This is a genomic window from Brevundimonas sp. FV1ye4L, assembly GCF_058681255.1.
On sequence record NZ_CM178734.1, the window covers coordinates 1,296,197 to 1,408,184 of the forward strand.

The 111,988-nt window shown below is 66.9% G+C and carries 110 protein-coding genes and 1 pseudogene (2 of these 111 cut by a window edge); 50 read left to right on the top strand and 61 right to left on the bottom strand.

The genetic code is table 11. From position 1 onward, the window contains the following. A protein-coding gene (locus ACW17X_RS06265; RefSeq protein WP_492100127.1) for an adenosine deaminase crosses the window boundary here: on the top strand, positions 1-834 show its 3' portion. 183 nt of this gene lie to the left of the window's left edge; 834 of the gene's 1,017 nt are visible here — the last part of the coding sequence; its start codon lies beyond the left edge, outside the window; the stop codon is at positions 832-834. Next, positions 831-1,139 (top strand): hypothetical protein, encoded by a 309-nt coding sequence (locus ACW17X_RS06270; RefSeq protein ID WP_492100128.1) that lies wholly within the window; start codon positions 831-833, stop codon positions 1,137-1,139. The genes ACW17X_RS06265 and ACW17X_RS06270 overlap by 4 nt, the downstream gene beginning before the upstream one ends. Before the next feature lie 278 nt (positions 1,140-1,417). On the opposite strand, the gene pncA is transcribed toward ACW17X_RS06270, so the two are convergent. From pncA to ACW17X_RS06290, 4 genes are all read right to left on the bottom strand, one after another. Next, on the bottom strand, positions 1,418-2,050 hold the full coding sequence (gene pncA / locus ACW17X_RS06275) for a bifunctional nicotinamidase/pyrazinamidase (RefSeq protein ID WP_492100129.1): 633 nt from the start codon (positions 2,048-2,050) through the stop codon (positions 1,418-1,420). Further along, positions 2,050-3,021, bottom strand: coding sequence for a class 1 fructose-bisphosphatase (locus ACW17X_RS06280; protein WP_492100130.1), 972 nt, complete (start codon positions 3,019-3,021; stop codon positions 2,050-2,052). Before ACW17X_RS06280 ends, pncA begins: the two co-directional genes overlap by 1 nt. Before the next feature lie 93 nt (positions 3,022-3,114). Next, the gene (gene serA, locus ACW17X_RS06285; protein ID WP_492100131.1) at positions 3,115-5,007 is read right to left on the bottom strand and encodes a phosphoglycerate dehydrogenase; all 1,893 of its coding nucleotides are present in this window, start codon (positions 5,005-5,007) and stop codon (positions 3,115-3,117) included. A gap of 121 nt (positions 5,008-5,128) precedes the next feature. Then, positions 5,129-6,571, bottom strand: a complete 1,443-nt coding sequence (locus tag ACW17X_RS06290) for an SDR family oxidoreductase (protein ID WP_492100132.1) — start codon at positions 6,569-6,571, stop codon at positions 5,129-5,131. Positions 6,572-6,780: 209 nt separating this feature from the next. Here ACW17X_RS06290 and ACW17X_RS06295 point away from each other — a divergent pair, with 209 nt between their 5' ends. Continuing rightward, positions 6,781-7,704, top strand: coding sequence for an Hsp33 family molecular chaperone (locus ACW17X_RS06295; protein ID WP_492100438.1), 924 nt, complete (start codon positions 6,781-6,783; stop codon positions 7,702-7,704). Between the two features lie 37 nt (positions 7,705-7,741). Here the strand turns inward: ACW17X_RS06295 and phoB are convergent, their stop codons facing one another. From phoB to ACW17X_RS06325, 6 genes are all read right to left on the bottom strand, one after another. Then, positions 7,742-8,431, bottom strand: coding sequence for a phosphate regulon transcriptional regulator PhoB (phoB, locus tag ACW17X_RS06300; protein ID WP_271163955.1), 690 nt, complete (start codon positions 8,429-8,431; stop codon positions 7,742-7,744). A 20-nt stretch (positions 8,432-8,451) separates the two neighbouring features. Beyond that, complete coding sequence (phoU, locus tag ACW17X_RS06305; RefSeq protein ID WP_271163956.1) at positions 8,452-9,180, bottom strand: phosphate signaling complex protein PhoU; 729 nt, start codon at positions 9,178-9,180, stop codon at positions 8,452-8,454. Beyond that, positions 9,180-10,133: a phosphate ABC transporter ATP-binding protein PstB gene (pstB, locus tag ACW17X_RS06310; protein ID WP_492100133.1), complete on the bottom strand. Its 954-nt coding sequence runs from the start codon at positions 10,131-10,133 to the stop codon at positions 9,180-9,182. Before pstB ends, phoU begins: the two co-directional genes overlap by 1 nt. Before the next feature lie 4 nt (positions 10,134-10,137). Then, positions 10,138-11,442 carry a phosphate ABC transporter permease PstA gene (pstA, locus tag ACW17X_RS06315; RefSeq protein WP_492100134.1) on the bottom strand — a complete coding sequence of 435 codons (1,305 nt, stop codon included), beginning with the start codon at positions 11,440-11,442 and terminating at the stop codon, positions 10,138-10,140. Beyond that, complete coding sequence (pstC, locus tag ACW17X_RS06320; RefSeq protein ID WP_492100135.1) at positions 11,435-12,871, bottom strand: phosphate ABC transporter permease subunit PstC; 1,437 nt, start codon at positions 12,869-12,871, stop codon at positions 11,435-11,437. Before pstC ends, pstA begins: the two co-directional genes overlap by 8 nt. Before the next feature lie 141 nt (positions 12,872-13,012). Then, positions 13,013-14,428, bottom strand: a complete 1,416-nt coding sequence (locus ACW17X_RS06325; RefSeq protein ID WP_492086412.1) for a sensor histidine kinase — start codon at positions 14,426-14,428, stop codon at positions 13,013-13,015. Between the two features lie 156 nt (positions 14,429-14,584). On the opposite strand from ACW17X_RS06325, the gene ACW17X_RS06330 reads away from it, so the two are divergent. The 8 genes from ACW17X_RS06330 to ychF all read left to right on the top strand — a co-directional run bounded on the left by ACW17X_RS06330 (position 14,585) and on the right by ychF (position 23,927). Further along, positions 14,585-16,870 (top strand): ATP-binding protein, encoded by a 2,286-nt coding sequence (locus tag ACW17X_RS06330; protein ID WP_492086411.1) that lies wholly within the window; start codon positions 14,585-14,587, stop codon positions 16,868-16,870. 144 nt (positions 16,871-17,014) lie between these two features. Continuing rightward, positions 17,015-17,626: a 50S ribosomal protein L25/general stress protein Ctc gene (locus ACW17X_RS06335; RefSeq protein WP_492086410.1), complete on the top strand. Its 612-nt coding sequence runs from the start codon at positions 17,015-17,017 to the stop codon at positions 17,624-17,626. Between the two features lie 87 nt (positions 17,627-17,713). Beyond that, the gene (gene pth / locus ACW17X_RS06340; protein ID WP_492086409.1) at positions 17,714-18,334 is read left to right on the top strand and encodes an aminoacyl-tRNA hydrolase; all 621 of its coding nucleotides are present in this window, start codon (positions 17,714-17,716) and stop codon (positions 18,332-18,334) included. A 37-nt stretch (positions 18,335-18,371) separates the two neighbouring features. After that, on the top strand, positions 18,372-18,758 hold the full coding sequence (locus tag ACW17X_RS06345) for a DUF2946 family protein (protein ID WP_492100136.1): 387 nt from the start codon (positions 18,372-18,374) through the stop codon (positions 18,756-18,758). 66 nt (positions 18,759-18,824) lie between these two features. Next, entirely contained in the window at positions 18,825-20,891 is a 2,067-nt protein-coding gene (locus tag ACW17X_RS06350) for a TonB-dependent receptor family protein (RefSeq protein ID WP_492100137.1), read from the top strand. Beyond that, positions 20,891-22,255 carry a PepSY-associated TM helix domain-containing protein gene (locus tag ACW17X_RS06355; protein ID WP_492100138.1) on the top strand — a complete coding sequence of 455 codons (1,365 nt, stop codon included), beginning with the start codon at positions 20,891-20,893 and terminating at the stop codon, positions 22,253-22,255. Before ACW17X_RS06350 ends, ACW17X_RS06355 begins: the two co-directional genes overlap by 1 nt. A 13-nt stretch (positions 22,256-22,268) precedes the next feature. Continuing rightward, a complete protein-coding gene (locus ACW17X_RS06360; RefSeq protein ID WP_492100139.1) occupies positions 22,269-22,763 on the top strand; it encodes a copper chaperone PCu(A)C in 495 nt (164 codons plus the stop codon). Positions 22,764-22,832: 69 nt separating this feature from the next. Beyond that, positions 22,833-23,927: a redox-regulated ATPase YchF gene (ychF, locus tag ACW17X_RS06365; RefSeq protein ID WP_492100140.1), complete on the top strand. Its 1,095-nt coding sequence runs from the start codon at positions 22,833-22,835 to the stop codon at positions 23,925-23,927. A gap of 57 nt (positions 23,928-23,984) precedes the next feature. Here ychF and ACW17X_RS06370 read toward each other — a convergent pair whose 3' ends face one another. The 7 genes from ACW17X_RS06370 to petA all read right to left on the bottom strand — a co-directional run bounded on the left by ACW17X_RS06370 (position 23,985) and on the right by petA (position 33,662). After that, on the bottom strand, positions 23,985-26,378 hold the full coding sequence (locus tag ACW17X_RS06370) for a TonB-dependent siderophore receptor (protein WP_492100141.1): 2,394 nt from the start codon (positions 26,376-26,378) through the stop codon (positions 23,985-23,987). 428 nt (positions 26,379-26,806) lie between these two features. Beyond that, a complete protein-coding gene (locus tag ACW17X_RS06375; RefSeq protein ID WP_492100142.1) occupies positions 26,807-27,319 on the bottom strand; it encodes a hypothetical protein in 513 nt (170 codons plus the stop codon). 58 nt (positions 27,320-27,377) lie between these two features. Next, positions 27,378-29,027 carry a M28 family peptidase gene (locus tag ACW17X_RS06380; RefSeq protein WP_492100143.1) on the bottom strand — a complete coding sequence of 550 codons (1,650 nt, stop codon included), beginning with the start codon at positions 29,025-29,027 and terminating at the stop codon, positions 27,378-27,380. Between the two features lie 66 nt (positions 29,028-29,093). Then, positions 29,094-30,752, bottom strand: a complete 1,659-nt coding sequence (locus tag ACW17X_RS06385; RefSeq protein WP_492100144.1) for a M28 family metallopeptidase — start codon at positions 30,750-30,752, stop codon at positions 29,094-29,096. A 150-nt stretch (positions 30,753-30,902) separates the two neighbouring features. Beyond that, a complete protein-coding gene (locus ACW17X_RS06390; RefSeq protein ID WP_492100145.1) occupies positions 30,903-31,775 on the bottom strand; it encodes a cytochrome c1 in 873 nt (290 codons plus the stop codon). 5 nt (positions 31,776-31,780) lie between these two features. Further along, a complete protein-coding gene (locus ACW17X_RS06395) occupies positions 31,781-33,109 on the bottom strand; it encodes a cytochrome b (RefSeq protein ID WP_492100146.1) in 1,329 nt (442 codons plus the stop codon). Between the two features lie 16 nt (positions 33,110-33,125). Beyond that, positions 33,126-33,662 (bottom strand): ubiquinol-cytochrome c reductase iron-sulfur subunit, encoded by a 537-nt coding sequence (petA, locus tag ACW17X_RS06400; protein WP_492100147.1) that lies wholly within the window; start codon positions 33,660-33,662, stop codon positions 33,126-33,128. Between the two features lie 194 nt (positions 33,663-33,856). Here petA and ACW17X_RS06405 point away from each other — a divergent pair, with 194 nt between their 5' ends. Beyond that, the gene (locus ACW17X_RS06405) at positions 33,857-34,306 is read left to right on the top strand and encodes a tRNA (cytidine(34)-2'-O)-methyltransferase (protein WP_492100148.1); all 450 of its coding nucleotides are present in this window, start codon (positions 33,857-33,859) and stop codon (positions 34,304-34,306) included. On the opposite strand, the gene ACW17X_RS06410 is transcribed toward ACW17X_RS06405, so the two are convergent. Next, positions 34,303-35,913, bottom strand: coding sequence for an ABC-F family ATP-binding cassette domain-containing protein (locus ACW17X_RS06410; RefSeq protein ID WP_492100149.1), 1,611 nt, complete (start codon positions 35,911-35,913; stop codon positions 34,303-34,305). The two genes, ACW17X_RS06405 and ACW17X_RS06410, sit on opposite strands and share 4 nt — an antisense overlap. A 205-nt stretch (positions 35,914-36,118) precedes the next feature. Here ACW17X_RS06410 and ACW17X_RS06415 point away from each other — a divergent pair, with 205 nt between their 5' ends. Further along, a complete protein-coding gene (locus ACW17X_RS06415; protein ID WP_492100150.1) occupies positions 36,119-36,613 on the top strand; it encodes a group III truncated hemoglobin in 495 nt (164 codons plus the stop codon). Between the two features lie 11 nt (positions 36,614-36,624). Here the strand turns inward: ACW17X_RS06415 and ACW17X_RS06420 are convergent, their stop codons facing one another. Further along, positions 36,625-36,921 carry a type II toxin-antitoxin system RelE/ParE family toxin gene (locus ACW17X_RS06420; protein WP_492100151.1) on the bottom strand — a complete coding sequence of 99 codons (297 nt, stop codon included), beginning with the start codon at positions 36,919-36,921 and terminating at the stop codon, positions 36,625-36,627. Further along, positions 36,918-37,205 (bottom strand): hypothetical protein, encoded by a 288-nt coding sequence (locus ACW17X_RS06425; protein ID WP_492100152.1) that lies wholly within the window; start codon positions 37,203-37,205, stop codon positions 36,918-36,920. The genes ACW17X_RS06420 and ACW17X_RS06425 overlap by 4 nt, the downstream gene beginning before the upstream one ends. 130 nt (positions 37,206-37,335) lie before the next feature. On the opposite strand from ACW17X_RS06425, the gene uvrA reads away from it, so the two are divergent. After that, positions 37,336-40,278: an excinuclease ABC subunit UvrA gene (uvrA, locus tag ACW17X_RS06430; RefSeq protein WP_492100153.1), complete on the top strand. Its 2,943-nt coding sequence runs from the start codon at positions 37,336-37,338 to the stop codon at positions 40,276-40,278. A gap of 3 nt (positions 40,279-40,281) precedes the next feature. On the opposite strand, the gene ACW17X_RS06435 is transcribed toward uvrA, so the two are convergent. Next, positions 40,282-41,142 carry a hypothetical protein gene (locus ACW17X_RS06435; RefSeq protein ID WP_492100154.1) on the bottom strand — a complete coding sequence of 287 codons (861 nt, stop codon included), beginning with the start codon at positions 41,140-41,142 and terminating at the stop codon, positions 40,282-40,284. A 40-nt stretch (positions 41,143-41,182) separates the two neighbouring features. Continuing rightward, on the bottom strand, positions 41,183-41,974 hold the full coding sequence (locus tag ACW17X_RS06440) for a hypothetical protein (RefSeq protein ID WP_492100155.1): 792 nt from the start codon (positions 41,972-41,974) through the stop codon (positions 41,183-41,185). Between the two features lie 76 nt (positions 41,975-42,050). On the opposite strand from ACW17X_RS06440, the gene trmFO reads away from it, so the two are divergent. From trmFO to ACW17X_RS06455, 3 genes are all read left to right on the top strand, one after another. After that, positions 42,051-43,445 (top strand): methylenetetrahydrofolate--tRNA-(uracil(54)-C(5))-methyltransferase (FADH(2)-oxidizing) TrmFO, encoded by a 1,395-nt coding sequence (trmFO, locus tag ACW17X_RS06445; RefSeq protein WP_492100156.1) that lies wholly within the window; start codon positions 42,051-42,053, stop codon positions 43,443-43,445. A gap of 349 nt (positions 43,446-43,794) precedes the next feature. After that, complete coding sequence (locus ACW17X_RS06450; RefSeq protein ID WP_492100439.1) at positions 43,795-44,100, top strand: hypothetical protein; 306 nt, start codon at positions 43,795-43,797, stop codon at positions 44,098-44,100. A gap of 132 nt (positions 44,101-44,232) precedes the next feature. Further along, positions 44,233-44,703 carry a DUF6789 family protein gene (locus tag ACW17X_RS06455; protein ID WP_492100157.1) on the top strand — a complete coding sequence of 157 codons (471 nt, stop codon included), beginning with the start codon at positions 44,233-44,235 and terminating at the stop codon, positions 44,701-44,703. A 76-nt stretch (positions 44,704-44,779) separates the two neighbouring features. Here ACW17X_RS06455 and ACW17X_RS06460 read toward each other — a convergent pair whose 3' ends face one another. From ACW17X_RS06460 to ACW17X_RS06480, 5 genes are all read right to left on the bottom strand, one after another. Further along, complete coding sequence (locus ACW17X_RS06460) at positions 44,780-45,295, bottom strand: F0F1 ATP synthase subunit B (RefSeq protein ID WP_008258724.1); 516 nt, start codon at positions 45,293-45,295, stop codon at positions 44,780-44,782. Then, entirely contained in the window at positions 45,295-45,867 is a 573-nt protein-coding gene (locus ACW17X_RS06465; protein ID WP_492100158.1) for a F0F1 ATP synthase subunit B family protein, read from the bottom strand. The genes ACW17X_RS06460 and ACW17X_RS06465 overlap by 1 nt, the downstream gene beginning before the upstream one ends. 68 nt (positions 45,868-45,935) lie before the next feature. Continuing rightward, entirely contained in the window at positions 45,936-46,160 is a 225-nt protein-coding gene (locus ACW17X_RS06470) for a F0F1 ATP synthase subunit C (RefSeq protein WP_008261286.1), read from the bottom strand. Between the two features lie 56 nt (positions 46,161-46,216). Continuing rightward, positions 46,217-47,002, bottom strand: a complete 786-nt coding sequence (locus ACW17X_RS06475) for a F0F1 ATP synthase subunit A (protein ID WP_492100159.1) — start codon at positions 47,000-47,002, stop codon at positions 46,217-46,219. A 6-nt stretch (positions 47,003-47,008) separates the two neighbouring features. Next, positions 47,009-47,368 (bottom strand): AtpZ/AtpI family protein, encoded by a 360-nt coding sequence (locus ACW17X_RS06480; protein WP_373997411.1) that lies wholly within the window; start codon positions 47,366-47,368, stop codon positions 47,009-47,011. 238 nt (positions 47,369-47,606) lie between these two features. Between ACW17X_RS06480 and ispH the strand changes: the two genes are divergently transcribed. After that, a complete protein-coding gene (ispH, locus tag ACW17X_RS06485; RefSeq protein ID WP_492100160.1) occupies positions 47,607-48,578 on the top strand; it encodes a 4-hydroxy-3-methylbut-2-enyl diphosphate reductase in 972 nt (323 codons plus the stop codon). On the opposite strand, the gene ACW17X_RS06490 is transcribed toward ispH, so the two are convergent. The 6 genes from ACW17X_RS06490 to ACW17X_RS06515 form a co-directional block, all read right to left on the bottom strand. Further along, entirely contained in the window at positions 48,550-50,112 is a 1,563-nt protein-coding gene (locus ACW17X_RS06490; protein ID WP_492100440.1) for an ATP-binding protein, read from the bottom strand. The genes ispH and ACW17X_RS06490 overlap by 29 nt on opposite strands. A 131-nt stretch (positions 50,113-50,243) precedes the next feature. Continuing rightward, on the bottom strand, positions 50,244-50,903 hold the full coding sequence (gene scpB, locus ACW17X_RS06495) for an SMC-Scp complex subunit ScpB (protein ID WP_492100161.1): 660 nt from the start codon (positions 50,901-50,903) through the stop codon (positions 50,244-50,246). Positions 50,904-50,924: 21 nt separating this feature from the next. Then, a complete protein-coding gene (locus ACW17X_RS06500; protein ID WP_492100162.1) occupies positions 50,925-51,743 on the bottom strand; it encodes a segregation and condensation protein A in 819 nt (272 codons plus the stop codon). Beyond that, on the bottom strand, positions 51,740-52,789 hold the full coding sequence (nagZ, locus tag ACW17X_RS06505) for a beta-N-acetylhexosaminidase (protein WP_492100163.1): 1,050 nt from the start codon (positions 52,787-52,789) through the stop codon (positions 51,740-51,742). Before nagZ ends, ACW17X_RS06500 begins: the two co-directional genes overlap by 4 nt. After that, entirely contained in the window at positions 52,786-53,571 is a 786-nt protein-coding gene (locus ACW17X_RS06510; RefSeq protein WP_492100164.1) for an SPOR domain-containing protein, read from the bottom strand. The genes nagZ and ACW17X_RS06510 overlap by 4 nt, the downstream gene beginning before the upstream one ends. 81 nt (positions 53,572-53,652) lie before the next feature. Beyond that, positions 53,653-54,834 carry a deoxyguanosinetriphosphate triphosphohydrolase gene (locus ACW17X_RS06515; RefSeq protein ID WP_492100441.1) on the bottom strand — a complete coding sequence of 394 codons (1,182 nt, stop codon included), beginning with the start codon at positions 54,832-54,834 and terminating at the stop codon, positions 53,653-53,655. Positions 54,835-54,985: 151 nt separating this feature from the next. On the opposite strand from ACW17X_RS06515, the gene erpA reads away from it, so the two are divergent. Beyond that, a complete protein-coding gene (gene erpA / locus ACW17X_RS06520; protein WP_492100442.1) occupies positions 54,986-55,303 on the top strand; it encodes an iron-sulfur cluster insertion protein ErpA in 318 nt (105 codons plus the stop codon). 6 nt (positions 55,304-55,309) lie between these two features. On the opposite strand, the gene ACW17X_RS06525 is transcribed toward erpA, so the two are convergent. The 3 genes and pseudogenes from ACW17X_RS06525 to ACW17X_RS06535 all read right to left on the bottom strand — a co-directional run bounded on the left by ACW17X_RS06525 (position 55,310) and on the right by ACW17X_RS06535 (position 58,756). Beyond that, positions 55,310-55,492, bottom strand: coding sequence for a hypothetical protein (locus ACW17X_RS06525; protein WP_492100165.1), 183 nt, complete (start codon positions 55,490-55,492; stop codon positions 55,310-55,312). Then, positions 55,489-56,675, bottom strand: a pseudogene (locus ACW17X_RS06530) (PepSY-associated TM helix domain-containing protein). Before ACW17X_RS06530 ends, ACW17X_RS06525 begins: the two are co-directional and overlap by 4 nt. Then, the gene (locus tag ACW17X_RS06535; RefSeq protein ID WP_492100166.1) at positions 56,585-58,756 is read right to left on the bottom strand and encodes a TonB-dependent receptor; all 2,172 of its coding nucleotides are present in this window, start codon (positions 58,754-58,756) and stop codon (positions 56,585-56,587) included. Before ACW17X_RS06535 ends, ACW17X_RS06530 begins: the two are co-directional and overlap by 91 nt. A gap of 147 nt (positions 58,757-58,903) precedes the next feature. Here ACW17X_RS06535 and ACW17X_RS06540 point away from each other — a divergent pair, with 147 nt between their 5' ends. From ACW17X_RS06540 to ACW17X_RS06575, 8 genes are all read left to right on the top strand, one after another. Further along, positions 58,904-59,209, top strand: a complete 306-nt coding sequence (locus ACW17X_RS06540) for a metalloregulator ArsR/SmtB family transcription factor (RefSeq protein WP_492100167.1) — start codon at positions 58,904-58,906, stop codon at positions 59,207-59,209. Continuing rightward, entirely contained in the window at positions 59,206-59,886 is a 681-nt protein-coding gene (locus ACW17X_RS06545; RefSeq protein ID WP_492100168.1) for an SdpI family protein, read from the top strand. The genes ACW17X_RS06540 and ACW17X_RS06545 overlap by 4 nt, the downstream gene beginning before the upstream one ends. A gap of 29 nt (positions 59,887-59,915) precedes the next feature. Next, complete coding sequence (locus ACW17X_RS06550) at positions 59,916-60,851, top strand: alpha/beta hydrolase (protein WP_492100169.1); 936 nt, start codon at positions 59,916-59,918, stop codon at positions 60,849-60,851. Between the two features lie 57 nt (positions 60,852-60,908). Next, positions 60,909-61,712, top strand: a complete 804-nt coding sequence (gene ygfZ, locus ACW17X_RS06555; protein WP_492100170.1) for a CAF17-like 4Fe-4S cluster assembly/insertion protein YgfZ — start codon at positions 60,909-60,911, stop codon at positions 61,710-61,712. Between the two features lie 9 nt (positions 61,713-61,721). Continuing rightward, the gene (locus tag ACW17X_RS06560; RefSeq protein WP_492100171.1) at positions 61,722-62,480 is read left to right on the top strand and encodes a 3-oxoacyl-ACP reductase; all 759 of its coding nucleotides are present in this window, start codon (positions 61,722-61,724) and stop codon (positions 62,478-62,480) included. 198 nt (positions 62,481-62,678) lie between these two features. Then, a complete protein-coding gene (locus ACW17X_RS06565; RefSeq protein WP_492100172.1) occupies positions 62,679-63,272 on the top strand; it encodes a DNA-3-methyladenine glycosylase I in 594 nt (197 codons plus the stop codon). Between the two features lie 702 nt (positions 63,273-63,974). After that, complete coding sequence (gene rnhB, locus ACW17X_RS06570; protein WP_492100173.1) at positions 63,975-64,616, top strand: ribonuclease HII; 642 nt, start codon at positions 63,975-63,977, stop codon at positions 64,614-64,616. Further along, positions 64,613-65,116, top strand: coding sequence for a DUF4262 domain-containing protein (locus ACW17X_RS06575; protein ID WP_492100174.1), 504 nt, complete (start codon positions 64,613-64,615; stop codon positions 65,114-65,116). Before rnhB ends, ACW17X_RS06575 begins: the two co-directional genes overlap by 4 nt. A 26-nt stretch (positions 65,117-65,142) precedes the next feature. Here ACW17X_RS06575 and ACW17X_RS06580 read toward each other — a convergent pair whose 3' ends face one another. The 10 genes from ACW17X_RS06580 to ACW17X_RS06625 all read right to left on the bottom strand — a co-directional run bounded on the left by ACW17X_RS06580 (position 65,143) and on the right by ACW17X_RS06625 (position 76,196). After that, the gene (locus ACW17X_RS06580) at positions 65,143-65,412 is read right to left on the bottom strand and encodes a hypothetical protein (RefSeq protein ID WP_492100175.1); all 270 of its coding nucleotides are present in this window, start codon (positions 65,410-65,412) and stop codon (positions 65,143-65,145) included. A 107-nt stretch (positions 65,413-65,519) separates the two neighbouring features. Beyond that, complete coding sequence (locus tag ACW17X_RS06585) at positions 65,520-66,557, bottom strand: DNA adenine methylase (RefSeq protein ID WP_492100176.1); 1,038 nt, start codon at positions 66,555-66,557, stop codon at positions 65,520-65,522. A gap of 73 nt (positions 66,558-66,630) precedes the next feature. Next, positions 66,631-68,076: a pyruvate kinase gene (gene pyk, locus ACW17X_RS06590; RefSeq protein WP_492100177.1), complete on the bottom strand. Its 1,446-nt coding sequence runs from the start codon at positions 68,074-68,076 to the stop codon at positions 66,631-66,633. Positions 68,077-68,222: 146 nt separating this feature from the next. Next, positions 68,223-69,920 (bottom strand): alkaline phosphatase family protein, encoded by a 1,698-nt coding sequence (locus tag ACW17X_RS06595; protein WP_492100178.1) that lies wholly within the window; start codon positions 69,918-69,920, stop codon positions 68,223-68,225. Between the two features lie 77 nt (positions 69,921-69,997). After that, positions 69,998-70,942 carry a DUF808 domain-containing protein gene (locus ACW17X_RS06600; protein WP_492100179.1) on the bottom strand — a complete coding sequence of 315 codons (945 nt, stop codon included), beginning with the start codon at positions 70,940-70,942 and terminating at the stop codon, positions 69,998-70,000. A 152-nt stretch (positions 70,943-71,094) separates the two neighbouring features. Next, positions 71,095-71,760, bottom strand: a complete 666-nt coding sequence (locus ACW17X_RS06605) for an OmpW/AlkL family protein (RefSeq protein WP_492100180.1) — start codon at positions 71,758-71,760, stop codon at positions 71,095-71,097. Between the two features lie 124 nt (positions 71,761-71,884). Continuing rightward, positions 71,885-73,279, bottom strand: a complete 1,395-nt coding sequence (gene hemN / locus ACW17X_RS06610; protein ID WP_492100181.1) for an oxygen-independent coproporphyrinogen III oxidase — start codon at positions 73,277-73,279, stop codon at positions 71,885-71,887. Further along, positions 73,266-73,412, bottom strand: coding sequence for a cytochrome bd-I oxidase subunit CydX (gene cydX, locus ACW17X_RS06615; protein WP_054766299.1), 147 nt, complete (start codon positions 73,410-73,412; stop codon positions 73,266-73,268). Before cydX ends, hemN begins: the two co-directional genes overlap by 14 nt. Before the next feature lie 19 nt (positions 73,413-73,431). Further along, the gene (gene cydB / locus ACW17X_RS06620) at positions 73,432-74,580 is read right to left on the bottom strand and encodes a cytochrome d ubiquinol oxidase subunit II (RefSeq protein WP_492100182.1); all 1,149 of its coding nucleotides are present in this window, start codon (positions 74,578-74,580) and stop codon (positions 73,432-73,434) included. A gap of 26 nt (positions 74,581-74,606) precedes the next feature. Beyond that, positions 74,607-76,196: a cytochrome ubiquinol oxidase subunit I gene (locus ACW17X_RS06625; protein ID WP_492100443.1), complete on the bottom strand. Its 1,590-nt coding sequence runs from the start codon at positions 76,194-76,196 to the stop codon at positions 74,607-74,609. Between the two features lie 197 nt (positions 76,197-76,393). Between ACW17X_RS06625 and cydD the strand changes: the two genes are divergently transcribed. Together cydD and ACW17X_RS06635 are read left to right on the top strand one after the other, a co-directional pair. After that, positions 76,394-78,007 (top strand): thiol reductant ABC exporter subunit CydD, encoded by a 1,614-nt coding sequence (gene cydD, locus ACW17X_RS06630; RefSeq protein ID WP_492100183.1) that lies wholly within the window; start codon positions 76,394-76,396, stop codon positions 78,005-78,007. Continuing rightward, complete coding sequence (locus ACW17X_RS06635; protein ID WP_492100184.1) at positions 78,007-79,659, top strand: amino acid ABC transporter ATP-binding/permease protein; 1,653 nt, start codon at positions 78,007-78,009, stop codon at positions 79,657-79,659. Before cydD ends, ACW17X_RS06635 begins: the two co-directional genes overlap by 1 nt. A gap of 249 nt (positions 79,660-79,908) precedes the next feature. On the opposite strand, the gene ACW17X_RS06640 is transcribed toward ACW17X_RS06635, so the two are convergent. Beyond that, positions 79,909-80,646, bottom strand: a complete 738-nt coding sequence (locus ACW17X_RS06640) for a cyclic nucleotide-binding domain-containing protein (protein WP_492100185.1) — start codon at positions 80,644-80,646, stop codon at positions 79,909-79,911. A gap of 92 nt (positions 80,647-80,738) precedes the next feature. Between ACW17X_RS06640 and ACW17X_RS06645 the strand changes: the two genes are divergently transcribed. Beyond that, positions 80,739-81,149, top strand: a complete 411-nt coding sequence (locus ACW17X_RS06645) for a hypothetical protein (protein WP_492086356.1) — start codon at positions 80,739-80,741, stop codon at positions 81,147-81,149. Here ACW17X_RS06645 and ACW17X_RS06650 read toward each other — a convergent pair. After that, on the bottom strand, positions 81,134-82,117 hold the full coding sequence (locus ACW17X_RS06650) for a bile acid:sodium symporter family protein (RefSeq protein ID WP_492100186.1): 984 nt from the start codon (positions 82,115-82,117) through the stop codon (positions 81,134-81,136). The genes ACW17X_RS06645 and ACW17X_RS06650 overlap by 16 nt on opposite strands. A 170-nt stretch (positions 82,118-82,287) precedes the next feature. On the opposite strand from ACW17X_RS06650, the gene ACW17X_RS06655 reads away from it, so the two are divergent. Continuing rightward, positions 82,288-84,993, top strand: coding sequence for a M14 family metallopeptidase (locus tag ACW17X_RS06655; RefSeq protein WP_492100187.1), 2,706 nt, complete (start codon positions 82,288-82,290; stop codon positions 84,991-84,993). 299 nt (positions 84,994-85,292) lie between these two features. On the opposite strand, the gene ACW17X_RS06660 is transcribed toward ACW17X_RS06655, so the two are convergent. The 5 genes from ACW17X_RS06660 to cysG are packed head-to-tail and all read right to left on the bottom strand — an operon-like array spanning position 85,293 to position 90,718. Continuing rightward, positions 85,293-86,291: a cysteine synthase A gene (locus ACW17X_RS06660; RefSeq protein WP_492100188.1), complete on the bottom strand. Its 999-nt coding sequence runs from the start codon at positions 86,289-86,291 to the stop codon at positions 85,293-85,295. A gap of 36 nt (positions 86,292-86,327) precedes the next feature. Beyond that, a complete protein-coding gene (locus tag ACW17X_RS06665; RefSeq protein ID WP_492100189.1) occupies positions 86,328-87,407 on the bottom strand; it encodes a phosphoadenylyl-sulfate reductase in 1,080 nt (359 codons plus the stop codon). Beyond that, on the bottom strand, positions 87,391-89,061 hold the full coding sequence (locus ACW17X_RS06670; RefSeq protein WP_492100190.1) for a nitrite/sulfite reductase: 1,671 nt from the start codon (positions 89,059-89,061) through the stop codon (positions 87,391-87,393). The genes ACW17X_RS06665 and ACW17X_RS06670 overlap by 17 nt, the downstream gene beginning before the upstream one ends. Beyond that, positions 89,061-89,336, bottom strand: a complete 276-nt coding sequence (locus tag ACW17X_RS06675; protein WP_492100191.1) for a DUF2849 domain-containing protein — start codon at positions 89,334-89,336, stop codon at positions 89,061-89,063. The genes ACW17X_RS06670 and ACW17X_RS06675 overlap by 1 nt, the downstream gene beginning before the upstream one ends. Beyond that, a complete protein-coding gene (gene cysG / locus ACW17X_RS06680) occupies positions 89,333-90,718 on the bottom strand; it encodes a siroheme synthase CysG (RefSeq protein WP_492100192.1) in 1,386 nt (461 codons plus the stop codon). The genes ACW17X_RS06675 and cysG overlap by 4 nt, the downstream gene beginning before the upstream one ends. A gap of 125 nt (positions 90,719-90,843) precedes the next feature. Between cysG and gcvA the strand changes: the two genes are divergently transcribed. The 9 genes from gcvA (at position 90,844) to ACW17X_RS06725 (ending at position 99,487) form a co-directional block, all read left to right on the top strand. Continuing rightward, positions 90,844-91,773: a transcriptional regulator GcvA gene (gene gcvA / locus ACW17X_RS06685; protein ID WP_492100193.1), complete on the top strand. Its 930-nt coding sequence runs from the start codon at positions 90,844-90,846 to the stop codon at positions 91,771-91,773. A gap of 258 nt (positions 91,774-92,031) precedes the next feature. Beyond that, the gene (locus ACW17X_RS06690; RefSeq protein ID WP_492100194.1) at positions 92,032-92,517 is read left to right on the top strand and encodes a hypothetical protein; all 486 of its coding nucleotides are present in this window, start codon (positions 92,032-92,034) and stop codon (positions 92,515-92,517) included. A gap of 144 nt (positions 92,518-92,661) precedes the next feature. Beyond that, a complete protein-coding gene (locus tag ACW17X_RS06695; protein WP_492100195.1) occupies positions 92,662-93,153 on the top strand; it encodes a hypothetical protein in 492 nt (163 codons plus the stop codon). 114 nt (positions 93,154-93,267) lie between these two features. Next, positions 93,268-94,530 carry an outer membrane beta-barrel protein gene (locus tag ACW17X_RS06700; RefSeq protein ID WP_492100196.1) on the top strand — a complete coding sequence of 421 codons (1,263 nt, stop codon included), beginning with the start codon at positions 93,268-93,270 and terminating at the stop codon, positions 94,528-94,530. A 128-nt stretch (positions 94,531-94,658) separates the two neighbouring features. After that, positions 94,659-95,984: an O-antigen ligase family protein gene (locus ACW17X_RS06705; protein ID WP_492100197.1), complete on the top strand. Its 1,326-nt coding sequence runs from the start codon at positions 94,659-94,661 to the stop codon at positions 95,982-95,984. Between the two features lie 102 nt (positions 95,985-96,086). Further along, on the top strand, positions 96,087-97,388 hold the full coding sequence (gene purB / locus ACW17X_RS06710) for an adenylosuccinate lyase (RefSeq protein WP_492100198.1): 1,302 nt from the start codon (positions 96,087-96,089) through the stop codon (positions 97,386-97,388). Further along, entirely contained in the window at positions 97,385-97,909 is a 525-nt protein-coding gene (locus ACW17X_RS06715) for a DNA-deoxyinosine glycosylase (RefSeq protein WP_492100199.1), read from the top strand. The genes purB and ACW17X_RS06715 overlap by 4 nt, the downstream gene beginning before the upstream one ends. Further along, positions 97,909-98,751 (top strand): formyltetrahydrofolate deformylase, encoded by an 843-nt coding sequence (purU, locus tag ACW17X_RS06720; RefSeq protein WP_492100200.1) that lies wholly within the window; start codon positions 97,909-97,911, stop codon positions 98,749-98,751. Before ACW17X_RS06715 ends, purU begins: the two co-directional genes overlap by 1 nt. A 106-nt stretch (positions 98,752-98,857) precedes the next feature. Next, positions 98,858-99,487, top strand: a complete 630-nt coding sequence (locus ACW17X_RS06725) for a fasciclin domain-containing protein (protein WP_492087555.1) — start codon at positions 98,858-98,860, stop codon at positions 99,485-99,487. A gap of 193 nt (positions 99,488-99,680) precedes the next feature. Here ACW17X_RS06725 and ACW17X_RS06730 read toward each other — a convergent pair whose 3' ends face one another. Next, positions 99,681-100,016: a DUF1476 domain-containing protein gene (locus ACW17X_RS06730; RefSeq protein WP_492026188.1), complete on the bottom strand. Its 336-nt coding sequence runs from the start codon at positions 100,014-100,016 to the stop codon at positions 99,681-99,683. 278 nt (positions 100,017-100,294) lie between these two features. Here ACW17X_RS06730 and purC point away from each other — a divergent pair, with 278 nt between their 5' ends. From purC to ACW17X_RS06765, 7 genes are all read left to right on the top strand, one after another. Further along, on the top strand, positions 100,295-101,053 hold the full coding sequence (gene purC, locus ACW17X_RS06735) for a phosphoribosylaminoimidazolesuccinocarboxamide synthase (protein WP_008263270.1): 759 nt from the start codon (positions 100,295-100,297) through the stop codon (positions 101,051-101,053). Further along, positions 101,053-101,289: a phosphoribosylformylglycinamidine synthase subunit PurS gene (gene purS / locus ACW17X_RS06740; RefSeq protein WP_183196009.1), complete on the top strand. Its 237-nt coding sequence runs from the start codon at positions 101,053-101,055 to the stop codon at positions 101,287-101,289. The genes purC and purS overlap by 1 nt, the downstream gene beginning before the upstream one ends. Before the next feature lie 120 nt (positions 101,290-101,409). Next, entirely contained in the window at positions 101,410-102,105 is a 696-nt protein-coding gene (locus ACW17X_RS06745) for an NlpC/P60 family protein (RefSeq protein ID WP_492100201.1), read from the top strand. Between the two features lie 54 nt (positions 102,106-102,159). After that, positions 102,160-102,639, top strand: coding sequence for a YbhB/YbcL family Raf kinase inhibitor-like protein (locus ACW17X_RS06750; protein ID WP_492100202.1), 480 nt, complete (start codon positions 102,160-102,162; stop codon positions 102,637-102,639). Positions 102,640-102,714: 75 nt separating this feature from the next. After that, positions 102,715-103,929 (top strand): MFS transporter, encoded by a 1,215-nt coding sequence (locus ACW17X_RS06755; RefSeq protein ID WP_492100203.1) that lies wholly within the window; start codon positions 102,715-102,717, stop codon positions 103,927-103,929. 33 nt (positions 103,930-103,962) lie between these two features. Then, a complete protein-coding gene (gene purQ, locus ACW17X_RS06760; protein WP_304936844.1) occupies positions 103,963-104,625 on the top strand; it encodes a phosphoribosylformylglycinamidine synthase subunit PurQ in 663 nt (220 codons plus the stop codon). Between the two features lie 92 nt (positions 104,626-104,717). Beyond that, a complete protein-coding gene (locus ACW17X_RS06765; RefSeq protein WP_492100204.1) occupies positions 104,718-105,695 on the top strand; it encodes an endonuclease/exonuclease/phosphatase family protein in 978 nt (325 codons plus the stop codon). A 6-nt stretch (positions 105,696-105,701) separates the two neighbouring features. Here the strand turns inward: ACW17X_RS06765 and ACW17X_RS06770 are convergent, their stop codons facing one another. The 3 genes from ACW17X_RS06770 to ACW17X_RS06780 are packed head-to-tail and all read right to left on the bottom strand — an operon-like array spanning position 105,702 to position 107,477. Further along, positions 105,702-106,781 (bottom strand): aspartyl/asparaginyl beta-hydroxylase domain-containing protein, encoded by a 1,080-nt coding sequence (locus ACW17X_RS06770; RefSeq protein WP_492100205.1) that lies wholly within the window; start codon positions 106,779-106,781, stop codon positions 105,702-105,704. 57 nt (positions 106,782-106,838) lie between these two features. After that, on the bottom strand, positions 106,839-107,021 hold the full coding sequence (locus ACW17X_RS06775; protein WP_492100206.1) for a hypothetical protein: 183 nt from the start codon (positions 107,019-107,021) through the stop codon (positions 106,839-106,841). Between the two features lie 54 nt (positions 107,022-107,075). Further along, a complete protein-coding gene (locus ACW17X_RS06780; protein ID WP_492100207.1) occupies positions 107,076-107,477 on the bottom strand; it encodes a hypothetical protein in 402 nt (133 codons plus the stop codon). A 120-nt stretch (positions 107,478-107,597) separates the two neighbouring features. Here ACW17X_RS06780 and ACW17X_RS06785 point away from each other — a divergent pair, with 120 nt between their 5' ends. Further along, positions 107,598-108,389 carry a TspO-related membrane protein gene (locus tag ACW17X_RS06785; protein WP_492100208.1) on the top strand — a complete coding sequence of 264 codons (792 nt, stop codon included), beginning with the start codon at positions 107,598-107,600 and terminating at the stop codon, positions 108,387-108,389. On the opposite strand, the gene ACW17X_RS06790 is transcribed toward ACW17X_RS06785, so the two are convergent. The 4 genes from ACW17X_RS06790 to ACW17X_RS06805 all read right to left on the bottom strand — a co-directional run bounded on the left by ACW17X_RS06790 (position 108,386) and on the right by ACW17X_RS06805 (position 109,491). Then, positions 108,386-108,637: a Tat pathway signal protein gene (locus tag ACW17X_RS06790; protein WP_492100209.1), complete on the bottom strand. Its 252-nt coding sequence runs from the start codon at positions 108,635-108,637 to the stop codon at positions 108,386-108,388. The two genes, ACW17X_RS06785 and ACW17X_RS06790, sit on opposite strands and share 4 nt — an antisense overlap. Further along, positions 108,637-108,780, bottom strand: coding sequence for a hypothetical protein (locus ACW17X_RS06795; protein WP_492100210.1), 144 nt, complete (start codon positions 108,778-108,780; stop codon positions 108,637-108,639). Before ACW17X_RS06795 ends, ACW17X_RS06790 begins: the two co-directional genes overlap by 1 nt. Positions 108,781-108,841: 61 nt before the next feature. Next, positions 108,842-109,231, bottom strand: coding sequence for a type II toxin-antitoxin system VapC family toxin (locus ACW17X_RS06800; RefSeq protein ID WP_492100211.1), 390 nt, complete (start codon positions 109,229-109,231; stop codon positions 108,842-108,844). Then, complete coding sequence (locus ACW17X_RS06805; RefSeq protein ID WP_492100212.1) at positions 109,231-109,491, bottom strand: type II toxin-antitoxin system VapB family antitoxin; 261 nt, start codon at positions 109,489-109,491, stop codon at positions 109,231-109,233. Before ACW17X_RS06805 ends, ACW17X_RS06800 begins: the two co-directional genes overlap by 1 nt. Before the next feature lie 66 nt (positions 109,492-109,557). Between ACW17X_RS06805 and purL the strand changes: the two genes are divergently transcribed. Further along, complete coding sequence (gene purL / locus ACW17X_RS06810) at positions 109,558-111,786, top strand: phosphoribosylformylglycinamidine synthase subunit PurL (RefSeq protein ID WP_492100213.1); 2,229 nt, start codon at positions 109,558-109,560, stop codon at positions 111,784-111,786. Beyond that, a protein-coding gene (locus ACW17X_RS06815) for a DUF305 domain-containing protein (RefSeq protein WP_492100214.1) crosses the window boundary here: on the top strand, positions 111,783-111,988 show its 5' portion. Its footprint extends 148 nt past the window's final position; 206 of the gene's 354 nt are visible here — the first part of the coding sequence; the start codon lies at positions 111,783-111,785; its stop codon lies beyond the right edge, outside the window. Before purL ends, ACW17X_RS06815 begins: the two co-directional genes overlap by 4 nt.

Sequence of the window (111,988 nt, forward strand, 5' to 3'; positions counted from 1 at the left end):
ATCTATTACGCCGGGGCCGCCGTGCTGCTGACGCGCCAGGATTTCGAGGATCTGGCCTTCGCCTATTTCCAGCGGGCGGCCGCCGACAATGTGCGCCACGCCGAGATCTTCTTCGATCCCCAGACCCATACCGACCGGGGCGTGCCCTTCGGCGTGGTGGTGGAGGGGCTGATCGCGGGCATGGACCGGGCCAAGGCGGAGTTGGGCGTCAGCTCGGGGCTGATCCTCAGCTTCCTGCGTCACCTGACCGAGGAAGAGGCGTTCGCGACCCTGGAGGCGGCCAAACCCTATCTGCATCATTTCATCGGCGTGGGGCTCGACTCGTCGGAGGTCGGCCATCCGCCGTCCAAGTTCCAGCGCGTCTTCGCCGCCGCCCGCGACCTGGGCCTGAAACTGTGCGCCCACGCCGGTGAGGAAGGCCCGCCGGCCTATGTGCACGAGGCGCTGGACCTGCTGCACATCGACCGGATGGACCACGGCAATCGGTCGATGGAGGACGAGGTTTTGGTCGAGCGGCTGGCGCGCGAACAGATGACCCTGACCGTCTGCCCCCTGTCGAACCTGAAACTGTGCGTGGTCGACGACCTGAAGGATCACCCGGTGCCCGAGATGCTGCGCCGGGGCCTGCACGTCACCCTGAACTCGGACGACCCGTCCTATTTCGGGGGGTATGTGAACGACAACTACAGCCGGTTGGCGGCGGCGGTGGGCCTGACGAAGGATCAGGTGACGCTGCTGGCGCGGAACAGTTTCGAGGGGTCGTTCCTGGGCGAGGCGGAGAAGGCGGCGTTCGTGGCGGAGGTGGAGGCCTACGCGAGATTGCAAGTCGGATGATCGAAGCGCTGCTGTCTATTGCATTATGTCTGAGCGGGGCGACCGCCGTCGCGACCTCATTGGGAGCGCACTTCGCTGCCGATTATTTCAAGCGAAACAAGATCGTGAAAAAATCAGCGCCCGATTTCATTCGGTCAGGGCCACCACCGTTCTTAGAGACGGGCATATCACTGGGCGACATTTTCTCCGAAACGCACAAAGCGTACGGCAATAAGTTCATAAGCCGGTGCGTTTACATCGCGCGCGCTTCGATCATCGCCGTAGGGACTCTGTCCGTCGCCCTGGTGATGGTCGTCGTCATCTGATCGAAGAGGCTGAAGCCATCTCCACCACTCCCACCGACTGAAAGCTGTTCCCCGCTGCTGCTGTCTGCATCTCGATGGCGCCAGACTGACATTCTCTTTCGTCATTCCGGGCGAAGCGCAGCGGAGACCCGGAACCCAGCGGCGCGCGGGAGCGCGAACCTGTCGCGGACTGGCCGCTCAACATAGTGCGGCTGAGCCATTTCGCCTTCGGCGCCGCTGGGTTCCGGGTCTGCGGGCCGAGAGGCCCTTCGACCGGAATGACGAAAGAAAAGGGAGCGTCAGCCGAGGACGGTCGCGGCCCCGATCTCCGCCACACCCAAGGCCCGGAAACTGTCCCGCGCCGCAGCCTCGGTCTGCGGCGCGATAGCGCGGCTGGCGTCGGAGATGACCACGGCCTCAAAGCCTTCGCGCACCGCGTCCTCGGCGGTGAAACGAACGCAATAGTCGAAGGCCAGGCCGGCCAGGAAGACGCGGGTCACGCCCAGGTCTCGCAACAGGCCCGCCAGGCCGGTCGGGGTGCGGTGGTCGTTCTCGAAGAAGCCGGAATAGGAATCGACCGCCGGATTATAGCCCTTGCGGATCACCGCCAGGGCCTTTTGCACCGTCGGCGCGATATCGGGATGGAAGTCGGCGCCGGGCGAACCCTGGATACAGTGATCGGGCCACAGCATCTGGCGGCCGTAGGCGACCTCGATCTCGGTGAAGGGGGCCGCGTCGGGGTGGTTGGAGGCGAACGAAATCTGGTCCGGCGTGTGCCAGTCCTGGGTCACGACCACCCGCGTGAACCGTTCGGCCAGCCGGTTGATCAGCGGCATGATCCCCGCCCCGCCTGCGACCGCCAGACTGCCGCCTTCGCAGAAGTCGTTCTGCGGGTCGATGACCAGGAGGGCGTCGGTAGGGCGGATAAGCATCACACGCCCGCGTAGGCGTCGATCTCGTTGGCCGAGCCCAGGGCGACCGGGATACGCTGGTGCAGGTGCTCGGGCTGGATGTCCAGGATGGGCTGCGTCCCGTCCGTCGTCGCCTTGCCCCCGGCCTGTTCAACCAGGAAGGCCATGGGATTGCCCTCGTACATCAGGCGCAGCTTGCCAGGCTTGGTCGGTTCGCGCTTGTCCCACGGATAGAGGAAGACGCCGCCGCGCATCAGGATGCGGTGGACGTCGGCGACCATGGCGGCGACCCAGCGCATGTTGAAATTCTTGCCGCGCGGGCCTTCTTCGCCCTTCAGCAGGTCGCCCACATAGGTCTGCACCGGCTGGGACCAGTGGCGCAGGTTCGACATGTTGATGGCGAACTCCTTGGTGTCCGGGGAGACGGCGATGTCGTCGTGGGTCAGGATCCAGTCGCCGTCGTTCGACAGGGTGAAGCCCTTGACCCCGGCGCCCGTGGTCAGGACCAGCATGGTCTGGGGGCCGTACAGGGCGTAAAGGGCGGCGACCTGATTGCGGCCCGGCTGCATGAAGTCGGCCTCGGTCGGCGAAGGCGTCGCGGACTTCAGCACCGAGATGATGGTCCCGACCATGGCGTTGATGTCGATGTTGGACGAGCCGTCCAGCGGGTCGAACAGAACCAGATAGTCGCCGGTCGAATGGGGGGCCGGCTGGACCTCGTCCATTTCCTCCGAGGCGACGCCGGCGACGGCGGGGCTGGCCAGAAGGGCGTCGGTCAGCATGTCGTTGGTCATGACGTCGAGCTTCTTCTGCTCCTCGTCCTGAACATTGATCTGGCCCGAGGCGCCCAAGGCCCCGGACAGAGCCCCGCCGGCGACGAGCTTGCTGATGTCGGCGCAGGTCGCGGCGGCGACGGTCAGCACCGCTTTCAGACCCTCGGGCGCATCCAGGGCGGCGATATGGGCGTCGAGGCGGGTGCGGTCGGCGGTCATGCGGTCGGTCCGGTGCGGCTGGGAGCGTGCTTCGTTCTTGGCGGGCCGGCGGCGCGAGGGCAAGGCTGAAACCCTCTCAGCATCCTTCCGCACTCAGTGCAGAGTGCGGAACTTCAGCGTTCCCGGCACCGTCTTCAACGTCCGCAGGGCCTCGGGATCATAGTCCCGGTCCACGTCGGTGATGACATAGCCGGTGCGTTCGTCGGTCTTCAGATGCTGCCCCAGGATGTTCAGCCCCGCCGCCGCCAGGGCGCGGTTCAGTTCGGCCAGCACGCCCGGCTGGTTCTTGTGGATGTGCAGGATGCGGTGCGCCCCAGACACCTCGGCCAGTTGCACGTTCGGCAGATTTACGCTGAAGGTCGTGTCGCCCCGGTTCAGATAGCCCAGCAGCCGCTCGGCCGCGAACTCGGCGATAGCTTCCTGCGCCTCCTCGGTCGATCCGCCGATGTGCGGGGTCAGGATCATGTTCTTCATCCCCTGCAGCGGGCTTTCGAACGGGTCCGAATTGGTGCGCGGCTCCTCGGGGAAGACGTCCACCGCCGCGCCGGCGACCCGGCCCGAGCCCATGGCCTGGGCCAGGGCGCCGACATCGACCACATGGCCCCGCGACAGGTTCAGGAACAGCGCCCCCTCCTTCATCCGCGCGAACTGGGCCGCGCCGAAGATGTTGGAATTCTCCCGCCGCCCATCGACGTGCAGGGTCACGACGTCGCTCTCGGCCAGCAGGGCGTCCAGCGAGCGCATGCGCCGGGCGTTGCCAAGGGCCAGCCGCTCCGACAGGTCATAGAACAGCACCCGCATGCCCAGGTTCTCGGCCAGGACGGACAGCTGGCTGCCGATGGCGCCATAGCCGACGATGCCCAGGGTCTTGCCGCGCAGTTCCTTAGATCCGGTCGCCGACTTGTTCCATTGGCCCACGTGCATGGCGGCCGACTTGTCCACCACGTCCCGCATCAGGACGATCATCAGACCGATGGCCAGTTCCACGACCGAGCGCGTGTTCGAATAGGGGGCGTTGAACACCGCCACGCCGTGATCGGAGGCTGCGTCCAGATCGATCTGGTTGGTGCCGATGCAGAAGGCCGCGATCGCCATCAGCCGGTCGGCCTCTTCCAGCACGCGGCGGCTGACCGTGGTCTTGGAGCGGATGCCCAGCACATGCACGCCCTTGATGGCGGCGATCAGGTCGTCCTCGTCCAGGGCGCCCTTCATGGTCTCGACCGAGTAACCCGCCTCCTCCAGTTGTTCGACAGCGGCGGGGTGGATGTTCTCAAGCAGAAGCATCTTCATCCGGCTGCGCGGGAAGGACCAGCGGCCGACCAGGCCTTCGGCGTGGAGCACTTCGTCCAGGGATGCGGCCTCGGCGTCGGCGACCTCGACCACGGGCGCGCGGCGGGCGACCTCGGTGAAGGCGTAGAAGGCGTCGGCGGCCCCGGCGATCTTGACCTCGGCGTCGTTCCAGCCGTCGCCGACCATGACGACGCGACCCGGCAGCTTCAGGGCGTGGATGACGGCCGGCTTGCCGTCGGCCTGGGACAGGGGATTCGCGTCATCGACACCCGTCACCCGGTCATCGGCGTCATAGACCAGGTCGTTGCACAGCACCCGGTCCGGCGACACGCCCAGCATCTCAGCCACCGGGGCGATCACCTCGCGGAAACCGCCGGACAGGATGACGACCTTGCCCTTGTGCTGCTGGAAGAAGTTCAGATTGCGCCGCACCGAGGCGGTCAGATGATCCGGCGCCGTCTCCGCCAGGGCCGCGACGTGGGCGCGGGTCAGGGGGAGCAGGGACAGCCGACGACGCAGCGCCTCGCCGAAGGCCAGTTCGCCGGCCATGGCCTTGTCGGTCAGGTCCGCGATCTCGGCGCGGGTCTTCTCCGCCTCGGGCGAGTCGGCCAGGGCGATATCGGCCAAGGCTTCCAGTGTCTCGAAGGCGACCAGGGTCGAATCGAAGTCGAAGATCAGTGTGGGGCGCGCGCTCATGGGCGGCGTCTTAGCGGCCTTCGCGCCCGCGGCAAAGCCGAGCCGTGCTGATGAAGCCGATCAGTTGCGCTTAAACCTTGCCGCCCGCCGGTATTTTCGCCGCGGCGGACGGCAAGAAATATCAGAACCGGGCGATGCGGCGCACGTGGCTGTCCGGACGACGGCTTTCCAGCACGGCCGCGCCGACGGCGGCGGCGAGGGTGGCGACGGCCAGAAGCGCGCCGCCTTCACGGGCATGATCACGGGCGTAGGCGCCGGCGTCGTCGGCGTAACGGCGCGCCGTCTTGCCGTGCTTCTTCAACGCCTTCTTGGAGCCCTTGCGGGTCGAACGGAACCATTCGTCGGCCCGATCGCGCGCGTCATGGGCCACGTCGCTCGCGCGATGGCGCGCTTCACGCGAAAACGCCTCGGCCCGCTCGCCCGCGTCTTCGGCGCGATGACGGAAGGCGTCGATGGCGTCGTGGAAACGGTCGCGCAGTTCGTCCGTGTCCACCCATCCGCGCGGATCGATACGGGTCTTGATACGCTGATAGCGCGTCGGTCCGCTGCGCTGAGTCAGATACAGGACCACAGCGGCGCCGGCCGCGAGGGCCACGAGGCTGCCGGCGGTGACGCCCGGACGTTTGCGGACTTCGGCCAGGGCGCTGAAATTACGGACCATAGGATAGTGAACCTCTTCATCGAGGCCGTCCTCGGTCGGGTCATAGAGCCCGTCGTCATACGGCCGATAGGCGGAACGGCGGTCCCGCATCAAAGATGGAGCGAACCGCGCCAGCAGAGGTTCCGCAATCCCCGGCAAAGCCGAGTAAAAAGACGCAATGACGCGCCCTCCCCCGCCCACGGTGATCTCGCGGATCGGATGGGTGGCGCAGTACAGGATGGTGTCGGCGACCACATGGGTCGCATAGACGGGCTGCGGATTGTGCATCGCCTGACCCGTCAGGTTCCGGGCGTGCCGGCTGATTGGCGTATTGATCGCGCCGGGCTTGACCAGGCTGACCGCCACCGGCGCCTGTTCGCGCAACAGCTCGATACGCAGGGCGTTGGTGAACCCCTTCACCGCGTGTTTGGACGCGGCGTAGACGCCCTGCATCGGCAGGGGCAGGTCCGACAGGATCGAACCGACATTGATGATGGCGCCGCCGCCCGGCCGCGTCCGCAGATGTTCGACCGCCGCCATCGCGCCATTGACCACGCCCCAGTAGTTGGTCTCGAACAGGCGGCGTTGATCCTCCAGCGTCGTCTCCCGGATCGATCCGAACAGCCCCACCCCGGCGTTGTTGACCCAAGTGTCGAAGCCCCCGAACAGCCGCACGCATTTGTCGGCCGCCGCCTTCAGCGCTTCGGCGTCCGACACATCGGCCACCGCCCAGGCCACGCGCGATCCCAGCGCCTGCAACTCTTCGCACAGGGCCCGCAGGTCCGCCTCGCCGCGCGCGATCAGAAACACCCTGGCCCCGGCCCGCGCCGCCCGACGCGCCGTCGCCAGCCCTATCCCCGATGTCGCGCCGGTGACGACGATGGACTGCTCGCCCAGCGGCTTCAGCACAGGTTTCGCGCGCATGTTCGTCCTTGCATTCCGCCTCGACAAATTCTCGAGGTTCTCCATGGTTTGTAGAGCCGGATTCTACAGGTTTTTCGAGACGACGGCGCGCCTTTGATCGCCGCACCCGGATCGGCCGATATCCACCAACGACCTCGCCCCCTTATCAACGGGGCTTTGGATGCCTAAATAGCCGCGATCCCGAAATGACGACTTCCAAGGACCCCGCCGTGACCGATCACGCGCCTCATTCCGCCGTTTCCGACGACCTGGCCGCCGCCTTCCAGATCGAGGGCTGGCCCGTGCGCGGCCGCCTGGTGCGGCTGGGTGCGACCATCGACAAGATCCTGGCCGCCCACGCCTATCCCGAGCCGGTCGCCGCCCTGCTGGGCGAGGCCTGCGCGCTTGCGGCCCTGATCGGCTCGAGCCTGAAGTTCGACGGCCGCCTGATGGTCCAGGCCCAGGGCGACGGACCGGTGCGCTATGTCGTCGCCGACTATGGCACAGACGGCACGCTGCGCGGCTACTGCCGCTATGACGAGGCCGAGGTGGCCGAGGCGTCGAAGGGCTTCGCCCGTCCCGGCGCGCAAACGCTTCTGGGCCAGGGGGTCTTTGTCATGACCCTGGATCGCGGCCCCGACTTCGAACGCACGCAAGGGATCACCCCCATCGAGGGCGAGAGCCTGTCCCTGTGCGCCGAACACTATTTCCAGCAGTCCGAACAGGTGCCGACCAAGGTGCGTCTGGCGGTGGGCGAGGTGCTGACCGAGGCCGGGTCGCAATGGCGCGCCGGCGGGGCGATGATCCAGATCATCGCCGGCGACGAGGCGCGCGGCTCGACCGAGGAGGTCTGGGACCGCACCCGCGCCCTGTTCGGCACCCTGGGCGACGACGAGCTGATCGACCCGACCATCTCGCCGGAAACCCTGCTGTTCCGCCTGTTCCACGAGGACGGCGTGCGACTCGAGGGTGCACGCGAACTGACGGCGGTGTGCCGCTGCTCGCGCGACCGCATCGCCTCAGTCCTCGCCTCCTTCGACCCGTCGGAACGCGCCGACATGGTCGAGGACGACGGCAAGATCCGTGTCACCTGCGAATACTGCGCCACCGTCTATGCGCTAGAGCCGGACGAGATCGTGGCTGAACAGATCTAAAACGAAGAAAGGCGGCCGGTACGGCCGCCCTTCTATCTCAGCCTTCCAAATCCAGCGAATAGCCCGCCGAACGGACGGTGCGGATCGGGTTGGCGCTCTCGCCGATGTTCAGCGCCTTGCGAAGCCGGCCGACATGGACGTCCACCGTGCGGGCTTCGACATAGACGTCCGAGCCCCAGACGGCGTCCAGCAGCTGTTCACGGCTGAACACCCGGCCCGGGTGCTGCATGAAATGGTCCAGCAGGCGGAACTCAGTCGGGCCCAGATGCACTTCCTGGCCCGAACGCTTCACCCGGTGCGACACGCGGTCGATGATGATGTCGCCGTGGTTCAGCCGGTCGTCGGCCAGGCCCGGCCGGATGCGGCGCAGCACGGCGCGGATGCGGGCGATCAGTTCGACCATCGAAAACGGCTTGGTCAGATAGTCGTCAGCGCCCGTGTCCAGGCCGCGAACCCGGTCGCTTTCCTCGCCCCGCGCCGTCAGCATGATGACCGGCAGGTTGCGCGTCTCGGCCTTGCCGCGGATACGGCGGCAGACCTCGATGCCCGACAGCTTGGGCAACATCCAGTCCAGCAGCACCAGATCGGGCTGACGCTCGTCGATCTGGAGCATGCCCTCCTCGCCGTCGGCCGCGACGGTGACGTCGTAACCTTCCTTTTCAAGATTATACTGAAGCAAGGTCGCCAACGCGTCCTCGTCTTCCATCACAAGGATATAGGGCTGCACGTCAGGGCTCCGGTCGCGGCTTAGTGCGAGGTCGTCAGGTTGGGGGTAGAGGCTTCGTCTTCGGCGCCGGGATGCGCTCGCGGACGTTCGCCCAGCATGTCGTCGCCGGTGATCTCGTAATGGACGGTCTCGGCGATATTGGTCGCGTGATCGCCGATCCGCTCCAGGTTCTTGGCCATGAATAGCAGATGGGTGCAGGCGCCGATCGTGCGCGGATCGCCCATCATATAGGTCAGCAGCTCGCGGAACAGCGAGTTGTAGTGCTCGTCCACCTCGTCGTCCGTCTGCCAGACGGCCACGGCGCGATCCAGTTCCGAGGCGGTATAGGCGTCCAGCACGTCGCGCAGGCGGGTCGACACCAGCCGCCCCATTCGTTCGATCGAACGGGTCAGCGGCTGCATCGGCTCGCTCTCGGCCAGGATCAGCGCCCGCTTGGCGATGTTCTTGGCCAGGTCGCCGGTGCGTTCCAGGTCGGAGGCCATCTTCATGGCGCCCAGGGTGCGACGCAGGTCGCTGGCGACCGGCTGACGCAGGGCGATCAGGCGAATGGCCTTCTTCTCGATGTCCCGATGAAGGGCGTCCAGCTTCAGATCCCGCTCGACCACCGCGCGCGCCAAAGCTATGTCGCGACGGGCGACGGAATCGATTGCGTCCGACACCTGGGCCTCGGCGAGACCGCCCATGCGGGCGACCTCGGCCGTGATCTGGTTCAGCTCGTCGCCGTAAGCCTTGACCGTGTGCTGGTTCATCAGCCGAACCTTCCGGTGATATAGTCGAGCGTGCGGCGCTCACGGGGATTCTGGAAGATGTCTTCCGTGTCGCCAGTCTCGACCAGACGGCCCATGTGGAAGAAGGCGGTGCGCTGCGACACCCGCGCGGCCTGAGCCATCGAGTGGGTGACGATGACGATGCAGAACCGCTCGCGCAGTTCGTCTATCAGTTCCTCGATCCGCGCCGTGGCGATGGGGTCCAGAGCCGAGCAGGGCTCGTCCATCAGGATCACTTCCGGATTCACGGCGATGGCGCGGGCGATGACCAGACGCTGCTGCTGACCGCCAGACAGACCCATGGCGGACGATTGCAGACGGTCCGCGACCTCGTCCCACAGGCCGGCCCTCTTCAGGGCGCTTTCGACGACCCCATCCATCTCAGACTTGGCGCTGACCAGGCCGTGGATCTTGGGGCCGTAGGCGACGTTTTCGTAGATCGACTTGGGGAAGGGGTTCGGACGCTGGAACACCATGCCGACGCGGGCGCGCAGCAGCACCGGGTCGATCGAGCGATCGTTGATGTCCTCACCGTCCATCGCGATCCGGCCGGTGACCTTGGCCCCGGAAATCGTGTCGTTCATGCGGTTCATGGTCCGCAGGAAGGTGGACTTGCCGCAACCCGACGGCCCGATCAGAGCCGTGACGGTCTTGTCGGGGATGTCCAGCGAGACGTCGTACAGCGCCTGTTTGCCCTCATAGAAAACCGAGACGTCGCGGGCGGCGATCTTGATCGGTCCGACGGGAGGACTATCGACCACGGTCGGTCCAGGCAGGTCCGACGCCTCGTAAGCGCGGGGCTCCTCCGCGGCGTTCGCCTTGGCGTTCGTCGTGGCTTCAGGCAGGACCTGCCCGCCCATGCGCGGGGTTTCGGTGGGATCGACGGGGCCGGACCCGGTCTGATCTTCGGCGGAGCGGAAAATACGGAATTTCATTCTCTTACCACCGACGCTCGAAGCGCCGCCTCAGGATGATGGCCGCCGCGTTCATGATGATCATGAAGACCAGCAGAACGATGATCGCAGCGGCGGTGCGTTCGTGGAACGCCCGCTCTGAGGCGTTCTCCCAGATGTAGATCAGCGACGGCAGGGCGCCGACCGGTTGGTCGATGGCATGCGGCACGCCCGGCACGAAACTGACCATGCCGATCAGCAGCAGGGGTGCGGTCTCGCCCAGGGCGTGGGCCATGGAGATGATCGCGCCGGTCATGACGCCGGGCATAGCCAGCGGCAGGACGTGGCTGAACACCGTCTGCGTCTTCGAAGCGCCCATGGCCAGGGCCGCCTCACGAATGGACGGCGGCACCGCCTTCAACGCCGAGCGCGTGGCGATGACCAGGGTCGGCAGGGCCATCAGGGCCAGAACCAGGCCGCCGACGATCGGGCTCGCGCGCGGCAGGTGCATCCAGTTGATGAACAGGGCCAGCCCCAGCAGGCCGTAGACGATGGAGGGCACGGCCGCGAGGTTGTTGATGTTGACCTCGATGATGTCGGTCAGCTTGTTCTTGGGCGCGAACTCCTCGAGCCAGATTGCGGCGCCGACGCCCAGCGGAATGGCGATCAGGGCCGTGACCATCAGCATCAAGGCCGAACCGACCACGGCGCCCAGGACGCCGGCCAGTTCAGGCTGGGTCGAGTCGCCGTTGGTGAACAGCGCCGTATTGAAGTGGGACCCGACCACGCCCTCGGCCTGCATTCGCTCGAGCCAGGTGATCTGCCGGTCGCTGATGCGGCGCTGATCCTGCGGCGTCGCCTGGGAGATTTCCCCCTTCAGATACAGGTCCGCGTCGTCCGAAAGCGGAACCGCCAGCGGGACCGTCTCGCCGATCACGTCCGACCGTTTCGCCACCAGATCGGCGGCCACGAACTTGAGCTCGGACGAGAACAGCGCCTTCATTTCGCTGGAGGCGGCGCCCGCCGCGTCGTCCTGAATACCCCAACGCGCCAACTGCTGCTCGGCCGCCAGTTGTTCGAAGTTCGAACCCTGGGGATAGGCGCGGTCGATCCGGGCCGGGTCCATATAGACCGGCACCGTTACCGTATGGGTGTAGAAGGCGGTGTGGCCCTGCTCGACGATCCGCACCAGCAGAACGGCGAGGAAAAGCATGGCGGCGGCGATGGCCAGCCGGCCGAACCACTTGAACCGGGCTTCCTTGGCGTGACGGCGCTTCAGGCCGGCGCGCAGACGATCCAGCCGCCCCTTCGCGGCCGCGCCGTCGATCTGATCGGGGGTCGCGTCAGTCATATTGTTCCCGGTAGGTCTGGACGATCCGGTGCGCCACGATGTTCAGCACCAGGGTCGCCAGGAAGAGGGTCAGGCCCAGGCCGAAGGCCGAAAGGGTCTTGGCGCTGTTGAACTCCTGGTCGCCGGTCAACAGGGTGACGATCTGCACCGTGACGGTGGTGACGGTGTCCAACGGGTTGAAGGTCAGGTTCGCGGCGAGGCCGGCGGCCATGGTCACGATCATGGTCTCGCCGATGGCCCGCGACACCGCCAGCAGCAGAGCCCCGGCGATGCCCGGCAGGGCGGCGGGCAGCAGAACCCGTTTAACAGTCTCGGACTTGGTGGCGCCCATGGCGAAAGACCCGTCGCGCAGAGACTGAGGCACAGCGTTCAGGATATCGTCGGACAGGGAGGACACGAACGGGATCAACATGATCCCCATGACGGCGCCGGCGGTCAGGGCCATCTGGTTCTGCACCAGGGCCAGATAGTGGCCGAGGCCGTCGAACGGTCCGCCGACCTTGATCAGGAACAGCCCGATCTCGTTGAAGAAGACCCGCAAGATGGGCCCGACCGTCAGCGCGGCGAAGAAGCCGTAGACCACGGTGGGCACGCCCGCGAGAATCTCGAGCAGCGGCTTGATCACGGCCCGCGTGGTGCGTCCGGCGTATTCCGAAAGATAGATGGCCGACAGCAGGCCGATCGGGGCCGCCACACACATGGCGATCAGCATGATCAGCAGGGTTCCGGCGAACAGCGGCACGGCCCCGAAGGCTCCGGTCGAACCGACCTGGTCGGCGCGAATGGCGATCTGCGGGCTCCACTGGGTGCCGAACAGGAAGTCGAACACCGGCACGGTCTGGAAGAAGCGGAAAGAATCGAAGGCCAGGGAGGCAATGATGCCCAGGGTCGTCAGGACGGCGATGGCCGAACACACGAACAGGGCGCCATAGACCCAGCCCTCGACCCGGTTCCGGGCGCGGGTCTGCGGCTTGATCTGGCTGAAGGCGAACAGGCCGCCGATCAGGGCGGCCAGAATGGCGCCCAGGCCGCCGCCCCATTGTAGGGTGCGTTCGATGCTGACCATGCGCCGCGCCTCGACTGGAAGCTGCTCGGCCAGCGGGCGTTCCCAGATTTGCAGGGCCGGCTCGCCACGGCCAACGCGGTGAGCATCGGCGAAGAAGGCGTCACGACGGAAGGGGTCAAGCGCCGCCACAGCCTCGGGCGTGCCGGCAGCGGTCAGCTGGCGTTCCAGCGGGGTCGCAAACACGCTGAGAAGGATCAGCACCAGCAAGGCGGGAGCCGCAACCCAGATCAAGGCATAGGCGCCATGCTGGCCCGGTCGCGAATGCGGCTTGGCCCCGACCGCGCGACGACGCGCAAGCTCGCGACCGCCTAAAAAGGCGGCGGCGCCCAGCGCAACAAGGAACAGCAAATAAATCCAGATCATTCCGGGTCCGAAGCGGGGGCAGGCGCGAATCGAAAGGCGACCGGGGATCCGGGCTCGACGCGGCGCGACTACTGCCTGTGAATGGTCAGCGCATTAAGACGAGTTGATGACAGTTCGGTAACAGCGTGGCCCTTTGGCGCCTCAGGCGGCAGCAGTACGCGGGTCCCGTCGCTCGCTCACCATAGGGAACCAGGCTGTAAATGCAGTGCCCAGGCCGGGCGCGCTTTCAACCACAAGACCGCCCTGGTGGCGGTTGATGATGTGTTTGACAATGGCCAGGCCCAGACCCGTCCCCTGGCGCTCACCGCTCTTTTGGCCCTCCACGCGGTAAAAACGCTCGGTTAGGCGCGGCAGATGTTCACGCGCCATGCCCGGCCCGTGGTCGCGAACCGTCACAGCGGCGTAGAAGACCCCAACAGCGCGATCCGGCGTGACAAGCGGCAAACGCGTCGCGCCCGGCATACGCGAGGCCCAAGCCTCGTCGAACGACAGGTCAGATCGCACCGAGATTTCTACGGCCCCGCCCCTTGGGGAATATTTGACCGCGTTATCCAACAGGTTCTGGACAACCTGAAGAATCTCGTCCCGGTCGCCGCTGATCGAGGCCCTCGCCTCCCCCTGATCGACCATCACATCGATCTGCTTCTCCTGGGTCAGCACGCTGACCGCGTCAACGACGTCCGAGGCGGCGCGGTCCAGATCCACCCGACCCGATGGCGGAATATGCTCGTTCAACTCAATCCGGCTGAGCGACAGAAGGTCGGCGACCAGCCGGCCCATGCGATCCGCTTGAGCCGACATGATGTCCAGGAAGCGGTCACGGGCGGCGACGTCGTCGCGCGCATGGCCCTTCAGCGTCTCGATGAACCCGCTCAGCGAGGCGAGCGGCGTGCGCAGCTCATGGCTGGCGTTGGCCAGGAAATCGACGCGCATCATCTCGGTTCGCCGCGCATCGGTCTCGTCACGCAGGATGACCATGGCCAAGGCGCCGCCGCCCACGCCTTCCTCGTAACCGAGCGGTCGAGTCCAGGCGCGCCACCGCCGGTCTCTCTGTCCGCCGGTCGTATAGTCTGTCGTACGCGACATGCCTCCGAACAAGGCCTCGTCCACCGCCTCCAGAACGCCGGGCTCTCGCAGCACCTGCACCAGAAGCGCGCCCTGGCTTTGAATCCGCAGCAGATCGCGGGCGACCTTATTGGCCATGACAATACGGCGACCGGCGATGTCGTCGGGCTCGCCGCCGCTGATGATCAGGACCGGATCGTCCAGAGCCTCGAACACCCGATCCAGCAACTCGGCCTTCGCCGGGTCAGCAGGCCTCTCGACGGGCGCGCCGGTCGATTCCGGGAGAGGCGTCGTAGACGATGGGTGCGCATTGAGGATCCAGGCCGAGAGAGCCACGATCACAGCTCCGCCCAACAGCCAATTGGCGATCTGGGGATGAATGAAGGCCAGTCCCACCAACACAGCCACAGCGATTGCGATGCTGATCCCCACGGTCCACAGACGCGAGGTCGAAATCGGCGCTACGGGCGAAGGCGAAGATTCGTAAGGCATATGCGGCGCACGCCTCCAGATGGGCGACCGAGGGGGAAACCCATCCTTGCACGGATTCTGTGACGGCGCGCCGACACACGCCGTCGTTTTATTTTGAGCTTCGCCGCACGGTTTGTTTAGGAGTTTCGGTCATCGTCCCCCTTCGAAGGGGGCGCCGTGGACCGGGTACTTTATTGCATCTCGAATGACCACGACTGGCGGGTAACCCTGCTGGCCGCCATCGTCTGTCTGGCCGGCATGGGTTCGACCTTCCGCTTCATCGACCGCGCCCGGATTACAGACGGCGCGCGCCGTAGACGGCTTGCGATTTCGGCAAGTCTGATTGGCGCACTGTCGATATGGGCGACGCACTTCATCGCCATGCAGGGCTATGTCGGCGCGGGCGACCTGACCTATGACCCGGCGCTGACCCTGGCTTCAGTTCTGGTGATCATCCTCGGCGCGGGGCTGGCCATTTTCGTGTCCCTGACAGGCAATGACCGCCCGCGCCGTGTTTTGAGCGCCTTTGTCGCGGTCTCCGCCGTCGCCGCAATGCACTATCTGGGCATGGCGGCGCTGCGCGCACCGGCGGTGCTCAGCTGGAATCCCGAACTGGTCCTCACCTCACTGATCGGCGGCATGGCTATCGGCGGAACCACCGCCTTCTTCCATCAACGAGGCAGTCTCCGCCGGCTGGCCGTCACGGCCGTGGGCGCCTCGCTCGCCGTTGTCTTCCTGCATTTTGTGGGCATGGCCGCGATCACCGTGACGCCGGACCCCAGCTTGGGGGAACAGACAGGCCTGACACCCGACGCCATGCGCACCGTGGTCTTCATCCTCGCTCTATCGATCGTGGGCGTCGGCGCCGCTCTGGTCTTCATGGCCTATATGGCGCGCGCGGGCGCCCTGGGTCACATCCGCGAGGCGGTCGAGGCCATGTCGGACGGTTTGGGCTTCTACGACGCTGACGACCGCCTGGTCTTGTGGAATGCGCGCTACGCCGAGGTGAACCCGGAACTCGCGCCCTTCCTGAAGGTCGGAATGACCTTCAGGGAGATTCTTCAGATCGGTATCAACGAAGGCCGGTACGACGAGGCCATCGGCTGCGAGGAAGAGTGGATCGCGGAACGAATCCGCGTCCGCCGCCAGGGATGTTCGACCATCGAACAGCAGGTCGGCGGCGACCAATGGCTGCAGATCCAGGATCGTCGTACGCCCGGCGGCGGCACTGTCACCGTCTGCAACGACATCACGGCGCTGAAGCGCGACGCCCACGCCCTGCGTGAGGCGCGCGACGCCGCCGAGGCGGCCAATGTCGCCAAGAGCCAATTCCTCGCCAACATGAGCCATGAGATCCGTACGCCGCTGAACGGCGTGATCGGCCTGTCTCAAGCTCTGTCAAAGACCGAATTGACCCCCGACCAGCGCGAGATGCTGAATTTGATGCAGGCCTCCGGCCGGACGCTTCAGACCCTGCTCAGCGACATTCTGGACCTCGCCCGGGTCGAGTCCGGCAAGCTCGAACTGACCGAGGACGCCTTCGAACTGGAGGTCGCCGTGCGCGAGGCGGCGCAACTCTATGCCGAGAATGCGCGAGAGAAACACCTGGGCTTCTACGTCGATATCGACGTGGAAGAAGGCCTGTGGATTCGAGGCGACATGGTGCGCCTAAAACAAATCCTGACAAATCTCATTTCCAACGCGGTCAAATTCACCTCCAAAGGCTTCGTGGGGCTGACCGTCCAGCGCGGTCCCGACACGAACGGGACCCCGACCCTGCGGTTCACGGTCGAGGACACGGGCATTGGCTTCGACGCCGCGACCCGCGAACGCCTGTTCAGCCGATTCGAACAGGCCGACGGCGGCATTACGCGCAGATTCGGCGGCTCCGGACTGGGCCTCTCCATCTGTCGACAATTGGCCGAGATGATGGGCGGCGACCTGGACTGCGAGAGCGAACCCGGAGGCGGGTCGGCCTTCATGCTGACAGTTCCGATGAAGGTCTGCGACAAGCCGGCGCAGAGCGAGCCCAAAACGGCAGGCGGGCCACACGGGGGGCTTGGCGCGGTTCGTGTCCTGGTCGCCGACGACCATCCCACCAATCGCCGCGTCATCGAACTGATTCTCGGCCAGGCCATGGCCGACATCTTCGCGGTGGAGAACGGCGCCGAGGCCGTCGAGGCGTTCCGGACCCAGGACTTCGACCTGGTGCTCATGGACATGCAGATGCCGGTGATGGACGGGCTGACCGCGACGCGAGAAATTCGTCTGCACGAGACGGCCATGGGCGGCGCGCGCGTGCCGATCGTGATGCTGACGGCCAACGCCATGCCAGAACATGTCGCCGCCGGACGGGCGGCCGGGGCCGATCATCATCTGGCCAAACCGTTCGACGCCGCCGAACTGCTGGCCATCGTCGCCGATCCCGAGGCTCTACTGAGCGGCGTGGTCAGGGCGGCCTGATCTCGCGCGGGATCTCGACCATGGCGGTTGCACATCCGTCATGATGCGTGTAATAGCCCGCGCTCTTGAATTCGAGGGTTCATGACCCCCGCCGCGCGGGCCCAGGGTTGGCGCGGTGTTTCCGTTGTTGTTGAGGCGAGCCAGATGGCCGAGATCATTCTGAACGTGGACGTCCGCGATGGCGTCGGCACCGGTGGCGCCCGCGCCGCCCGTCGCGCCGGTTTCGTGCCGGGCGTCCTGTACGGCGGCGACAAGGCCCCCGTCTCCATTTCGGTGAACGAGAAGGACTTCCGCAAGTCGCTCTACACCGGCAAGCTGCTGGGCCACCTGGTGACGCTGAAGTACGGCGAAGAGACCCAGCCGGTCATCGCCAAGGACGTGCAGTTCGACCCCGTGTCGGACCGCCCGATGCACTTCGACCTGATGCGCGTCGACGAGCACGCCCCGGTCAAGATCGAAGTGCCGGTTCACTTCAAGAACGCCGACGAAGCGCCGTTCGCCCGCCAAGGCGGCTCGCTGGAAGTCGTCCGCCATGCGGTCGAAATCATGGTCAAGGCCGACAGCATCCCGGAAGAACTGGTTGTCGACCTGGCCAAGGCCCAGATGGGCGACACCATCCGCTTCTCGGACATCGAACTGCCCAAGGGCGTCGAGCCCACCATCACCGACCGCGACTTCGTGATCGCCACGATTAAGGTCTCGTCGGCCGCCCTCTCGGCCGCCGCTGACGAAGCCACCGAGACGACCGAAGCCTAAGCTTTCGTCGCTTCGACAAGATCAGGCCCCGCCCGGTTCGCCGCGGCGGGGCTTTTCTTTGTGCGACGCACACGGCATGAGGACGCCATGATCATCATCGCCGGGCTCGGCAATCCGGGCGCAAAGTACGAGAAGAACCGCCACAACATCGGCTTCATGGCCGCCGACGAGATCGCGCGGCGCTGGCGGTTCGGCCCCGAGCGGGCCAAGTTCCAGTCGATCGTCAGCGAAGGTCAGGTCGAGACGGCGAACGGGCCGGTCAAGGTCCTGCTGATGAAGCCCCAGACCTATATGAACGAGAGCGGCCGAGCGGTCGGCGAGGCCGCGCGCTTCTACAAGATCAAGCCGTCCGAGATCATCGTCTTCCACGACGAGATCGACCTGGCCCCCGGCCGGTTCCGCATGAAGACCGGCGGGGGCGCCGCCGGCCAGAACGGCGTCCGCTCGCTGATCAGCCACCTGGGCGCCGACTTCCGGCGCGCCCGCATGGGGATCGGCCATCCGGGCGAGAAGGACATGGTCATGCCCCATGTGCTGGGCGACTTCCACAAGGCCGAACAGCCCTGGCTGGACGCCCTGCTCCAGGCCTGCGCCGACGCCCTGCCCTTCGCCGCCGCCGGCGACGACGAGCGCTATCAGGGCGAGGTGATGCGCCTGGCCCCCGCGCCCAAGTTCAGCCCTCGCCAGGCGGCGCGCGGCGAACTATAGCCTGTACGCCCCCGGCGAAAGGCCGTAGAGGCGAGGCGTGAACCATTCCGACGCCGATCACTGGTCGACATCGAGATCGCTCGCCTTCCTGGCGGCGGTGTTCGCCATCGTGCTCGGAAGCCTGCTGCCCTTCGGGGCCCTGGCGGCGGCCCAGCCGGGGCAGCCTCTGGTCATCTGTTCCGCCGAAGGGCCGCAGACCATCCAGACCGGCGGCATGGACGGCCCGGTCAACAAGCACCTGGGGGCCAAGTGCGCCGCCTGCGTCGTGCCTCTGGCCGCCGCCCTCCCCGCCCCGCCCGCGCCCGAACCGGCGCCGGTCGTTCGCACGGTCGAGACCGTCGTCTATTCGCCCGCCCGCGTCAGCCCCCCGCCGCCGGCCCGCGCCCCGCCGCGCCCGCCGTCCACCGCCCCGCCCCACGCCTGAACCAGACCTAAAGCCCGCGCCGGCCCTGCGCCCGCGCGCCCTTCTCGTTCTGACTTCAGGATCATCATGTCTCTCAAGACCACTGCGGCGCCCTGCGCCCTGCTGCTCGCCTCATTGGCCAGCCCCGCGCTGGCGCAACAGGCTTCCGAGCCCGCCGTCCTCGACACCGTCATCGTCACCGCCCGGCGCAACGCCGACGACCCCGCCGTCGTCGCCGAGGCGCGGGAACGTCTGTCGCGTACGCCCGGCGCGGTCGCCGTCGTCTCGGCCGAATCCTACGCCGACCGCTATGCGCCCAACCTCGCCGACGTTCTGCGCGACGCCCCCGGCGTCTACGCCCAGAAGAAGTGGGGCGGCGACATCCGCCTGTCGATCCGGGGCTCGGGCATCGGCAATTCCAGCCATAACCGTGGAACCCTGCTGGCCCAGGACGGCGTTCCCTTCAACGAGGCCGACGGTTTCGGCGACTTCCAGCTGATCGACCCGCTGATCGCCCGCTACACCGAGGTCTACAAGGGCGGCAACGCCCTGCGCTTCGGCGGCGCCCTGCTGGGCGGGGCGGTCAATCTGGTCACCCCGACCGGGCGCACGGCCGCGTCGAACCTGAGCCTGCGTCTGGACGGCGGCTCCTATGGCACGGTGCGCGCCCATGCCGAGGTGGCGGGCGTTCGCGGCGACTGGGACGGCTTCGCCGCCGTCACCGGCCAGAGCGTGGACGGCTGGCGACAGCAGAGCGAGGGCAAATCCCTGCACCTGTCCGCCAATATCGGCCGCAGCTTCGGTCAGGACCGCGAGGTGCGCCTGCTGATCTCGGGCGGCGACATCCATCAGGAAATCCCCGGCAGCCTCAGCCTGTCGGACGCCTTGACCAAGCCCCAGACGGCGACGCTGAGCAACGTCACACTGAACTATCAGCGCAATATGCAATCGATCCTCACGACGGTGCAGACCCGCTGGCGGCTGGACGAGTCCACCGTGTTCGAGGGCGCGGTCTATGGGACCTGGAAGGATCTGGACCACCCCATCTTCCAGGTCATCGATCAGGAAAGCCGCAACTACGGCGCCTTCGGTCGGTTCGACTGGCTGGGTCAGGTCTTTGGCCTGCGCGCCGACGCCTTCTACGGCGCCTGGTATCGCCAGGGCGACCTGGACGCCAAACAGTGGGGCAATCTGGCCGGCCAGCAGAACGGCCTGCGTTCCCGCAGCTTCCAGAACGGCAAGGGGCTGGACGTCTTCGGCGAAGGCCGGCTGTTCGTCACCGACCGCCTGGCCCTGGTCGCCGGGGGAACCTGGGGCCGCGCCGAGCGCGATTATCAGAGCTATGTGGTCCCCGGCGTCGCCGGCACGATCGACCTGAGCGTCGACAAGACCTTCGACTGGTTCGCGCCCCGCGCCGGCCTGTTGTGGGAAAGCGAGGAAGGCGATCAGGTCTTCGCCAATGTCACCCGCTCGGTCGAGCCGCCCAACTTCTCGGCCCTGTCGCCGACCGCCGGCGGCTATCAGCCCCTGGTCCCGCAGGAAGCCGTGACCTGGGAGGTCGGCACGCGCGGTCGCCGCGGCCCGGTGACCTGGGACGTCACCGCCTATCGCGCCGACCTGGACCATGAGCTGCTGAATTTCGTGATCGACAACGCGCTGGGCATTCCCGCCTCCACCTTCAACGCCGGGCCCACGGTTCACCAGGGGATCGAAGCGGGGGTGGACTGGCGGATCGCGCCGCAGTGGCGCCTGCGCCAGACCTACGCCTTCTCGGACTTCTACTTCGACGGAGACAAGGTCTACGGCGACAATGACCTGCCGGTCGTGCCGCCGCATCTGTACCGGGCCGAGCTGCGGTATGATCACCCGGCCGGCTGGTTCGTGGCGCCCAGCGTGGAATGGTCGATGGCGGATTCCTGGGTCGATTACGCCAACACCCTGAAGTCGCCCGCCTATACGGTGGCGAACCTGAACATGGGCTGGACCGTGCGGCGCGGCCTAACCGTCTTCGCCGACGTGCGCAACCTGTTCGACGAGGCATATGTCTCGAACTTCAGCGCCGTCACCGACGCCAGCCTGGCCAGCGTCTCGACCGCCGTCTTCTTCCCCGGCGAAGGCCGCTCGGCCTATGTCGGCGTGAGGATGAGCTACTGATGGCCGGTAAGGCCGCAACCCAGGCGCCGGACGATCTGTCCGGCGCCTACCGGGCCGTCTGGCGCTGGCATTTCTATGCCGGCGTCTTCGTCATGCCCGTGCTGATGCTGCTGGCCCTGACGGGCGGCCTGTATCTGTTCAAGGACGAGATCGACGGCGCCCTCTATCGCGACATGATCCGCGTGCCTGTGGTTCAGTCTCAAGCGCCCCCGGAGACCTGGGTGGCGTCGGCGGACCAGGCCGCCGGCGGCGGTCGGGTCGCCAATCTGGTCCTGCCCGCCCGGCTGGACCAGGCCGTCCGCCTGCGCGTGGATCGACCCGACGGGGTGCAGAAGACGGTCTTCGTCGATCCGCACACAGGCCGCGCGACCGGCGTCATTCCCGCCGGTGGGTTCATGGAACTGGTCAAGAAGACCCACAGCCTGACCCTGCTGGGTCGGCCGTTCAACATCCTGGTCGAGATCGTGGCGGGCTGGACCATCATTCTGTTCGCCACCGGCCTCTATCTGTGGTGGCCGCGCGGACGGGCCGTTGCGACCTTCTCGCCCCAGACGAACGACACACGACGACGTCCCTTCTGGCGCGACCTGCACGCCCTGACCGGCCTCTATGTCGGCGGGGTCGTGCTGTTCCTGGCGGTCACCGGCATGCCCTGGTCGGCCTTCTGGGGCGACACGGTGATGGACGCGGTCAAGTCCAGCGGTCTCGGCCGCCCGCCGGCGCCCGTCGCGGGGGCCTGGCAGCGCGCCGAACACCATGACCAGCCCATCGGCGCCGGTTGGGCCATGGACGGAATGGTCATGACCCACGACCACGCGGGCCACGGCGCCCTGGACCGGGTGCTGAAGGCCGCCGACGACGCCGGTCTGGCCCGGCCCTACGCCGTCTCCATTCCCGCCGCCTCGGGCACGGCCTATACGATCACGACCCAGGCCCGGCGGGTCCAGGACAGCCGCTCTATGTACATCGACGCCGCTTCAGGCCGTGTGCTGGCCGACCTCGGCTATGACCGGTTCGGCGCCGGCGCCAAGGCCATCGAATGGGGGATCTACACCCACCAGGGCACCCAGTACGGACAGGTGAACCGGATCATCATGCTGCTGGGCTGTATCGGCGTCTGGCTATTGGCGATCAGCGGCCTGGTCATGTGGTGGAAGCGCCGCCCGCCGAACCTGTCACGCCTTCGCCTGGGCGGCCCGCCCGCCCCGCCCGCCCCGCCCGGACCGCGCGTCCGCGCCGCCATCCTGGGCATCGTCCTGCCTCTCGCCCTCCTCTATCCCCTGACGGGACTGAGCCTGATCCTCGCCGTATTGCTCGATCGAGCCGTGCGGCCGATGATCCGGCGTCGTCCCGCCGTTTCCTGAAAGAACCGACGCCATGAAAACCCACCTGTCCCTCGCCGCCGTCGCCCTCATTCTGGCGGCCTGCAACCCGCCTGCGGACAAGCCGGCCCCTGCTGCTGAGGCCACTGCTGCTGTCGTGACCGCCGCCGACGCCTGGTGCAGGCCTTCGCCGAACGGGGCCAAGGCCGGCGGCTGCTACGTCACCCTGACCGCCGCGACCGACGACCGGCTGACCGGCGGCGCCACGCCCCGCGCCGGAGAGCTTCAGATCCATGAGATGAAGACCGAGAACGGCATGATGAAGATGGGCCAGCTGACCGAGGGACTGCCGCTTCCGGCCGGTCAGGCGGTCGCCCTGGCGCCCGGCGGCAATCACCTGATGCTGATCGGCCTGACCGCGCCCCTGGTGGCCGGTGAGACCGTGCCCCTGACCCTGAAATTCGCCTCGGCGCCCGAGGTGACGGTGCAGGCGGCGGTGCGTCAGCCCGCAATGGCGGCCATAGCGGGCATGGATCACAGCGCCCACTGACGCCTTTTGCAGCGCGAGCCTGACAAACGGGATCGAACCCGCTAAAGGCTCGCGCTCACGAGGAATACCATGGCTCTTAAAGTCGCGATCGTCGGCCTGCCCAACGTCGGCAAGTCCACCCTGTTCAACGCCCTGACCAAGACGGCGGCGGCCCAGGCGGCCAACTATCCGTTCTGCACCATCGAGCCGAACACCGGCGACGTGGCCGTGCCCGAGGCGCGTCTGAACGCCCTGGCCGAGATCGCAGGGTCCAAGGAAATCATCCCCGCCCGCATCACCTTCGTCGATGTCGCCGGCCTGGTGCGCGGCGCGTCCAAAGGCGAGGGCCTGGGCAACCAGTTCCTCGCCAATATCCGCGACTGCGACGCCGTGGCCTTCGTCGCCCGCTGCTTCGTCGATGACGACATCACCCACGTCGAAAACCGCATCGATCCGATCGCCGATCTGGAGATCATCGAGACCGAGCTGATGCTGGCCGACATGGAAAGCCTGGAGCGCCGCCGGCCCCAGCTGGAGAAGCGCGCCAAGGGCGGCGACAAGGAGTCCGGCCTGACGCTGAAACTGGTCGATCTGGCCCTAACCCAGCTGAACGCCGGCAAGCCCGCCCGCACCGCCGAAGTGTCCAAGGAGGACGCCAAGGCCTGGCACATGCTGCAACTGCTGACCGCCCTGCCCGCCCTCTATGTCGCCAATGTCGAGGAAGGTTCGGCCGACAAGGGCAATGAGCTGTCGGACAAGGTCGCCGCCCGCGCCGCCACGGACAACGCCAACTCGGTCGTCATCTCGGCCCAGATCGAGTCCGAGATCGCCGTCCTGGACGACGCGGAGCAGAAGGAATTCCTCGAGACCCTGGGTCTGGAAGAACCCGGCCTGAACCGCCTGATCCGCGAGGCCTACAAGCTGCTGGGTCTACAGACCTATTTCACGGTCGGCCCCAAGGAGGCCCGCGCTTGGACCATCAACGTCGGCGACACCGCGCCCCAGGCGGCCGGCGTCATCCACACCGACTTCGAAAAAGGCTTCATCCGCGCCGAAACCATCGCCTTCGACGACTTCGTCGCCCTGCGCGGCGAAGCCAAGGCGCGCGAGGCGGGCAAGCTGCGCGCCGAGGGCAAGACCTATGTCGTCAAGGACGGCGACGTGATGAACTTCCTGTTCAACTGACGCCAATCGTCCCCGCCGTCGAGACGGCGGGGGCGTTGTTCCCCTGAGCCGCCGTCGTCAGAAGTCGTAGCGGATCGAGAAGTTGACGGTGCGGCCGTTGGCGGCGCGCCCCATGCCGACACCCGTGGCCGGCACGGACGGGGTGGTGATCTCGATAAAGGCCACCTCGTCGAACAGGTTGTTGGCGTCGACCATCAACTGAATCCGATCCGTCGGACGGTATTGGACGAAGGCGTTGACCAGGACATAGCCTGGCATCTTCATCTGGTTGACGTCCTGCACCCAGCTGCTGGTGGCGCCGATGACATTGGCCCCGACCGTGAACCTGCGGGTTTCATACTGGGGGCTGGCCTGGAAGATGTAATCGGGCTGACGCCGCGGGACCATGCCGGCCACAGCGGCGTTCAGCTTGTCGCTGACGATCTCGGCCTGGGTCCAGGTGACCCCGCCCGTCAGGCTGAAGCCGCCGCGGCGATAAGCGGCCTCGGCTTCCACCCCATAGGCGGTGTATTCCCGGTCCGTCGTAATCGCGCCGGCCTGAACATTGGTGTCCTCTGTATCGGCCTGGAAGCCGGTGACGTTCACCGTCAGCTGAGGCGTGCGGTATTTGAATCCGCCCTCCAGCTGTTCGACGATGTCATAGCCGTCGTCCGGATCGGGCATGCTCCCGTCGATCGTGCTGACCTTACTCGAGAACAGCACCTTGTCCGCCCCCGCCCGCGCGCCCCGGCTGTAACGGGCGAACAGGGCGAAAGGCTCGGACACGCGGAAGTTTATGCCGCTGGAATAGCTGACATAGCTGTAGTCGTAATCGACCGGCGCAGGACGATCGAGCGGCGTGAAGGCGGTGCGGGATTCCGCGATCGAGATCACGCCGTCGCCGTTGAAGTCGAACGACTGGATGCCGACACGACCGCCGCCCAGATCAGCCCCGTACAGCTGGCCGCCGACCTGTCCGCTGTCGTATCGAACACTGGCACCAACCGCGACCCGTCCAAGCCGGTAGTTGACCGAGCCATAGGGGGCGACGATGTCGTAATCGACGTCGTATCTGCGCCGGAAGAAGGCGGTGGGGCCTGAGCGGTTAAAGCCACGATAGCCGTCCTGGGACTGAAGCACGCCGCCAGGGGTCGTATAGTTGATCAGGGCCGACTGACCGCCGCCGGCGATGTCCTGGAGGTGGTTCGAGTAGAGCCAGTCGCTTCTATAGCTCTGGGTCGAGTTGTAGACGCCACCGGTCAGGGTCAGCTCACCACTATGCACGTCGAAGACCCGGGTGGCGCGCAGATCGCTGATGAAATTGCCCAGATCGCTGGAGTCGATTCGGTTCAGGGCCGAGGCGACGACCAGGCCGTTTCCGTTGATGGATCCGATGTCGGTGATCACCTGCCCCTTGTTGGGACCGGTCGCATAGGTGAAGCTCCCCGCCCCGCCCCCCAGGGAGGCCGGCAGGGCGCTGCCGGAATAGATGGCCGAGACCAGGTTTCGGGTCGTCCCGCCGGCAATTTCCGAATAGCGGGCGCGATGGATGATGGTCCAGTCACGGACGTCGAAACGGGACTCCACCCCGATGGACCGCACATGGGCGTCCTGCCCCTGGCTGCGTCGAAGAACGGCGGGATTGTTGTCGGAGTCCAGGGTGATCACATCGCCGAGATGGCCCGACATGATGAAATCGCGCCGAACGTCATAGCCCTGGAAACTGCCGAAGACCGGGTTGTCATTCGTACCGGTGATCCGAACCGGGCCAGGCAGATAATGAGGCGACCGATCGTCCAGGTATTTTCCGGACAGGCGGACATAGCCGTTGGCGAAGGTCTTAGTGAGGTTGAACTTGAACTGCCCCCCCTCATAGGCCCGGAAACCGGCGTCGCGCTGACCCTCGCCCGAGCGATAGAAGCCGCCCATATGAAAACGCAGGGTGTCGGTGATAGGGCCGCCGTAGCGGAAGTCCACCCGGTTGCTGTCGTAGTCCAGCCCGGTGGTCACCTGGACGGCGCCGCCTTCGACCTCGCCCGTGTTGGAGATCAAGTTGATGACCCCGCCCGGCGAGTTCGAGGCGAAGGTCGACGCCGAACCGCCCCGGATCGCTTCCACCGCCGCCAGGTTGAAGTCGGCGCGGATGAAGATGTCCGTCGCGCCGTTGAAGAAGTCGCCGAACTCGAGGACGGGTAGGCCGTCCTCCTGGATCTGCATGTATTTGGAGCCGCCGGACGCGAGCGGAAGCCCACGGATCGTATAGGCGGAACTGCCGTCGCCGGTCGACGACTCGGTCCGGATCCCAGGAATGTTGCGCAGGATGTCGCCCAGCGAGCGAGCTCCGAGGACCTGGATCGCATCCTGCCTCAGGGCGCTGGTGGACGTGGCGCTGTCCAGCGGATCACGTCCCCGGGCCACGCCTGTAGAGAAGATCGCTTGAGCGGTCGCCGAGGCCGGAGGTCTCGCGGTCATGTTCTGATGCTGGGTGACAATGGCTTCACCAGAGACGCCGCTCCGCTCCTCCGCTTGAGCTGAGGCAAAGGCGGAAGCAACCATCACCGATCCGATCGAGATGAATACTTTTTTCACTATCACGGGCGTCCTCCAGGCTTATTTTTCCTGAGGACGCGCCCACACAGGTTAACATCTATATAAATTCGCCATTGCAATCATTCAATCTAACCATTCTATGGACTATCACTTAGTCTAATATACTTAGATGAATACGATTCTCTACGTAGAGTCGAGCTGCCGTTTTTGAGATGCATTCCGAGAATGAAATTCGGCATCTAAACTTCAGTCTTTCGCACGATGGACTAGGAGTGCGTCCAGCGGCCGCCCAGCTTTAGACTTCGTCGAGCAGCGGGCCCCTGCGCCATCCTGAGGGCGCGGGCGCCATTTTACTGTTCCGTCTTGAGCATCTTCCCAAGCGGATTAGTCGGATCCGGCGCCCGCGGCGACCCTGGGCACCGCGCCAGCTTGACTGTCGTCATATCACGGTCGATCCAGGTCAGGTTCATGACGTCGCCGCTGGCCGCCATGTGAACCCGTTCTGTCGCCGTTCGCCCCTCCGCCGCACAGGTCAGGGTCGCGACATAACCGTTAGGCGTCTCATCAATGCGGGCGATATCGCAACTGTTCTCATAGCCCTCGAACCGCATCGGCGTGACGGTGATCGGCCGACGCTCGCCGGCGGACCGGGCGCACCAGGCGGGATTGGCCGCCCATACTCCTACGAAGCTGCGCGGCCCCCGAGACGCCAGCGACGAGGGCCCCGGCGGTTCAACCGCCATCATGGCCTCAGGCGTCCTCAGCGGGGCGGCCGGTTGGTCCGGCGGATTAACCTGATGCTCGCCACAGGCGCTCAGGACCAAGGCAATGACGGTAAAGGCGGAAGGCGCGGCTAAATTCATCCGCCGACAACGCTGGGACGACGGCCAAGGTTCAATCCGCCTTGTCGTCCGGCGCGCCTCATGGACGCCGCTGATCCGCGGTCGCGTCGCGAATGGCGTTGAACTCCGCCGTCGGCTTCCATGCGGGCCAGGTTTCGCTATCCGCCACCGTCAGCCCAAGCCGGTACAGCAGGTCCAGGTTCTGCACCGCCGCTGTGAAGTCGTAGTCGGCGCGCCACTCGTCCGTCAGCTTGTGATAATAGCTCGCCATCTGGGCCTCATAGTAGGGCGTGCCCGCCTCCATGCCGCCTTCGACGAAATCGCGACCGCTCCACGGCATCAGGGCAGGCACCCCGCCCGCCGCGAAGTTGAAGTGGTCGGAGCGGTAGTAGAAGCCTTCCTTGGGATAGCCGTCGCCGGTCACGGTGCGCCCCTGAACCGCCGCGAACCGCGCCAGAATATCCTCCAGCTCCGACTTGCCGACGCCGAACACCGCCACGTCCCGGGTCGCGGGCGTGAAGGGCAGCATGTCGATGTTGATATCCGCCGCCGTCTTCGCCAGCGGATAGATCGGGTCGGCGGCATAGGCCTCGGAACCCAAGAGCCCCTGCTCCTCGGCCGTGACGTGCAGGAAGACCACGGTCCGCTCCGGTGCCGGCCCCGCCTTGAAGGCCCGCGCCATCTCGATCAGGCCCGCCGTGCCCGACGCATTGTCCCAAGCGCCGTTGAAGATGTCGTCGCCCTCGGCGTTCGGCTCCTTGGCCTTGCCGACGTGGTCCCAGTGGGCGGAATAGACCACATATTCGTCGGGGCGGGTGGCGCCTGGAATTTTCGCCAGCAGATTGTTCGAGTGGATGACCTCCGTCGTTTCGGCAACACCCAGCGACAGGCTGCCTTCCAGAGCGACGGCGCCGCCGAGACCGGCGGTCTTGGCCCGTACGACCGCCTCCGTCAGTGCTGCGCCGCCGATCAGGCTCCCCGTCGCCATAGTGATGGAGCCGGTGAACCGCGCGTCCGCGGCGCCCTTGACGGTCATCTGCGGCCGGGTCGCGCCACCGACGGCGCGACGCCAGCGGCTGTTCTCTTCCTGCAGGGTGATGACGCCCACGGCCCCGCGCTTCAACGCCTCCTGCATCTTGTGCTCAGTCGATCCGTAGAAATTCGGATCGACGCCCAAGGGTTCGGGCTGACCGCGCAGGATGACCGCCACCTTGCCGGTCAGGTCGGAGGCGCCGTAATCGTCCCATCCCCGCTCCGGTGCGACCACGCCGTATCCGGCGAAGACCACAGCCAGGTCTTCGAGTTTCAGCGCAGGATCGGCAGGACCGGCGCGCAGGGTGATGTCCGTCCCCGAGACCAGGTCATGAAGAACGCCGTCCGCCCCTGTCCAACTCGCCGTCGGCGCACGCTCAGGCGTGAAACGCACCAGTTCGACCGGCTGCAGCCAGCTCCCATTCCGGCCGCCCGGCTCCAGCCCCATGGCTTCATACTGACCCTGGAGATAGTCCAGGGTCAGACGTTCGCCGACCAAGCCGGGGAACCGCCCCTCCAACTCATCGGAAGCCAGGTATTTGATGTGATCCGATAGCCGATCGGCGCTGAACTGAGGCCTGGCGGACGACGCCGTTGCAAAGGCGTCGGCCGAGACCGGCGCCGCACCGGCCGGGGCGGCCGCCACTATCGCAAGTAGCAGCGGCGCCAGCGCGATCAGTCCAGGCCGAAAAAACATGAACACTGCTCGAAAGGGATATAAAAAGGAGAGGGCCGGGAGCGGCTCCCGGCCCTTGATAGAGCCTTAGCGGCGCTGGGCCGCCGTCGTGGCGCGCACGGGCGCGAACTCGGAGCCCGTCTTCCACTCCGGCCAATCGCGACCATTGGCCAGGGCGCGGCCCACGTCATAGAAGACCGTAAGGTCTTCGATCATGCCGCGATAGTCCCAGTTCGGCGACCACTCGTCCGCCGCCTGGTGGTAGCGTTTGGCGCCATATTCGGCGCGGTCGGCCTGACGCTGGGCGATCGGCTCGTCGCGGAAGTCGCCCCGGCTGCCGGCATAGGCCATCGGCACCCCGCGCTTGGCCAGGGGGAAGTGGTCCGAGCGGTAATAGGTGCCGGCCGCGTTTTCATAGTCCGGCGCCAGGGTGCGGCCCTGGGGCTGGATCGCCGCCGCCAGACGCTCGTCGAAGTCGGACTGGCCGTAGCCCGTCACGCCCAGCTCGGCGACGCGGCCGTAGACGTTCATCGAATCCATGTTGAACCCGCCCACCGTCTTGGCCAGCGGATAGACCGGATTGACGGCATAGTATTCCGAACCCAGCAGACCGCTTTCCTCGGCGGTGAAGCTGATCATAACCACCGACCGTTCGGTGCGTGGGGCGCGTCCATACATCCGCGCCAGTTCCAGCAGGCCGGCGGTGCCCGAGGCGTTGTCGACCGCGCCGTTGAAGATCCGGTCGCCCGTCGCGTCCGGCTCGCCCATGCCGATGTGGTCCCAGTGTGCGGTGTACAGCACCGTCTCGTCCGGATGCGTCGTGCCCGGCAGGCGGGCGATGACATTGTGGCTGGTGACCTGGTTGGTCGCAACGTCGAACTCGGTCGAGAAACCGGCGCCAGGCAGGGCCACGGGCTGGAAGTCACGGCTGCGCGCCTGGACCTTCAGCGCTTCAAAATCCAGCCCCGCGCGGCGGAACAGGTCCACCGCCACATCGCGCTGGATCCAGCCCTCCATCGGCACCCGCTCGGCCGCCGCATTGGGCCTCAGGATGTCGAACTGCGGCACGCCCCAGGAGTTGGCGACGGTCGCCCAGCCGTAAGAGGCCGGCGCCGTCTCATGGACGATCAGAACGCCCGCAGCGCCGTGTTTAGCCGCCTCCTCGTACTTGTAGGTCCAGCGGCCGTAATAGGTCATGGCCTTGCCGCCGAAGGTGTTCAGCGCCGGCTCCTCGAAGTCGGCGTCATTGACCAGGACGACCAGGATCTTGCCGCGCAGGTCCTGGCCCTTGAAGTCGTTCCAGTTCCGCTCGGGCGCCGTAATGCCGTAGCCGACGAAGACCAGGGGCGCGTCCTTCAGGCTGACATGCTGGGCGGGGCGACGCGTGGAAATGGCCACTTCCCGCCCCTGGGTCATCGGCAGGCTCCAATCCCCCAGCTTCAGCGAGACGCGGACATTGGATTGCACGAAGCGGTTCAGAACCACGTCCTGGGTCCACTGGCCGTTCGGCCCGCCCGGCTCGAACCCGGCGGCGGCGTAGCCCTCGCTCAGATAACGCTCGACCTTGTCCTCGGCCGGGGTGGCGATGCCGCGCCCCTCGAACGCGTCGCTCGACAGGACGCGGATATCCTCTGAAATCCGCGCGGCGTCGAAGGAAACGGCGGCTTGATCCGATCCGGCGGTGGCGCAGGCGGACAGGGTGACGCCGGCCAACAGCACGGCGGCGAAAGACGAGACGATACGCATGAACACTTGGCCCCACAGCCGGAAATGAAGTCGCCGACCCTAGGGGGCGAAACCCACCGTGTCGATTCCATGTCACGCGCCTTTTGTCGCAAACAAAAGCCCGCCGAAGCGGACTTCGGCGGGCTGATGAGCAGGTCGTGTGAGCGACGCCTAGTGGGCGACGCCCTTCCAGACGCGGCGATAGCTGGCGTAGGTGAGGCCCGCAAAGATCAGCAGGAACAGGATGACCCCGAACCCGGCCTGTTTGCGCTCGACCATCTTGGGTTCCGACGTCCAGGCGATGAAGGCCGCAACGTCCTTGGAATACTGATCCACCGTTTGGGGCGAGCCGTCGTCATAGGTCACCTGGCCGTTCTGCAGCGGCGGCGGCATGGCGATGAAGCCGCCCTCCGGCACATGGTGGGGATCGCCCGTCCAGAAGGGCGTCAGATCGCCGGCCATATAGGGGTTGTAGTGCTGCCCCTCGCGGATCTGCAGACCCGCCGGCGCGGCGCGATACCCCGACAGCAGCGAGTAGATGTAGTTGGCCCCGTCGTGGCGCGCCTTGGCCATGACCGACAGGTCGGGCGGCGCCGCACCGCCGTTGCCCGCCGCCGCCGCCGTGGCGTTCGGATAGGGGCTGCGGAACTTGTCGGCGGGCGTGGCGTCGCGCTGGATCGGCTCGCCGGTCTCGCTGTCGATATCCGGCACCTGAACCTCAGCGGCAAGAGCCTTCACCACCGGATTGTCGTTCGGGTTCGGATATTTGGGATTCCAGAACGGCCCGTGGCGGTCGCCCAGATTGCGATAGTGCATCAGGTTCATGCCGTGACAGGCGGCGCAGACTTCCTGGTAGACCTTGTAGCCGCGCTGCAGCTGGCCCTGGTCATAGACCCCGAACGGCCCTTCGAAACTGAACCCGCCCGAGCGCGGATGAGCCGCTCCGCCAGCCGCCAGGGCCGGAGCCGCCGCCAGAAGACCGACGGCCACGGCGGTCGACGCGATGATTCTGGACACCGAAACTTTGATTTTTCCGATCATCATGGCCCTCACCCCTTCTTCTCAGGCGAGGCCGGAGCGAGCGCCGGCATCGCGTCCGCGCCGGTCAGGACCGGCTCGGAAATGGTCGCCGGGATCGGCAGGGGCGTCTCCTTCAGACCGACGAACGGCATGATCACGAGGAAGAACAAGAAGTAGTAGGCCGTGAACAGCCGCGTCAGCCACAGGTACGAGTTGATGTTACCGTCCAGCAGAACGAACCCGCCGAGGCCCGGAATAACCGGCGCATCCGGCAGCTGACCACCGCACCAGCCCAGACCCACGCCCACCACCAGGAAGATGAAGAAGAAGGTCCGCATGGTCGGGCGATAGCGCATCGACCGAACCTTGGACGTATCCAGCCAGGGCAGGACGAACAGCACGCCGATGGCGCTGAACATGGCCACCACGCCGCCGAACTTGTCCGGGATGGCTCGCAGGATGGCGTAGAAGGGCAGCATGTACCACTCGGGCACGATGTGCGCCGGCGTCTGCAGCGGGTTGGCCGGGATGTAGTTGTCGGCGTGGCCCAGGGCGTTCGGCTGATAGAAGACGAAAATCGCGAACAGCAGCAGGAACAGGATGATCGCGAACCCGTCCTTCAGCGTGAAATAGGGGTGGAAGGGCAGCATGTCCTTCTTCGAGCGATCCGCAGGGATCAGGATGCCGACCGGATTGTTCTGACCCGCCGAGTGCAGCGCCCACAGGTGCAGAACGACGCAGCCCAATATGGCGAAGGGAAGCAGATAGTGCAGCGAGAAGAAGCGGTTCAGCGTCGCATTGTCGATCGCCGGTCCGCCGCGCAGCCAGATCAGGATCGGCTCGCCGATCACCGGGATGGCCCCGATCAGATTGGTGATCACCTCGGCGCCCCAGAAGGACATCTGGCCCCAGGGCAGGACGTAACCCAGGAAGGCGGTGGCGATCATCAGGAAGAAGATGACGCAGCCGATGATCCAGATCATCTCGCGCGGCGCCTTGTACGAGCCGTAGTACAGCCCGCGCAGCATGTGCAGATAGACGGCGATGAAGAACATCGAGGCGCCGTTGGCGTGGACATAGCGGATCAGCCAGCCGCCGTTGACGTCGCGCATGATCCGCTCGACCGAGGCGAAGGCCATGTCGACGTGCGGCGTATAGTGCATGGCCAGAACAATGCCGGTGACGATCTGCGTCATCAGGCACAGGGCCAGGATGCCGCCGAAGGTCCACCAGTAGTTCAGGTTTCTGGGTGTCGGCAGCGACATATAGTCTGCGCCGAAGCGGATGATCGGCAGCCGGGTGTCCAGCCACTTCTCGACGCCCGTTTTCGGGACGTAGGTGGATTCGTGTTCGCTCATGTCCTCCCCTTCGCCCTCAACCGATTCTTACGCGGGTGTCGGACGTATATTCGTAGTCCGGCACGATCAGGTTCAGAGGCGCCGGCCCCTTTCTGATCCGCCCGGACGCATCATAGTGCGAGCCGTGGCAGGGGCAGAACCAGCCGCCGTAGTCGCCGGCGTTGAAGGTGGGCACGCAGCCCAGGTGCGTGCAGGAGCCGACCACGACCAGATACTGTTCATGACCGGACTTGGTGCGTTCCGCGTCGGTCTGCGGCGGGCTGCCCACGGCGCCCTCGGTCACGACCTTCTGCAGTTCGGCCGGCGTGCGATAACGCACGAACACCGGCTTGCCCTGCCATTTGATCACGACCTGCTGGCCTTCCTGAACCTTGGTCAGGTCGAACTCGATCGAAGCCAGGGCCAGGGTGTCGGCGGCGGGGTTCATCTGGTTGATCAGCGGCCAGGCGATCATCGCCCCGGCGCCGACCGCAGCGGCGCCCGCTGCGATATGGATGAAGTCGCGGCGATTCGGATCGCCCTCGCCTTCCGGAATCACACCCGTTTCGGCCACGTTTCACCTCTCGAAGACCGCCGGGACCGCCTCTATTGGCGCTCCTCTTTTGCGGCACGAACCCTAAAAGCGAGACCCAGTATTCCCCTCGGCCTGTATTTGCGGCCTATGACCGCAAGTCGCTGACGTTTCTTGCGAAACGTTCGCAGACAGACCGCGACAAACCCCCAGGTCGCGTATATCTAGGGATTAGAATGCGTCTCGCCCTTTTTCAACCTGACATTCCTCAGAACGTCGGCGCCTGCATCCGGCTATCGGCCTGTTTTGGGGTTGAGCTGCACGTCGTGGAGCCTACAGGCTTCCGTTTCGACGACCGCGCCATGAAGCGGGCGGCCCTGGATTACGGCCCTCTGTCTCATATGCGCCGCCATTCCGACTGGGATGGGTTTCAGCGCGACCGCCCCGCTGGCCGGCTGATTCTGTTCACCACCCGCGGCGCCACCCCCCTTCCCGATTTCGTCTTTCAACCCGACGACACGCTTCTGTTCGGCAAGGAAACCTCCGGCGCGCCCGACTATGTCCACGCCGCCGTCGACGCCCGCGTGGTGATTCCCCTGCGTCCTGATGCGCGTTCGCTGAACCTGTCGGTCACCGCAGGCATCGCCCTGTGGGAGGGACTGCGCCAGACGGGCGGAATCGGCTAGAGGACGATCGTCCGTTCTATGCCTATGGCGTCCAGAAAGTCGGCGTCATGACTGACTACGATCAGGGCGCCGTCATAGGCTCGCAGCGCGCCTTCCACGGCGGCCACCGAGTCGAGATCGAGATGATTGGTCGGCTCGTCCAGAATCAGCAGCTGCGGCGCCGCCGCCCCGGTCATGACACAGGCCAGGGCCGCCCGCAGCCGCTCGCCGCCCGACAACTCGCCGACTTCTCGGTGCGCCGCCACGTTCCGGAACAGGAACCGCGCCAGCGCCGCCTGAGCGTCGTTGACCGAGCCCTCAGGATTGAGCCGTCGCCAGGCCTCGACCAGGGTTTCATCCGGTTTCAGGATCGTAGCCTCCTGATCCAGCAGCACCGCCCGACACGGCCGCTCCACTCGCCCGGTCGTCGGTTCCAGCGCCCCATGGATCAGTCGCAGCAGGGTTGTCTTGCCGGCCCCGTTCGGTCCTGTGATCGCGACCCGTTCAGGCCCCGTCAGCCGCAGGCTGACCGGCCCCACCACAGTGCGCCCCTGCGGCGTCTCCCAGGTCGCATCGTCGAGGACCAGCAAGGTCCGGCCTGACGCCAGGCCACTCGATGGCATGGGAATCGACAGGGCGCGGGTGTGCTCCACCCGCTCGCGCGCCGTGGCCAGGGCCGCCTCCGCCTCTGCGGCTTGCCGCGCCGCCAGCAGCCGGTCGCCGGCGCCGCTGTTCTCGGCCCGCTCCGCCCTCGCGCCGATCAGGATCTTCGGCATGTCGCCCTTGGCGCCCTTGCGCCGCCCGGCTGCGTCGCGCCGCGCCTTCATCTCCGTACGGCGCTGGGCGTCCGCCCCCACGCGAGCGGCCGTCCGTTCGGCGCCGGCCAGATCGCGTTCCGCCGCCGCCCGCTCGGTCGCCTTGCGCTCGGCGTAGAGATCGTGGTTCCCGCCGTGGACGGCGACGCCCAGGCTGGAGACCTCGACGATCCGGTCCATGCGCCGCAGCAGATCGCGGTCATGGCTCACCACCACCGCCCCGCTGTCCCAACGGGCCAGCATGTCGGCGACCACTCGCCGCGCCTCGACATCCAGATGATTGGTGGGTTCGTCCAGCAGGATCAGGTCCGGTCTCGCCAGCAGCAAGCCCGCGAGCCGCAGTCGCGTCTGTTCGCCGCCGCTCAGGCTCGGCGTCGCCCGGTCCATCGCCAAGCCCGCCAGTCCGACCTCGGCCAGGGCCTCGGCGATCCGCAGTTCCAGGCTCCAGTCGGCGTCCGCCAGATCGTCGGCCTCGCCGCTCCCCGCCAGCACGCGATCAACTATCGCCAAGGCCGAGGCGACGCCCAGCGTATCGGCGACCGTCTCGCCCGGCTCAGGATCATGGCGCTGATCCAGCATGCCGATCGTTCCAAGACGCGTCACCACGCCCTCGGCCGGCGAAAGGTCGCCTGAGATCAAGCGCAGCAAGGTGCTTTTGCCCGTCCCGTTGCGACCGACGACGCCGGTGCGCTCAGACCCGAACGTCAGGCTCAGATTGTCGAAAAGCGTAACGCCGACTGGCGTTCTAGCGGCGACCTTGTCGAGGGTCGCGAGCGCGCACGGGGACGCGCTTCGGCTTGGGCTGGTTGGCATGGAGGATCACGAGCAGCATGGCGGACAGGGCGGAACCGGTGGCCAATGCGATGATCATGATCGTCAAACCTTCTGCAAAACGCGTCAGAACAAGGAGGATGGGTCGTAATCCTGCAATGCGCAAGTCTGGCGTCGAACACGGCCGCGTGAGGTTGGGCGGATCGTCCAGTGGCGCGAGCTTCAACGCCCGGCTATTCCCCGCCCTATGGAAAGCCGTTTCCGCATCGAAGACCCCGCCGGCGCCGCCGCCCGTCGCGACGCCGCTGTTCAGCGCTTGCGCGACGAGACCGGTATAGACGAGGCGATGATCGACGCCCTGGTCGAGGGCTTCTACGCCCGCGTCCGTGACGACCGCCTGATCGGCCCGATCTTCGCTGACCGTATCACCGACTGGGCGCCCCACCTGGCGCAGATGAAACTGTTCTGGTCGTCCGTCGCCCTGTCGACTGGGGTCTATCAGGGGCGACCTATGCCGAAGCACCTGCCCCTGCCCATCGACGCCCGCCATTTCGATCGCTGGTTGGAGGTTTTCGTCGAGACGGCCCGCGACCTGTGCCCGCCCGTGGCCGCCAACCACTTCATCGAACGCGCCCGCCGCATCGCCGAAAGCCTGGAACTGGGCGTCGCGACCGCCAATGGAGTGATGCTGGCCAAGGGCGAGCGGTTCGTACGGCCGACGCAGGCGTGGACGCCGGAGTAGGTCAGGCCGGCCTAATCACCTGGCGAACGCCAATCCTCCCTTGAGTGGAAGACGTGGGAAACCACAACGCGTCGCCGCTCCACCCGATAGAGGATCACATAGGCTCCGTCGCCAAACGGGGCTTTGAGCCTACGGGCGCGGTCGTCGAGCTTCTGACCCCGGTTCGGCATATCAGCAAGCGAACGCAGCGCCTCCTTGAGCACGGAGCGCATACGCGCGACGGCCGACGGCGCGGCCTCAGCCAGGAAAGATGTCAGTCGCAGCAGATCCCGTTGCGCAGACGGGAGCACCACGACAGTGAACCTCATCTCGCCTTCGCGCGTAGTTTCTCGTCCAGAGCGGCGTCGAACGCGGCCAGAGCCTCTTCAAGCGGGATGGTCTCACCGGTCCGCTCATACTCCGCCCAGCGTTCCGCATCTTCCGTAACCCACGAGGCCGGATATTCGCTCACGCCTGCGATGCTGATGCCGCCGATTACGCCTTCGAGCGTCCGGATCGCATAGGCTGTCGGGTCCAAGCCGGCCGCCTCGGCAGCCGCCTTCAGCCAGCGCGCCTGATCTTCGTTTAGATGAATGTCGAAACCATCGGCCATGCCCGGATGGTACCTCAGCCCGCCAGTCGCCGCAATGTTCGCACATTGTTCTTGCTTCAATCGCGCAATTCATCCCCATATAGAGATGTCGCGCCGGACCCGACCGGCCCTACCCGCGTTCCCGGAATCCATGACCGAAAAGCACAACTTCATCCGCGTTCGCGGCGCTCGCGAGCATAATCTCAAGGGCGTGGACCTCGACATCCCCCGCGAACAGCTGGTGGTGATGACCGGCCTGTCGGGCTCGGGCAAGTCGTCCCTGGCGTTCGACACCATCTACGCCGAGGGGCAGCGCCGCTATGTCGAGAGCCTGTCGGCCTATGCGCGCCAGTTCCTGGAGCTGATGGGCAAGCCGGACGTGGACCTGATCGAGGGCCTGTCCCCGGCCATCTCCATCGAACAGAAGACCACCTCCAAGAACCCGCGTTCCACCGTCGGCACGGTGACCGAGATCCACGACTATATGCGCCTGCTGTGGGCGCGGGTCGGCGTGCCCTATTCGCCGGCCACCGGCCTGCCGATCGAGAGCCAGACCATCAGCCAGATGGTCGACAAGCTGGTCGCCCTGCCCGACGGCGAGCGCATCCTGCTGCTGGCCCCCGTCGCTCGGGGCCGCAAGGGCGAGTACAAGAAGGAAATCGCCGAGTGGCAGCGCCAAGGCTTCCAGCGGCTGAAGATCGACGGGCAATTCTATCCGATCGACGAAGCCCCGACGCTGGACAAGAAGTTCAAACACGACATCGACATCGTCGTAGACCGGATCGTCACCAAGCCTGACCAGGAAGCCCGCTACGCCGACAGCCTGCAGACCGCGCTCGGTCTGGCCGACGGCATCGCCAACGCCGAATGGGCCAGCACGGCCGAGGGCGAGACCGCGCCGCGCAGCCTGCTGTTCTCCGAACGGTTCGCCTGCCCGGTGTCCGGCTTCACGATCAGCGAAATCGAGCCGCGGCTGTTCTCGTTCAACAATCCCTTCGGCGCCTGCCCGGTCTGCGACGGCCTGGGAGTCAAGCTGGCCTTCGACGCCGATCTGGTGATCCCGGACCGCGACAAGAGCCTGCACAAGGGCGCCGTCTCCCCCTGGGCGCGCGGCCCCTCGCCCCTCTACACCCAGACGCTGCAGTCGCTCAGCCGCCACTACGGCTTCTCGATGGACGTGGCCTGGCGCGAGCTGCCGGCCCAGGCGCACAAGGCCATCCTGTATGGAACCGGCGCCGAGAAGATCAAATTCACCTACGACGACAACGCCCGCAAATATGAGGTCTCCAAGCCGTTCGAGGGCGTGCTGCCGAACCTGGAGCGTCGCTGGCGCGAGACCGACAGCGCCTGGGTGCGTGAGGAACTGGCGCGCTATCAGTCCGAGACGCCCTGCGACGCCTGCCACGGCAAGCGGTTGAAGCCCGAGGCCCTGGCGGTCAAGGTCGGCGGCCAGGACATCGCCGATGTCTCCACGCTCTCGATCAAGAAGGCCTACGACTGGGTTCTGGCCCTGCCCGAAGCGCTCAGCGAAAAGCAAATGGAGATCGGCCGCCGCATCCTGAAGGAGATCGGCGACCGGCTGCGCTTCCTGAATAACGTCGGCCTCGACTATCTGTCGCTGTCGCGATCCTCCGGCACCCTGTCGGGCGGTGAGAGCCAGCGCATCCGTCTGGCGTCGCAGATCGGCTCAGGCCTGACCGGCGTCCTCTATGTGCTGGACGAACCCTCCATCGGCCTGCACCAGCGCGACAACACCCGCCTGCTGGAAAGCCTGAAGGGGCTGCGCGACCTGGGCAACTCGGTGCTCGTCGTCGAGCATGACGAGGAAGCCATTCTGACGGCCGACTATGTCATCGACATGGGCCCGGCCGCCGGCGTCCACGGCGGCACGGTCTGCGCCGAGGGCACGCCCGCCGAGGTCATGGCCAATCCGAACTCCCTCACCGGCAAATACCTGACCGGCGAACGCGAGATCGAGATTCCTGTCGATGGTCGCCGTCCCATCGACCGCAAACGGATGCTGAAGATCAGCGGCGCCAGCGGCAACAACCTCAAGAGCGTGACCGGGGAAATTCCCGTCGGCGTCTTTACCTGCATCACCGGCGTATCCGGCGGCGGCAAGTCCACCTTCACCATTGAGACCCTGTACAAGGCCGCCGCGCGTCGCCTGAACAATGCGTCCGAAGCCCCCGCCCCCTTCGACCGGATCGAGGGGCTGGAGCATTTCGACAAGGTGATCGACATCGACCAGTCGCCGATCGGCCGCACCCCGCGCTCGAACCCGGCGACCTACACCGGCGCCTTCGGCCCCATCCGCGACTGGTACGCCGGCCTGCCGGAATCCAAGGCCCGCGGCTACGGACCCGGCCGGTTCAGCTTCAACGTCAAGGGCGGCCGCTGCGAGGCCTGCCAGGGCGACGGCGTCATCAAGATCGAGATGCACTTCCTGCCCGACGTCTATGTCACCTGCGACGTCTGCAAGGGCAAACGCTATAACCGCGAGACGCTGGAGATCGTCTTCAAGGGCAAGTCCATCTCGGACGTGCTGGACATGACAGTCGAGGAGGCGGCGACCTTCTTCAAGGCCGTGCCGCCGATCCGCGACAAGATGCTGACGCTGGAACGGGTGGGCCTGGGCTACGTCAAGGTGGGCCAGCCGGCGACCACCCTGTCCGGCGGCGAGGCCCAGCGGGTCAAGCTGTCCAAAGAACTGTCGAAACGCGCCACCGGCCGCACCCTGTACATCCTCGACGAGCCGACCACCGGCCTGCATTTCGAAGACACCCGCAAACTGCTGGAGGTGCTTCAGGAACTGGTCGAGGCCGGCAACACCATCGTGGTGATCGAGCACAATCTGGATGTCATCAAGGTCGCCGACTATCTGCTCGACTTCGGCCCCGAAGGCGGCGACGGCGGCGGCGAGATCGTCGCGGTCGGCACGCCCGAACAGGTGGCCGACAACAGCGCCAGTTGGACCGGCAAATACCTCAAGGAAGTGCTGGACCGGCACGAGACCCGCCGCAAGGCGCGGGTCGCGGCCTTGGGCGGGTCGGTGGAGCCGGCGAAGAAGAAGCGGGCGAAGGCCTCGGCCTGACGGTCAGGCGATGTCGCGAACAGTGGCGGCGAACGGCGTCCACAGCAGCACCGAAACCAGCATCGCGCCAAACGGAATCAGCAGAAGCAGCAGCAGGTTCGGGACCAGGGCTGCCGCGCCCCCTCCTCCAAGAGCGGCGCCCAGAGGCCAACCGATCAGGAACAACAGCACCACGACGAAAAGCGCCATGACGAAGGCCAGGACCATGATCCCCAGCAGCGGCCAAAAGACGCGCCCCGACATGCGCCAGCCTTCAGCAAAGCTGAACTTGTGACGCTTCAACGTCAAAGGGGCGATCAGCGACAGCCGCACGCTGAGAAACACCGATAGAGCCAGGCCCAGGAGATTGAAGAAGAATCCCCCAAGCAACCCCACAGCCTCGCTCGAAAATCGAACCAGGAACTCGCTGGCGCTGCTGACTGTGAAGCTGATGACGGTAACGACCACCGTCACGATCAACAGACGAACCTCATCCAGCCCCATGCGCAGGAAGCCGAAAGCCTTCTTCTCCGGCTCCAGCACGGCTCGGTAAACTGCGGCCGAGACAATGGTCTGAACCCCGATCACGAAGGGCGCCGCGATCGCCATCATCAGGTAGACCGCGCGCGTCGCCTCGGCGGAAAGAGCGGTCGGATCGCCCGAGGCAGCCTGGATTTCAGCGGCATAAGGCGCCGCGACCGGTACGGCGACCATTGAGGCGATAAACAACCCCGCCAGCCAGACGAGCGCCCAGAGGAGAATAGGCAGGGGATTGGCGCGGGTGACGCGAAATCCCTCAAAAGCCGCGTCCGTCGCGGAAAAGCTCATATTCAACTCCAGCCCAAAAAGCGTCGGAAGAGCGGTAAGATACTGCACCACGGTCAATCGCTTAGACCGAAACCGTCCCCGACGTCGCGGACCTTCTCTAGCTCTCGGTTGATTGTGGCGTCCAGTACTCCAGCTGCCGATAGGCCGCGCCCAGAAACGCCATCGTCAGCGGCGCCTCGAGACCGCACAGAGCCACCGCCGACACGGTCCAGCCGACACCCCCCGACAACATGCCCCCGCCCGCCAAAACCAGCAGCCCGACCTTGGGCAGGCCGACGACGACCAGTCCGCCCAGCAACGGCCAGAAACTGCCCTGGGCGACACCCATGCTGTTCAGCGACACCATGTGTCCCCGCCCCAGGGTCGCCGGCGCGAACAGCGACAGCCGTACGACCATCACCAGCAGGCCATACAGGGCCAGCAGGGTCACGAGCGCCAGCAGCGCCAACTTCCAAACCGGCCCGACCGCCGCCCAGTTCCGTTGGTTGATCGCCTCGGCGTCCAGACCCGCCATGCCGAACACCGCCAGCAGCAAGAGGGCGACGACGGACAGGATCATGGCCATGAAGACCGCGCACAACAGGGCGGCCCCCAGCAGGCGAAACTCGGGTAGGCGAAACTGAAGCCCCGCCGGACCCAGCCCCAGTCGTTTCGCCGCCTGCCTGTCATCGCTGATGGCGATCCGCGTCAGGCCGCCGATCAGCGCCAGTGTCGCCATCAACCCAAAGGGCGCCCAGATCACACGCGCTGCGCCCGGCGCCAGCCAGGCCGAACTCCACACCAGAATCCCGACCAGGATCGCGCCCCAGGCGCCGCGCCAGGCGCGCGGAAGCCCCGCGAAGGCCGCCGACAGGGCTTGGCCCAGCCGCAGATGACGATGACTGCTCACGCTTACGCCCCCATATCCCCCCTCCGACATAGCAGGGGATCATGACATCACGCCAGACGACCGCTAGAAGGCCGCGATGACTGCTTCCCCCTCTCCTTCCCCTATTCACGTCATCGGCGGCGGCCTCGCCGGCTCGGAGGCCGCCTGGCAGATCGCCCAGGCCGGCGTGTCCGTGATCCTGCACGAGATGCGCGGCGTCCCAGGCGTAAAGACCGACGCTCACCAGACCGACGGCCTGGCCGAACTGGTCTGCTCCAACTCCTTCCGGTCGGACGATTGGGAATACAACGCCGTCGGCCTGCTGCACGCCGAGATGCGGGCGCTGGACTCGATCATCATGGCCTGTGGCGACGTCAATCAGGTGCCGGCAGGCGGCGCCCTGGCCGTGGACCGTGACGCCTTCTCCGCCGCCGTGACGGCGAAGCTGGCGGCCCACCCGCTGATCACCATCGTGCGCGAGGAGATCGGCGGCCTGCCGCCTGAGGACTGGGACAATGTCATCGTCGCCACCGGCCCCCTGACCTCGCCCGCCCTGGCCGAGGCCATCCTGAAGGCGACGGGCGAGGAAAGCCTCAGCTTCTTCGACGCCATCGCCCCCATCGTCCACGCCGACAGCATCGATTTCGACATCGCCTGGCGTCAGTCGCGCTATGACAAGGAAGGCCCGGGCGGCGACGCCGCCGCCTACGTCAACTGCCCGATGGACAAGCCCCAGTACGAGGCCTTCATCGACGCCCTGCTGAACGGCCCCAAGGCCGAGTTCAAGGACTGGGAGCACGTCCCCTATTTCGACGGCTGCCTGCCGATCGAGGTCATGGCCGAACGCGGCCGCGAGACCCTGCGCCACGGCCCGATGAAGCCGGTCGGCCTGACCAATCCGCGCGACCCGCTGGTCAAGGCCTACGCGATCGTCCAGCTGCGCCAGGACAACGCCCTGGGCACCCTGTTCAACATGGTCGGTTTCCAGACCAAGCTGAAGCACGGCGTCCAGGCCGAGACCTTCCGCATGATCCCCGGCCTCCAGAACGCCCAGTTCGCGCGCCTGGGCGGCCTGCACCGCAACACCTATCTGAACAGTCCCCAGTTGCTGGACAAGCAGTTGCGGCTCAAGGCCATGCCCCGCCTGCGCTTCGCCGGCCAGGTGACCGGGGTCGAAGGCTATGTCGAAAGCGCGGCCATGGGCCTGCTGACCGGCCGCCTCGCCGCCGCGCAAGCGCTGGGCCGCGACCTGTCGGCGCCCCCGCCCGAGACCGCCATGGGCGCCCTGGTCGAACACATCACCGGCGGACACCTGGAAGGCTCCAAGTTCCAGCCGATGAACATCAACTACGGCCTGCTGCCCCCGCTTGAGGCGCCCAAGGTCGACGAAACGGGCAAACGCATCCACCCCAAGGAACGCGGCCGGGCCAAGAAGCGGCTGCAGAGCATCCGCGCGATGGACAGCCTGAAGGCATGGCGGGATGCGGGCTGAGGCTCAGCCACTTGAGGGTGGCTACGGTTAGGGCCGCGCGCCCATTGTGTCCGGAGGGCAACAGCCGGGCGCCCTTGGTCAATCATGACCAAAGCTTCACATCGTAGACACGGATCGGCCATGGACACACGGTCTTAACGGGGCTGTGGCAGGTTGGCCACGGTCGCTCTTTCCCTTCCCGAGCCGGGATCGGGCGGTCGTTGCGATCGTTGTCACTGGGCCTCCTCCCTCCTCTCCGTCTGGCGCCGTCTTGACCTTCGCAACTGCGATCCGCCTTCCGTCCTCCCGCTCGCGCAGCCGCACGCTGCGCGCTTTGAAGCGTTGGGCGCTGATGGCCGGCGGATTGTTCGTGGTCCTGCTTGGGATCCTGATCGCCCCACTGCCCGGCCCGGGTGGGATTCCCGTCATCGCCGTCGGCCTGATGCTGATCCTCAAGAGCTCCTTCTGGGCCAAGCGCCAGTTCATCCGCGCCCAGTACGCCCGGCCGAAGTGGGTCTATCCCTTCCGCCGACTCATGCGGAAGAAGCCCGAGTTCGCCCCGGTCTTCTGGCAGCAGGCGCTGCGGGCCGAAAAGGTCGTGCTTAAGAGACCCCGTCGTCGCCTGATCCGGGCACGGAAGAAGCTGCGGCGCTATTTCCGGAAGCTTTTCCGCTAGTTGACAGGCTATCTCGCGGTTGCGTTGTCGCAACTGCTAACCACATCATCGTGAACGCCCTTCTCCCTCTACAGGCGTATTCTGCCGGGGCGTTATCAGAGAACCACCAATGCGTTGGGAGGCGCTAAGGTCATGATGTCACGCGTACAAAAGGGCATGATTGCGGGTCTCGCCGCCACCATTGCCGTTTCCTTGCTTGAAATACCCAATCTGTTCCTGAACTGGTTCGACCCCTTTCAGGGGGTGATCGCCACCATGATCGGCATGCCCGGCAACATGGCCGTCGGCTGGGCGATCCACGCCGTCAGCGGCGTCTTCATCCTGGGGCCGCTGTTCGGGGTGCTGTGTCCCCGCATGCCTACGGACACTCCGGAAACCAAGGGCATCGTCTTCGCTGTCGGGGCCTGGGTGGTGATGATGGGCGCCATCATGATGTTCGGCGACTACCGAACCTTCACCGCAGCCGCCGGCTTCGGCACCTTCGGCTGGCTGCTGATCACCCACGCGGTGTTCGGCATCGTGCTGGGCAATGTCTATGCCCGACTGGTGACGCGCGAGAAGCGGCATGCGGCGCACTTCATGGACGGCGCCACCGCCCACTGAAGCGGGCAACCGAAAATAAGAAAAAGGCCCCCAGCGACGCCGGGGGCCTTTTTTCGTTCAGCTGAGCCGGCCGTGCTCAGTTCAGGCGGTCGCCGATCTGGGCGATGGCAGCGTCGAGCAGCGGGTCCTTGGCGCCACCGGCGAGGCGGGCAGCCAGGATCTGTTCCGCAGCCTTGGCGGCTAGGTCGGCAGCGGCGGCCTTGACCTCGGCGGAGGCTTGGGCCTCCGCCTGGGCGATGCGGGTTTCGGCCATCTTCTGGCGACGGGCCAGGGTCTCTTCCAGCTTGGCCTTGGACTCGACCTCCAGACGACGGGCGTCGGCTTCCGCCTGGGCCATCATCTCGGCGGCCTGAGCCTCGGCCTCGGCCTTCTCCTTGCGGATCTGGGCCAGCAGGGCCTCGGCCTCGGCGCGCAGACGGGCGGCCTCGTCCAGGTCAGCCTGGATCTTGGCGCCCTTGGCGTCCAGCTGGGCGGCGGCGATCTTGGGCACGCCGGCGGCGATCAGGATGCCGAAGAAGATCAGCAGGCCGATGCCGACCCAGATCTCCGCATTGGCGAAGCTCCAGATGCCGTGTTCGAAGATCAGGTTCATCAGACGGCTCCCTTGGCCGTAGCCAGTTCGGCCGAGGTGGCGGCCTTGCCGGTCAGGCGCTCGACCATGGCGGCGGCGGCGTCGGAGGCGATGACGGCGACATTCGCCATGGCGGCGTCGCGCGTCTTGCCGATGGCGGTCTCGGCCTCGGCGATGCGGGCGTTGACCACGGCTTCTTCAGCGGCCTGACGGGCATTGGCGTCTTCGGTCACGCGGGCCTTGGCGGCGGCGGCCATGGCGCGGGCGTCGGCGCGAGCCTTGGCGACCTCGGCCTGAGCCAGGGCGGCCTGTTCGGCGGCCTCGGCCTGGACCTGACGCGCGGTGGCGACGGCGGTGGAAATGGTGTCGGCCCGTTCGTCCATCACCTTGCGAAGGCGAGGCGCGAAGACCTTGGAGACCAGGACGTACAGGATGACGAACAGGATCAGCAGATAGCCGATCTGGCCCGCCCAGTGTTCAAACTGGAATTGCGGCAGGCCGCCCGAGCCGTGCTCGGCGGCGGTCGCCGTCTCGGCGTGCAGGTCCGCTTCGACCGAAGCGGGAAGCGCGTCGTTGGTGTGGGTGCTGGCCATGAACCGTCTGCTGCAGGATCAGATGAAACGGCGCGCGGGCGAACCCCGCGCGCCGGTATCGGCTGATATCAGCCGAAGATCATCAGGATGCCGAGCACGAAGGCCAGGATGCCCAGGGCTTCGGCCAGAGCGGCGCCGACGAACAGGTTGCCGACTTGGCCGGCGGCGGCCGACGGGTTGCGCAGGGCGCCGGCCAGGAACTGGCCGAAGATGTTGCCCACGCCCAGGGCCGAACCGATCATGCCCAGGGTTGCGAGACCGGCACCGATGTACTTGGCGGCTTCAGCGTCCATGATTGTATTCCTAGATTAAGTCGTTGGTGGTTGGGGTGAAGAGACTGGTCCGGCCCTTAGTGGGCGTGGTCCAGGTTGACCACATCATTCAGATAGATGCAGGCCAGAACGGCGAAAACGAAGGCCTGGAGGAAGGCCACGAGAAACTCCAGCGCGGTCAGCGCCACGACCATGCCCAGCGACAGGGCCGCAACCGGGAAGGCCAGCAGGCCGACGCCGCCGCCCAGACCCAACAGGCCCAGCGAAACGACGAAGCCGGCGAAGATCTTCAGCGCGACGTGGCCGCCCAGCATGTTGCCGAACAGACGAAGCGCCAGGGTGACCGGACGGAGCAGGAAGGAGACGAACTCGATCAGGCCGACGACCGGGCGCAGCGCCAGCGGCGCGCCCATGGGCCAGAACAGCTTGAAGAAGCCCAGGCCGTTCTTGGCGAAGCCGACGACCAGCACCAGGCCGAAGGTGATCAGGGCGAAGGTGACCGTGATGGCAAGCTGCGAGGTCGCCGTGAAGGTCAGGAACAGACCCAGGATGTTCATGCCCAGGATCAGGACGAACAGGGTGAAGACGAACGGGAAATACTTGCGGCCTTCGTGACCGATGATCGAGTCTGCCAGATTGTCGATCAGGCCGAACAGGCCCTCGCCGGCGGACTGAAGACGACCCGGGACGACCTGGGCGTTCGATGTCACGGCGGCCAGGAAACCGACGATCACGACGAAGGCGGCCGTCATGGCGATGTGCGAATTGGTGATCGCCAGATCGACAGCGCCCAGCACAGGCAGGGTCACGTCAGGAAGGTCGATGACCTTCTGAATCTGAAACTGATGAATCGGATCGGCCATGAAGCCCTATCGTTCCCCGTCTTCGTCGGCCTCGACGTAAGGATCGGCCGGAGCCGGTGTCCCTAACGCCTTGGCCTGCGCCATCAGCCGGTTTGCTGTGCGACGCGCCATGTAAATCGACAAGGCGAAGCCCAACAGGACCCCGCCGATCAAACCCCACGGGCGGGTCCCAAAGACCCAATCCGCGATAAATCCGAACGCCAGACCTATCAGAACCCCGCCGAGAAGCTCGGCGATGATCTTGTAGGCCTGCCCCGCCACCTGATGGCCGGTCAGCTCGGCGGATTTCTCCGCCGTCGTCCGCGCCTCCAATGCGGATGCGCTGTCTTGGAGGCGTTTGATCGCCTCTTCGCGCGATTCCGACATGGGGGACAGGACCTGTGCGCTCAGCGCCTGAACAAGCTGTTCGGGCGGGTCTGAATTCGGCGCGGAAACTAATCGTGAGCGGCCGGTTGGTCAAGGCGTCGTGACTCGAAGCTAAATCTTTGTTCGGCATGATCTTTCGTCCAAAACAGCGTGACCGTGGCGATGCGTCGCTGTCTGAGGGCGGGGATTCGCTCGCTCCGCATGGCGATATGACGCGCGAACGACTAGGTTGGCGGCCATGAACATGCACGTCCCCTCCCCCTCGCCCGAACGTCGCTCCATCGCGGTGAGGCTGGCGACGCCGCGCGGCTTCTGCGCCGGGGTGGACCGGGCGATCCAGATCGTCGAGCGCGCCATCGAGAAGTTCGGCGCCCCCGTCTATGTGCGCCATGAGATCGTCCATAACCGCCATGTGGTCGAGCGGCTGAAGTCGATGGGGGCTGTGTTCGTCAAGGAACTGGACGAATGCCCGGATGACCGGCCCGTCGTCTTTTCGGCCCACGGCGTGCCCAAGTCGGTGCCCGCCAACGCCCAGGCGCGCCAGCTCCTGTTCCTCGACGCCACCTGCCCCCTGGTGTCCAAGGTTCATGTCGAGGCCGAGCGTCATCATGCCGCAGGCCGCCACATCATCCTGATCGGCCACGCAGGCCACCCGGAGGTGATCGGCACCATGGGCCAGCTGCCGCCGGGCGCCATCAGCCTCATCGAGACCGAGGCCGACGCCGAATCGTTCGAGCGGCCGGGCGACGCGCCCCTGGCCTATGCGACCCAGACCACCCTGTCGGTCGACGATACGGCGGGCATATTGAAGGTGCTGAAGCGACGCTTCCCCGAACTGCCCGACCCGCACAAGGAAGACATCTGCTACGCCACCACCAACCGCCAGGACGCGGTCAAGGTGCTGGGCGAGGGCTGCGAACTGGTGCTGGTGGTCGGGTCCAAGAACTCGTCCAACTCGGCCCGGCTGGTCGAGGTGGCGATGCGCGCCGGCGCCCGCGACGCCCGGCTGGTCGATGACGCCTCCCAGGTGGACTGGGCCTGGTTCGACGGGGTTCAGACGGTGGGCGTCACCGCCGGAGCGTCAGCGCCTGAACCGCTGATCGCGGCCCTGGTGGACGCCATCGCCGAACGGTTCGACGCCACGGTGACCGAGGACGGCGGCGCGCGCGAGACCGTGACCTTCAAGCTGCCGCGGCTGTTGACGACCTGAGCGCAGGCGCCAGCGGCAGGGTGACGCGGAACAGACTGCCGCAGCCCGGGCTGCTTTCGACCTCGATCCGGCCGCCCATCAGCCGCGCCAGACCATTGGCCGCCGTCAGCCCCAACCCAAGCCCCTCGGCGGTGCGGGTGCTGCTGTCGTCGCCCTGGACGAAGGCGTCGAACAAAACCGCCGCTTCCGCCTTGGTCATGCCCGGCCCCGTGTCCTGAACCTCGAAGGTCAGGCCGTCGCGATCCAGCGCGCGCACGATCACCTCGCCCGAAACGGTAAATCGGATGGCGTTGTGAACCAGGGCGCCGAGCAGCTTCTCCACGTGCACGACATCCCCGATCCATTCACCCTCGACCGCATCGACCCTCAATTTCAGCCCTTTGGCTGAGGCTTCGCTGCGGTGATCGCCATAAAGACCGCGTAGAAGGGAGACGGGTCGGAAGGGACGTTCGTCCAGCGTCACGACGCCGTCACCCAGTCTGACGACGTCGAGCAAGTCTTCGATCAACCGCAGTTGGCGGTTGCCGGACTCCTTCAGCACGTTGAGTCGTTCCCGCTGCCGGGGCGTAAGAACGTCCTGGCCCAGGATTTCGGCCATGCCGAGCACGCCGTTCAGCGGCGTGCGCAGTTCGTGGCTGACGTTGGACAGGAAGCGGGTCTTGGCCGCGTTCGCCGCCTCAGCATGTTTCAGGGCGGCGGACAACGCCGCCTCAGACGACCGCAGACGCCGCATGTCCGTCAACATCCGCCACATCAGCAAGCCGCCGCCCGCCGCCAGCAAGGCCATCATCAGCAACAGAAGCGGCAATGCGTGGGTCAGGATACTGTAGCCGGGGCGCTCGGGGGTCCAGACGACCTGGCCGAGTGGACGGCCTGCGGGGTCGAAGATGGTGATCCCCGTCATGCCATCGATCGGCTGGGTCCCTGCTTGAAAGTGGGCGTCGGACAGGCCCAGACGGGTACGGAGCCATTGCACCTCGGGCTCGAACGCCTTGAAGGACACAATGATGGGATCCGCTGCGGGAACGACGCCGGCCGGGGTGTGACGAACCACGGTCGAGACCCCCACCACATAGATGACGCCGTCGACATCGATGAAGCTCGTCTTCAGCAGGCCCGCCGCCGCGCCGTGGGTCGAACGATCACGATCCCGAGCCTGGGCCGCGAGTTGATCGACCAAGGGGCGGGCCGCACGCGACATAGGGTCGGTTCCATCCGCATGCGGCGGCCGATCGGCATGATTGGCTCGAAGGAGGCGACCTGACGGATCATAACTGAGGGTCGCCAGATGTCCGTGTCGGGAGGTGTAGAAGCCGCCCACAAAGCGGTCGAACCACAATGCGGTGGTAGGCGCGCTCAACTCCCGCACCGCCTCGTCCCAGATCGTCACCGGCGCCAAATCCTCGCCGACGGTCTCAACGACGCGGGCCAGTCTGAGACCGACCACAGCCTGTTCGCGCGCGCGCTGATGGTCGTCGATACCCTTGCTGACAATGCTCAGCACGCCGATCATGCCGACGACGACCGCTAGCATCAGCACGGCAACGATCCGGAAACCGGTCAAATCTGACTTCACGCAGCGTCCCCCGTATACTGCCGCAAGCTAACGGCGGTATGCGCTAGACCCTCGTTAATGGAGCTATAGGGGCTTCCCCCTAATCGCCCCTAGTCGCCGACGAAGTCCTGGGCGAACTCGGGCGCGTCGTCGTCCATGACGGGCCCCTCATCCTCGGTGGCGTCGGTGCGGCCCGGATCAGGCAGTTCGAAGCCCACGGGCAGCGACAGATCCAGCAGCCCGGCGGCCTTCATCTCCTGCACCCCCGGCAGATCATACAGACTGGCCAGCCCGAAATGTTCCAGGAACCGGTCGGCGGTGGCGTAGGTGACGGGCCGCCCGGGCGTGCGCCGACGACCGCGCAGCCGCACGAAACCCATCTCCAGCAACAGGTCCAGGGTGCCCTTAGACAGAGTGACGCCGCGCACGCTTTCGATCTCGGCGCGGGTGACGGGCTGGTGGTAGGCGATGATGGCCAGGGTCTCGAGCGCCGCCCGGGACAGTCGGCGCGGCTCCTCGCGCTCCTCGGTCATCATGAAGGCCAGGTCCGTCGCCGTCCGGAACCGCCAGCGGTCGGCGACGCAGTCCAGCTCGACGCCCCGCCCTTCGTACCGGGCGCGCAGGCCCGACAGGGCGCGGGCGACGTCGGCGTTTTCCGGCAGGCGGGCGGCGATCTCGCCGGCGCTCAGCGGACCGGCGGCGGCGAACAGCAGGGCCTCGACCCGGCGCTCGATCTCGCCATCGTCGGGTTGGAAGGAGAGGTCAGACATGGGCCCTCGTCAATCCGCGCATCACGACGTCAGCTCCAGCGGATGCCCTTCTCCCCGCCGCTTCAGATACAGGTCCGCGAACGGCGCCGTCTGGCGAATGTCCATGGCGCCCTCCTTCACCAGCTCCAGGCTGGCCGACAGGGTCGAGGCCGTATAGCTGGCCTGGCTGGGACCGTCCGCGTCGTCGCGATGGGGCGCTACCTGATCCAGCGGGGTCCAATCCGCCAGACGGGGCATGATCTCGCGCAGCCAGTCGCGCGCCGCCTCCAGCGGAAAGGCCTCGACCCGCTGGCCGGGCGAATAGCGCCGCGACTCCTCGCGCCGGCGCTGGGTCACATAGGCGCTCATCAGGTCATACAGGCTGGCGTCGATCCGGTCGGACGGAACGATCACCGTCGCCTCGGGGTCGCCGCGGGTGAAGACGTCGCGCTTCAGCTGGGGCCGGGCCAAAAGCTGGTCCACCGCCTTGCGCATGGCCTCCAGCTTCTGCAGCCGGAAGGCCAGGGCGGCGGCCATGGCCTCGGCCGGCGGCTCCTCGCCCTTGTCCTTTTCGGTGCGCGGCAGCAGCAGGCGGGACTTCAGATAGGCCAGCCAGGACGCCATTACGAGATAGTCGGCCGCCAGGGCGAAGTTGCGCCGCCGCGCCTCGTGCACGAAGGCCAGATACTGTTCCGCCAGCCGGGTGATCGACAGTTTCAGCAGATCGACCTTCTGCGTCCGAGCCAGGGCCAGCAGGACGTGCAGCGGCCCCTCATAGCCGTCCAGATCGACGACGAAGGCTTCGCGTTCCTCGACCTCCTCAGCGTTGAAGTCGAGGTTCGGCTGAAACGCCTCTCTCACGCCTGCGCCTCCCCCACGTCCGGTCCTTTCGCCGCGTCCATCTTGCCGGCCATCGCCCGGAAGAAACGTTCGTGCCCCGCGACCGGATCGAGGGGCTCCGGAACACGGACGATCCGCGCCATCGCCGCCTCGGCCCTGGCCTTCGCCTTGCCCTTCAGCTTGCCTGTCGCCTCGGCCACGGCCTGCATCTCGGCCAGGTCGCCGTTGCAGTGGAGCACCACGTCGCAGCCCGCTTTCAAGGATTGATGCGCCCGCTCGCCCAGGGATCCCCTCAGAGCCTGCATCGACAGATCGTCGCTCATGATCAGGCCAGAAAAACCAAGATGCCCCCGCATCATCTTGATCGCCTTCTTCGACTGGGTCGCCGGGCGCTTCTTGTCGACGGCGGTGAAGACGATGTGCGCCGTCATGGCCCAGGGCATGTCCGACAGCGCCTTGAAGGGCGCGAAGTCCCAGGCGTCGAGCGTGTCGAAATCGGCGTGGACCGTCGGCAGATCCTTATGGCTGTCGGCGAAGGCTCGGCCGTGGCCCGGCATATGTTTGATACAGGGCAGGACCCCGCCGGCCAGCAGGCCCTCCGCCGCCGCACGACCCAGCAGGGCGACCGTGGCCGGATCCTGGCCATAGGCGCGGTCGCCGACGATGTCGTGGGACCCGGGCACCGGCACGTCCAGCACCGGCAGCAGATCGACATTGATCCCGACCTCGCGCAGATCATGCGCCATCAGCCGCGCGCCCAGCCGCGCCAATTCGCGCGCCTCCATCGGGTCATTCGTCGCCTTCAGATAGGCATTGCCCGGCGGGTATTTGGGCCAGTGAGGCGGCCCCATCCGCTGAACCCGCCCACCTTCCTGGTCGATCAGGATCGGCGCGCCGGCGTCGCCGATCGCGGCGCGCAGCTCTTCCGTCAGGGCCCGCACCTGTTCCGGGCTGTCGATGTTGCGCCGGAACAGCACGAAGCCCCACGGCCGCGCCTCGGCGAAGAAGGCGCGTTCATCCTCCGTCAGCCGGTGGCCTGCGCAGCCGTAAATGGCGGCGGAAGTCACCGAACGATGCAATCCCGCCCAGCGGCCTTCAGGGCGTTGCAGAAGGCGACCGCCCGCTCGCGCGACAGGCCCGTGAAGGTGGTGCGGTACAGGGTCGAGCCGCTGGACGAGGTCACCTCGGTCACGCGCTTCTCGGCGCCCGACGCATATTGGCCGAAGCGGCCGGCGACGGCGGCGTATTCCCGGTCGGCGATCTCGGTCGAGGAGAAGGCGCCGATCTGGACCGAGGCCGAACCGCTGGCGGCGGCGGGGGCTGTCGCGGCCGGAGCGGCGGGCGTCGGGGCCTCGGCCTTGGGCGCCGGGGCGGCGGGACGGGGCGCGGGGGCGGCCGGCGGCAGGCCCTGGCCGGTCGGAGCGGCGGTCGGGGGCGCGGCCGGACGCGGCTGGGGCGCCTCGGGCGGCGGGGTGAAGGTCACGGGGGCGTCGGTGGTCTCGGCCTCGTCGCGATAGACGCGGACGCCTGCGGCCGGATCGACCGGCTGGGCGTCGACCGGCGCGGCGGTCTTCATCTCGCCGACGGGCTGACCCACGGCGGGCGGCGCGTCGGTCGAGGCGCGCATGCCGGACCGGTAGAAGAAGATCACGGCGATGATCAGCACCAGCAGGATCACGGCGCTGACGATCAGGGTCACGGGCGGCGACTTGCCCCCGCCCGACCCGACATTGCGACCGCCGCCACCGCCGGCGCGCGGATCATAGGAGTTGCGACGGAACGGCAGGTCATCGTCGGTCGGGGGCGTATAGGCGCCCTGGCCGGGTCGGTTGTCGTCATCAAAAGACATGGTCGCGCTCCGCCGTTCTGTCCGACGCAGCGAATCGGCGCGTCGAACGGTTAGTCTAACGCCCCGCCGCGGTCTTTCGAATCACAGATCGAGCGCCAGGTCGAGGCTGAACAGTTTCTGGTGGACTTCTATCGCGTAGCGGTCGGTCATCCCGGCGATATAGTCGCACACGGCCCGAGCCCGGGCCGTCCGGTCGTCGGTCGCGGCGGGCACGCCCCACTCCGGCGGCATCACCTCCGGCTCGGCCATGAACAGTTCGAACAGTTGCGACAGCACCCGTCGCGCCTGGCTGCGCGTCCGGTTGACCCGGTAGTGGCGATACATCCGCTCGAACAGGAATTTGCGCAGAATGGCCAGGTCCGCATGCATCGACCGTGAGAAGTCCACCATGGTCCGCGTCGCCGTGCGCACGTCCTCGGTCGAACCGATCCGGTCCTCCTCCAGCCGCCGCGCCGTCTCGGCCAGGACGTCCTCGACCATGACGCCGATCATCCGCCGCACGGCCTCGATCCTAAGCATCCGGTCGTCGATGGCCGGCCAGTCGCGCCGCACCTCGGCCAGCATGGGTCCGATCAGCGGCACCTGATCGAGGTCTTGCAGGGTGATCAGCCCCGCCTGCACCCCGTCGTCCACATCGTGGTTGTTGTAGGCGATGTCGTCGGCGATGGCGGCGCACTGGGCCTCCAGCGAGGCGAAGGTGCCCAGGCGCAGATCCCAGCCCGCCTCCCCGCCCGTCCGGTAAGGCCGCACCACCGACCAGGCCGGCTCGTCCAGCCGGTGCGACACCGGGCCATTGTGCTTGATGACGCCCTCGACCGTCTCCCAGCTCAGGTTCAGCCCGTCGAACTGCGGATAGCGGTTCTCCAGCTCGGTCACCACGCGGAAGCTCTGGACATTGTGGTCGAAGCCGCCGTGGTCGGCCATCTGGATGACCAGTTCGTCCTCGCCCGCATGGGCGAAGGGCGGATGGCCCAGATCGTGGGCCAGGGCGACCGTCTCGGCCAGATCGTCGTCCAGCCTCAGCGCATGGGCCAGCGACCGCGCGATCTGAGCCACCTCCAGCGAATGGGTCAGGCGGGTGCGGTAGTGATCGCCCTCATGCGCGACGAAGACCTGGGTCTTCTCCTTCAGGCGGCGAAAAGCCGTCGCATGGATAATGCGGTCGCGGTCGCGCGCGAATGCCGTGCGGGTCCGGCTGGGCGGCTCGAAGAAGCGGCGCCCCTTGGTCAGATCGGCGCGTTCGGCGTAGTGGGCGAGAGGCATATGGCTCAAGTCATCAACTTTGAGGCTGCTTTGATGCGGGCGGCCCTTTGCGAACGCCCTTGCGCGCCTCATATAGACAGCCGTGAGCACCGTCCAATCCACAGAACCGTCCACACCCGCCTTCAGCGTCGCCACGCGCGCGCCGGAAGGCATAGTCCTGGCCGCCAGCGCCGCCAAACGCCTGGCGAAACTGGGCGCGGCAGAGGGCAAGACCCTGATGCTGCGCGTCGCCGTCGATGGCGGCGGCTGTTCGGGCTTCCAGTACCGGCTCGAACTGGTCGAGACGGCCGAGGACGACGACCTGCGAATCCAGGCCGACGGCCAGACCGCCCTGATCGACCCCGTCTCGGTCCCCTTCCTGAAGAATTCCGAGATCGCCTATGTCGACGAACTGGCCGGCGCCCAGTTCGTGGTCCGCAACCCCAACGCCGCCTCCAGCTGCGGCTGCGGCGTCAGCTTCTCGATCTGACGACGGTCAGCGTCGGCGTCGGATCAAGGCCCAGACGGTGACGATCACGGTCGAGGCCAGCAGGATCGAAAAGACCGCATCCCAGACGCCGTCCCCCAGCAGGGCGCCGATCAGCCCCGTCAGGCTCAGCACGAAGACCGCGACGGGCGCGCCGAAGATGGCCCACAGATTCAGGTCCTTGCGGCTCATGCCGGTTTCCGCCGCGCCTTGACCAGCCAGAGGTAGAGGCCGGACCCCAGGATGGCGATGGTCGCCAGGTCCAGCAGCGCCCAAAGGATTTTCAGCCCCAGCCCGCCATAATCGCCGAAGTGAAGCGGCTGCGACAACGACAGGGCCTTCACATACCAGGGCGTGGGGGCGACGGCGGCCAGCTCCCCGGTCCGGGCGTCGATCAGGGCCGGCGTGGTCAGATGGGCCGTCAGCGGCGTGTCGCCGTGGAAGAAGACGGCATAGTGGTGATCGGTCGAATAGTCGGTGCCCGGGAAGGCGACGAATTGCAGCGTCATGCCCGGCAGGGCCTGTTTCGCCCGCTCCACCGCCGCATCCAGCGAGGCCCGCTCGCCGGTCGGAGCCGGGGCGTCATAGGCGACGGTCAGTTCCTTCAGCGCCGTGTTCTTCCAATAGGCCAGGATCGGCGTGGCCAGGGTGTTGACGACGCCCGTCGCACCGACCACCAACAGCCAGGCCACGGTCACCACGCCCAGCAGGTTGTGATAGTCCAGCCACCGCGTCCGCGCCGACTTGGCCGCGCGCACCGTGCCGAACGGCAGCCGCCGCATGAAGGGGGCGTACAGCACCACCCCCGACACCACGGCCACGATCAGCATCAGACCCATCAGGCCCAGGAACAGCATGCCCGGCAGGCCCAGGAACATGTCGGTGTGCAGCTGGAGCAGGAACTCCATGACCGGATGGCCGGCCACCGGCGGGGCGACCGCGCCGCTGGTCTGGTCGATCGGCTCGAAGCTGTAGGCGCCGGACGGGCCGTTCGGATCCACGCTGGTGACGTTCACCACCGGCCGGTCCTCGTCGAAGCTCATGAAGGCGGGGACCTCGCCCGGGTGAAGCGCCAGGCCTGCGGCCAGCACTTCGTCCAGGCTCAGCAGCGGTCCGCCCGGATTGGCCGGCGTCCACGCCTGCTCCAGCAGGACCTCTTCGATCTCATGGGAAAAGACTAGCGGCAGGCCCGTGACGCACAGCATCAGCAGGAAGAGCGTGGAGACCAGGCTCGACCATTTGTGCGTCCAGGACCAGGCGCGGATGGTCCGCGTCTTCATCCGATCAGAATTCCGCCGAGACCGACAGGCGGAAGGTGCGCGGCGCGCCCAGGGTCAAATAGTTCGAACCCGGATAGCCCCCGACGGCGACCCACTGGTCCTCGTCCGCGAGGTTCTCGACCCGCGCCCGCACCGTCAGATCCTTGCCGCCGGCGACGAAGGCGTAGCGCAGGCCGGCGTCGAACCGGGTCCATTCTTCCAGCTCCAGCGTGTTGGTCGCATTGGCGGGCTGCGCGCCGGTATGGACCGCACGGCCCTCCAGCGTCAGGCCGCTGACCATCGGCACGTCCCATTCGACATTGGCGTTGATCTGGAAGTCCGGCACGCCGATGGCGGATTTGCCCGCGTTCGCGGCGGTCAGCGAGCGGTTGATCTCGGCCTCCAACCAGGTCGCGCCGCCGATCAGGCGCAGGCCGGCGACCGGCTCGCCATAGACGGTCAGTTCGACGCCCTGGTTCTCCTGCTCGCCGCCGTCGGAGTAGACGGCGGTGTCGGGATCGAAATAGGCGCTCGGCAGGGTGGTGCGGAAGACGCTCAGCGTACCGCCGAACGACCCGGCGTCATACTTGGCGCCGACCTCGGCCTGTTCGGCGCGGAAGGGCGACAGGACCTCGCCGGCGTTCTCGACCGTCACGCCATTGACCACCGCCGGCGCCGTCGTGCCGGGCACAAGGGCCTCAGCATAGTTGGCGTACAGCGAGATCTTGTCGCTGGGCTTGTAGACCAGGGCGAAGGCCGGCGTGGTCGCGTCGCTGGAATAGGACGAGAGCCCGGCGGCGGTGTTGTAGTCGTAGGAGCCGGTCTTGATCTCCTGATAGCGGACGCCGACCGTCGCCAGCAACCGGCCGTTCAGGAACGACAGGCGGTCGGCCACGGCGACCGAAGAGTTGCGGACCCGCTCCGTCACGTTGGGATCATCCAGATCGCCGCCGACGAAGAAGTCCGGGGTCGGGGCGGCGACGAAGACGGGATTGTACAGGTCGCTGGCGAAGCCCGAGAAGTTCGAGAAGGCGTAGGCGTTCCTGGACTTCGACTGCACCTGAGAGGCCGACACCACCAGACGGTGCTCCACCGGGCCCGTAGTCACGTCGGCGCGCATCCCGACGTCGCCCGACCAGACCGTGTCCTCGCGCACATTGTCGAACCGATAGGCGCTCAGGGTTCCGTCGGCCTGGGCGGTCGGGTTGGCCAGGACATTGTCTTCCTTGCCCTGACGCCCGCCGAAGGCCGCCCAGGCGGTGACGCTGTCGGTGATGTCAAACTCGCCGCGCGCGGCGCCGAACAGCTGTTCCTCATCGGTATAGGTCCAGGGCTGGGCGAAGTTCTTGTCGGCGGAGGGCGCCTCGGGAACCCCGCCGGAAGGCGTGACGGTCGGACGCGGCGCGTCGATGCGATGGTCCTGCCAGCCCAGGTCGGCCGAGAAGCGGGCGCGGTCGCCCCGGCGGTCGACGCCCAGGCCGATCACGCGCAGCTGGCCGTTCTCGTTCTCCACCGAGCCCTCGCCGTCGCGGCTGACCAGGTTCAGGCGCGCGCCCCATTCTTCCTCGGCCCCGAAGCGACGGGCCAGATCGGCGGCGGCGTAGATCTCGTCATTGCCCGACACCCCGGCGGTCAGGCGCGTCAGGGGTTCGCCGGCGCGTTTGGGCGTCAGGTTGAAGGCCCCGCCCACGCCCGTCCCGCCCGGCGCGGCGCCGTTCAGAAAGGCGCTGGCGCCGCGAAACACCTCGACCCGCTCGATCAGTTCGGCCGCCACGAACTGGCGCGGCAGCACGCCGTACAGGCCGTTGTAGCTCATGTCGTCCGAGAAGACCGGGAAGCCCCGGATCACATACAGCTCCTGGAAATTGCCGAACCCCTTGGACACCCGCACCGTCGGATCGTTCTGCAGCACGTCGCCGATGCCGCGCGCCTGCTGATCGCGGATCAGTTTCTCGGTGTAGTTGCTGGTCGAATAGGGCGTGTCCATCACATCCATATTGCCCAGCAGACCGACCCGCCCGCCCGTGGCCACCTGCCCGCCGGCCGCCACGCTGGTCAGCCGCACTTGCGAGCCGGTGACGACGATCTCGTCCAGCTCGGCGGGCGCAGTCGCCGCCTGCTGGGCCAGGGCGGGCGTGGCGACAGTGAGGGCCAGCAGGCTGGCGGCGCAGGCGAGACGGCGGGTCGAGCGAGCCATGGTTTGCAAAATATTCTCAAGATCAAGGAAGAGGCGGCTCATACGCCTTGATGCGATTGCCTTGCAATGGCGCACCTTGTCTCGCCTCCGCGCGTCTTGCCGCACCCTCTCTTGCAATTAGCCCATCCCCTAATTAGGATCTTTCCTATGAACACCCTGTTCAAAGCCCTGTCGCATCCGGTGCGCCGTCGCATCATCGCCATGCTGCGCGCCGGTCCTTTGGCCTCCGGCGACATCGCCGCCGGCTTCGACATGAGCTGGCCGACGATCACCGGCCACCTCAACGCCCTGAAGGAAGCCGGTCTCGTCAGTCCCGAGCGCGAGGGCCAGACTATTCGCTACCGACTGGAAATCTCCGCGGTCGAAGAGGCCATGGCCTTTCTGATGGACATCGTCGGCACGGGCGCCGCCGCCGAGGTCATGCCCGACGCCGCAAAGGAGCCGCGTCGATGAAGGACCGCCTGTCGCTGCTCGACTATCTGACCCTCGCCGTCTTCGCGATCCAGGCGGCCTTCGCCCTGCATATCGGCTTCAACGGCCCGACCACGCCGATGCCGATGCACTGGAACAGCGAGTTTCAGGTTGATCGCTGGGGCAACCGGGTCGAGTTCGCGACCTTCCTCGGCGGCATGACCCTGATCGGCTTCATCGCCACAGCCGGACTGGGCCTGGGCGCCCTGCGCGCCGTGTCTGAAGGCGACGCCTCGCGCGGCCGTTCCTTGCGGATCGGCCAAGGCATAAGCCTTTTCGTCTTCGCCGCCATCGGCCTGCTGATCAGCTGGACAGGCCTGGGCAACGCCACCACCGAGACCGGGCCGGTCGTGACCATGGCGGGCGTGTCGCTGATCCTTCTGGTCCTGGGCGCCTTCCTCGGCCGGACCGCGCCCAATCCGGTGGTCGGGGTCCGCACGCCCTGGAGCTACAAAAGCCGCCTGGCCTGGGACCGCTCCAACAGGCTCGCCGGGCGACTGTTCTTCCTGCTGGGCCTCGCCGGCCTTATCGCCGCGCCGCTTGCGCCCCAGCCGCTGGGCGCCCTGTCCCTGCTCATCGCCGCCCTGATCGTCGCCGCCCTCTCGGTGTTCGAGAGCTGGCGCGTCTGGCGCAGCGATCCCGACCGCCAGCCCTTCTGAACCCGATCCGCCCCGTCAAGGAGACCGCCATGTTCAGCCTCGCCCTCGCCCTGCTCGCCGGCCCGGTCTCGACCGAGATCGCCCTGCCCGCCCAACCCGCGCCGCTTCACGGAACCCTGCTGACGCCCGAGAATGCGAGCGCCGTCGGGGTCATCCTGCCCGGCTCCGGCCCGACGGATCGGGATGGGAACAGCCCCATGGGCGTCTCAGCTTCGACCTACCGCCTGCTGGCGGACGGGCTGGCGGCGCAGGGAATCGCCACTCTTCGCATCGACAAGCGGGGCGTAGGCCAGAGCGCGGGGGCCGGAGGAGATGAGTTCGATCTGCGCTTTGACGCCTATGTCGCCGACGCCCGCGCCTGGGCCGCCGAGGCCGCCGGCCGCGCCGGCAAGCCCTGCGCCTGGCTGATCGGCCACAGCGAGGGCGCCCTTATCGCCCTGAAGGCCGTCGAAGGCGGCGACGGCCTCGAATCCAGCAAAGTCTGCGGCCTGGTCCTGCTGTCCGGCGCCGGCCGTCCGGCGGGCGCGGTCATCCGCGAACAGTTGGCCGCCCTACCGGAACCGATGAAGACCCAGGCCTTTTCCGCCCTGACCGAACTGGAGGCCGGCCGCACCGTCGCCGATACGCCGCCCGCCCTGGCCGCCCTGTTCCGTCCGTCGGTCCAGCCCTATCTGATCTCCTGGCTGCCTCTGGACCCCGCCGCCCTGATCGCCGCTTACGGCGGCCCCGTCTTCATCGGCCAGGGGACCACCGACATCCAGGTTGGCGTCGCGGACGCCCAGGCCCTGGCCGCCGCCGATCCGCAGGCGACGCTGAAACTGTGGGATGGCGTCAATCATGTGCTGAAGACCGCCCCCGCCGACCGGGCCGCAAACATCGCCGCCTATTCCAACCCCGACCTGCCCCTTGCGCCGGGCGTGGTCGAGGATGTGGCCGCCTTCATCCAGGCCCGAACGCCGCACTGACGACTTGCGGCGACAACAGGTCTGGAGCCCAGGGGTCCGCGTCCCTATCTTGGCGCCATGCCCATCGCCCGCCTCTCCTCCCGCGCCCTCATCTCCGTCACGGGCGAGGAGGCCAGGCCCTTCCTGCACAATCTGCTGACCCAGGATGTGGAGACGCTGGGCGACGGCGAACTGCGGTTCGGCGCCCTGCTGTCCCCGCCCGGCCGGCTGCTGTTCGACCTGTTCATCCTGGGCGAGGCCGAGGGCGTCCTGCTGGACGTGGCCGCCGACCGCCGCGACGCCCTGATCCAGCGGCTGTCGATGTACAAGCTCCGCGCCAAGGTCCAGGTCGCCGCCGACGACCGCCCGGTCTTCGCCGCCTGGCCGGATGCGCCCGCCGGCTTCATTCCCGACCCCCGCACGCCCCTGATGGGCGGCCGCCTGTACGGCGAAGCGGCTGCGGACGCGACCGAGGCCGACTATGACGCCCACCGCCTGTCGGTCGGCGTCCCCGATCCGACCGCCGACGCCCCCCAGGACAAGACCTATCCGATCGAGGCCGATTTCGACCTGCTGAACGGCATCGACTTCCAAAAAGGTTGTTTCGTCGGCCAGGAGACCACCTCGCGGATGAAACGGCGGGGCTCGATCAAGAACCGCATGCTGCCCCTGGACTTCGACGCCCCCCCGCCCCCCTTCGGCGCCGAGGTGCTGAAGGGCGAACTGCGCGCGGGCGAGGTGCTGTCGGGCCGCGACGGTTCAGCAATGGCCCTGCTGCGCATCGACCGTCTCGACGGCGACCTGACGGTCGAGGGCCGCCCCGTGCGCTTGCGCAAACCCGCCTGGATGGGTCAGGACGTCCTTCCCTCCCCAACAGACTGAGACCCTCACATGAAGATCGCAGACCAGATCGTCCTCGTCACCGGCGGCGCGCGCGGCGTCGGCGCGGCCGCCGTCCGCGCTTTCGCGCGCGAAGGCGCCCGCGTGGTGATCAACTGGCGCGCCAGCGGCGAGGCCGCGACCGCCCTGGCGGCCGAGATCGGCGACCGCGCCATCGCCCTCCAGGCTGACGTGACCGACCGCGCCGCCGTCGACGCCCTGGTCGCCGCCGCACAGGCCCATTTCGGGGCCCCGATCACCACCGTCGTCAACAACGCCCTGGACTACAGCTTCAACGGCGACGCCCGGTCTCAGATGACCGACATCGCTTGGGACGATCTCGCGGCCCAGTTCTCGACCGTCGTGCGCGGCGCCCTGAACACCATCCAGGCCACGGCGCCGGGCATGGCCGCCGGCAATTTCGGCCGCGTCATCAACATCGGCACCAACCTGTTCCAGAACCCGGTCGTGCCCTATCACGACTATACCGCCGCCAAGGCCGCGCTCCTGTCCCTGACCCGCACCGCGGCCGGCGACCTCGGGCCCGACGGGATCACCGTCAACATGGTCTCCGGCGGCCTGCTGCGCACCACCGACGCCAGCGCCGCCACGCCGGACGCGGTCTTCGATCTGATCGCCGGCATGACCCCGCTGCGGTCGGTCACGACGCCGGAGGAATTCGCCGACGCCGCCCTCTTCTTCGCCTCGCCATGGAGCCGTGCGGTGACCGGTCAGAACCTGGTGGTCGATGGGGGCCTGGTCAGGGACTGAGGCGCCACGGCTTTCCTTCTCCCCTTGCGGGAGAAGGTGGCCCGAAGGGCCGGATGAGGGGTCCAGCGGTGGGCCAACTCGCACCACCTCCCCCTCACCCTTTCGCGCGAGACCGATCGCTACGCTCTCGGGCGCTCAAGCCCTCTCCCGGCGGGAGAGGGAACTGGACACACTCGAACAAACCAGCAACATCGCCACATGACCGACTCACACGCCTCGGGCCGCTGCGGCTGGTGCGGAACCACCGACCCGCTCTACATCGCCTATCACGACACCGAATGGGGCGTGCCGGAGCGCGACCCCCGCGCCCTGTGGGAGAAGCTGGTCCTCGACGGCTTCCAGGCCGGCCTCGCCTGGATCACCATCCTGCGCAAACGCGAAGGCATCCGCGACGCCTTCGACGGCTTCGACCCCGAGATCGTCGCCCGCTACGACGAAGCCGACATCCAGCGCCTGCTGGGCGACGCCCGCATCATCCGCTCGCGCGCCAAGATCAACGCCGCCATCCGCGGCGCCCAGATCTGGCTTGAGATGCGCGACAACGGCGAAGACTTCTCCGAATGGCTCTGGTCCTTCGTCGGCGGCGAACCGATCCACACCCCCTTCGCCGACTTCCGCCAGGCCCCGACCCAGACCGAACAGTCCGTCGCCATGGCCAAGGCCCTGAAAAAGCGCGGCTTCAACTTCTGCGGCCCGGTCATCGTCTATGCCTTCATGCAGGCCGTGGGCATGGTCAACGACCACCAGACGACCTGCTTCCGTCATGGGGAAGTGCGGGCGATGAGCCTTTGATACCAAGGTCTGGATCCAGAAGTTGAGCGATTTACGGGATCGACCCTTAGGGTCCTTAGGCGCCGAGCAGAAGATTCCCCAGACATCGGAGGGCTTCCAAGCGCAATGGTTTCGCTGCCGAGATTCCGCTGGACAACTTCACCGCTCGCGGCAAGATCTCGTTCATGATCGAGATCTTGCTCTCCGCCGTGCTTCTTGGTCCTCATCCTGAATATCAGGATTTGGAGATATCCCCGATACTGACAGCGACCGGCACGTCATCGACGCGGACGGGTTGGGCGGAGTCCGATGGCAATGGGATCACGCGATACGACGTTTACTTGGTGAGTTCGGGCGAAGGACGGCAAACGTGGGTCCGTCGTCAGCTGAGCACCGGCGATGTTGCTTGGGCATCCGGCGATGACTGCCCAAGCGTCGCGAGCGTGATGGCAGAGTTCAATGAACTGCCCGTGAAGATTGATGCACCCGTATCTTCCTCTGGAGAGCGGCCAATGATGATCCCGTCCGTGTCCTCGAGGCGTTGGGTTTGGGGTCACGGGTCCCAAGCCCACAATTGGATTGAAGTCACCGCCTTCTCCGGGCCGGTGCTGGAGTTCACGAACCGCTCATCGCGGGCTCTGCGAGACTGTTGGAAGTCCGAAGCGCCGACCTAGGCTGACCGACTCGTCTTCCGTCACGCCCAGGTTCGTGCGATGGCGGGCCATGGCTAAAGCCCCCGCCAATCCGAAAGCCTTCCCCACCCTCGCGCTCGAGACCGTGCTGATCCAGCGCGTCAACGGCCCCGTCTGCGGCGTGGACGAGGCGGGGCGCGGGCCGTGGGCGGGGCCGGTGTCGGCGGCGGCGGTGATCCTGAACCCCGACGACCTGCCGCCGGGCATCGACGACTCCAAGGCCCTGACCGAAAAGCGCCGCGCCGCCCTGGAGCCCGAGATCAAGGCCCGCGCCGTCGCCTGGGGCGTCGGGTTTGCGTCGGTGGAGGAGATCGAGGAACTGAATATCCTGCACGCCACCGGCCTGGCCATGTGCCGCGCCATCGAGGCCTTGCAGGTCCAGCCGGTTGCGGCCCTGGTGGACGGCAACTATCGTTTCAAACTGCCGTGCGAGATCCAGACCGTGGTGGGCGGCGACGGCCTGTCCCTGTCGATCGCGGCCGCGTCCATCCTGGCCAAGACGGCGCGGGATCGACTGATGATCCAACTGGACGCCCAATACCCCGGCTATGGTTTCGCCGGGCACAAGGGCTACAACGCGCCCGTCCACCAGGCCGCGCTAAAAAGCCTAGGCCCCTGTCCCGCCCATCGGCGTAGCTGGGCGCCGATCCGAACCCTTTTGGAAAGAACATGAGAACGGCGCTCGACGCATCGCGTGACGCACTCAACAGCTATGAACGGGACTTTGTCGATAATGTCCGCAAGCACGGCTGGTTCAACACAAGCGTCTCCGGGGACGAACAAGGCCCCAGCTTTTCATATTCCACAGGGTACTGGCTTACCACCAGCCAGCCGGAAGTTATCATGTTCGGCTTGCCCTCCAAAACGGCGCATGACATTTTCTGGGATCTTTTCCGCGACGCGCGAGACGGTCACCCTCTGAAACTCAGTACACGCACTGACCGCGTTTTCGGCAACCTGCCCGCCTATGTGTTTCCCGTCGCGAAGCGATTCTATACCGAATACCTTGGCTCTAGCCTTTGGTTTTACGGCAAGGACGACTTTCCCTGTCTTCAGATTGTCTGGCCTGATCGCGCCGGGCTATTCCCCTGGGAAATAGGTTTCGACCCCGCATTTGCTAACGATCAGCCCGACCTGACTGAAAACGGATGGCGCGCCGCCCTGTCTTACTGACGACACGCTCGATACGTAGCGCGCCCTCAGATATGCATGAACCCGCCGAGCAGCGCCCCCATCAGGGCGGCGACGGCGGCGCCGGCGATCATGATCATCCAATGGGGCGGGGGGCTCACCGTGGGCTCGACGTCAGGTTCCGCCACCTCCAGCGGCGCCGCTTCAGCGCGAGCGAAGTGTTCCACATTGTGGGTGTACAGCCGCGCACCCTTATCAGGCCAGGCCGCAGCGTCCGCCCCCAGCGCCTCAACTGGCTGATCCGACACCCACGACTTGGGCTCGGCTGCCGGGCGCACGCGATAATCCTCTTCGCGAGCGGGAATTCCGGTGTGTGTGACGGGCGGTTGCATGGTTGATCAACGGCGCCCGCCGAGTCGGGTTCCCGACGCAAGCTGACCTGACGTCAGGCGGCGACGGGCAGTTCGACTGGCCGGTCCGTGACCACGAACAGATGTTCGACGTTCCGCAACCGCCCCACCTGCCCCACCTTCACCCCTTGCGGATTATGGATGCCGATGCGGGCGCCGACGTAGCGGGGATGGGCGATCTCGACCACCTGGACATGGCCGCGCGACGACAGCATCTCGACCAGGTCCGCCCGGCTCAGATAGCCCTCGTCGTTGAAGCTGACGATCAGGTTCGGCGCCTTGATCCGCTCGACCACCGCGCGCAGGGCCGGGCCGATGCCGGGCCGGCTGTTGAAGGCGCTCTTGCGGGTCTTCACATCCACCCGCTTGTTGGCGATCCCATAGGTCTCGGGCCGGTCCCACAGCACCAGGCTTTCCCAGCAGTGGTAATTGGCCAGGTAGGAATGCTGGTTATAGGGTGGGTCCAGATAGACCAGGTCCGCCTCCACCTGTTCGGCCATTTCGACGGCGTCGCCCTGCGTCGCCCGGCACGGCGCCCCGACCGACGGCAGCAGGTCGGGCAGCCGCAGCTCCAACGGCTTCAGCGCCCGCGGGGCCCACTGCTTCATATAGGCCATCTGCACTCCGGCCGTGGAATCGACCCGATCCGCCGCCTCCATCAGACTGACCAGGACGACCGCCTTCAGCTCGGGCTCCAGCCCCATGGCCTCGATCCGGTCGCGCATAGCGTCGATCCGCGCGCCATTGTCGGGATGGAAATAGCGGGCGTCGTGGCAGAAGGCCTGGGTGAACCAGCCGGCTTGCGGCGCAACCGTCCGCAGTTCGGCCAGCACCGCCTCGGCCCGCTCGACCCAGCGCTCGCGATCCGCCTGGACATAGGCGGTCGCCAGGGTGTGGGCGTAGGCGTTGTGGTCGTTCGACCAGACCTGAAACCCCTGTTTCTTCAGCGCATGACCGACCCGCGCCGTGCCCGAAAACAGATCGCAGACCCGCCCGCCCTGCGGCAACACCCCCGCCACGGCGCCGGTCACATGCCCCAGAAGGGCGCGTTTGGAGCCGATATATTTGATCATGCGGACCGCCGATTCATCCGCATACAGTAGCCGGATCGTCCGGCTAAGCCAGAGGCTTAGCCTTGGCGCGGCTTCAGCTCTTCTTTCGGGGCGCCGCCTTGGCCGCCGGGGCATGGGCCAGACGCAGCAGATTGGCCGCGCCGGGGGCCCCGAACGGCGTGCCGGCCAGGATCAGGATCCGCTGCCCCGGCTCGGCCAGGCCATATTTGACCGCCCCGTTGACGGCGTCGTCGGTGACGTCCTCAAGCGACGAGGGCTGGTCGCCCAGACGCGGCTCCAGACCCCAGACCAGGGCCAGCCGACGCGCCGTGTTCGCATTGGGCGTGAGCACCAGGATCGGCTTCAGCGGCCGCTCGCGCGCCATGCGCCGGGCGGTGCCGCCCAGGGTGGTGTAGACCACCAGACAGCCCGTCGACGGCGCGCTGGCCGCCATAGCCGCCGCCCCGACCAGGGCGTCGACGTCATGCTCGTCCATGCCGGCGTGCTCGGCGCCCATCAGCTTGGGCCACATCGGATCGCGTTCGACCCGTTCGATGATCCGGCTCATGATCTCGACGGACTCCAGCGGATAGTCGCCCGAGGCCGTCTCGGCCGACAGCATAAGGGCGTCCGCCCCCTCATAGACCGCATTGGCCACGTCGGTGGCCTCGGCGCGGGTCGGCGACGGGGCGCTGGTCATCGACTCCAGCATCTGGGTCGCCACGATCACCGGCACGCCGCGATTACGGGCCGCGCGGACGATCTGCTTCTGCGCCACCGGCACGTCCTCGGGGTCCAGTTCGACGCCCAGGTCGCCGCGCGCCACCATGACCCCGTCGCAATAGTCGAGAATCGCTTCCAGATCAGCCAGAGCCGCCGGCTTCTCGATCTTGGCCAGACACGCCGCCTGGCCGTTCACGATCCGCTTCAGCTCGGCCATGTCCTCGGGCTTCTGCACGAAGCTGAGCGCCACCCAGTCCACGCCCTGGCGCAGGGCGAAGGCCAGGTCCTCGCGGTCCTTGGGGGTCAGGGCCGAGACGGGGATGACGGCTTCAGGCACGGCGACGCCCTTGCGGTCCGACAGTTTGGAGCCGCTCTCGACCGTCACATCGGCCCAGTCATCAGTCCGGTCATTGACCCGCAGCCGCACCCGCCCGTCGTCCAGCAGCAGCAGCATGCCGGTGCGCAGGGCCTTGAAGATTTCGGGGTGCGGCATCTGCACCCGTGTCTCGTCGCCGGGCGTCGGGTCCAGGTCGAACCGCATCTTGTGACCCGGCTTGACCGCGATCTCGACATCCTTGAACCGCCCCAGCCGCAGCTTGGGCCCTTGCAGGTCGGCCAGCACGCCCAGCGGCCGCTGAAGCGCCATCTCGGCCCCGCGCACGGCCTTCAGGGCGGCGGCGTGATCTTCATGCGTGCCGTGGCTGAAGTTCAGACGGAAGACGTCCACCCCCGCCTGGGCCAGGGCCTTGACCGTGCCGGGGGCGCGGCTTGCAGGCCCCAGGGTCGCGACGATGCGGGCGCGGCGGGCTCTGTTCATGGGGGACGCTTCCTGTTCGTTTCTGGGTCGCCCGGCTTCGAGAACTCTAGCCTAGGACGATTTGCCCCCTTCTGCCGATGAAACTGTCCCGACGTAAGGCCACGCCCCCGCTGGGAAACATGAGTTTACGGGTGCGAAACAGGAGTTTATCGCGCCGGCGTCGTCTCCGTCGCCGGACAATCGGCCACAGCGAAGCCGTTCAGGTCGATGCAACGGCCCTCAACCTTGGGCGCCGCCACCCCCATCACATGCGCCAGGGTCGGGGCGATGTCGATGGTGCGGATCGGCAGGAACCGCTCTTCGCCGGTCGCGCCGGGCCACCAGAACAGGATCGGCACCCGGCGGTCATACTCCCACGGCGTGCCATGCCCGGCCAGGGTCGAACCGACCCGACCGCCGGCCGTGACGTTCTGGGCCCAGGCGAACTGGATGTCCGGCGACCGCTCCGCCACCGTCGACAGGCGCATCCGCTCGCGCAGACTCATCATCTCTGGTTGGCGGCTGTCCGGCAGGGGCTCCGCCAACAGCCGGTCGCGGGTCTCCGCGAAGGCCACGTCCGGCAGGACGCGCAGCATCTCCACCGCCGCCTCGGCCACCTGGGTCCGCAGCGGGTCGGGCAGCGACCGATGCTGGGCGTCGGCGACCATCAGGCCGCTGCCGCCGGCCTGCAGCGGATCGGCGGTCAGGTTGAACCGGGCCTTCAGCGAGTCGTTCACGCCCTGGATCGCGGCCAGATCGGCGCGGCGGGCGTGGGGATAGCCGTGGTCGTGCAGCCGTTCGACGAAGTCCGAACCGCCGTGGTCGGCCGTCAGCACCACCAGGGCGCCCCCGGGAACCTGGGCCAGCCGATCCAGGAACTCGCCCAGGGCCGCGTCCAACCGCAGCATCTGTTCGCACATCTCCGGTCCTTGGGTGCCGTACATATGGCCGATCCGGTCCGTCGCCGACAGGCTGACGCCCAGCATGTCGGTCGCCGCCCCCTGCCCCAGCTTCTGGCTGTCGAGCAGATATTCGGCGGCCTTCAGCGTCTGTTCGTCCAGCAGCGGCGAGGTGTCGAACTTCAGTCCTGCGGGCGGCAGGGTCGAGTGAAAGGTCTGGCCTCGAATGGTCCAGTCGCCGGCCAGCGCCCGGCACTGGTCATGGGCGTAGTCCCAGGCGACCGGGGTGGCGCTCATCCAGGCCTTGAAATCCCGATTGAAGCCCGCGACCGGCGCCAGTTTAGCCTGCGCCGTCTCGCCCGGTTCGACATAGGTGGTCAGGCCGAAGCCCTCGGTAAACCAGAAGGCCTGGCCCTGATGGCCGGCCAGGTTGATCGCGCCCCGGTCCTTGCCGGACACGGCGACGACCCTGCTCTGCGGGCTGACGGCCTTCAACCAGTCGCCCAGGGTCGTGGCGCGCAGCTGTTCCGGGCCGACTGGACCATTGTCGGTATCGTCGCGTCCGTGGGCCAGATGGTTGGCCGGGGCGGCCAGGCAATAGACTTCCTTGCCGGTTTTGCCGTCGATCCAGTCATTGGCCGGAATGCCGGTCTCGGTCGGGTGCATGCCGGTCAGAACCGTCGAATGGCCCGGGCAGGTCTCGGTCAGGCCATGGGTCTGATAGCCGTTGATCGACACCAGCCCCTGATCCGCCATTCGGCGCAGGCCGCCGGTGTAGCGGCCGCGATACTGGTCGAACAGATTGGCGCTGAACTGGTCCACCACGATGGTCACGATCAGCTTCGGCGGCGTCAGGGCCGCGCGGGCGGTTTGCGGAACCGCAGCCTGCTGCGCCATCACCGGAACGGCGGCGCTTCCCAATGAAAGGGCGGCCAGGGCGGCGACCGTGATGCGCGACAGGGACATGAGCATACTCCGATTACAGGCTTGGCGCTGTACGGGCCGGCGATGGCAAACGCATGACAGCCGGCGCGCTGGCGGCGTCAGTGGGCGGGCTTGGACCGCAACCGCCCCAGTTGATGAACCAGTACGGCGATCACCCCGCCCACGATCACGCCGATGATGGCTGACCCGAACGCCGTCACCAGCCAGCTGACCACGCCGTGAAGAGGCCCCGTCGCCGCCCCGACCGCATGGGCCAGATGTTCCAGCGGCTCCGCCGGCCAGTGCAGGCCCAGCGTATGCGTGCCGTGAACCAGAATGCCGCCGCCGACCCACAGCATCGCCGCCGTGCCGATGACCGACAGGGCGCTCATGACCACCGGCATGCCCTTGACCAGGCCGCGACCCAGGGCGCGCACGCCGCCATTGGGACGCTCGGCCAGATGCAGGCCGATGTCGTCCATCTTCACGATCAGGCCCACGACGCCATAGACGGCGACGGTCATGGCGACGCCCACCACGGCCAGTATCGCCGCCTGGGTCACGATCGGCTGGGTCGAGACGTCGGCCAGGGCGATGGCCATGATCTCGGCCGACAGGATCAGGTCGGTCCGCACAGCCCCGGCCACCGTCGCCTTTTCCAGCGACGCAGGATCGCCCTCGGCGGAGGCCTCTTCTTCATGGCCGCCATGACCGAAGGCCTCCATCAGCTTCTCGGCGCCCTCGAAACACAGATAGGCCCCGCCGCACATCAGGATCGGCGTAATGGCCCAGGGGGCGAAGGCGCTCAGCAACAGCGCTGCTGGCAGGATGAAGATCAGCTTGTTGCGGAACGACCCCAGGGCGATCTTGCCGATGATCGGCAGTTCGCGGCTGGGCGACAGGCCGGTGACATAGCGCGGCGTCACCGCCGCATCGTCCACCACCACGCCCGCGGCCTTGGTCGAGGCCTTGCCCGCCGCCGCCCCCACGTCGTCGATCGAGGCCGCCGCCATCTTGGCGATCCCCGCCACATCGTCGAGCAGGGCGATCAGACCGGAAGGCATGCGAGAATCCCCAGATTGCGCCGCGACAGGCGGTCGCACCCCGCCTAGGGCGCGGCGCGGGTTTTGTCGAGCGCCTCTGCAAACGAGCGAAAGCCCCGCCGGCGAACCGGCGGGGCTTCCATTTCGAACGCATTTTCCGATGTCGATTTTTCTTAGAACTTACGGCCTACCCCCACAGAAACGACCCACGGGTCCAGATCCACATCGCTCTTCAGTGCGCCGTTGTTGACGTCCGCGTCGGTGTTGAACCAGACCTTCTTGACGTCCACATTCAGGCTCCACGGCCCCTGAATGCCGATATCGGCGCCCGCCTGCAGGGCGTAGCCGAAGCCGTCGTCCAGATCGACGGTGAAGCCGTTCTTGTCCTCGCCGCTATAGAACAGCATGTAGTTGATGCCCGCGCCGACGTAGGGGCTGAACCGCCCCTCGGTCAGCGGGCGATATTGCAGGGTCACGACCGGCGGCAGGACCCAAGTTTCGTGAACCGCGACGTCGGTCGTTCCGCCTTGGGCGCGGATCTCATGCTTGGTCGTGCCCAGGATCGCCTCGACCGCCAGATGGTCGGTCAGGAAATAGGTGAAGCCCAGAGTCGGCATGACGCTGTCGCCCACATCGACCTTCAGGCCGGAATCGACGCCGGCGGCGGTGGTGATGGCGTTGTCGGCGTCGGAGAAGACGTCGGTCACACGGCCGGTGATGATCCAGTCGCCCTTCTTGGGCATTTCCCAGGCGGCGGGGCTCTGCGCGAGGGCCGGCGCGGCGAAGGCGGCGGCGGCGACGGCTGAGAGGATCAGGGTTTTCAGTTTCATCTTGCTCATCCCCGACGCCCGCTGCCGCCTCATGCGACCCGTTCCGAGCGTCTTGACGGGGGAGATGCGCCCCCTGCGCGGGTCCGGCCTTGATCCAGCGCAAACCCATGCAGGGGTTGGACAATCTGTCCAATCAGACCACGCGAGCGTGCCGCTTTTCTATATCGACCGCGCCAGGATCGAAGGCGGCGCAGACCGCGCGCACGAACGGCCGGCCCAGGTCCGTGACCGTCACCACCGCCCCGCTGACCTCGGCCAGTCCGTCCAGCTGGAACGGCAGCAGCCGGGGCCAGGCCTCCTCGACCTCGGTCAGCGCTCGCCCGTGTCGGCTGGCGATCGCGGCGACATCGACGGCGAAGTCGCACATCAGCCGCTCGATGATCTCGCCCACGAAGGCGTCGCGCGGATCCAGCGCCACGCCCCGCGCGACCGGCAGGTCGCCGGCCTCGACGGCGGCGCGCCAGTCGCGCTCCTGCGTCAGATTTTGAACAAAGCCCTGCGGCGTGCGGCTGATCGACGACGCCCCCAGGCCGATCAGCACCGGCGACTCGTCGGTCGTATAGCCCTGGAAGTTGCGACGCAGCCGTCCGGCCCGCACGGCCGCAGCCATCGAGTCGTGCGGCAGGGCGAAATGGTCCAGGCCGACCGCCTGCCAGCCCTTCTGCACCAGATACCGCGCCGCCGCCTGGCTCTGGGCGAAACGCGCCTCGGGCCCCGGCAGGTCGGCCTCGTTGATCAGCTTCTGGTGCGGCTTCATCCACGGCACATGGGCATAGCCGAACAGGGCGATCCGGTCGGGCCGCAGCGTGGCGACCTGGGCCACTGTGGTGATCACATTCTCGACCGCCTGAAGCGGCAGGCCGTACATCAGATCCAGGTTCAATGAGGTGACGCCCTGCGCCCTCAGCGCCTCGGCCGCCCATCGGATGGTCTCGAAGGACTCGGGCCGGTTCACCGCCGCCTGAACCTTGGGCGACAGGTCCTGCACCCCCAGGCTGGCGCGGCTCAGGCCGATCCGCCCGGCGGCCTCGACCCACTCCTGAGTCAGGACTTCGGGGTCCAATTCTGCGGCGATCCCGAAACAGTCGCCCAGGTCGAACCGCGCGGCCAGACCGGCGAACAGCCGCTCCAGCTCTTGCGGCGGCAACATGTTGGGCGTGCCGCCGCCCAGGTGGATCGAGCCGACCCGCACCGGGCGACCGATCCGCGCCAGCACGAGGTCGGCCTCATTCAGCAGCAGATCGACATAGCTGCTCATCGGCGCCACCCGGTTCATCGCCCGGGTGTTGCAGCCACAGTACCAGCACAGCCGCTTGCAGAAGGGGATGTGCAGATACAGCGACACCGCGCGATCGAGGGGCGCGGCCGACAGCCACGCCCCCCAGTCGGCGGCCCCGACGGCGGGCGTGAACTGCGCCGCCGTCGGATAGGAGGTGTAACGCGGCGCGTGGGCGTCGTAGCGGGCGATCAGCTCGCGTGTCGTCCGCACGCCGCCATGGCGCGCGCCGGGGGGGCTAGAGAGGGACATCGCCCTCTTTCGCCGCATCGACCGAAAGGCCTTGGTCGCCCTCGTCGAACAGGTGGAACTCGTGCCACAGGCCGTTCAGCACGCCGAACCCGACGGCCAGACCGACACCCAGTATCCAGGAAAAATACCACATGACTTGATGCTCCTTGAGCTCAGTAGAGGTCGGGGTTGGTCTTGAGTGCGGCGGTCGAGGTCCGCCCCCACAGCACGGAATAGACCCAGCTGGTGTAGATCAGCACGATCGGCAGGAAGATCAGCGTGCAGATCAGCATGATGAACAGGGTCACGTGGCTGGAGGAGGCGTTCCAGACCGTCAGGCTGGACTGCGGATCAATCGAGCTGGGCAGGATGAAGGGGAACATCGACAGGCCGACGGTCGAGATGATGCCGACGGTCGAGATCGACGATCCGCCGAAGGCCAGGGGCGCGGACCGCAGCCACATGCCCGACAGCCCGACCACCGCGCCGACGAAGCCCAGGGTCGGGGCGATCATCATCCACGGATAGCGGCCGTAGTTGTCCAGCCAGGCGCCGGGCGCAGCTGCAACCGTGGTGCGCAGCGGGTTGGAGAAGCCCTGGATGTCCAGGTCGCCCGTGATCCGGTAGCCGACGCCGCCGAAGGCCATATACAGGCCGCCCGCCGCGAACAGGACCAGGGCCAGAACGCCGGCGATCGTGCCGTACAGACGCGCCCGCTCCAGCACCGGACCCTTTTCGGCCTTCACCGACAGCCAGGCCGCACCGTGCAGCACCAGCATGGCCACCGACAGCAGGCCGGCGATCAGGCTGAAGGGGGTGAACAGGCCCAGCAGGCTGCCGTCGTAGAAGGAGCGCAGGTCGCTATCCAGGCGGAAGGGGGCGCCCAGCAGGACGTTGCCGACGGCGACGCCGAACACCAGGGCCGGCACGAAGCCGCCGATGAACAGGCACCAGTCCCAGAACGACCGCCACTTGGGCGACGCCCGCTTGGAGCGGTACTTGAACGACACCGGCCGCAGGATCAGGGCCGACAGGACCAGGAACATGGCCAGGTAGAAGCCCGAGAAGCTGACGGCGTAGACGAAGGGCCAGGCGGCGAAGATCGCGCCGCCGCCCAGGATGAACCACACCTGGTTGCCTTCCCAGGTCGCGCCGACGGTGTTGATCACCATCCGGCGCTCTTCATCAGTCCTGGCCACGAAGGGCAGAAGCGAGCCGACGCCCAGGTCGAAACCGTCGGTCAGGGCGAAGCCGATCAGCAGAACCCCCAGAAGGGCCCACCAGATCAGGCGAAGGGTTGCGAAGTCGATTGGAAGATCCATTGTCGGATGTCCTAAGTCTCTCTGGTTCAGGCCACAGCGGGCGCGGCGACGGTCGCGCCAGACTCGTCACGGGGCGCCTCGGGGGCGGGTGCGAAGGCGTCCTGCTCGTGGAACGGACCCTTCTTGATGGCGAACAGCAGCAGCCGGACCTCGACCACGGCCAGGGCGCCGTACAGGGCGGTGAAGCCGATGATGGTCGCCCACAGCTGGGGCACGGTCAGGGACGAGGCGCCGAGGAAGGTCGGTAGCACGCCTTCCACCGCCCAGGGCTGACGCCCGAACTCGGCCAGGATCCAGCCGAACTCGATCGCGACCCACGGCAGCGGCAGGGCCAGAACGGCCAGGCGCAGGAACCAGCGGGTCTGATGCTTGCGCACGGTGCACAGGTAGAAGGCTGTGGCGAAGAACAGGATCATGAACATCCCGACGCCCGCCATGATGCGGAAGCTCCAGAACAGGGCCGGCACGTTCGGCACCGTCTCCCAGGCCGTCTGCTGGATCAGCTCAGGCGAGGCCATGCGCGGATCGGCGACGTGGCGCTTCAGCAGCAGGCCATAGCCCAGGTCGCGGCGATGGGTCTCGAACAGGGCGCGCGCGGCGGGATCGGCCGGATTGGCCTTGACCTTCTCCAGGGCGTCATAGGCGATGACGCCGGACTCGATCCGCGTCTCGGCCGTGGCGACCAGTTCGAAGATGCCCTCAACTGGCTTGTCGATGGTGCGGGTGGCGATCAGGCCCATGACCCACGGCACATGAACGCCGTAGTGGGTCTCGCGGTCCTTCATGCTGGGGATGCCGATCAGGGTCAGACCGGCCGGCGCGGGCTCGGTGTGCCACATGGCCTCCAGAGCGGCGAGCTTCATCTTCTGGTTATCGGTCAGGGCATAGCCGGACTGGTCGCCCAGCACGACGACGGACAGCGAAGCCGCCAGACCGAAGGCCGAGGCCACCGTCATCGACCGCTTGGCGAAGCCGACATGCTTGCCGCGCAGCAGATAGAAGGCCGAAACCCCGAGCACGAACACCGAGGCGCAGACATAGCCGGCGCTGACGGTGTGGACGAACTTGGCCTGGGCCACCGGGTTGAAGATCACGGCCATGAAGTCCGTCACTTCCATCCGCATCGAGTCGGGATTGAAGGCGGCGCCGACCGGGTTCTGCATCCAGCCGTTGGCGATCAGGATCCACACGGCCGACAGGTTCGTGCCCAGCGCCACCATGAATGTGACGAACAGGTGCGCCGACGGCTTCAGCTTTTCCCAGCCGAAGAACATCAACCCGACGAAGGTGGCTTCAAGGAAGAAGGCCATCAGCCCTTCGATGGCCAGCGGGGCCCCGAAGATGTCGCCGACGTAGTGGCTGTAATAGCTCCAGTTCATGCCGAACTGGAACTCCATGGTGATGCCGGTCGCGACGCCCAGCACGAAGTTGATGCCGAACAGCGTCCCCCAGAAGCGGGTGATGGTCCGCCAGATCGGCCGCCGGGTCATCACATAGATCGACTCCATGATGACCAGCATGAACGACAGCCCCAGGGTCAGGGGGACGAACAGAAAGTGATAAAGGGCTGTCAGCGCGAACTGCAGCCTGGATAGGTCGACGACCGCGAGGTCGATCATGGCTCTAGGCTCCTTGTAGCCGGCCCCGACGACCGACGTTTCACCCGCCCTAGAACCAAGGCGGGGCGGTCGCCTTGATTTCGATCAAAGCCCCGTTGCACGGTGGGTCGTAGTGGACTGATCGTCCTTGGACATTTCGCCCAACGACGGTTTGTCCAATGGCTTTCGGGGCGTCCCAAAGCTGGAGTGTTCGAATGACCTCGGCGCCGATCACGGCCTCTCCCGCAGCCTCCCCCGCCGCCTGGCTGAAACAGGCCGCCGCGCCCTGGCGCCGGCTGACGGCCCTGGCGGGTCTTCTGGCCGTGGCAGACGTGGTTCCGGCGGTCGGTTTCGCCGGTGGTCTGGCCATGACCGTGGCGACCTTCGGAGTCTCGCCCTTCGCCGCCCTGCCCTGGCTGCTGCTGGCCGTCGTCAGCCTAGTCGCCCGCGGCCTGGTCGGCCAGGCGGCGGTGGTCGTCGGGGCGCGCCTCGGCCGCTCGGTCAAGACCAGCGTGCGCGACCGGCTGCTGGCCGACCTGTTCGGACGCGGCGCCCGTTCCGATGATCGCCTGACCGCCGTGGTCGAAGGCGTCGGCGCGCTGGACGGCTACATGTCGCGCTTCACCCCGCTGAAGATGGCCGCCGGCCTGTCCCCCCTGCTGATCATCGCCGTCGCCGCCGTGGCCAGCCCCTTCTCGGCCGGCATCCTCATCTTCACCCTGCTGCCCTTCGTCTTCGGCATGATCCTGGCCGGCACGGCCGCCGCCGGCGAGAGCCGCCGCCAGTTCCAGGCGCTGGAACGGCTGTCGGGCCTGTTCGTCGACCGGGTGCGCGCCCTGCCCGCCGTCCTGGCCTTCGACGCCCGCGCCCGCACCACCGCCGAAATCGCCCGCGCCTCCGACGAGCTGGAGCGCCGCACCAACCGCGTCATGCGGATCGCTTTCCTGTCGTCCGGGGTGCTGGAGTTCTTCTCGGCCTTGTCCGTGGCCCTGATCGCCGTCTATTGCGGCTTCAACCTGCTGAAACTGCTCCCCTTCCCCGCGCCGGAGCAGCTGGATCTGAGCCGCGCCTTCTTCGTCCTGGCCCTGGCGCCCGAGGTCTATCAGCCCCTGCGCCGTCTCGCCGCCGCCTATCATGATCGCCAGGCCGCCGAATCCGCCGTCCCCGCCCTGATCACGCCCGAGGCCCCGCCCCGGGACCGCCACATCCTGCCGGAGGACGCCCCGGCGATCCGTTTCTCAAAAGTCTCCATCGCCTATGGCGACGCCGCGCCGGTGATCGCCGATTTCGACCTCGACCTCCGCCCCGGCCAGATCGTCGCCCTGGTCGGCGCCAGCGGCTCGGGCAAGTCCAGCCTGCTGCACCTGTTCCTGGGCCTGTCGCCCCTGACCGCCGGCGAGGTCGAGGTCGGCGGGGCGCGGCTCTCCGAGGCGGGCGGTTTCGCCGGCCAGATCGCCTGGGCCAGCCAGAACCCCGTCGTCGTGCCCGGCAGTCTGGGCGACAACATCCGACTGGCCGATCCCTCCGCCTGCCCCGGCCGCATCCTGGTCGCTGCGGGCGAGGCCGGCCTGTTCGGCGACCTGGACCGCCCCATCGATGAACGCGGCGGCGGCCTGTCGGGCGGCGAGCGGCGGCGTCTGGGCCTGGCCCGCGCCATTCTGAAGCGCGCCCCCATCCTGCTGCTGGACGAACCGACGGCCAATCTGGACCCCGCTTCGGAAGAAGCCATGCTGGACCTGATCCGCCAGGCGACGCGCGGCCGCACGACCCTGATCGCCACCCACTCCGCCGCCGTCGCGGCCATGGCCGACCGCGTGGTGCTCCTGTGATGACCCGTCCCCTGCCCTCGCGCGTCGGCGCCCTGATCGCGGCCCAACGTCAGGCTCACCGAACCCGCCTGCGCCTCGCCGCCGCCGGCGGCGCGACCGTCGCGGTCGCCGCCGCCTGTCTGCTGGGCCTGTCAGGCTGGTTCATCACAGGCGCAGCCATTGCGGGGGTCGCCGGATCCGTCGCCGTGCAGGCCTTCAACTATATGATGCCCAGCGCGACCATTCGCCTGCTGGCCGTCCTGCGCACCGGCGCCCGCTACATCGAACGCGTCGCCGGCCATGAGGCGGCGCTGAAGGCTCTGGCGCGGCTGCGACCGCAACTGTTCGACGCCCTCGCCTCCGCGCCTCCGGCCCAGGCCCTCTCCCTGTCCTCCGGCGAGGCCTCGGCCCGGCTGGTCCAGGATGTGGACGCGGTCCAGACCCTGTTCGTCCGGCTCTCGGCGCCCTGGGCCATGGGCGCGGGCGTCGCCTCGTCCGCCCTGCTCGCGGGCATGGCCAACCCCCTCGCCGGTCTGATGCTGCTGCTCGCCATGGGTCTCGGCGCGGCAGGATCGATCCTGATCGCCCGTCGCCTGGCCGCCCCGGCCGGTCGCCAGGTTCAGATCGCCACGGGCGAGCTCAAGGACCGGCTTTCCGCGCTCGAGGCCGTCTCCCCGGAACTGAAGGCCTATGGCCTGGATCGCTGGGCGGCCGGTGAAGCTTCCCACGCCGCCGCGGCTCTGGACCGAGCCCAGATCGCCCTGACCCAGGCCGGCGGCTGGATGGCCGCCTGGCAGGCGGCGGTCACGGGCCTCGCCGTCGCCGCCGTCATTCCCGCCACCCTGGGCGCGCCCTTGCCGATGACGGCCCTCGCCGCCCTGGCCGCCGTCATGGGCATCGAATCCGCCGCCGGTCTGGTCGGCGCCCTGCAACAGAACGGCGCCGCCGTGGAGGCGACACGCCGTCTCGACGCCCTGGCCTCGGGCTCCCCGGCGCGGCACGGGCCCGCGCCGACCGACGCCGGCCTGATCCTCTCGGCCGACGGCGCCCGAATGGCGCCGCCGCTACGCCTGGGCCTGATCGGTCCGTCCGGTGCAGGCAAAACCACCCTGATCGAACGCCTGGTCGGCCTGCGTGACGCCGTCGCGGACGAGGCGCGACTGGACGGACGGGACATCGCCGACATCGCATCCCACGACCGGCTGGCCCTGTTCGCCTACGCCGCTCAGGACATCCGCCTGATCGACGGCACGATCCGCGAGAACCTGCTGCTCGCGGGGCCCGCAAACGATCATGCCCTGTGGCGGGCGCTGGAAGATGCGGCCCTGGCCGACCGGGTCCGCGCCGATCCGGCCGGTCTGGACGCCCGCGTCGGTCCCAACGGCGAGCGTCTGTCGGGCGGCGAACGCCGCCGCCTCGGCCTGGCCCGCGCCTATCTGCGCCCGGCGCCCTGGCTGGTGCTGGACGAACCGACCGAGGGCCTGGACCCCGCGACCGAGGCCCGGGTTCTGACCGCGCTTGACCGTCGCCTGAAGGCCGCCGGCCAGGGCCTGATCATCGTCAGCCACCGCCCGGCCCCAACGCGTCTGTGCGACCGCACGCTGCGGATCGAGGGCGTCGGAACCGACGGCCGCGTGCGTCTGACCGCCCACCGTCAGCAGGCCCTGGTCTGAAGACGGCCACACTCGGATTTATTTGCGCGTTTATTTGCGCGCGCTGCGATTCACGCTGGGCTGCGGGTTTGCGGCGCGTTTTCACCCTTCAACCCGACAGGCCCGCCCGCCGGGTTACACTCCTCTCCGCGCCACGAACCTCGATGACACAGAGGCGAAGGACACAAGGGATGAAGCTGCATTTTGGCGGTTTGGCGGTTTGGCGGTATGTTTTTACGACGCCACCCAATGCATTTGCCGGGTCTGGGCTTAGGCGTCGCCCTCGGCGATGTCGCGCAGGCGGTCGGGCTGTTCGATCCGCAATTCGTTCAGGGCCAGCAACCGGATCACCCCGGTCGTCTTCAGCTTGGTCAGCACCCGGCTCACGGTCTCGATGGTCAGGCCCAGATAGTCGGCGATCTCCGACCGCGTCATCGGCAGCCGCACCTGGTCCTCGGCCGAGGGCCGCAGCGGGTCGCGGGTGGGCAGGTCCAGCAGGAAGGAGGCGATTCGCTCCTGCGCCGTCTTGCGGCCCAGCAGCAGCATCTGATTCTGCGCCGCCGCCAGTTCGTGAGTCGCCCGGTCCAGCAGGGCCTCTTCCAGCAGCGGCCGCTCGCGGATCAGGGCGCGGTAATCGGTCTTGCGGAACCGGCACAGGGTCGCATCCTCGATGGCCTCGCCCGAAAAGGCGTAGTCCTGACCGGTCGCCAGACCGACGAAGTCGCCGGCGAACAGGAAGCCCGTGATCTGGCGCCGCCCATCCGGCAACAGCTTGTAGATCCTCACCGATCCCGAGGTGATGTTGAACAGGTGGGTCGCCGGATCCCCCTCGCGGATCAGGGACTCGCCCGCCTTCAGCGACACCCGCTCGGCGATCGCGTCCAGCCCGGCCAGATCGGACGGATCCAGGCTGCTGCACACGCTGAACGCCCGCGCGCCGCAGGTCGAACACACCGAATCCTGTCGGCGCTGGGCGCAGTCCGTGGGCAGGGATCTGAGTTCGAGCATGGTCCGCAGAGGTTAGGCTTCGCGTCCGCTGTACGCAAACGGATTGACGGAGATCAAGGCGGTCCTTTCGTCCATGGCCTAAGGGGCCGAGAATGAGCGCCCTCCAATATCGCCGCCTCGAACGCGACGAAGCCGACCAGACCTATGTGCTGGCCCACATGGGGAACCCGCGCCTCACGCTGGACTCGTGGCGCGCCCGGGTCGACGCGCCGCCCGCCTCCGGCGGAGTGCTCGCCGCCGTGGCCAACGAGTGCGTCCGGGCCATACTGGCCTATTCCATCTCCACCACTCCCTCGGGCGAGCGGCAGTTCATGGTCGACACCCTGGTCGCCTTCGACCTTCTACGGCCCGAAAAGCTGATCGAGCCCCTGGTCGCCGCCGCCTGCGATCTGGCCCGCCGGGGTTGCAGCTCCATCGGCCTCTCCAGCCCCATCGACGCCCCGGGCTATGAGGCCGTCATGCGCCAGATCGCCGACGCCGCCGTGCTTCACCGCGTCATCTGACCTTCCGCCGGCGCCGCCTCCGCATACCGCCTGGCCAGAACCGCACAGGCGAACAGCTGGATCTGATGGAACAGCATCAGGGGGATGACGATCAGGCTCACGCTCTGCCCGGCGAACAGGATGGCCGCCATCGGCAGGCCGCTGGCCATGCTCTTCTTGGACCCGCAGAAAACGATGGCGATCTCGTCCTCGCGCGAAAAGCCCAGTCTCCGGCTGGCCAGGGTCGTGACCGCCAGGGCGACGGCCAGGATGACGAGGTCCAGCACCACCACCAACGCCAGGTCCAGGTGCGACAGCCGGGTCCAGGCCCCAGACACGACCCCCGCGCTGAAGGCCACATAGACCACCAGCAGGATCGACCCCCGGTCCACCGCCGAGGTCAGCCGCCCATGCCGCATCAGCCAGCCCCCTATGAACGGCCTCGCCGCCTGCCCCGCCAGGAAGGGCGCCAAGATCTGCAGGGCGATGCTCTCGACCGACGACAGCGACACCCCCGCACTTCCCACCGGCAGCAACAGCATCACCAGCAGGGGCGTGATCACCACCCCCGCCAGGTTCGACACAGAGGCCGCGCAGAGCGCCGCCGGAACATTGCCCCGCGCGATGGACGTAAAGGCGATCGACGACTGCACCGTCGAGGGCAGCAGGCACAGATAGAACAGCCCAACCCTCAGATCCTCCGCCAGCCAAGACCCCGAAGCCCAGAACACCGCCAGCCCCAGCAGCGGAAACAGCACAAAGGTCGCCGCCAGCACCACCCCCTGCAGCCGCCAGTGCGACAGTCCCGCCCAGATCGCCCCAGGCGACAGACGCGCCCCATACAGGAAGAACAACAGCGCGATCGCCGCCGTCGCCACGCCCTCCGCGACATCCGCGCCGCCGCCCCTGGCCGGGACCAACGCCGCCAGCACCACCGTGCCGATCAGCATGAGCAGATATGGGTCGATCAGTCGGCGCAGGGCGTTCATGCCGCCGCTCCTAGGCCCATCTAGAGCCTGCCAGCAAGGTCTCCAGCGCCCCGAGGGGAAGATCGGCAAACGATGCTGATTATGCGATGGGTTTCCCATACGCCGGGGCGTGCTGGAGGAAACTCGGTCGCCTTGCGTCCAAATCAGTAGACGGGGAAGGGAGATAGCAGATGCTCAACCGAATTTGCGCTGCGATTGTGATCGCGGGCGCGCTGCTTGGTGGACCGGCAGCCGCTCAGACAGGTCATATCACCTCCCCGCATGAGGCGTTTGGACATGAGGTCGGCGATGACTATCAGCTGATCAACTACCGGCAGTTCGAAGCCTATCTCCATACGCTCGCCGGCCAGTCGGATCGTATGAAGCTGATGGAGATCGGCAAGACGACCGAGGGGCGCACCCAATACGTCGCTGCGGTCTCCTCTCCAGCCAACATCGCCCGCCTGGATCACTACCGCGACATCGCGCGACGCCTGGCCAAGGCCGAGGGCGTCGATGAAGCCCAAGCCCGGGCCCTGGCCGCTGAGGGCAAGGCCGTCGTCTGGATCGACGGCGGCCTTCACGCGACCGAGACCGTGCCGCCCCAGGCCCTGATCGCCGCCGTCCATGAATGGCTGACCGCTGAAGATCCCGAGGCCCTGCGGGTGTTGGACGACGTGATCATCCTGTTCGCGCCGTTGAACCCGGACGGCTGGGACCTGGTGGCGGATTGGTACATGCGGGAGGAGGCCCCTGAGAAACGGGAGTTCGCCAGCCTGCCGCGCCTCTATCAGGCCTATGTCGGCCACGACAATAATCGCGACTACTATCTGTCTGCGATGACGGAGACGACCAACGTCAACCGCATGCTGTTCCGGGAATGGTTCCCCCAGATCGTCTACAACCATCACCAGTCCGCGCCGGCGGGGACGGTCGTCTTCATGCCGCCGTTCCGGGACCCCTTCAACTACAACTACGATCCTCTGGCGATGACCGCCCTGTCAGAGGTCGGCGCCGCCATGCACAACCGGCTGGTCGCCGAAGGCAAGCCCGGCGCGACCATGCGCAGCGGCGCCCGCTACTCGACCTGGAACAACGGGATGGAGCGTTCCATCACCTATTTCCATAACTCCATCGGCCTGCTGACGGAGATCACCGGCCATCCGACGCCGAGCCGCATCGCCCTGGTTCCGGACAATCAACTGCCGCGCAACGATCTGCCGGCCCCCATCGCGCCGCAGACCTGGCGCTTCCGGCAATCCATCGACTATTCGCTGTCGATCAATCGGGCGGTGCTGGACTATGCGTCGCGCAACCGCGACCGGCTGCTGTTCAACATCTGGCGCATGGGTTCGAACGCCATTGCACGGGGCGAGACCGACACCTGGCGCGTCACGCCGTCCCGCATCGAGGCCCTGAAGACAGCGGCGAGCCAGGGCGGACGATCGGTCGATCCCGCCCTGTACGACAAGGTGTTGCACGACCCGGCGCTCCGTGATCCCCGCGCCTATGTCCTTCCGGCGGACCAGGCCGATTTGCCGACCGCGATCGCCTTCCTCAACAGCCTGATCAAGACCGGGGTGGACGTCGATCGCGCCACCCGCGCCTTCTCCATCGCCGGAACCTCCTATCCGGCCGGCTCCTTCGTCGTGCGGACGAACCAGGCCTATCGGCCGCATGTCCTGGACATGTTCGAACCGCAGGACCATCCGCACGACCTGCAGTATCCCGGTGGCCCGCCGGCCCTGCCCTATGACGCCACCGGCTATACGCTCGCACTCCAGATGGGGGTGAAGTTCGACCGGATTTTCGATCCGTTCGAGGCGCCGCTGGAACCAGTGCCCGATCTCATTTCCGTCCCGGCCGGTCAGGTTCGAGGACAGGGCAAGGCGGGCTTCATCATCGACCATGCGGCGGTCAACAGCTTCATCCTGACCAATCGCCTGCTGAAGGCGGGGCAGCCGGTCTTCTGGCAGAAGGCCGAGGTGCGTGTCGGCGCCCGCACCCTGGCGCCGGGCGCCCTGTGGATCCCGGCAAACGACGTGTCGCGCGCCCTGGTCGAACAGGCGGTCGCCGACCTCGGCCTGAACGCCGAGGCCGTGGCGCGCGCGCCGCGCGGAGACGCCATCGCGCTGAAGCCTGTGCGGATCGGTCTGGTGGATCGCTACGGCGGCTCCATGTCCGCCGGCTGGACCCGCTGGCTGCTGGAGCAGTTCGAGTATCCCTTCGAGGTCGTCTATCCTCAACGTCTCGACGCGGGAGACCTGAAGAAGGATTTCGACGTCCTTGTCTTCGCGCCCGATCTGCTGCCCGGCGACTTCCCGAACGGAGCGGGGCGCGGGCAGCCGGATCCTGAGACGATCCCCGAAGCCTATCGATCTTGGCTGGGCGGCGTCACGCAAGAGAAGACCCTGCCGCAGTTGACCCGCTTCGCCGAGGCCGGGGGCACGATCGTGACCGCCGGTTCGGCCCACAAACTGGCCCTGGCCCTGGGAGCGCCGATCGACGACGTCCTGTCGACCGAAAACAAGCCCCTGCCCTCCACCGACTTCTTCATCCCCGGCGCTCTGCTGGCGGTGGATGTCGATCCCGCCGACCCGCTGGCCTATGGCCTCCCGGCCCGACTGAATGTCTTCTTCGACGAGAACGCCGCCTTCACGGCGCGGGGGGACGCAGGGGTCGCCGCCCGCTATTCCTCGCCCGCCGTAGTGTCCAGCGGATGGGCCATAGGTCCGGAGAAGCTGGCCGGCGCCGCTGCCGTGGTGAATGCGCCAATGGGCCAGGGGCGGCTGATCATCCTGGGGCCGGACGTCATCAATCGCGCCCAGGCCCGCGCCTCGGTCCGCCTGTTGTTCAACGCCCTGTTCTACGGCCCCGCCGCCGCGCCTGGATCCTGAAACGAAAGAGGGCGTCGGCCCTGCGAACGACGCCCTCTCTTCGCCTTGATCTGAAGTCAGCGGGGAGCCAGTTGCCCTCCGAGAAGGGAGCGGGCATTGGGCTCCAGTCGCGGCGGGGGTTGCGCTCCCCTAATCCAGCAAGGCCCAAACGGCTACGGACGAAGTGAGTAAGCGGACGTGGACTTTGGTCCGATCATCGCCGGCGATTGTCCGTCTGCGTCCCCGGACGAATTTAGAATGGAGGCGAGGCGCGTGAGCGCCTCGAGAAGGTCCCCCCCTCCCGCAAGCGGGAGAAGGTCTTAAGCCCACCCCGGAACCGGCAGTCCCTTCGACGTCAGGAACGCCGGATTGAACAGCTTGGACGCATAGCGCGAGCCCGGATCGCACAGGCAGGTGACGATGGTCTTGCCCGGCCCGATCTCGCGGGCCAGCCGCACGGCGCCGGCGATATTAACCCCGGCCGATCCGCCCAGGGACAGGCCTTCGTACTTCACCAGATCGAACAGGATCGGCAGGAACTCGGCGTCTTCGATCCGATAGGCGTGGTCGGGCTTGAAGCCTTCCAGATTGCCGGTGATCCGCGCCACCCCGATCCCCTCGGTGATCGACGAGCCCTCGCCCGTCATCTCGCCCTTGGTGAACCAGTTGAACAGGGCCGCGCCGGCGGGGTCGGCCAGGGCGATGGTCACCTCGGGCTTCTTCTCCCGCAGATAGGCGGCGACGCCCGAGATGGTGCCGCCCGAGCCGACGGCCGAAACGAAGGCGTCGATCTTGCCGCCCGTCTGCTCCCAGATTTCCGGAGCAGTCGTCGCATAGTGAGCGTCGCGGTTGGCGGTGTTGTCGAACTGATTGGCCCAGATCGCCCCAGCCGCCTCGCTCTCGTTCAGCTCGGTCGCCAGACGCCCGGAATAGTGGACGAAATGGTTGGGGCTGGAGAAGGGGGCTGCGTCCACCTCGACCAGGCGCGCGCCCAGCGAGCGGATGGCCGACTTCTTCTCTTCGGACTGGGTGCGGGGCATGACGATGACCACCGGATGGCCCAGGGCGGCGCCGACCAGGGCCAGGCCGATGCCGGTGTTGCCCGCCGTGCCCTCGACAATGGTCCCGCCGGGCTTCAGCGCCCCGGACGCCCGCGCGCCCTGGACGATCGACAGAGCGGCGCGGTCCTTGATCGAACCGCCGGGGTTCATGAACTCGGCCTTGCCCAGGATCTCGCAGCCCGTCTCGTCGGACAGGCGGTTCAGGCGGACCAGCGGCGTATGGCCGATCAGGTCGATGACGGACGGAGTGACAGACACGTTTCAGCTTTCAGGCGAGGTCGAACGGGAGGGGGATCAGGCGGCGACCTGACGCTTGCCTAGGTGGATGCCGCACTCGACCTTGTCCATCCCCGACCAGCGTCCGGCCCGCGCCTCTTCGTCGTCTTCGACGGGGCGGGTGCAGGGCCAGCAGCCGATAGAGCGGTAGCCCTGCTCGACCAGAGGATGACGCGGCAGGTCGTGCGCCTCCAGCCAGGCCTCGACGTCCTCGGCGTCCCAGTCCGCCAGCGGATTGATCCGCAGCACCCCGTCCAGCACCTCGAACGGCTTCAGCTCGGCGCGCGTCGCGGCCTGATAGCGTTTGCGCCCGGTGATGACGGCGTTGAACCCCGCCGTCGCCCGCGCCAGCGGCCGCACCTTCCTCAGGTCGCAGCAGGCGTCGGCGTCGGTCCGCCACAGGTCGTCGCGGGCGTCCAGGCTCGCCTTCTCATTCGCATCCGGCGTCACCAGCCGCACATCGGTCAGGCCCAGGGCCTTGGTCAGCTGGGTGCGATAGGACAGGGTCTGGAGGAAATGCTGGCCGGTCTCCAGAAACACCACCGGCACGTCCGGTTTGGTCTCGGCGACGATGTGCAGCAGGGCCGCCGATTCCGCCCCGAACGAAGATATGGCGCCGACGCGCAGCCCCAGGGCTGGATCCAGCGCCGCCTTCAGGATCTCGGACGCATCCCTGCCCTCGGTCTCGCTGTTCAGCCGGTCGGCCAGCGCTTGCAGATCCGGGTCGTTCGACGCCGCCCGCCGCCTTTGCCAGATGGTCGGCGCCGGATCGACGGCCGGCTGATACGACCCGCTGAACGCCTGATCCATCCGCGCCCAGGCCGCCGTGTCCGCGCCCGGCGCCAGTTCGACCGCGTCAAAACCCGAGCGCCGCAGATGCCGCGCCTGGTCCGGCAGGACCTTGCCCGCCGCGATCAGCCGCCCGGCATAGCCCCGCTCGCGCAGCACCGCCGCCAGCGAGAAGCCGCGTCCGTCGCGAAAGGCGTCGAACTCCAGCACCAGGACGTCGGTCGCGGCGGCGGCCGTCTCGACCTCCTCCAGCGGCGTGGTGACCGACAGCCGCGGGCCGTTCTGAACCCCTTCAAGCGTTTGCAGCATCGAGCGTCTCATAGATGGCGTCGCGGAAGGGATCGGGACCGACGCGGCGCACCGTGTCGATGAACCGCTCGCCCTCGGCGCGGATTTGCAGATAGCGGTCCAGGGTCCGCTGGATCGCCGGCGCGACCTCGTCCGCCGGCAGGCTCTTACCGACGATGTCGCCCAGAGCCGCCTGTTCGTCAGGCGAACCACCGACAGTGATCTGGTAGTATTCCTCGCCCTTGCGATCCACGCCCAGCACGCCGATGTGGCCGACGTGGTGGTGGCCGCAGGCGTTGATGCACCCGCTCATGTTGATGCGGACCGGCCCCAGCCTCTCCTGATAATCCATGTCGGCCAGCCGCTTCGACAGTGCCTGGGCGACCGGGATCGACCGGGCGTTGGCCAGGCTGCAATAGTCCAGCCCCGGACAGGCGATGACATCCGTCGCCAGATCAGCGTTGGCCGTCGCCAGCCCCACCTCCAGCAGCGCCCGCCACAGCGTCGGCACATCGTCCAGCTTCACATGGGGCAGGACCAGATTCTGCTCATAGGCGGCGCGCAGTTCGTCGAAGGCGTAGCGCTCGGCCAGATCCGCCACCGCGTCCATCTGGTCCGCCGTGATGTCGCCCGGCACCCCGCCGACCGGCTTCAGCGACACCACCACCGAGGCGTAGCCCGCCTGGCGATGACGCCGCACATTGTTCCTCGCAAACCGGGCGAAGTCCGGATCGGCCAGCAGGGCGCGGTCGAACGGCGCGCTGGCCTTGGGCAGATCCTCGAACGGCGGCGGGGCGAAATAGGCCTTGATCCGCTCGGCCTCGTCCTCAGGGATCCGCAGGTCTTCCAGGCGCAGGGTGGCGTAGTGCTTGTCCACCTCCTCGCGGAAGGCCTCCAGCCCGACCGAGGCGACCAGGATCTTGATCCGCGCCTTATGGATATTGTCGCGCCGCCCCAGCAGGTTCCACGCCCGCAGGATGGCGGTCAGATAGGCCAGCAGGTCCGCCGCCGGCACGGCCGAAGCAATCTCCTGGCCGATATGGGGCAGACGCCCCTGCCCCCCGCCAACGAAGACGCGGAAGGCGGTCCCGCCATCCGCGCCGCGCACGATCTGAAGGCCCACATCATGGGTCCGGATCGCCGCCCGGTCCTTCTCGCCCCCGATCACCGCGATCTTGAACTTGCGCGGCAGGAAGCTGAACTCCGGGTGGATGGTCGACCATTGGCGGATGATCTCGCACCAGGGGCGCGGATCCTCGATCTCGTCGTCGGCGGCGCCGGCGAAGACGTCGGTCGTGGTGTTGCGGATGCAGTTGCCCGAGGTCTGGATGGCGTGCATCTCGACATCGGCCAGATCGCTCAGGATCGCCGGCAGGTCGGTCAGGGCCGGCCAGTTGTACTGGATGTTCGTCCGCGTGGTGAAATGGCCGTAGCCCTTGTCATAGGTGCGGGCGATATGGGCCAGCTGGCGCATCTGCCGACTGCTGAACGTTCCATAGGGAATGGCGACCCGCAGCATATAGGCGTGGAGCTGCAGATAGACGCCGTTCATCAGCCGCAGCGGCTTGAACTCGTCCTCGGTCAGGGTGCCGGACGCCCGGCGCGCCACCTGGTCCGAGAATTCCTCGACCCGTTCACGCACCAGGGCATGGTCGAACTCGTCATAGCGATACATCAGGCGGGCTCCCGCACCAGGCTGTTGCCCACGGTCGGTCCAGTCGCGCGGATACGCTCCTTCAGCCGGTCCCGGCCCGAAGGCGTATGGTCCTCAACCTCGAACAGATAGGGGTTCACGAAGATGTCGGGTCGCGCAGCGACCTCGGCCAGCACGATCTCCGCCGTCGCCTCATCCAGCACCAAGGCCTGGGCCAGTTGCTCCACCGGCTGATTGCCGGCGCCCGCATAGATGACGCGGCCGTCCGACAGGCGGTTCGCCGTTAGGATCTTCACGCTGCGACCTCGTCTCGCGCATCGATCTGAACCGTCGAGAACGCCGCCGTCTCGCCCACGAACAGCAGAGCGGGCCCGCTCAGGTCTGCGCCCCGCACCAAGGCGCCCAGCCCGTCCAGCCGGCCGGTCAGAACCCGTTCGTCCGGCCGACTGCCGTTCTCGACGACGGCCACGGGGGTCGACGGGGACCGCCCGGCGGCCATCAGACGATCAGCCGTCTCTTCGGCCCGGTCCGTGCCCATATAGATGGCCAGGGTGTGGTTCGGTCCCGCCAGTCGCGACCAGTCGGCCTCGACCCCGCCGGGCTTGGCCTGGGCCGTCACGAAGGTGACCGCCTGGGCATGGTCGCGGTGGGTCAGCGGAATCCCCGCCGAGGCCGCGCAGGCCAGGGCCGCCGTGACGCCCGGCACGACGAAGACCGCCACGCCCGCCGCCCGCATCGCCTCCAGCTCTTCGCCGCCGCGACCGAAGACGAAGGGATCGCCGCCCTTCAGCCGCACGACCCGGTGGCCGGCCTTGGCTTCCTCGATCATCAGGGCCTCGATCTGATCCTGGGGCACCGAATGTTCGCCGCGCGCCTTGCCGACATACAGACGTTTAGCGTCGCGCCGGGCCCGCTCCAGCACGGCGTCCGGCACCAGACGGTCGTGAATAATGACGTCGGCGTCCTGCAACACCCGCAGCGCCTTCAGCGTCAGCAGCTCCGGATCACCCGGCCCCGCCCCGACGATATGGACCACGCCCTGTTCCGGCGCGGCCGAATTCAGCAGCCGCAGCATCTCGCGCCGCGCCTCGGCCGTGCGGCCCGCCGCCGCAAGATCGGCCGCCGGTCCCCGGAAGGCCTTCTCCCAGAACCGACGCCTAGCCATGAAGTCGGGCACATTGGCCTTGACCGTGTCGCGCAACTCCCGCGCCAGCCGGGCCACATTGGCCAGACCGGCCGGCAGCACGCCCTCGATCCGCGAACGCACGTCGCGCGCCAGTATGGGCGCTGATCCGCCGGTGGCGATCCCGATCACCACCTCGTCGCGGTCGATCAGGGCCGGGGTCTGGAAGTCGCTGAGGTGGGGCTTGTCCACCACATTGACCTGAGCCCCCGACGCCCGCGCCAGGGCGCCCAGCCGCGTCAGCTCATCCGCATCGTCCAGCGCCATGAAGACCAGACGCGCGCCCGCCAAGTCGCCGGCGTCCGGCGACCGCAGCAGCGGCGTCGGCGCGGTCAGGGGCGTCTCCATCCGGGGCGGCGCCCCGTCCGGCGTGAACCACAGCAGCTCAGCCGGCGTGTTCAGAAACAGTCGCAGCTTCGCCAGCGCCGGCTCGCCGCCGCCGATGATCACGATCTTTGCGGCCTCCAGCGGGATGGCGGCGAGAAATACACGCATGGGTCTTGCTTTCAGGGTCGCCAGGAGAGGAAGAAGGGACGACGGCAGGACGCGAACCATCGGCTTCCCCATCCAGACCCGCAAACCAGATTGCCTTTGGCTCGCTGATAGGATTTCTAACGGCGATGGCCCGTTCCCTGCTCCCGCTCAACGCCCTTCGCGCCTTCGAGGCCGCCGCGCGTCACCTGAACTTCTCGCGCGCCGCCGACGAACTGGCCGTGACGCCGGGCGCCGTCAGCCAGCAAATTCGCCTGCTCGAGGACATCGTCGGCGGCCCCCTGTTCGTGCGCGAGGCGCGCGGCCTGCAACTGACCGACCTGGGCCGGTCCTCGGTCCCATTGCTGCGCGAAGGGTTCGAACGGCTGATGGACGCCTCGGCCCTGCTGCGCGAACCGCCCCGCCGCCGTCAGGTGTCGATCAGCGTCGCCCCCGGCTTCGCCTCCAAATGGCTGATGCCGCGCATGGACGACTTCCACGCCGCCCATCCCGAAATCGAGCTGTGGATCTCGGCCGACATGGAGCCGGCCGACCTGACCGAGGGCAAGGTCGATCTCGCCGTCCGCTACGGCCCCGGCGACTATCCCGGCCTGACCGTGGACCGGCTGATGACCGAGACGGTCCTGCCCGTCTGCGCCCCGTCCCTGATGGACGGCGAACACCCGATCCGCACACCCGCCGACCTGATGCGCCACACCCTGCTGCACGACATGTCCAACGACGGCGACCCCAGCCGCCCCGACTGGGCCATGTGGCTGAAGGCGCGCGGGGTGCGCCATCCCGACCCGCGCCGGGGCTCGCGCTTCAACCAGTCGGGCCTGTTGATCGAGGCCGCCATGGCCGGCCGCGGCGTCGCCCTGGCCAAACGCACCCTGGCCCAGGCCGACCTCGCCTCGGGCCGCCTGGTCGCCCCCTTCCCCGACGGCTCGGAAGCGGTCGGCTTCGCCTATTCCGTCGTCCAACCCCGCGACCGCCCGCCGTCGCCCAGCGCCACCGCCTTCGTCGCCTGGCTGAAGCGACAGGCCGTGGATCACGACAATACGATGGGGCAGCTCTAAGGCGTTTTAGACCGAAGGCGTTAACCCGCCAGTTCGCACTAACAGCCATCTTCTCTGTTTTGGAGAAAGACGAACTGCTGCGGCTCGAGTCTTGATACAAGACTTGGCGCGGTGCGATGTGGCCGCTTAGAACGTGCCGAAATGCAACAACCGTCTCGCAGAAGGTCAAGGACAAGGAAGGCCGCCCGCCTGGACGGCCGTTGGTTCACGCCCGCGATCCTCGGTCTAAGCCTGATCACTGCGATCGGGGCGGCGGGTATGGCCGCCAGCCTGACCTGGCCCGCGATCCCGTCGCCATTCGGCCTGGCTGCACATCACGAAAAGCGCGCCAATCTCGCCTTGGACACGGACAAGCCGACAACGTTCACGCTTGAACGCGCCGGCCTGGAAAATGAACTTACCCTGGCGGCCGCGCCCACGACGGCGACCGCCTGGCTGCGCGCCGCCTATGTTCGTCAACAGCAGCAGTTAGGCGCCTTGGACGCCGAGAGCCTGCGATATATCGAGACCTCGTATCGCGTCTCCCCGCTTGGCCCCGGGGCAAGCCCTTGGCGAGTGCTGTTCGTATTCGAAAACTGGAACCTGGTGACACCCGCAATAAGGGCGGCGGCGATGACGGAGCTTCGATCATTCGCCGCTCACGACTACAGGGCGCGCGTCCTAGTGAACACCATCAAAAACCCTGCCGGACGGCTGGCCGCCAGACTTGCGATCCGTACGCCCCTTGCAAAAGCCAACTCCTGACAGCGTCGCCAAAGCTCAATAGCCACGTTGACCGACGCATGATCATAACGTCGTTTTTTTCTGTATCAACTCGCAACAATAAACGCTATATTCACCAACAATGAACTGATGGGCTGCCGCAGTCCATGTTCGAAGGGGATCATTATGAAGAACTTCAAGCTTGCACAGGCTGCGCTAGCCGTTGCCGCACTTACCGTTGTGACCGGGCCGGCGATCGCCGCCGATTGGACCGCCGCCGCTCAGGTTAGCGCGTCTTCCACGGTGTCCGTGGCGCAACTGTCCGTTCAACTAAAGGCCGCAGTGACCCAGACGACCGCGAGCTTGGCGGGTCAGAGCCTGTCCGCCGCCGAGGCCCAGGCGGCCTATGAGACGGCGCTGCAGGCCGTTATCGCCGCAAGCGGCGCCTCGCCTGAAGTGGCTTTGGCCGCCATGGAGGCGGCCATGATGGAACTGCAGGCGACCGCTTCGCTTCCGCCGGCAGCCGCCGTCGCCGCTCGGCAGACGGTCCAGGCGATCCGCTCCACCCTGATCTCTGCTCCGGCTGCCACGGGTGGTCAGACCGGCGCCCAAGCCATCGGCGCGCCTCCGTCGTCGGGCGCCGGCGGCGGCGGTCCCGATTACAGCTCGGGCACCTAGTCCTCTGATTTCGAATTAAAGCCGATCCTCCCCGATTTGGCGCCTCAAAGGACCTAAAAGACCATGCGCTTTAAGAGCAGCAATAATTTCCTGCGCGTCGGCGCGGCGTCGATCATGGCCTTCGGCTTCGCCGCCGTCGCCTCTGATGCATCGGCCCAGTCGATTGCGTCCGCACAGTCCCAATCCGTGGACATGTTCGCCCGTGATCGCGGGGTCGGAGTTCGTGAACGCGCCAAGCCCGAGTATGAAGCGCTTGGGATTGCCTCGGGGGCCTTCACCATCTTCCCGAAGGTTCAGGTCGATGCGGAATACAACAACAACATCTTTGCCTCGAGCTCAGATGAACAGGACGACGTCGTCTTCCGCATCCAACCCGAAGTCTCGATCGAATCCGACTGGTCTCGGCATGCTCTGCAAGCCTTCGCCAACAGCGTGATCAGCCAGCACGTCGATTTCGATAGCGAAGACACGACGGACTGGACCGTCGGCGCCAATGGCCGTCTTGACGTTGTGCGCGGCTCATCGGTGAGCGGCGGCGCACAGTACGGCCACCTGACGGAACCGCGGACCTCCACCAACACGGCCCAGTCTTCGGTCAACCCGATCGAATATGATCAGGCCTCTGCCTATCTCAGCGCAGTGCGGTCGAAGGGTCGCGTACGCGTGTCCAGTCGCGCCGATGTAACCTCTTTCGAATATGAAGATGGCCGGACGGCTGCCGGAGACATAATCGATCAGAGCGCGCGCGACCGCACCACCTTCTCGCTCGCGGGACGTCTCGACTACGCCCTCAGCCCGGCCACGGCTGTCTTCGGACAGATCACGGGCAACGAGAAAGACTATGATCAAGGGACCAGCACCACGCCGGCCCGAGACTCGTCGGGGTATGAAGCCCTCGTCGGCGTCAATTTCGAACTGGGCGCCGTCAGCCGCGGCGAAGTCGCAGCCGGCTACATCAGCCAGAGCTATGACGACGCCGCCTATTCGGACATCGACGGCTTCGGCGGTCGCGCTCAGCTTGAGTGGTTCCCCACCGAATTGACCACGATCACGGCTTCGGCCTCGCGCACCATTCAGGACGCGGGCATTGTTGGATCCGCTGGCTATCTGAGCTCGCAGGTCGGCGGCAAGATTGATCATGAGCTGATGCGCAACGTGATCGTCAGTGGCCAGCTCAGCTACAGCAAAGACGACTATAATGCAGTGGATCGCGACGACCAGCGTGTCACCACGTCGCTGGCCGCCACCTATCTGATCAACCGCTATTATGGCGTCACCACCACGGTCTCCTACCTCGACCAAAGCTCCGACGGCGCTCTGGCCGGCCCCAGCTATGATGTGACGCGCCTGTTCGTTTCGCTCGTCGGCCAGTTCTGATCTCGGAAGACGACGCACAGATGAAGGCCGAACTCGCCGTCGTGTCCGATGACGGCGCTTCCGGAAAAACTAGACGGCGCAGACGCAGTCGCCCTGCCGCCACAGCCCCAAATCGACAGCCCGTCGATTTGGGGCTGTCTGATTATGTGCTGTTGGGCGTCCCGGTGCTGGTGTTCACTTTCGCCCACCTCTTCGGCGGCGCGGCGGATCCCACGGCGGCCCTGTGGTTCACCGCGATCATTGCTCTTCTTTTGCCCGCAGCCGTCTTCTTCGGAGAGCGCCGAAGCGAAGTAGGCCTGATCTGGCCTGGACGGCCTGTCGCCGTCCTGTTCCTTCTGGTCATCCTCGTCGCCCTCTGGACCCTCGTAGCGCCAGCGCGCGGAACCTCGACCCCGTGGGCGGCCATAAACGGGCCGGGCGCCATCGCTTGGGATAAGTCCTCGACGACTATTGAAATCGTCAAACTCTGCGCCCTTGCCAGCCTTTTCGGTCTGGGCTGTTTCGACGGCGTTCGGCGGCGCCGCGTTACGGCGGCGCTTCGCGTCATCCTCGTCGTCGGTGCGGCATGGGCGGCCTTTGGTGCAGTCGTCATGCTCGGTGGTTTCACCGGCGACCTCCCTGGCCTCCATTTCGATTTCGGGGGGCGCCTGTCCGGCGGCTTCCTGAGCGCCAACAGCGCCGCGTCGGTCTATGGGGTGCTGCTGGTGCTCTGCGTGGCCATGCTGGCCCGCGCCGTCCGCAATCTGAGGCTTGGGCGCAGCCCTCAGCGCACTCTGGCCCTTGCAGCGGCTATAGGCGGCGCCCTGCTGTTCACCACCTGCCTCCTGTCCACGGCCTCGCGCATGGGGGTGACGGCCACCGCCATCGCGGTTGCGGCCTTCCTCATTTGGGAAAGTCTGAGCCGAAAGGAAATCCCGTCCCGCCGGCTGGTCCTCCTGACCCTCGCCGGCGCCGCGGTCGCGGCGCTGGTCATCGGCGGCGCCGACACCCTCTGGACCCGTCTCGAGAGCGTGGACTCCGATTCCGCGACGCGGAACGTCATATTCTCGGTGCACTGGAACGCCTTCCTCCAGTCCCCCCTGTTCGGTCATGGCCTGGGCAGTTTCAGCGCGATCAACTCCCAAAAGATGACGCCTGAGAATTTCGGCGCCCTGCGGACGATCGGCGCCACCCACAATGTCTACATCCAGTGGCTCGAAGAGGCGGGCGTCCTGGGCGCCCTGCCTATGTTCGCCCTGATTGCATTGATCATCGGCACCGCCATCCGGCGCGCCGCGTTGCAGGATACGGGCGCCACACTTCAACGGGGCTTGATCGCCGCCAGTCTGGTTCTGCTGATCCACGGCACGACCGACTATGCGATCCAGGTGCCCTCTATCACGGCCTTCTGGGCCTATCTGCTGGGCCTGCAGTTCACCTATGGCAAGGCGCGCGCCGGCAAGACGTCGGCCTGACGCGAACCAAAGCGGCCCCATTCGGCTGGAATCCCGGGTTTTTGCGGGGGCCGCCGCCACAAACCTTGACTCCCGACCGCCCCGGACCGACACGACCGGCCCATGATCACCCGCTATTCCCGCCCCGCCGCCGCCGCCATCTGGTCGCAAGAGACCAAGTACAAGATCTGGTTCGAGATCGAGGCCCACGCGGCGACCAAGATGGCCGAACTGGGCGTCATCCCTCAGGAGGCGGCGGACGCCATCTGGGCCAAGGGCAAGGACGCGACCTTCGACGCCGACCGCATCGACGAGATCGAACGCACCACCAAGCACGACGTCATCGCCTTCCTGACCCACGTCGCCGAGATCGTCGGCGACGAGGCGCGCTTTCTGCACCAGGGCATGACCTCGTCGGACGTGCTGGACACCTGTTTCGCGGTCCAGCTGGCCCGCTCGTCGGACCTGCTGATCGACGGCGTGGACCGCGTCCTGGCCGCGCTGGAGACCCGCGCCAAGGAGCATAAATACACCCCGACTGTCGGCCGCAGCCACGGCATCCACGCCGAGCCCGTGACCTTCGGACTGAAGCTGGCCGGCTATCACGCCGAGTTCCAGCGCGCCAAACGCCGCCTGATCACCGCCAAGGAAGAGATCGCCACCTGCGCCATCTCCGGCGCCGTCGGCACCTTCGCCAACGTCGATCCGGCCGTCGAACAATATGTCGCCGACCAGATGGGGCTGCAGGTCGAGCCGGTCTCGACCCAGGTCATCCCGCGCGACCGCCACGCCGCCTTCTTCGCCGCCCTGGGCGTCGTCGCCAGTTCGGTCGAACGCCTCGCCGTCGAGATCCGCCACCTGCAGCGCACCGAGGTGCTGGAAGCGGAAGAGTTCTTCGACAAGGGCCAGAAGGGCTCGTCGGCCATGCCGCACAAGCGCAACCCCATCCTGACCGAGAACCTGACCGGCCTGGCTCGTCTGGTCCGCTCGGCCGTGACCCCGGCGATGGAAAACGTCGCCCTGTGGCACGAGCGGGACATCAGCCATTCGTCGGTCGAGCGCGGCATCGGCCCCGACGCCACCATCCACCTGGACTTCGCCCTGCAGCGTCTGGCCAATGTGGTCGAGCGGCTGAACGTCTATCCCGAGAACATGCAGGCCAATATCGACCGCCTGGGCGGTCTGGTGCATTCGCAGCGGGTCATGCTGGCCCTGACCCAGGCGGGCATCTCGCGCGAGGCCGCCTATGCCGCCGTGCAGGAGAACGCCATGAAGGTCTGGCGCGGCGAAGGCGCCTTCCTGGACTTCCTGAAGGCCGACGAACGCGTCACCCTGCCGGCCGAGCAGCTCGAAGCCCTGTTCGACCTCGGCTACCACACCAAGAATGTGGACGTCGTGTTCAAGCGGGTGTTCGGCGAGGGGTGAGCCCCCAGCCGCAAGACGACCGCCGCATCGGCTTCCTCCCTGTCGTCGATGCGGACACCCGCCTGCTGATCCTCGGCAGTCTGCCCGGCGACGCGTCTTTGAAGGCGGCGCAATATTACGCCCATCCGCGCAATGGGTTCTGGCCCCTGATCGGCGGCGTGCTGGATGAGCCCATGGCCGCCCTGCCCTACGCCGACCGGCTGGACCGGCTGAAGGCGCGCGGCGTCGGCCTGTGGGACGTGATCGCCTCGGCCCAGCGATCCGGCAGTCTGGACGCGGCGATCCGGTCGCACGAGGCGGCGGATCTGCTCGGTCTTGTGGAGAGCTTACCCGAACTGAGGGCCGTGGCCTTCAACGGCGGTCTCGCGGCCAAGCTGGGACGGCGAATCCTAACGGGCCTCGACGGCGTCGCCTTGGTCGATCTGCCGTCCTCCAGCCCCGCCCATGCAATATCCTTGTCGGCAAAGGCGGCGAGCTGGGCCATACTGGGCGACTTTCTCCCGGATAAGCCTGCCGCCTGATGATCCTGACCCTTTCCTGCCCAGACCGCCACGGCATCGTCGCGGCCGTGTCCGCCTTCCTGCTGGAGCGAGACGCCAACATCTCGGACGCTCAACAGTTCGGCGACGCCTCCAGCGCCACCTTCTTCATGCGCGTGGTGTTCGAGCCGCGCGAGGGCGACGCCCATGAGGCGATCCACGCCGCCTTCGCGCCTCTCGCGGAGCGTTTCGCCATGGACTGGACCCTGCGGGGCCCTGAGCCGCGCAAGGTGATGATCCTGACCTCGCGCTTCGACCACTGTCTGGCCGACCTGCTGTACCGCTGGCGGATCGACGAACTGCCGATGGAGGTGACGGCCGTCGTCTCCAATCACCCCCGCGAAATGATCGGCCATGTCGATCTGGGCGACCTGCCCTTCCATCATCTGCCCGTCAGCGCCGCCGACAAGCCGGCGCAGGAGGCGGAACTGCTGCGCCTGATCGAAGAGACCGGCACGGAACTGGTCGTACTGGCGCGCTATATGCAGATCCTGTCCGACGACCTCAGCAGCCGCCTGACCGGGCGGTGCATCAACATCCACCACTCCTTCCTGCCCGGCTTCAAGGGCGCCCGCCCTTATCACCAGGCCCATGCACGCGGGGTGAAGGTCATCGGCGCCACCGCCCACTATGTCACGCCCGACCTGGACGAAGGCCCGATCATCGAACAGGACGTCGAACGGATCAGCCACCGCGACACCCCGGAAGATTTGATCCGCAAGGGTCGTGATATCGAGCGACGCGTCCTGGCTCGCGCGGTCCGAAGACATCTCGAGGACCGGGTTTTGCTGCACGGCACAAAGACCGTCGTGTTCGAAGACTGAATGGCCAAGCTGCGTCCTCTTGTCACGCCGCACGCATCCTTTAGGTGAACTCGAACGTAACCTTGTCGTGACCGCCACAGCGCGGGCCAACAGGGAACGAAACACCATGACAAATCTTCGCACGCTCATGCTCGTCGCCGTATCCGGCGGGGCGCTGATGGCGCTCGGCGCCTGCAACAACAACGAAACCACCACGCCCGCGGACTCCACCGCCATGGCGCCGGCCGAAGGCGCGGCCATGGCCCCCATGGGCGCCGACCCGATGGTGGGCGGCGCGGCCATGAGCCCGAACGAGACCATCGTCGCCAACGCCTCCAAGGCGTCGAACCTGTCCACCCTGGTCGCCGCGGTTCAGGCCGCAGACCTGGTCGAGACTCTGCAGGGCCCCGGCCCCTTCACCGTCTTCGCCCCCGACAACGCCGCCTTCGAGAAAATTCCTGAAGCCACCCGCACCGCCCTGCTGCAACCGGCGATGAAGGACGACCTGACCAAGATCCTGACCTATCACGTCGTCGCCGGCCGTCTGACCGCAGCCGACATCGCCAGCCAGGCCCAGGCCAACGGCGGGACCGCCACCCTGGAGACGGTTCAGGGCGAGGAACTGAAGGTCGCGGCAGGTCCGAACAACACCTGGGTCATCACCGACGCCAAGGGCGGCACGTCCACCATCACCCAGGCCGACGTGGCCCAGTCGAACGGAATGGTCCACGTGATCGACACGGTGCTGATGCCGTAAAAAATAATATCAGTCCGGTCGGAACGGGCTGAAACCAAATCCGGCGTCTCGTGTTCTTCAAGGGCGCGAGACGCACAGTACGCCGGGTCAGACATCCCCCAACGTCCCCGGCAAAAAGAAAGGGCCGCACTTTCCCCCGGGTGCGGCCCTTTCGACGTCTGCGATCAGGCCAGAAGGCCGATGTCTCTGATGATTATTCGCTGCGCGGCTCGCCGGCGCGAATCTGCTCGCGGGCGATGGAGGCCAGCTCGTCGATCTTGGAGCGAATCTCGCCCTCGGACACTGACAGGCCCGAGGCCTTGAAGTCACCGGCGACCTTGCGGAACACGTCCTCGTCGCCCGGCTGCTCCATGTCGGCGCGCACGATGGCGGCGGCGTACTGGTCGCTGCTTTCGGCCGACAGGCCCATCTTTTCGGCCGCCCAGTGGCCCAACATCCTGTTGCGCCGGGCGATAGCCTTGAATTCCTGCTCCTGATCGAGGGCGAACTTGGCCTCGAAGGCCTTTTCCCGATCGTCGAAGGTCGTCATGTCGCCAGCATAGCTCCGCACGCCCCGCTAACCTCGGGGCAAGCGCCGTCTATAGCTGGACCGCGCCTGAACGCAACATGACTTCCGTCGCACCCTCGCCGATCGGCTTTACGGCTCCGCCTTATTTGTATCGGGAGCCGCCTTAAGCTAAGGAGACCGCGAACGAGATTGACTGCCCGAACGATTCCGAAACGCGCCGCCAGGACCGGGTCTTCCCCTTTCCACCATGGCCGCGCGATTTTTGTTTCTGGAGGGCGCCCGTAAGCCGGGACCGGATTATGAACAGCAAGCGCAAGAAGATTTACGAGGGCAAGGCCAAGATCCTTTACGAAGGACCCGAGCCCGGCACCCTGATCCAGTATTTCAAGGACGACGCCACCGCGTTCAACGCGCAGAAGAAGGCGGTCCTCGAAGGCAAGGGCGTGGTCAACAATCAGATCAGCGAATTCATCATGTCGCGCCTGAACGGCATCGGCGTGACCAACCACTTCATCAAACGCCTGAACCTGCGCGAGCAGCTGATCCGCGAAGTCGAGATCATCCCGCTGGAAGTCGTCTGCCGCAACATCGTCGCCGGCTCGATGAGCCAGCGCCTGGGCATCGAAGAGGGCACGCCTCTGCCCCGCTCGATCATTGAATTCTACTACAAGAAGGACGAGCTCAACGACCCGATGGTCACGGAAGAGCACATCACGGCCTTCAACTGGGCCTCGACCCAGGAACTGGACGACATCCTGGCCATGACGGTGCGGGTCAACGACTATCTGTCGGGCATGTTCGGCGCGGTCGGCATCACCCTGGTCGACTTCAAGATCGAGTTCGGCCGCATCTGGGAAAACGACTTCAGCCGCGTCATCCTGGCCGACGAAATCAGCCCGGACAGCTGCCGCCTGTGGGACGCCACGACCGGCGAAAAGATGGACAAGGACCGCTTCCGCCGCGACCTGGGCAATGTCATCGAAAGCTACACCGAAGTCGCGCGTCGCCTCGGCATCATGAAGGGCATGCCGACTGTGATTCAGGGAGGGCTGCACTAGTGGCTAAGGTCAAGGTTCACGTCTTCCTCAAGCCCGGCGTCCTGGACGTCCAGGGCAAGGCCGTCGAAGGCGCCCTGCAGGGTCTCGGCTGGGCCGGCGTGTCCAACGCCCGCGTCGGCAAGCTGATTGAGTTCGACCTCGCCGGCGCCGAAGATCCCCAGGCCGAGGCCAAGAAGATGTGCGAACAGCTTCTGGCGAATACGGTTATCGAAGGCTACCGCATCGAGGCGGCCTGAGGCGCACGAGCCGAAGGCTTTACGGACCCGGCTTCGTTGCAAACCTAGCGCAAAACAACTTTGAGTTGACTTAAGCCAATTTGACAACCATCGTTCTCCCAATCCTTGGGAGAACAACCAATGACGTTCACCGATATCCAACAGGCCCTGAAATCTCAGGGCTTCGATCCCGGTCCGATCGACGGCGTCTGGGGGACGCGGACCGCCGCTGCGGTTCGCGCCTTTCAGGCCAGCAAGGGCCTGACGGTCGATGGCATAGTCGGCCCGCGCACAGCTGCGGCCTTGGGGCTCGACGCCACGGTGACTAACCCCCTGGTGGACCCGTCGCTGGTCTGGTTCCAGGCCGCTTGGCGTCTGCTCGGTACAAAGGAAGCGCCGGGGACCGCCAACAATCCCGACATCCTGCAATGGGCGTCGGCCCTGGGCATCCCGTACAAGGGCGACGACGTCGCCTGGTGCGGTCTTTTCGTCGCCCACTGTATCGGCTCGACCCTGAGCGCCGAACCCCTGCCGAACAACCCGCTCTCCGCCCGCAACTGGTTGAAGTTCGGCGTCCAGACGACCGGGCAAGCCGGGGCCGTCGCCGTCTTCTATCGCGGCGATCCGAACGGCTGGCTGGGCCACGTGGCCTTCTACATGGGTCAGGACAATGAGGCCTATCATGTCCTGGGCGGCAATCAGTCGAACGCCGTCAGCGTGGCCCGTATCGCCAAGGATCGGCTCCTGGGCTTCCGCTGGCCTTCGACGGTCCCGCCGGGATCCGGCAAGCCCGTCCTTCTGACCCCCAGCGGGCAGCTGTCGACGAACGAGGGCTGAGCTTTCCGTTCGGGATCAGGATGACTAGTTTTGGCCTCCCTATCGGAGCGCCCCATGACCTTCACCCTCACCTCCACCGACATTCAGGACGGCGGCGTCCTGCCCGACGCCCAGGTCCACGCCAAGGGAAACACCTCGCCTCACCTCGCCTGGTCCGGCGCGCCCGAGGGCACGAAGAGCTACGCCGTGACCTGCTATGACCCCGACGCCCCGACCGGTTCGGGCTTCTGGCATTGGACGGTCGCCAACCTGCCCGCCGACGTGACCGAACTGGCGACCGGCGCCAGTTCGCCCGACGGCCACCTCCCGCTCAGCGCCGTCCAAGGCCGCACGGACTTCGGCAAGGCCGGCTTCGGCGGCGCCGCCCCGCCTCCGGGCCACGGCCCCCACCGCTACATCTTCACCGTCTTCGCCGTGGACGTGGACCGGCTGGACGTGACCGCCGACGATTCCGGCGCCGTCTTCGGCTTCAACCTGTATTTCCACACCCTCGCCAAGGCCTCGATAACGGCGACCTACGAAAACCGCGGCTGACGCGGTTGATCCGGAGAGGAGGCGACCTATGTTGCATCGCAGCATTTCCCTCCCCCCCCCTCATGGATCGTTTTTATGGCCGCTGGCGGCGCCGTCGTTGAGTCCGACACCCCTTACCGACCCATGGCCGCCGGCCAGGTGGCCCTGGTCCTGATCGCCCTGGCCATGGGCGGCTTCGCCATCGGCGTGACCGAGTTCGCGGCCATGAGCATCCTGCCCGACTTCGCCGCCGGCCTGGGCGTTGACGCCCCGACCGCCGGTCATGTCATCAGCGCCTACGCCGCCGGCGTGGTCGTCGGGGCGCCGATCCTGGCGGTGCTGGGCGCACGCAGCCCGCGCTGGCTGCTGCTGATCGGCTTCATGGCCCTGTTCGCCATCGGTAACGGTCTATCGGCCCTGGCGCCGACCTATGAGTGGATGCTGGTCTTCCGTTTCCTCAGCGGCGTGCCGCACGGCGCCTATTTCGGCGTCGCAGCCCTAGTCGCCGCCTCGGTCGTGCCGCTGCGCCTTCGCACCCGCGCCGTCTCGACCATCCTGATGGGCCTGACGGTGGCGACCGTGATCGGCGTCCCCTTCGCCAATATGATCAGCCACGCCTTCGGCTGGCGCTGGACCTTTGCGATCGTCAGCGTCCTGGCCGTGATCACCATGGGTCTGGTCGCCCTGTTCGCCCCGCGCGATCCGGCCCACGCCGACGCCAGCCCGATGCGCGAACTGGGCGCCCTGAAGCGGAGCCAGGTCTGGCTGACCCTGGGCGTCGGCGCCATCGGCTTCGGCGGCATGTTCGCCGTCTACGCCTATCTGGCCTCGACGCTTCAGGCGGTGACCGGCGTGGGGCCGGAGATCCTGCCCTGGGTCTTCGCGGTCTTCGGCGTCGGCATGTTCCTGGGCAATATCCTGGGCGCCTGGGCCGCCGACCGGATCGGCTTCCCCGCAGCAGGCGGCCTTCTGCTCTGGAGCGCCGCCGCCCTGGCCCTCTACCCATTCGCCGCGCCGCACCTGTGGGCGGTCATGGTCGTCGTCTTCCTGATCGGCGGTGGCGGCGGCCTGGGCTCCATCCTCCAGACCCGGCTGATGGACGTCGCCGGCGACGCCCAGACCCTTGCGGCCGCCCTGAACCACTCCGCCTTCAACACCGCCAACGCCATCGGCCCCCTACTGGGCGGCATGGCCATCGCCGCCGGCTACGGCTGGACCTCGACCGGCTGGGTCGGCGTCGGCCTGTCCCTGGGCGGGTTCGTTATCTTCCTGGTGGCCTGGCTGACAGGGCGGAAGCACGCGACGGCCTGACAAGCGAAAAGAACCCTGCTAAAGGCCCGCGCCATGAGCGCAGCCGTCATCGTCTTCCCCGGTTCCAACTGTGATCGCGACTGCAAGGTCGCCGTCGAACGCTCCACCGGCGAGCCCGTCTCGATGGTGTGGCACGCGGACACCGAACTACCTTCGGGCCTGGACCTGATCGTCATTCCCGGCGGCTTCTCCTACGGCGACTATCTGCGCTGCGGCGCCATGGCGGCCCAGTCGCCGGTGATGCAGGCGGTCAAGAAGGCTGCGGACGACGGCGTCGCCGTGGTCGGCATCTGCAACGGCTTCCAGATCCTGTGCGAGGCCGGACTGCTGCCCGGCGCCCTGCTGCGCAACAAGGGCCTGAAATACGTCTGCAAGCCCATCGCCCTGACCGTCGCCAACGGCCAGACCCGTTTCACCGCCGGCTATCAGGGCCAGCGCGAGGTGACGATGACCCAGGGCAACGGCGACGGAAACTTCTTCGCCGACGCCGAGACCCTGGCCCGGATCGAAGGCGAGGGTCAGGTCGTGTTCCGCTACGTCGACAACCCCAACGGCTCGGTCAACGACATCGCCGGCATCCAGAATGCGCGCGGCAATGTCCTGGGCATGATGCCCCACCCCGACCGCGCCTTCGAGGCCGAACTGGGCTCCGCCGACGGCGCGGTTCTGTTCCAGAGCATCTACGCGGCGGCTTGATCACTTAAAGACCCGCGTTCTCTCGCGCTTGTGACGCGCGATGATCGCGTTCTCCGCTAACCTGAAGATGCATCAGCGTCTTGGGGGCGATCATGGCGACAATTCTCGACCCACTGCCCCAGGCGGTCCGCGATGACCTGGATCGGCTGAACGCCCTGCTCGACGCCGTTCCGCCCAAGACGGCCGGCGACAATCTGCTGATGGCCACCTGGAACATCCGCGGCTTCGGCAGTCTGACCGAGAAATGGGAAAGCGAGGAGGGCGACAGCCCCCGCCGCGACTTCCACGCCGCCGTCCTGATCGCGGCGGTGCTCGAACGGTTCGACGTCATCGCGGTGCAGGAGGTAAAGGCCAATCTGCGCGCCCTGCGCCATGTGCTCAAGAAGCTGGGGCCCGACTTCGGCTTCCTGATGACCGACGTCACATACGGCGATCCCGGCAATGACGAGCGCCTGGCCTATATCTACGACGCTCGGCGGCTGAAACCCTCCGGTCTGGCCTGCGAGCTGGTGGTGCCCGAGGATCTGGACACTCCCTACGCCACCCCCGCCAACGCCTTTCAGCGCCAGTTCGTCCGCACCCCCTACGCCGTCAGCTTCAACGCCTCCGGCAAGACCTTCGTCCTCGTCACCCTGCACATCGTCTATGGCGAGAAGGGCGCGGACCGCGTCGCCGAACTGACCGCCATCGCCAAATGGCTGCGCCACTGGGCCGAGTCGATGGACGACTACGGCCAGAACCTGATCTGTATGGGCGACTTCAACATCGACCGCCACGGCGACCCGCTGTGGCAGGCCTTCACCTCGACCGGCCTGGTCACCGCCCCCGGCCTGGAAAAGGTGCCGCGCACCCTCAGCTCCTCGCTCGAACGACCCGACCTGGCCAGCTTCTTCGACCAGATCGCCTGGTTCGAACGGCGCAAGGACGGCAGACCCTATCTCTCGCTGAAATTCCGGAAGGCCGGCGGCCTCAACTTCCAGCGCGTGGTCCTGCCCCACCTGACCCGCACCCAGCTGTCCTGGCGGATCAGCGACCACTATCCGCTGTGGGTCGAGTTCGGGCTGGACTGACCCCCTTCAGGTCCCCAGCTTCGGCGTCGTCCCGCCCCCGGCGTCGATGGCGTCGAACAGGGCGCTGATAAGCCCCTGCTCTTCCTCGGTGATCTCCGGCTTCCAGACGTCGAAGATCAGGATGGTCCGGTCCTGGCCGCTGTCGTTCCAGGCCTCGTGCTCGATCGTGTCGTCGAAGGCCCAGGCCTGGCCCTCCTCCCACTGACGCAGGTCAGACCCCACCCGGAACCAGGACCCCGGCGGCGCCACCAGCGGCAGGTGGCAGATCAGGCGTGTATTGATCAGCCCGTGATGCGGCGGGATCCGCGCGCCCGCCGCCAGTTTCGAAAACAGGATCGACGGCGAACGCCCTGGAATGATGCTCAGCGGCGCGGCCTCCAGCGCCTTCAGGGTCTGCGGACACCGCGCCGCGATCTCGGGAACCACCACGCCGTCCTTCCACAGGAAGACCGCGCTCCATTCCGGGTTCTCTAGCATCCCCGCCTGTCCGCTGCGCGGCCGGTTGGATCGATCCTCCACATAGGGCGCGAACAGGCTCGGCTCGGCGAGCACCGCCTCCAGCTCGGCCCGGATGGCGGGCGCCGCCGCCTCGATCTCCGCCAGCCAGGGCGTGTCGGCGCGGGGCTGGAACTGCACCTGCGGCAGGCCCGGAAACAGATAGAATTTCGGCTGCTGCTGATAGAGCGGCTTGCGTCCGGTCAGCAGGTCCAGCGACAGGGCGAACCGCGGACTGGACCGCGTTTCGTCGAACCCCCGCGCCTTCACCCCGGCGATCAGGTCGTCTTCGAAGCGGCGTTTCATGTCCGCCAGCGCCTGCTGCGCCCGCTGCAGTTCGCCCCTCAGTTCGGGCGCCGCGCCCCGCTGCTGCGCGCTGGCCAGAGCCGCACCGTAGAATGTCGAGGCGGAACGCGGATCGCCACGGGCGGCCAAGGCGTCAGCCTTGAGAATCAAGCCCAGGATATTCCGCCCATCAGCCTGAAGCACCCGCTCGGCCGCCGCGAACGCCGCCTCCGTTTCCCCTCGCGAACGGGCGGACAGGGCCTCACGAAGAAGCGCATCCAGGGCGACGGCGGGGTTCGCGTTCATAGGTTACATGAACGCCGATCATCGAACCCCCGTCAAGCAATCGACGGCCCGATCGGATCAGTCCGGACGCGCCGACTGTCCATTCTCCAGCTCTTCATCCTCGTCAGCCGTGGCGACGCCGCCGGGCTCGCGCTGGGCGGCCAGTTCGCGGGCGCCCACGCCCTGACCCTGTTCTATCGCGTGATTGGCCTCGACCTCGTCGGTTTCGAAGCGGGGGGTGTCATCGTCGCGGTCGGCCATTTCGGTCTCCAGTTCGTGCTGGTCTGACAACCAGCCGCCGCCCCGCCGGTTCCGCTAACGACCGAAGAAGGGATCCAGACTGGCGCGCGACAGCGGACGAAAGACCAGGAACTGCCCCGCGACGCTGACCGTCGCCTCATGCGCCTGCGGGCGCTGTAACACCGCCGGATCATCCAGCGACACCGCCCGACCCGAAGACAGGTCGCGGACATCCAGCGTCGGCATGACCGGCCGACCATTCGCCGTCGCCAGCGCCGCCAGAAAGGCGCGAACCTCCAGCGCCTGCTGCTGCGGCGTCGCCGCCAGCCGCACCCGCGCCCACGCCGCCTGCGCCGACGCCGTCAGCACCACCGTCTGTTCGGTCTGTGTCGTCGTCTGGGCCTGCCCCGCCGTCGCGACCACGCACCCCGTCGTTGCGACCAGAACCAGGATCAGACGTGCGGCGGAGTTCCTCATGGCCGCAGCCCAGCACGCGAACCGCGCTTTCGGCAAGCTTCACATTTCGCCTCGATACGGTGAACCTTCCGGCCTCTCAGCGCGTACACTCAACCTGACCGCCGCCGTATCGGAATCCGCATGTCCTCGATCCTCCGCCCCACCCCCGCCCAGCGGACCCGCCGTCTGGTGGTCCTAGCCGCCGCCGTCTTCGCCCTGGTGGTGCCTATGGTGCAGAATCTGGCCGGTCTGGGCCTGACCCAGGCCGAGTTTGCGGCGGATGGAAACTCCACCCTGCGCGTCGCCGGCTACGCCTTCTCGATCTGGGGGCTGATCTATCTGGGCCTGCTGGCCTACGCCGTCCGTCAGGTGTTGCCCCAGACGGGCGAGAGCACTCTGATCAACCGGATGGGCTGGCCGTCGGCCGTGGCCTTCTTCGGGATCGGCATGTGGATCGTCGTCGCCGCCCTGAACCTGAAGGCGGCCAGCGTCATCGTCATCTTCGCCTCCCTGATCGCCCTGCTCGCGCCGCTGGCGGCCTATTCCGGCTCCATCCGGGCGCTCAGCCGAACGGATCGCGACCGACTGCTGCTGGTCTGGCCCCTGGCGGCGCTCGCGGGCTGGCTGACGGTGGCCGCGCCGCTGAACCTGATCACCACCCTGACCGCCTTCGAGGCCCTGCCGGCCGCTCTGTCGCCCAGCGCCTGGGCCATCCTGGCCATCGTCGTGACCACCGGCGTCGCCCTGGCGGTGACGGCGAGCCTGCGGACCATCGCCTATCCCCTGCCGACGGCCTGGGGCCTGCTCGGCGCCTTCGTCGCCGAACAGACCGACAAGCCGGCGGTCGCCTTCACCGCCTTGGCCGGGGCCATCGTTCTGTTGGTTGGCGGCGTGCTGCTGGCCTTCCGGCTGAAACCAGGGGTCGAGCGTTAGGGCTCCTTGCCGGGCGTGACGGGCGTATCGGCCGTCGGGTGTTCGTCGGCGCCGACATCAAAAGCGCCGGTCTCCTGAAATCCGACGCTACCGATCCCGGTCGCCTGTCCGGTCAGCCGCTGCCGGCGACTAATCATCGCCTGCTCAGGCGCGGCCTTGTCCATTTCTCGTGTGGTCTCAGGATCATTGGACCGATCCATCTGCTGGCCGGTAGCCGGCGTGACCTTTGTGGAGGGGGTGGAGGACATCAGATGCCCTCCCCCTCGTTTTTGACTTCATCTTCGTTCTGCGCCTGCTCGGCCATGGCCGAGGCGCCGGCGTCGTCGGCGGCGACCTCGGGCAGATCCTCGTCTTCCGGGGTTGCGGCGGGGTCGATGGGGGTGTCGGTCATGACGAAAACTCCGTGTTGGCTACACACGAAATGACACCCGAGCCCCAGACGTTCCCCTCGCTCAGATCGTGATCGCCACGTCCGTCTTCGAAAAGTCGTCGCCCTTGAACAGCAGCGGTTCCCCGCTGCTCAGGCTCAGCGCATAGGCGAAACAGTCGCCATAGTTGAGCCGCGCCGGATGCCGCCCCTTGCCGAACCGCACAATGGCCTCGCAGGCGATCCGCATCTGCGCCTGATCGACGGGGACCAGGTCCAGCCGGTACTCCTCCCCAAGACGCTCGAGCACGGGCCGGGCGTCCACGCCGAGCCGGGACGTCAGCACCGCCGCCAGTTCGACCCAGGTCGCGACACTGACCCGGCGCGTCGTGGCCGACCGAATCCGCTCATCGAACGCGGCCGCTTCCGGCTCTCTCAGAACAATGGCGACGAAGGCGGAGGTGTCGATGACCATCAGCGCGGCAGACCGTGCTCGTCGTACATCTCGTCATCGATTTCTTGAAGAGAGCGGCCATCGCCGGGCGGCAGGGTCCGCAGATAGGCGAACAGGGCCTCGCGCTTCCTGGCCCGCTCCGCCGCCGCCTCGTCGGCGGTCAACTCCTTCCAGGCCTTGTCCAGAGCGATGTCGATGGCCTCGGTCAGGCTGACCCCCAGCCGCTCGGCGACGGCGCGCGCCTTGCGCTCCGTCTCGGCGCGCTTGATGCTGAGGCCCATTCTAGAACTCCCAAAATACTGTCTAGAATATAGCCTATCGGCCCATCTGCGGCTAGAAGCCCCGCCATGAGCGCTCCCCAGAAGAACCCCGCCAAGACGATGGCCGAACTGGCCGCCGAATACGGCCTGGCCCCGAACGAATATCAGGTCGTCCTCGACCGGCTGGGCCGAGAGCCCAACCATGTCGAACTGGGCGTCTTCTCGGTCATGTGGTCCGAGCACTGCTCGTACAAATCCTCCAAGATCCACCTGGGCAAGTTCCCGACCACCGGCGATCGCGTCATCTGCGGGCCGGGCGAGAACGCCGGGGTGATCGACATCGACGACGGCGACGCCTGCATCTTCAAGATGGAGAGCCACAACCACCCCTCCTATATCGAGCCCTATCAGGGCGCGGCGACGGGCGTGGGCGGCATCATGCGCGACGTCTTCACCATGGGCGCCCGGCCGGTGGCCCTGCTGAACGCCCTGCGCTTCGGCGATCCGTCGCACGAGAAGACCAAACGTCTGGTCAAGGGCGTCGTCTCCGGCATCGGCGGCTACGGCAACTGCGTCGGCGTGCCGACCGTGGCGGGCGAGACCAATTTCCACGCCGGCTACAACGGCAACATCCTGGTCAACGCCATGTGCGTCGGCCTGGCCAAGGCCGACAGCATCTTCTATTCGGCCGCGCCCTCGGCGGGCCTGTCGGTCGTCTATTTCGGCTCCAAGACCGGCCGCGACGGCATCCATGGCGCGACCATGTCCTCGGCCGAGTTCGACGATGAGTCGGAATCCAAACGCCCCACCGTCCAGGTCGGCGACCCCTTCGCCGAGAAGCTGCTGATCGAGGCCACCCTCGAACTGATGGCCTCAGGCGCCGTCGCCGCCATCCAGGACATGGGCGCGGCCGGCCTGACCTCCTCCTCGGTCGAAATGGCCGGCAAGGGCGGCGTCGGCATCGAACTGAACATGGACGCCGTGCCCCAGCGCGAAGAGGGCATGACCGCCTATGAGATGATGCTGTCGGAAAGCCAGGAGCGGATGCTGGCGGTCCTCAAGCCCGGCCGCGAGGCCGATGGCGAACGCATCTTCAAGAAATGGGGTCTGGACGCCGCCACCATCGGCGTCACCACCGACACCGGCCGTCTGGTGCTGAAGCATCACGGCGAGACCGTCTGCGACGTGCCCCTGGCGCCCCTGTTCGACGACGCCCCCCTGTACGACCGCCCCTGGGTCCAGCCGGAACTGCAGCCCAGGCTGAACCCTTCCGACATCCCCGCGCCCGAAAACTGGGCCGATGCGGTGATGAAGGTGATCGCCTGCCCCGACATGGCGTCCAAACGCTGGATCTGGGAACAGTACGACCGCCACGTCATGGCCGACACGCTGCAGGACTCGGCCACCGGCGCCGACGCCGGCGTGGTCCGCGTCCACGGCACGGACAAGGGTCTGGCCGTCACCAGCGACTGCACCCCCCGCTATGTCCAGAACGACCCCTATGAGGGCGGCAAACAAGCCGTGGCCGAGGCCTGGCGCAACCTGACCGCCGTCGGCTCGCGCCCCATCGCCATCACCGACAACCTCAACTTCGGCAACCCGCAGCGCCCCGAGATCATGGGCCAGATCGTCCGCGCCATCGACGGCATGGCCGAGGCCTGCCGCGAACTCGCCTTCCCGGTCGTGTCCGGCAACGTCAGCCTGTATAACGAGACCAACGGCGTCGCCATTCCGCCCACCCCGACCGTCGGCGCCGTCGGCCTGCTGCCCAACTACGACGTGGTCACCAACTTCTCGACCATGGCGGCCGGCGACACCCTGGTCCTGATCGGCCAGACCGTCGGCGAACTGGGCGCCTCCATCTATCTGCGCGAGGTTCTGGGCCGCGAGGACGGCGCTCCGCCGCCCGTCGATCTGAAGCTGGAAAAGAAGACCGGCGACTTCGTGCGCGACCTGATCGAGGCCGGCGACCTGACCGTGGTTCATGACCTCTCCGACGGCGGCCTGATCGGCGCCGCCGCCGATCTGGTCCTAGCCTCGGACGTCGGCGTGACCCTCGACGCCTCCAGCGCGACCCACGCCCACATCTTCCTGTTTGGCGAGGACCAGGCCCGCTACCTGGTCGCAGTCCCCGACGCCGACGCCCTGATCGCCAAGGCCCAGGCCGCCGGCCTCCACGCCTCGGTCGTCGGCCACGCCGGCGGCGACGCCTTCGGCTCGAAGGGCGACAAGGGCGAACTGTTCAGCATCCCCGTCGCCCACCTGCGCGAATGGCACGAAGGCTGGATGCCGGGCTGGCTCGGCGACGCCGCATGATCCGCACCGCCCCGCCGATCGCGCTGCTCCTCGTGCTAGGGGCCTGCGACGGCGGCGGCGATCCGGTGCAGCAGGCGCTACGTGAAGCGTCGGCCGCCAACCAGGCGGCGGCGACCCGCACCACGGCCGAAATGCAGGCAGCGGCCCAGACTGCGGATCAGACTGCGGATCAGGCCTATGTCGCCAAGATGATCGCCAACCA

What these genes read in the sequence shown, in the direction of transcription:
- ACW17X_RS06510 (WP_492100164.1), bottom strand. Translation starts at nt 53,571, where the DNA reads ATGTCTTTTGATGACGACAACCGACCCGGCCAGGGCGCCTATACGCCC.
- ACW17X_RS06355 (WP_492100138.1), top strand. Translation starts at nt 20,891, where the DNA reads ATGGCCGGTAAGGCCGCAACCCAGGCGCCGGACGATCTGTCCGGCGCC.
- ACW17X_RS06780 (WP_492100207.1), bottom strand. Translation starts at nt 107,477, where the DNA reads ATGAGGAACTCCGCCGCACGTCTGATCCTGGTTCTGGTCGCAACGACG.
- ACW17X_RS06545 (WP_492100168.1), top strand. Translation starts at nt 59,206, where the DNA reads ATGAAGGACCGCCTGTCGCTGCTCGACTATCTGACCCTCGCCGTCTTC.
- ACW17X_RS06750 (WP_492100202.1), top strand. Translation starts at nt 102,160, where the DNA reads ATGACCTTCACCCTCACCTCCACCGACATTCAGGACGGCGGCGTCCTG.
- ACW17X_RS06350 (WP_492100137.1), top strand. Translation starts at nt 18,825, where the DNA reads ATGTCTCTCAAGACCACTGCGGCGCCCTGCGCCCTGCTGCTCGCCTCA.
- ACW17X_RS06395 (WP_492100146.1), bottom strand. Translation starts at nt 33,109, where the DNA reads ATGAGCGAACACGAATCCACCTACGTCCCGAAAACGGGCGTCGAGAAG.
- ACW17X_RS06420 (WP_492100151.1), bottom strand. Translation starts at nt 36,921, where the DNA reads ATGAGGTTCACTGTCGTGGTGCTCCCGTCTGCGCAACGGGATCTGCTG.
- cysG (WP_492100192.1), bottom strand. Translation starts at nt 90,718, where the DNA reads ATGCGTGTATTTCTCGCCGCCATCCCGCTGGAGGCCGCAAAGATCGTG.
- ACW17X_RS06670 (WP_492100190.1), bottom strand. Translation starts at nt 89,061, where the DNA reads ATGTATCGCTATGACGAGTTCGACCATGCCCTGGTGCGTGAACGGGTC.
- ACW17X_RS06270 (WP_492100128.1), top strand. Translation starts at nt 831, where the DNA reads ATGATCGAAGCGCTGCTGTCTATTGCATTATGTCTGAGCGGGGCGACC.
- ACW17X_RS06765 (WP_492100204.1), top strand. Translation starts at nt 104,718, where the DNA reads ATGGCGACAATTCTCGACCCACTGCCCCAGGCGGTCCGCGATGACCTG.
- ACW17X_RS06565 (WP_492100172.1), top strand. Translation starts at nt 62,679, where the DNA reads ATGACCGACTCACACGCCTCGGGCCGCTGCGGCTGGTGCGGAACCACC.
- ACW17X_RS06805 (WP_492100212.1), bottom strand. Translation starts at nt 109,491, where the DNA reads ATGGGCCTCAGCATCAAGCGCGCCGAGACGGAGCGCAAGGCGCGCGCC.
- ACW17X_RS06380 (WP_492100143.1), bottom strand. Translation starts at nt 29,027, where the DNA reads ATGTTTTTTCGGCCTGGACTGATCGCGCTGGCGCCGCTGCTACTTGCG.
- cydD (WP_492100183.1), top strand. Translation starts at nt 76,394, where the DNA reads ATGACCTCGGCGCCGATCACGGCCTCTCCCGCAGCCTCCCCCGCCGCC.
- ACW17X_RS06535 (WP_492100166.1), bottom strand. Translation starts at nt 58,756, where the DNA reads ATGGCTCGCTCGACCCGCCGTCTCGCCTGCGCCGCCAGCCTGCTGGCC.
- trmFO (WP_492100156.1), top strand. Translation starts at nt 42,051, where the DNA reads ATGACTGCTTCCCCCTCTCCTTCCCCTATTCACGTCATCGGCGGCGGC.
- ispH (WP_492100160.1), top strand. Translation starts at nt 47,607, where the DNA reads ATGAACATGCACGTCCCCTCCCCCTCGCCCGAACGTCGCTCCATCGCG.
- rnhB (WP_492100173.1), top strand. Translation starts at nt 63,975, where the DNA reads ATGGCTAAAGCCCCCGCCAATCCGAAAGCCTTCCCCACCCTCGCGCTC.
- serA (WP_492100131.1), bottom strand. Translation starts at nt 5,007, where the DNA reads ATGAGCGCGCGCCCCACACTGATCTTCGACTTCGATTCGACCCTGGTC.
- ygfZ (WP_492100170.1), top strand. Translation starts at nt 60,909, where the DNA reads ATGCCCATCGCCCGCCTCTCCTCCCGCGCCCTCATCTCCGTCACGGGC.
- ACW17X_RS06525 (WP_492100165.1), bottom strand. Translation starts at nt 55,492, where the DNA reads ATGAGCCGCAAGGACCTGAATCTGTGGGCCATCTTCGGCGCGCCCGTC.
- ACW17X_RS06560 (WP_492100171.1), top strand. Translation starts at nt 61,722, where the DNA reads ATGAAGATCGCAGACCAGATCGTCCTCGTCACCGGCGGCGCGCGCGGC.
- ACW17X_RS06325 (WP_492086412.1), bottom strand. Translation starts at nt 14,428, where the DNA reads ATGCCTTACGAATCTTCGCCTTCGCCCGTAGCGCCGATTTCGACCTCG.
- ACW17X_RS06405 (WP_492100148.1), top strand. Translation starts at nt 33,857, where the DNA reads ATGCGTCTCGCCCTTTTTCAACCTGACATTCCTCAGAACGTCGGCGCC.
- purL (WP_492100213.1), top strand. Translation starts at nt 109,558, where the DNA reads ATGAGCGCTCCCCAGAAGAACCCCGCCAAGACGATGGCCGAACTGGCC.
- ACW17X_RS06695 (WP_492100195.1), top strand. Translation starts at nt 92,662, where the DNA reads ATGAAGAACTTCAAGCTTGCACAGGCTGCGCTAGCCGTTGCCGCACTT.
- purC (WP_008263270.1), top strand. Translation starts at nt 100,295, where the DNA reads ATGAACAGCAAGCGCAAGAAGATTTACGAGGGCAAGGCCAAGATCCTT.
- ACW17X_RS06370 (WP_492100141.1), bottom strand. Translation starts at nt 26,378, where the DNA reads ATGACCGCGAGACCTCCGGCCTCGGCGACCGCTCAAGCGATCTTCTCT.
- pstC (WP_492100135.1), bottom strand. Translation starts at nt 12,871, where the DNA reads ATGATCTGGATTTATTTGCTGTTCCTTGTTGCGCTGGGCGCCGCCGCC.
- ACW17X_RS06640 (WP_492100185.1), bottom strand. Translation starts at nt 80,646, where the DNA reads ATGCTCGAACTCAGATCCCTGCCCACGGACTGCGCCCAGCGCCGACAG.
- ACW17X_RS06665 (WP_492100189.1), bottom strand. Translation starts at nt 87,407, where the DNA reads ATGCTGCAAACGCTTGAAGGGGTTCAGAACGGCCCGCGGCTGTCGGTC.
- ACW17X_RS06585 (WP_492100176.1), bottom strand. Translation starts at nt 66,557, where the DNA reads ATGATCAAATATATCGGCTCCAAACGCGCCCTTCTGGGGCATGTGACC.
- ACW17X_RS06690 (WP_492100194.1), top strand. Translation starts at nt 92,032, where the DNA reads ATGGCCGCCAGCCTGACCTGGCCCGCGATCCCGTCGCCATTCGGCCTG.
- pncA (WP_492100129.1), bottom strand. Translation starts at nt 2,050, where the DNA reads ATGCTTATCCGCCCTACCGACGCCCTCCTGGTCATCGACCCGCAGAAC.
- ACW17X_RS06550 (WP_492100169.1), top strand. Translation starts at nt 59,916, where the DNA reads ATGTTCAGCCTCGCCCTCGCCCTGCTCGCCGGCCCGGTCTCGACCGAG.
- ACW17X_RS06540 (WP_492100167.1), top strand. Translation starts at nt 58,904, where the DNA reads ATGAACACCCTGTTCAAAGCCCTGTCGCATCCGGTGCGCCGTCGCATC.
- uvrA (WP_492100153.1), top strand. Translation starts at nt 37,336, where the DNA reads ATGACCGAAAAGCACAACTTCATCCGCGTTCGCGGCGCTCGCGAGCAT.
- ACW17X_RS06465 (WP_492100158.1), bottom strand. Translation starts at nt 45,867, where the DNA reads ATGGCCAGCACCCACACCAACGACGCGCTTCCCGCTTCGGTCGAAGCG.
- ACW17X_RS06755 (WP_492100203.1), top strand. Translation starts at nt 102,715, where the DNA reads ATGGCCGCTGGCGGCGCCGTCGTTGAGTCCGACACCCCTTACCGACCC.
- ACW17X_RS06600 (WP_492100179.1), bottom strand. Translation starts at nt 70,942, where the DNA reads ATGCCTTCCGGTCTGATCGCCCTGCTCGACGATGTGGCGGGGATCGCC.
- pstA (WP_492100134.1), bottom strand. Translation starts at nt 11,442, where the DNA reads ATGACTGACGCGACCCCCGATCAGATCGACGGCGCGGCCGCGAAGGGG.
- ACW17X_RS06790 (WP_492100209.1), bottom strand. Translation starts at nt 108,637, where the DNA reads ATGTCCTCCACCCCCTCCACAAAGGTCACGCCGGCTACCGGCCAGCAG.
- ACW17X_RS06410 (WP_492100149.1), bottom strand. Translation starts at nt 35,913, where the DNA reads ATGCCAACCAGCCCAAGCCGAAGCGCGTCCCCGTGCGCGCTCGCGACC.
- ACW17X_RS06785 (WP_492100208.1), top strand. Translation starts at nt 107,598, where the DNA reads ATGTCCTCGATCCTCCGCCCCACCCCCGCCCAGCGGACCCGCCGTCTG.
- ACW17X_RS06385 (WP_492100144.1), bottom strand. Translation starts at nt 30,752, where the DNA reads ATGCGTATCGTCTCGTCTTTCGCCGCCGTGCTGTTGGCCGGCGTCACC.
- gcvA (WP_492100193.1), top strand. Translation starts at nt 90,844, where the DNA reads ATGGCCCGTTCCCTGCTCCCGCTCAACGCCCTTCGCGCCTTCGAGGCC.
- ACW17X_RS06605 (WP_492100180.1), bottom strand. Translation starts at nt 71,760, where the DNA reads ATGAGCAAGATGAAACTGAAAACCCTGATCCTCTCAGCCGTCGCCGCC.
- ACW17X_RS06455 (WP_492100157.1), top strand. Translation starts at nt 44,233, where the DNA reads ATGATGTCACGCGTACAAAAGGGCATGATTGCGGGTCTCGCCGCCACC.
- ACW17X_RS06645 (WP_492086356.1), top strand. Translation starts at nt 80,739, where the DNA reads ATGAGCGCCCTCCAATATCGCCGCCTCGAACGCGACGAAGCCGACCAG.
- pyk (WP_492100177.1), bottom strand. Translation starts at nt 68,076, where the DNA reads ATGAACAGAGCCCGCCGCGCCCGCATCGTCGCGACCCTGGGGCCTGCA.
- ACW17X_RS06415 (WP_492100150.1), top strand. Translation starts at nt 36,119, where the DNA reads ATGGAAAGCCGTTTCCGCATCGAAGACCCCGCCGGCGCCGCCGCCCGT.
- ACW17X_RS06795 (WP_492100210.1), bottom strand. Translation starts at nt 108,780, where the DNA reads ATGACCGACACCCCCATCGACCCCGCCGCAACCCCGGAAGACGAGGAT.
- ACW17X_RS06490 (WP_492100440.1), bottom strand. Translation starts at nt 50,112, where the DNA reads ATGCTAGCGGTCGTCGTCGGCATGATCGGCGTGCTGAGCATTGTCAGC.
- ACW17X_RS06290 (WP_492100132.1), bottom strand. Translation starts at nt 6,571, where the DNA reads ATGCGCGCGAAACCTGTGCTGAAGCCGCTGGGCGAGCAGTCCATCGTC.
- phoU (WP_271163956.1), bottom strand. Translation starts at nt 9,180, where the DNA reads ATGAACCAGCACACGGTCAAGGCTTACGGCGACGAGCTGAACCAGATC.
- purB (WP_492100198.1), top strand. Translation starts at nt 96,087, where the DNA reads ATGATCACCCGCTATTCCCGCCCCGCCGCCGCCGCCATCTGGTCGCAA.
- ACW17X_RS06280 (WP_492100130.1), bottom strand. Translation starts at nt 3,021, where the DNA reads ATGACCGCCGACCGCACCCGCCTCGACGCCCATATCGCCGCCCTGGAT.
- cydX (WP_054766299.1), bottom strand. Translation starts at nt 73,412, where the DNA reads ATGTGGTATTTTTCCTGGATACTGGGTGTCGGTCTGGCCGTCGGGTTC.
- hemN (WP_492100181.1), bottom strand. Translation starts at nt 73,279, where the DNA reads ATGTCCCTCTCTAGCCCCCCCGGCGCGCGCCATGGCGGCGTGCGGACG.
- purU (WP_492100200.1), top strand. Translation starts at nt 97,909, where the DNA reads ATGATCCTGACCCTTTCCTGCCCAGACCGCCACGGCATCGTCGCGGCC.
- ACW17X_RS06360 (WP_492100139.1), top strand. Translation starts at nt 22,269, where the DNA reads ATGAAAACCCACCTGTCCCTCGCCGCCGTCGCCCTCATTCTGGCGGCC.
- ACW17X_RS06475 (WP_492100159.1), bottom strand. Translation starts at nt 47,002, where the DNA reads ATGGCCGATCCGATTCATCAGTTTCAGATTCAGAAGGTCATCGACCTT.
- ACW17X_RS06335 (WP_492086410.1), top strand. Translation starts at nt 17,015, where the DNA reads ATGGCCGAGATCATTCTGAACGTGGACGTCCGCGATGGCGTCGGCACC.
- ACW17X_RS06700 (WP_492100196.1), top strand. Translation starts at nt 93,268, where the DNA reads ATGGCCTTCGGCTTCGCCGCCGTCGCCTCTGATGCATCGGCCCAGTCG.
- ychF (WP_492100140.1), top strand. Translation starts at nt 22,833, where the DNA reads ATGGCTCTTAAAGTCGCGATCGTCGGCCTGCCCAACGTCGGCAAGTCC.
- ACW17X_RS06390 (WP_492100145.1), bottom strand. Translation starts at nt 31,775, where the DNA reads ATGATGATCGGAAAAATCAAAGTTTCGGTGTCCAGAATCATCGCGTCG.
- ACW17X_RS06460 (WP_008258724.1), bottom strand. Translation starts at nt 45,295, where the DNA reads ATGAACCTGATCTTCGAACACGGCATCTGGAGCTTCGCCAATGCGGAG.
- ACW17X_RS06635 (WP_492100184.1), top strand. Translation starts at nt 78,007, where the DNA reads ATGACCCGTCCCCTGCCCTCGCGCGTCGGCGCCCTGATCGCGGCCCAA.
- pth (WP_492086409.1), top strand. Translation starts at nt 17,714, where the DNA reads ATGATCATCATCGCCGGGCTCGGCAATCCGGGCGCAAAGTACGAGAAG.
- ACW17X_RS06375 (WP_492100142.1), bottom strand. Translation starts at nt 27,319, where the DNA reads ATGAATTTAGCCGCGCCTTCCGCCTTTACCGTCATTGCCTTGGTCCTG.
- ACW17X_RS06725 (WP_492087555.1), top strand. Translation starts at nt 98,858, where the DNA reads ATGACAAATCTTCGCACGCTCATGCTCGTCGCCGTATCCGGCGGGGCG.
- ACW17X_RS06515 (WP_492100441.1), bottom strand. Translation starts at nt 54,834, where the DNA reads ATGCCTCTCGCCCACTACGCCGAACGCGCCGATCTGACCAAGGGGCGC.
- ACW17X_RS06480 (WP_373997411.1), bottom strand. Translation starts at nt 47,368, where the DNA reads ATGTCGGAATCGCGCGAAGAGGCGATCAAACGCCTCCAAGACAGCGCA.
- cydB (WP_492100182.1), bottom strand. Translation starts at nt 74,580, where the DNA reads ATGGATCTTCCAATCGACTTCGCAACCCTTCGCCTGATCTGGTGGGCC.
- ACW17X_RS06575 (WP_492100174.1), top strand. Translation starts at nt 64,613, where the DNA reads ATGAGAACGGCGCTCGACGCATCGCGTGACGCACTCAACAGCTATGAA.
- ACW17X_RS06595 (WP_492100178.1), bottom strand. Translation starts at nt 69,920, where the DNA reads ATGTCCCTGTCGCGCATCACGGTCGCCGCCCTGGCCGCCCTTTCATTG.
- ACW17X_RS06800 (WP_492100211.1), bottom strand. Translation starts at nt 109,231, where the DNA reads ATGGTCATCGACACCTCCGCCTTCGTCGCCATTGTTCTGAGAGAGCCG.
- ACW17X_RS06775 (WP_492100206.1), bottom strand. Translation starts at nt 107,021, where the DNA reads ATGGCCGACCGCGACGATGACACCCCCCGCTTCGAAACCGACGAGGTC.
- scpB (WP_492100161.1), bottom strand. Translation starts at nt 50,903, where the DNA reads ATGTCTGACCTCTCCTTCCAACCCGACGATGGCGAGATCGAGCGCCGG.
- ACW17X_RS06745 (WP_492100201.1), top strand. Translation starts at nt 101,410, where the DNA reads ATGACGTTCACCGATATCCAACAGGCCCTGAAATCTCAGGGCTTCGAT.
- pstB (WP_492100133.1), bottom strand. Translation starts at nt 10,133, where the DNA reads ATGAAATTCCGTATTTTCCGCTCCGCCGAAGATCAGACCGGGTCCGGC.
- ACW17X_RS06770 (WP_492100205.1), bottom strand. Translation starts at nt 106,781, where the DNA reads ATGAACGCGAACCCCGCCGTCGCCCTGGATGCGCTTCTTCGTGAGGCC.
- ACW17X_RS06425 (WP_492100152.1), bottom strand. Translation starts at nt 37,205, where the DNA reads ATGGCCGATGGTTTCGACATTCATCTAAACGAAGATCAGGCGCGCTGG.
- ACW17X_RS06650 (WP_492100186.1), bottom strand. Translation starts at nt 82,117, where the DNA reads ATGAACGCCCTGCGCCGACTGATCGACCCATATCTGCTCATGCTGATC.
- ACW17X_RS06470 (WP_008261286.1), bottom strand. Translation starts at nt 46,160, where the DNA reads ATGGACGCTGAAGCCGCCAAGTACATCGGTGCCGGTCTCGCAACCCTG.
- purQ (WP_304936844.1), top strand. Translation starts at nt 103,963, where the DNA reads ATGAGCGCAGCCGTCATCGTCTTCCCCGGTTCCAACTGTGATCGCGAC.
- ACW17X_RS06655 (WP_492100187.1), top strand. Translation starts at nt 82,288, where the DNA reads ATGCTCAACCGAATTTGCGCTGCGATTGTGATCGCGGGCGCGCTGCTT.
- ACW17X_RS06730 (WP_492026188.1), bottom strand. Translation starts at nt 100,016, where the DNA reads ATGACGACCTTCGACGATCGGGAAAAGGCCTTCGAGGCCAAGTTCGCC.